The 106,418-nt window shown below is 51.1% G+C and carries 81 protein-coding genes and 1 tRNA gene (1 of these 82 only partly in view); 46 read left to right on the top strand and 36 right to left on the bottom strand.

Annotated elements, in window-relative coordinates; translation table 11 throughout:
- Window positions 1–56: 56 nt before the first annotated feature.
- The 3 genes from H8K47_RS11170 to gabT form a co-directional block, all read right to left on the bottom strand.
- Complete coding sequence (locus tag H8K47_RS11170; protein ID WP_186881479.1) at window positions 57–824, bottom strand: substrate-binding domain-containing protein; 768 nt, start codon at window positions 822–824, stop codon at window positions 57–59.
- A 141-nt stretch (window positions 825–965) separates the two neighbouring features.
- Window positions 966–2,420: an NAD-dependent succinate-semialdehyde dehydrogenase gene (locus H8K47_RS11165; protein WP_186881478.1), complete on the bottom strand. Its 1,455-nt coding sequence runs from the start codon at window positions 2,418–2,420 to the stop codon at window positions 966–968.
- 27 nt (window positions 2,421–2,447) lie between these two features.
- Entirely contained in the window at window positions 2,448–3,713 is a 1,266-nt protein-coding gene (gene gabT, locus H8K47_RS11160) for a 4-aminobutyrate--2-oxoglutarate transaminase (RefSeq protein WP_408057894.1), read from the bottom strand.
- A 419-nt stretch (window positions 3,714–4,132) separates the two neighbouring features.
- Between gabT and H8K47_RS11155 the strand changes: the two genes are divergently transcribed.
- From H8K47_RS11155 to speB, 6 genes are all read left to right on the top strand, one after another.
- A complete protein-coding gene (locus H8K47_RS11155) occupies window positions 4,133–5,533 on the top strand; it encodes an aspartate aminotransferase family protein (RefSeq protein ID WP_222612776.1) in 1,401 nt (466 codons plus the stop codon).
- Between the two features lie 64 nt (window positions 5,534–5,597).
- Window positions 5,598–6,731, top strand: coding sequence for an extracellular solute-binding protein (locus tag H8K47_RS11150; protein WP_186881492.1), 1,134 nt, complete (start codon window positions 5,598–5,600; stop codon window positions 6,729–6,731).
- A gap of 100 nt (window positions 6,732–6,831) precedes the next feature.
- Window positions 6,832–7,989, top strand: coding sequence for an ABC transporter ATP-binding protein (locus H8K47_RS11145; protein WP_186881476.1), 1,158 nt, complete (start codon window positions 6,832–6,834; stop codon window positions 7,987–7,989).
- A gap of 10 nt (window positions 7,990–7,999) precedes the next feature.
- On the top strand, window positions 8,000–8,998 hold the full coding sequence (locus H8K47_RS11140; protein ID WP_186881475.1) for an ABC transporter permease subunit: 999 nt from the start codon (window positions 8,000–8,002) through the stop codon (window positions 8,996–8,998).
- On the top strand, window positions 8,995–9,837 hold the full coding sequence (locus tag H8K47_RS11135) for an ABC transporter permease (protein ID WP_186881474.1): 843 nt from the start codon (window positions 8,995–8,997) through the stop codon (window positions 9,835–9,837). Before H8K47_RS11140 ends, H8K47_RS11135 begins: the two co-directional genes overlap by 4 nt.
- A gap of 211 nt (window positions 9,838–10,048) precedes the next feature.
- Window positions 10,049–11,020, top strand: a complete 972-nt coding sequence (gene speB, locus H8K47_RS11130; protein WP_186881473.1) for an agmatinase — start codon at window positions 10,049–10,051, stop codon at window positions 11,018–11,020.
- 704 nt (window positions 11,021–11,724) lie between these two features.
- Here speB and H8K47_RS11125 read toward each other — a convergent pair.
- Window positions 11,725–13,053: an NAD(P)/FAD-dependent oxidoreductase gene (locus H8K47_RS11125; RefSeq protein ID WP_230405211.1), complete on the bottom strand. Its 1,329-nt coding sequence runs from the start codon at window positions 13,051–13,053 to the stop codon at window positions 11,725–11,727.
- An 85-nt stretch (window positions 13,054–13,138) separates the two neighbouring features.
- Window positions 13,139–14,596 (bottom strand): NAD-dependent succinate-semialdehyde dehydrogenase, encoded by a 1,458-nt coding sequence (locus H8K47_RS11120; protein ID WP_186881472.1) that lies wholly within the window; start codon window positions 14,594–14,596, stop codon window positions 13,139–13,141.
- A 180-nt stretch (window positions 14,597–14,776) separates the two neighbouring features.
- On the opposite strand from H8K47_RS11120, the gene pdxR reads away from it, so the two are divergent.
- Window positions 14,777–16,258 (top strand): MocR-like pyridoxine biosynthesis transcription factor PdxR, encoded by a 1,482-nt coding sequence (gene pdxR / locus H8K47_RS11115; protein ID WP_186881490.1) that lies wholly within the window; start codon window positions 14,777–14,779, stop codon window positions 16,256–16,258.
- Window positions 16,259–16,316: 58 nt separating this feature from the next.
- On the opposite strand, the gene H8K47_RS11110 is transcribed toward pdxR, so the two are convergent.
- Both H8K47_RS11110 and H8K47_RS11105 read right to left on the bottom strand, forming a co-directional pair.
- Window positions 16,317–17,861: an agmatine deiminase family protein gene (locus H8K47_RS11110; RefSeq protein ID WP_186881471.1), complete on the bottom strand. Its 1,545-nt coding sequence runs from the start codon at window positions 17,859–17,861 to the stop codon at window positions 16,317–16,319.
- Between the two features lie 80 nt (window positions 17,862–17,941).
- Window positions 17,942–19,051, bottom strand: a complete 1,110-nt coding sequence (locus H8K47_RS11105; protein WP_186881470.1) for an agmatine deiminase family protein — start codon at window positions 19,049–19,051, stop codon at window positions 17,942–17,944.
- 575 nt (window positions 19,052–19,626) lie between these two features.
- On the opposite strand from H8K47_RS11105, the gene H8K47_RS11100 reads away from it, so the two are divergent.
- The 4 genes from H8K47_RS11100 (at window position 19,627) to H8K47_RS11085 (ending at window position 26,675) form a co-directional block, all read left to right on the top strand.
- Window positions 19,627–21,342: a DUF1302 domain-containing protein gene (locus tag H8K47_RS11100; protein ID WP_186881469.1), complete on the top strand. Its 1,716-nt coding sequence runs from the start codon at window positions 19,627–19,629 to the stop codon at window positions 21,340–21,342.
- A gap of 135 nt (window positions 21,343–21,477) precedes the next feature.
- Window positions 21,478–22,869 carry a DUF1329 domain-containing protein gene (locus tag H8K47_RS11095; protein ID WP_230405212.1) on the top strand — a complete coding sequence of 464 codons (1,392 nt, stop codon included), beginning with the start codon at window positions 21,478–21,480 and terminating at the stop codon, window positions 22,867–22,869.
- A 371-nt stretch (window positions 22,870–23,240) separates the two neighbouring features.
- Complete coding sequence (locus H8K47_RS11090) at window positions 23,241–25,601, top strand: efflux RND transporter permease subunit (RefSeq protein WP_186881468.1); 2,361 nt, start codon at window positions 23,241–23,243, stop codon at window positions 25,599–25,601.
- 15 nt (window positions 25,602–25,616) lie between these two features.
- Window positions 25,617–26,675 carry a WD40/YVTN/BNR-like repeat-containing protein gene (locus H8K47_RS11085; RefSeq protein ID WP_230405213.1) on the top strand — a complete coding sequence of 353 codons (1,059 nt, stop codon included), beginning with the start codon at window positions 25,617–25,619 and terminating at the stop codon, window positions 26,673–26,675.
- Between the two features lie 136 nt (window positions 26,676–26,811).
- Here the strand turns inward: H8K47_RS11085 and H8K47_RS11080 are convergent, their stop codons facing one another.
- A complete protein-coding gene (locus H8K47_RS11080) occupies window positions 26,812–27,711 on the bottom strand; it encodes a LysR family transcriptional regulator (RefSeq protein WP_186881467.1) in 900 nt (299 codons plus the stop codon).
- A 482-nt stretch (window positions 27,712–28,193) separates the two neighbouring features.
- Here H8K47_RS11080 and H8K47_RS11075 point away from each other — a divergent pair, with 482 nt between their 5' ends.
- The 3 genes from H8K47_RS11075 (at window position 28,194) to H8K47_RS11065 (ending at window position 31,870) form a co-directional block, all read left to right on the top strand.
- The gene (locus tag H8K47_RS11075) at window positions 28,194–29,345 is read left to right on the top strand and encodes an agmatine deiminase family protein (RefSeq protein WP_186881466.1); all 1,152 of its coding nucleotides are present in this window, start codon (window positions 28,194–28,196) and stop codon (window positions 29,343–29,345) included.
- Between the two features lie 438 nt (window positions 29,346–29,783).
- Window positions 29,784–30,935: an agmatine deiminase family protein gene (locus H8K47_RS11070; protein WP_186881465.1), complete on the top strand. Its 1,152-nt coding sequence runs from the start codon at window positions 29,784–29,786 to the stop codon at window positions 30,933–30,935.
- A gap of 203 nt (window positions 30,936–31,138) precedes the next feature.
- Window positions 31,139–31,870, top strand: coding sequence for a hypothetical protein (locus H8K47_RS11065; protein ID WP_186881464.1), 732 nt, complete (start codon window positions 31,139–31,141; stop codon window positions 31,868–31,870).
- 179 nt (window positions 31,871–32,049) lie between these two features.
- Here the strand turns inward: H8K47_RS11065 and H8K47_RS11060 are convergent, their stop codons facing one another.
- Window positions 32,050–32,889: a DMT family transporter gene (locus H8K47_RS11060; RefSeq protein WP_186881487.1), complete on the bottom strand. Its 840-nt coding sequence runs from the start codon at window positions 32,887–32,889 to the stop codon at window positions 32,050–32,052.
- Window positions 32,890–33,014: 125 nt separating this feature from the next.
- Here H8K47_RS11060 and H8K47_RS11055 point away from each other — a divergent pair, with 125 nt between their 5' ends.
- Window positions 33,015–34,055, top strand: coding sequence for an IS481 family transposase (locus H8K47_RS11055; protein ID WP_186881463.1), 1,041 nt, complete (start codon window positions 33,015–33,017; stop codon window positions 34,053–34,055).
- A gap of 325 nt (window positions 34,056–34,380) precedes the next feature.
- Here H8K47_RS11055 and H8K47_RS11050 read toward each other — a convergent pair whose 3' ends face one another.
- Together H8K47_RS11050 and H8K47_RS11045 are read right to left on the bottom strand one after the other, a co-directional pair.
- Window positions 34,381–35,631: a Zn-dependent hydrolase gene (locus tag H8K47_RS11050; protein WP_186881462.1), complete on the bottom strand. Its 1,251-nt coding sequence runs from the start codon at window positions 35,629–35,631 to the stop codon at window positions 34,381–34,383.
- Between the two features lie 160 nt (window positions 35,632–35,791).
- The gene (locus tag H8K47_RS11045; protein ID WP_186881461.1) at window positions 35,792–37,279 is read right to left on the bottom strand and encodes an aldehyde dehydrogenase; all 1,488 of its coding nucleotides are present in this window, start codon (window positions 37,277–37,279) and stop codon (window positions 35,792–35,794) included.
- 282 nt (window positions 37,280–37,561) lie between these two features.
- On the opposite strand from H8K47_RS11045, the gene H8K47_RS11040 reads away from it, so the two are divergent.
- The 4 genes from H8K47_RS11040 to H8K47_RS11025 all read left to right on the top strand — a co-directional run bounded on the left by H8K47_RS11040 (window position 37,562) and on the right by H8K47_RS11025 (window position 43,097).
- Window positions 37,562–38,170 carry a TetR/AcrR family transcriptional regulator gene (locus H8K47_RS11040; protein WP_186881460.1) on the top strand — a complete coding sequence of 203 codons (609 nt, stop codon included), beginning with the start codon at window positions 37,562–37,564 and terminating at the stop codon, window positions 38,168–38,170.
- 391 nt (window positions 38,171–38,561) lie between these two features.
- Window positions 38,562–39,635, top strand: coding sequence for an agmatine deiminase family protein (locus tag H8K47_RS11035; protein WP_186881459.1), 1,074 nt, complete (start codon window positions 38,562–38,564; stop codon window positions 39,633–39,635).
- Between the two features lie 592 nt (window positions 39,636–40,227).
- Window positions 40,228–41,778, top strand: coding sequence for an FAD-dependent monooxygenase (locus tag H8K47_RS11030; RefSeq protein WP_186881458.1), 1,551 nt, complete (start codon window positions 40,228–40,230; stop codon window positions 41,776–41,778).
- A 293-nt stretch (window positions 41,779–42,071) separates the two neighbouring features.
- On the top strand, window positions 42,072–43,097 hold the full coding sequence (locus H8K47_RS11025; RefSeq protein ID WP_186881457.1) for a LysM peptidoglycan-binding domain-containing protein: 1,026 nt from the start codon (window positions 42,072–42,074) through the stop codon (window positions 43,095–43,097).
- A 110-nt stretch (window positions 43,098–43,207) separates the two neighbouring features.
- Here the strand turns inward: H8K47_RS11025 and H8K47_RS11020 are convergent, their stop codons facing one another.
- The 3 genes from H8K47_RS11020 to H8K47_RS11010 form a co-directional block, all read right to left on the bottom strand.
- Window positions 43,208–43,465, bottom strand: a complete 258-nt coding sequence (locus tag H8K47_RS11020) for a GlsB/YeaQ/YmgE family stress response membrane protein (protein WP_186881456.1) — start codon at window positions 43,463–43,465, stop codon at window positions 43,208–43,210.
- A gap of 240 nt (window positions 43,466–43,705) precedes the next feature.
- Window positions 43,706–44,443: a tetratricopeptide repeat protein gene (locus tag H8K47_RS11015; RefSeq protein WP_186881455.1), complete on the bottom strand. Its 738-nt coding sequence runs from the start codon at window positions 44,441–44,443 to the stop codon at window positions 43,706–43,708.
- 145 nt (window positions 44,444–44,588) lie between these two features.
- Complete coding sequence (locus tag H8K47_RS11010; RefSeq protein WP_186881454.1) at window positions 44,589–46,691, bottom strand: bifunctional 2',3'-cyclic-nucleotide 2'-phosphodiesterase/3'-nucleotidase; 2,103 nt, start codon at window positions 46,689–46,691, stop codon at window positions 44,589–44,591.
- A gap of 306 nt (window positions 46,692–46,997) precedes the next feature.
- Between H8K47_RS11010 and H8K47_RS11005 the strand changes: the two genes are divergently transcribed.
- Window positions 46,998–47,942, top strand: coding sequence for a patatin-like phospholipase family protein (locus H8K47_RS11005; protein ID WP_230405215.1), 945 nt, complete (start codon window positions 46,998–47,000; stop codon window positions 47,940–47,942).
- A gap of 142 nt (window positions 47,943–48,084) precedes the next feature.
- Here the strand turns inward: H8K47_RS11005 and H8K47_RS11000 are convergent, their stop codons facing one another.
- On the bottom strand, window positions 48,085–48,537 hold the full coding sequence (locus H8K47_RS11000) for a C40 family peptidase (RefSeq protein WP_230405216.1): 453 nt from the start codon (window positions 48,535–48,537) through the stop codon (window positions 48,085–48,087).
- A gap of 366 nt (window positions 48,538–48,903) precedes the next feature.
- On the opposite strand from H8K47_RS11000, the gene H8K47_RS10995 reads away from it, so the two are divergent.
- From H8K47_RS10995 to greA, 4 genes are all read left to right on the top strand, one after another.
- A complete protein-coding gene (locus H8K47_RS10995; RefSeq protein WP_186881452.1) occupies window positions 48,904–49,314 on the top strand; it encodes a GlcG/HbpS family heme-binding protein in 411 nt (136 codons plus the stop codon).
- Between the two features lie 253 nt (window positions 49,315–49,567).
- Window positions 49,568–50,722, top strand: a complete 1,155-nt coding sequence (carA, locus tag H8K47_RS10990) for a glutamine-hydrolyzing carbamoyl-phosphate synthase small subunit (RefSeq protein WP_186881485.1) — start codon at window positions 49,568–49,570, stop codon at window positions 50,720–50,722.
- A gap of 5 nt (window positions 50,723–50,727) precedes the next feature.
- Window positions 50,728–53,946 (top strand): carbamoyl-phosphate synthase large subunit, encoded by a 3,219-nt coding sequence (gene carB, locus H8K47_RS10985; RefSeq protein ID WP_186881451.1) that lies wholly within the window; start codon window positions 50,728–50,730, stop codon window positions 53,944–53,946.
- Between the two features lie 114 nt (window positions 53,947–54,060).
- A complete protein-coding gene (gene greA / locus H8K47_RS10980; protein ID WP_186881450.1) occupies window positions 54,061–54,537 on the top strand; it encodes a transcription elongation factor GreA in 477 nt (158 codons plus the stop codon).
- 115 nt (window positions 54,538–54,652) lie between these two features.
- Here greA and H8K47_RS10975 read toward each other — a convergent pair whose 3' ends face one another.
- Complete coding sequence (locus H8K47_RS10975) at window positions 54,653–55,123, bottom strand: YhbY family RNA-binding protein (protein ID WP_162018516.1); 471 nt, start codon at window positions 55,121–55,123, stop codon at window positions 54,653–54,655.
- Between the two features lie 32 nt (window positions 55,124–55,155).
- On the opposite strand from H8K47_RS10975, the gene H8K47_RS10970 reads away from it, so the two are divergent.
- The 5 genes from H8K47_RS10970 (at window position 55,156) to H8K47_RS10950 (ending at window position 60,239) form a co-directional block, all read left to right on the top strand.
- Window positions 55,156–55,800, top strand: a complete 645-nt coding sequence (locus H8K47_RS10970; protein ID WP_186881449.1) for an RlmE family RNA methyltransferase — start codon at window positions 55,156–55,158, stop codon at window positions 55,798–55,800.
- A 122-nt stretch (window positions 55,801–55,922) separates the two neighbouring features.
- On the top strand, window positions 55,923–57,812 hold the full coding sequence (gene ftsH, locus H8K47_RS10965; RefSeq protein WP_329604168.1) for an ATP-dependent zinc metalloprotease FtsH: 1,890 nt from the start codon (window positions 55,923–55,925) through the stop codon (window positions 57,810–57,812).
- 53 nt (window positions 57,813–57,865) lie between these two features.
- Entirely contained in the window at window positions 57,866–58,729 is an 864-nt protein-coding gene (gene folP / locus H8K47_RS10960) for a dihydropteroate synthase (RefSeq protein WP_186881448.1), read from the top strand.
- Window positions 58,722–60,059 carry a phosphoglucosamine mutase gene (glmM, locus tag H8K47_RS10955; RefSeq protein ID WP_186881447.1) on the top strand — a complete coding sequence of 446 codons (1,338 nt, stop codon included), beginning with the start codon at window positions 58,722–58,724 and terminating at the stop codon, window positions 60,057–60,059. The genes folP and glmM overlap by 8 nt, the downstream gene beginning before the upstream one ends.
- A gap of 103 nt (window positions 60,060–60,162) precedes the next feature.
- Window positions 60,163–60,239: transfer RNA gene (locus tag H8K47_RS10950), tRNA-Arg, on the top strand.
- Window positions 60,240–60,330: 91 nt separating this feature from the next.
- Here the strand turns inward: H8K47_RS10950 and H8K47_RS10945 are convergent.
- Window positions 60,331–62,391: a M13 family metallopeptidase gene (locus H8K47_RS10945; RefSeq protein ID WP_186881446.1), complete on the bottom strand. Its 2,061-nt coding sequence runs from the start codon at window positions 62,389–62,391 to the stop codon at window positions 60,331–60,333.
- Between the two features lie 217 nt (window positions 62,392–62,608).
- On the opposite strand from H8K47_RS10945, the gene H8K47_RS10940 reads away from it, so the two are divergent.
- Window positions 62,609–63,316 carry an alpha/beta hydrolase gene (locus H8K47_RS10940; protein WP_186881445.1) on the top strand — a complete coding sequence of 236 codons (708 nt, stop codon included), beginning with the start codon at window positions 62,609–62,611 and terminating at the stop codon, window positions 63,314–63,316.
- Window positions 63,317–63,328: 12 nt separating this feature from the next.
- Here H8K47_RS10940 and recJ read toward each other — a convergent pair whose 3' ends face one another.
- A complete protein-coding gene (gene recJ / locus H8K47_RS10935; protein ID WP_186881444.1) occupies window positions 63,329–65,020 on the bottom strand; it encodes a single-stranded-DNA-specific exonuclease RecJ in 1,692 nt (563 codons plus the stop codon).
- Window positions 65,017–66,015 carry a hypothetical protein gene (locus H8K47_RS10930; protein WP_186881443.1) on the bottom strand — a complete coding sequence of 333 codons (999 nt, stop codon included), beginning with the start codon at window positions 66,013–66,015 and terminating at the stop codon, window positions 65,017–65,019. Before H8K47_RS10930 ends, recJ begins: the two co-directional genes overlap by 4 nt.
- Window positions 66,016–66,070: 55 nt before the next feature.
- On the opposite strand from H8K47_RS10930, the gene H8K47_RS10925 reads away from it, so the two are divergent.
- The 7 genes from H8K47_RS10925 to pbpC all read left to right on the top strand — a co-directional run bounded on the left by H8K47_RS10925 (window position 66,071) and on the right by pbpC (window position 80,034).
- Complete coding sequence (locus H8K47_RS10925) at window positions 66,071–67,327, top strand: lipoprotein-releasing ABC transporter permease subunit (protein ID WP_329604167.1); 1,257 nt, start codon at window positions 66,071–66,073, stop codon at window positions 67,325–67,327.
- Window positions 67,320–68,018 carry a lipoprotein-releasing ABC transporter ATP-binding protein LolD gene (lolD, locus tag H8K47_RS10920; protein ID WP_186881441.1) on the top strand — a complete coding sequence of 233 codons (699 nt, stop codon included), beginning with the start codon at window positions 67,320–67,322 and terminating at the stop codon, window positions 68,016–68,018. Before H8K47_RS10925 ends, lolD begins: the two co-directional genes overlap by 8 nt.
- A gap of 4 nt (window positions 68,019–68,022) precedes the next feature.
- The gene (locus H8K47_RS10915) at window positions 68,023–69,324 is read left to right on the top strand and encodes a hypothetical protein (protein WP_186881440.1); all 1,302 of its coding nucleotides are present in this window, start codon (window positions 68,023–68,025) and stop codon (window positions 69,322–69,324) included.
- Entirely contained in the window at window positions 69,321–70,076 is a 756-nt protein-coding gene (locus tag H8K47_RS10910) for a polysaccharide deacetylase family protein (RefSeq protein WP_186881439.1), read from the top strand. The genes H8K47_RS10915 and H8K47_RS10910 overlap by 4 nt, the downstream gene beginning before the upstream one ends.
- 82 nt (window positions 70,077–70,158) lie before the next feature.
- Window positions 70,159–72,045 (top strand): MFS transporter, encoded by a 1,887-nt coding sequence (locus H8K47_RS10905; protein ID WP_186881438.1) that lies wholly within the window; start codon window positions 70,159–70,161, stop codon window positions 72,043–72,045.
- Window positions 72,046–72,048: 3 nt separating this feature from the next.
- The gene (locus H8K47_RS10900) at window positions 72,049–77,832 is read left to right on the top strand and encodes an alpha-2-macroglobulin family protein (RefSeq protein ID WP_186881437.1); all 5,784 of its coding nucleotides are present in this window, start codon (window positions 72,049–72,051) and stop codon (window positions 77,830–77,832) included.
- A 42-nt stretch (window positions 77,833–77,874) separates the two neighbouring features.
- Window positions 77,875–80,034, top strand: coding sequence for a penicillin-binding protein 1C (gene pbpC / locus H8K47_RS10895; RefSeq protein WP_222612775.1), 2,160 nt, complete (start codon window positions 77,875–77,877; stop codon window positions 80,032–80,034).
- Window positions 80,035–80,308: 274 nt separating this feature from the next.
- Here the strand turns inward: pbpC and H8K47_RS10890 are convergent, their stop codons facing one another.
- The 14 genes from H8K47_RS10890 to H8K47_RS10825 all read right to left on the bottom strand — a co-directional run bounded on the left by H8K47_RS10890 (window position 80,309) and on the right by H8K47_RS10825 (window position 95,368).
- On the bottom strand, window positions 80,309–81,862 hold the full coding sequence (locus H8K47_RS10890; protein ID WP_186881436.1) for a DHA2 family efflux MFS transporter permease subunit: 1,554 nt from the start codon (window positions 81,860–81,862) through the stop codon (window positions 80,309–80,311).
- A complete protein-coding gene (locus H8K47_RS10885) occupies window positions 81,862–83,076 on the bottom strand; it encodes an HlyD family secretion protein (protein ID WP_186881435.1) in 1,215 nt (404 codons plus the stop codon). Before H8K47_RS10885 ends, H8K47_RS10890 begins: the two co-directional genes overlap by 1 nt.
- 208 nt (window positions 83,077–83,284) lie before the next feature.
- Window positions 83,285–84,715: an efflux transporter outer membrane subunit gene (locus H8K47_RS10880; protein ID WP_186881434.1), complete on the bottom strand. Its 1,431-nt coding sequence runs from the start codon at window positions 84,713–84,715 to the stop codon at window positions 83,285–83,287.
- Between the two features lie 22 nt (window positions 84,716–84,737).
- A complete protein-coding gene (locus H8K47_RS10875) occupies window positions 84,738–85,229 on the bottom strand; it encodes a MarR family winged helix-turn-helix transcriptional regulator (RefSeq protein ID WP_186881433.1) in 492 nt (163 codons plus the stop codon).
- Between the two features lie 113 nt (window positions 85,230–85,342).
- On the bottom strand, window positions 85,343–87,073 hold the full coding sequence (locus H8K47_RS10870) for a PhoH family protein (protein WP_186881432.1): 1,731 nt from the start codon (window positions 87,071–87,073) through the stop codon (window positions 85,343–85,345).
- Between the two features lie 116 nt (window positions 87,074–87,189).
- Window positions 87,190–87,666, bottom strand: a complete 477-nt coding sequence (locus H8K47_RS10865; RefSeq protein ID WP_408057893.1) for a peroxiredoxin — start codon at window positions 87,664–87,666, stop codon at window positions 87,190–87,192.
- A gap of 42 nt (window positions 87,667–87,708) precedes the next feature.
- Window positions 87,709–88,644 (bottom strand): polysaccharide deacetylase family protein, encoded by a 936-nt coding sequence (locus H8K47_RS10860; RefSeq protein WP_186881430.1) that lies wholly within the window; start codon window positions 88,642–88,644, stop codon window positions 87,709–87,711.
- A gap of 11 nt (window positions 88,645–88,655) precedes the next feature.
- Window positions 88,656–89,696 (bottom strand): bifunctional UDP-4-keto-pentose/UDP-xylose synthase, encoded by a 1,041-nt coding sequence (locus tag H8K47_RS10855; RefSeq protein WP_186881429.1) that lies wholly within the window; start codon window positions 89,694–89,696, stop codon window positions 88,656–88,658.
- Window positions 89,697–89,780: 84 nt separating this feature from the next.
- Entirely contained in the window at window positions 89,781–90,692 is a 912-nt protein-coding gene (locus H8K47_RS10850; RefSeq protein ID WP_186881428.1) for a formyltransferase, read from the bottom strand.
- Window position 90,693: 1 nt separating this feature from the next.
- Window positions 90,694–91,659 (bottom strand): glycosyltransferase, encoded by a 966-nt coding sequence (locus H8K47_RS10845; RefSeq protein WP_186881427.1) that lies wholly within the window; start codon window positions 91,657–91,659, stop codon window positions 90,694–90,696.
- A 24-nt stretch (window positions 91,660–91,683) separates the two neighbouring features.
- On the bottom strand, window positions 91,684–92,811 hold the full coding sequence (locus tag H8K47_RS10840) for a DegT/DnrJ/EryC1/StrS family aminotransferase (protein ID WP_186881426.1): 1,128 nt from the start codon (window positions 92,809–92,811) through the stop codon (window positions 91,684–91,686).
- Window positions 92,812–92,888: 77 nt separating this feature from the next.
- Complete coding sequence (locus H8K47_RS10835) at window positions 92,889–93,260, bottom strand: EamA family transporter (protein WP_162018543.1); 372 nt, start codon at window positions 93,258–93,260, stop codon at window positions 92,889–92,891.
- A gap of 27 nt (window positions 93,261–93,287) precedes the next feature.
- Complete coding sequence (locus H8K47_RS10830; RefSeq protein ID WP_186881425.1) at window positions 93,288–94,994, bottom strand: glycosyltransferase family 39 protein; 1,707 nt, start codon at window positions 94,992–94,994, stop codon at window positions 93,288–93,290.
- A complete protein-coding gene (locus tag H8K47_RS10825) occupies window positions 94,991–95,368 on the bottom strand; it encodes an Mth938-like domain-containing protein (RefSeq protein WP_186881424.1) in 378 nt (125 codons plus the stop codon). The genes H8K47_RS10830 and H8K47_RS10825 overlap by 4 nt, the downstream gene beginning before the upstream one ends.
- Before the next feature lie 455 nt (window positions 95,369–95,823).
- Here H8K47_RS10825 and H8K47_RS10820 point away from each other — a divergent pair, with 455 nt between their 5' ends.
- The 3 genes from H8K47_RS10820 (at window position 95,824) to H8K47_RS10810 (ending at window position 99,747) form a co-directional block, all read left to right on the top strand.
- A complete protein-coding gene (locus H8K47_RS10820) occupies window positions 95,824–97,053 on the top strand; it encodes a pyridoxal phosphate-dependent aminotransferase (RefSeq protein WP_186881423.1) in 1,230 nt (409 codons plus the stop codon).
- Window positions 97,054–97,073: 20 nt separating this feature from the next.
- Window positions 97,074–98,384, top strand: coding sequence for a homoserine dehydrogenase (locus H8K47_RS10815; protein ID WP_186881422.1), 1,311 nt, complete (start codon window positions 97,074–97,076; stop codon window positions 98,382–98,384).
- An 82-nt stretch (window positions 98,385–98,466) separates the two neighbouring features.
- Window positions 98,467–99,747, top strand: coding sequence for an MFS transporter (locus H8K47_RS10810; RefSeq protein ID WP_186881421.1), 1,281 nt, complete (start codon window positions 98,467–98,469; stop codon window positions 99,745–99,747).
- A 35-nt stretch (window positions 99,748–99,782) separates the two neighbouring features.
- Here the strand turns inward: H8K47_RS10810 and H8K47_RS10805 are convergent, their stop codons facing one another.
- The 3 genes from H8K47_RS10805 to ygfZ are packed head-to-tail and all read right to left on the bottom strand — an operon-like array spanning window position 99,783 to window position 101,900.
- Entirely contained in the window at window positions 99,783–100,529 is a 747-nt protein-coding gene (locus H8K47_RS10805; RefSeq protein ID WP_186881420.1) for an NRDE family protein, read from the bottom strand.
- Window positions 100,520–100,819: a DUF4936 family protein gene (locus H8K47_RS10800; RefSeq protein ID WP_186881419.1), complete on the bottom strand. Its 300-nt coding sequence runs from the start codon at window positions 100,817–100,819 to the stop codon at window positions 100,520–100,522. The genes H8K47_RS10805 and H8K47_RS10800 overlap by 10 nt, the downstream gene beginning before the upstream one ends.
- A gap of 43 nt (window positions 100,820–100,862) precedes the next feature.
- Window positions 100,863–101,900: a CAF17-like 4Fe-4S cluster assembly/insertion protein YgfZ gene (gene ygfZ / locus H8K47_RS10795; RefSeq protein ID WP_186881418.1), complete on the bottom strand. Its 1,038-nt coding sequence runs from the start codon at window positions 101,898–101,900 to the stop codon at window positions 100,863–100,865.
- Window positions 101,901–102,112: 212 nt separating this feature from the next.
- Here ygfZ and mltG point away from each other — a divergent pair, with 212 nt between their 5' ends.
- The 6 genes from mltG to H8K47_RS10765 all read left to right on the top strand — a co-directional run.
- The gene (gene mltG, locus H8K47_RS10790) at window positions 102,113–103,099 is read left to right on the top strand and encodes an endolytic transglycosylase MltG (protein ID WP_186881417.1); all 987 of its coding nucleotides are present in this window, start codon (window positions 102,113–102,115) and stop codon (window positions 103,097–103,099) included.
- A 10-nt stretch (window positions 103,100–103,109) separates the two neighbouring features.
- Entirely contained in the window at window positions 103,110–103,742 is a 633-nt protein-coding gene (tmk, locus tag H8K47_RS10785; protein WP_186881416.1) for a dTMP kinase, read from the top strand.
- Between the two features lie 4 nt (window positions 103,743–103,746).
- Window positions 103,747–104,778: a DNA polymerase III subunit delta' gene (gene holB, locus H8K47_RS10780; protein WP_186881415.1), complete on the top strand. Its 1,032-nt coding sequence runs from the start codon at window positions 103,747–103,749 to the stop codon at window positions 104,776–104,778.
- 17 nt (window positions 104,779–104,795) lie between these two features.
- Window positions 104,796–105,176, top strand: a complete 381-nt coding sequence (locus H8K47_RS10775) for a PilZ domain-containing protein (RefSeq protein WP_186881414.1) — start codon at window positions 104,796–104,798, stop codon at window positions 105,174–105,176.
- A 16-nt stretch (window positions 105,177–105,192) separates the two neighbouring features.
- Window positions 105,193–105,696: a GNAT family N-acetyltransferase gene (locus tag H8K47_RS10770; protein ID WP_186881413.1), complete on the top strand. Its 504-nt coding sequence runs from the start codon at window positions 105,193–105,195 to the stop codon at window positions 105,694–105,696.
- 112 nt (window positions 105,697–105,808) lie between these two features.
- On the top strand, window positions 105,809–106,418 hold the 5' portion of the coding sequence (locus H8K47_RS10765; RefSeq protein WP_186881412.1) for a 23S rRNA (adenine(2030)-N(6))-methyltransferase RlmJ. It continues 323 nt past the right edge of the window; 610 of the gene's 933 nt are visible here — the first part of the coding sequence; it begins with the start codon at window positions 105,809–105,811; its stop codon lies off the right edge, out of view.

The raw sequence follows: 106,418 nt of genomic DNA, 5'->3' as shown, positions 1-106,418 counted from the left end.
ACCGAATTGCCGCTGCGCGCAGAGGGGGCAGACTTGCACGACCTGCTGCCGTTTAACTACGCTGGCAGCGTCACGCCATAATTCAACCACTGTTCACGTTGCAAGGTGCGGGGAAATTCGCGCTTACATTTCATCTGCTTGATGTTGCCAACGTCCATTTCAACATAAGAGATTGCACCGGGGGTTTTACTTAATGCCGTTTCGATCGCTTCGCCGCTATGCATGAGTTGCACGTCGGCCGGCCATTTGAGCGAATCGCCTACGCCAATATTCTTAGCAAATCGGCTGGACTTCTTGGCGAGATAGGTGGAGATGGCGAGTGTGGCTCCGGATGAGTATGAGCGCGCTAACGTTTTGATGCGAAGTGATGGTAAAGACAAATTCGGATTGAGTGCACTAATCGAAGCATGGTTCCAAGTCGTGATGTCGCCCATCATGATGCCAGCGAGAACTGGACCATCGAGCACCAGTTTGTCGGAATCTATGCCAGGGAGATTCACTACCGGGACAATCGCTGTCACCATCACAGGAAATTGTATGAGTTTGCGCGCTATCAGCTCGTTGTGTGGCATTGGGATATCCGACACGGAGAAATCGGCGCTTCCTGCCGATACTTTCATGGCGAAATTGTTGGCATTCTCGTCTACATATCGCAGTAGAAATCGATTTTCTATCGAATTAAAATCGTCACCAAGCATTTTGTAAACATAGTGCATGTAGGGAACGCCGACTACGTTGACGGTGACGACGTTGTCGCACAGCGCGATGTTTGCAGATACACATAAGACTGCCGTGAGTAACGCTTTAACGAATAATTTCTTCATATTCACTCCACTCTGCCAACCCAAAGATTGCCTTGACTAGGTTTTAAATTGACCTGGTCACCATGAGCGCCGGCGCGCGAAATCTGCATTACGCTCACGCCGGGGTTTGTAGGAATTGCGAACAAGCTAACCTGACAATGGCTAGATTCCGCCCATGCACAGATATTTGACGACGAGATATTCATCTATGCCATACTTGGAACCCTCTCGACCTAAGCCTGACTGTTTGACCCCGCCAAATGGGGCTACCTCGTTCGAAAAGACTCCGGTGTTGATGCCAACCATGCCGCACTCGAGTTGCTCGGCGACGCGCCAGATTTGCCCGACATCGCGACCGTAAAAATAGGATGCAAGACCGAATTCGGTGTCATTTGCCATAGCAATCGCCTGTTCTTCGCTATGAAAACGTATTATGGGTGCGACTGGTCCAAAGGTTTCTTCGCGCGTGATCAGCATATCTTGAGTCACGTCGGCGATTACCGTTGGCTCAAAGAACGAACGCCCGAGGCTGTGGCGCTTGCCACCGGTGAGTACGCGCGCGCCTTTTGCAACGGCGTCGGCAATATGTGCCTCGGCTTTTTCCACAGCTTTTTGGTTGATCAAGGGGCCTTGAGTGACGCCTTCGGTGAAGCCGTCGCCGACCTGGATGTGTTGCACGGCAGCGACCAGCTTTTCACTGAACGCTTCATACACGCTGTCGTGTACGTAGATGCGATTGGCGCAAACGCAGGTTTGGCCGCTGTTGCGGTATTTGGATGCTATTGCGCCTTCGACTGCCGCGTCGAGATCTGCATCTCCGAACACAATGAAGGGTGCATTCCCACCCAATTCCAGCGACAGTTTTTTTATCGTTGACGCAGATTGCGCCATCAAATGACGTCCAACGGCGGTTGAGCCGGTAAAACTCAATTTCCTTACGGTCGAATTACTTGTCAATTCATCGCCTATGGGGGCAGCTTGTCCGGTGATGACATTGAACACGCCTTGCGGAAGGCCGGCTCTGTGACCTAGTTCCGCCAAGGCGAGGGCTGAGAATGGTGTCAAATCTGCCGGTTTGACTATCATAGTGCAGCCGGATGCCAGTGCTGGTGCTGCCTTACGCGTGATCATGGACGAGGGGAAATTCCAGGGAGTGATCGCAGCGCAGACGCCGATGGGTTCCTTTGTCACGACGATGCGACGTCCTTGCGTGGGTGACGGTATCGTTTCTCCGTAGGTACGTTTTGCTTCTTCGGCAAACCATTCTATAAATGAAGCGGCATAAGCGATTTCGCCCCGCGCTTCGGCCAGGGGCTTGCCCTGTTCGGCGGTCATGATGGCAGCCAGATCGGCGACGTTGTCCAGTATCAGGTCGTGCCACTTGCGTAAAATCGCGGCGCGTTCTTTTGCCAGTTTGCTGCGCCAGGCTTTCCATGCGCCATTTGCGGCTTCGATGGCTTGCCGGGTTTCAGTTGCTCCCATGTCTGGCACGGTACCAATAAGTACGCCAGTCGCTGGATTGATGACAGCGATGGTCTTGCCGCTATTGGCAACGCACCATTCGCCATTCAGGTAAGCCTGCTGTTTAAGCAGGCTAGGGTCTTTTAAATTTATCATTGTAATCTCGGTTTTCGTGTAGGTAAGTCATTGCCGCAATGCGCGCCCGAGGATCTCCAATGCCTCGGACATGGTGGTGGGCGTAATCGTCAACGGAAAGAGAAAACGGATGACGTTTCCATACGTCCCGCATGTCAACAGCAGCAAGCCTTCTTCCAGTGCCTTTGCCTGCACTTTTTTGGCAAAAGCAGCATCGGGCTTACCAGTCTCCGGGTGATGAAATTCGACTGCGATCATGGCGCCAAGTCCACGCACTTCGGCAATGTACGGTACTTCGCAACGGGCCTGCTCAAGGTGCTGACGCAGCTGCGTGCCGAGCTCATTGGCGCGTTCGTTGAGCTGCTCGCTTTCTATGACATCGAGTACCGCCAGTGCGGCAGCGACCGCCAGCGGATTGCCGGCATAGGTGCCGCCCAAGCCGCCTGGGCCAGGTGCATCCATAATTTCCGTGCGCCCGCATACTCCCGAGAGTGGCATGCCACCCGCCAGGCTTTTTGCCATCGTCATCAGATCAGGGACAACATCGTAGTGTTCCATTGCAAACAATTTTCCGGTGCGCCCAAAGCCGGTCTGAATTTCATCTGCGATCATCAGGATGCCGTGTTGGTCACATAGTTCGCGCACAGCCTTCATGAAAGCCGGAGGGGCCACAGTAAAACCACCTTCACCTTGCACTGGTTCGAGAATGATGGCAGCAACGCGCTTGGGATCGACGTCAGCCTTAAAGAGCTGCTGAATGGCTTCCATCGATTGCTCAATTGAGACGCCGTGCAATTGGTTAGGGAAGGGGGCATGGTAGACATCCGCAGGAAATGGACCGAAGCCCAGCTTGTATGGATCAACCTTGCCAGTCAGTGCCATACCCATCATGGTTCTGCCATGAAAGCCGCCAGAGAACGCAATGATGGCAGGGCGTCCCGTTGCTGCGCGCGCAATTTTGATCGCGTTCTCAACGGCTTCCGCACCGGTCGTAAAAAAAGCGGTCTTCTTTGCGTGCTGACCCGGCGTGAGGTGATTGATGCGTTCAGCCAATTCAACGTAACTGCCATAAGGAACTATCTGGTAGGCGGTATGTGTAAAGTGCGCCAGTTGCTCTTGAATTGCCGCGATGATTGTTGGATGACGGTGACCCGTGTTCATCACAGCGATACCGCTAGCAAAATCGATATAGCGCTTTCCTTCTACGTCCCAAAGCTCGGCGTTATCGGCGTGTTCAGCATAGAAATTGCACATGACTCCCACACCGCGCGGAGTCGCGGCATCTTTCCGTTTTTTCCATTGCTCGTTCGTAATACTCATTTACTTGCTCCTAAGCTGACTTCTCATTGGAATTCGCTTTGCACGTCAATTGATTGCAATCGGCACCGATTGCATATCGACTTTAGGCAAAACGCTTGATGGCAAGCAAGCCTGGGCTGGTTTGCCGTCATGAAATTGATCATAGCATATTTTATGAGTCGGTCGAATGAATTAATCACTTGACTTAAGTTATTGCGATGTCTACCATGTGCAAAACGTCGGTAAAGAAAACGAGGTAAATGCTGGTTTTTTATGCGACCAGTTGACGGTGCGGTCAGTCCGTCGCTCGCAGCGATTTCGACGTGTGACCTGCACAACGAACAAGTGTGTTGACGCCATCAGGATGAATGAACGACTTGATCGTCAACCTTAGTCAGTTATCGCCATGTATGGAACTTAGAGAGGAAAATCGTATGAATAATCATGAAAAAATAGATACACAATGTATGCAAGAGACAGATGCAGCCCATCATTTGCATCCGTTTGCCGACTATCGTTTAAAAAAGGAGCAGACCTCACGCATCATGGTTAGAGGCGAAGGCGCTTATTTGTGGGACTCGGAAGGTAATCGCCTGCTCGATGGTATGGCTGGCTTGTGGTGTACGAATGTAGGTTACGGACGCAAAAGCATAGCTGACGCTGTACATGGACAAATGGTGCAATTACCTTTCTATAACACCTTCTTCCATACTACGCACATTCCGGCGATAGAACTTGCCGCGAAGCTGGTTGAAATTTCTCCGCCACAGTTCAATCATGTGTTTTTCGCAGGCTCCGGTTCCGAGGGGAACGACACGGTTGTACGCCTGGTGCGCCACTATTGGAGCAAAAAGGGAAATCCAGAGCGTCAAGTCATTATCAGCCGTAACAACGCCTATCACGGCAGTACGATGGCAGGCGCGTCGCTTGGTGGCTGGCAAAGCATGCATAGCCAGGGCGGCTTGCCGCTACCCGGCATCATCCATATCGGGCAACCTTCGTACTTGGAGGGGGGCAAGGGAAAAACGCAGGAAGAATTTGGATTGGAAGCTGCTTCCTGGCTGGAACAGAAAATTCTTGATATCGGTGCCGAAAATGTCGCGGCTTTCATAGGTGAGCCTGTGCAGGGAGCCGGTGGTGTCATCGTTCCCCCAGTTACCTATTGGCCTGAAATTCAGCGCATCTGCGACAAGTACGGAATTTTGCTGATTGCGGACGAAGTGATATGCGGTTTTGGCCGTCTTGGCTATTGGTTTGGTTCTGAATATTTCGGCATCCGACCTGATCTGATCACCTTTGCTAAGGGTGTCACTTCTGGTTACGTTCCGCTCGGCGGCGTATTGGTCGGTGACCGCATCGTTAGCACGCTGATGGAGAAAGGCGGTGAATTCAATCACGGTTTCACCTATTCGGGTCATCCTATCGGTTGTGTCGCCGCATTGGAAAATATTCGCATTCTCGAAGATGAAAAAATTGTCGAGCGCGTGCATTCAGACACGGGTCCTTATCTGCAGAAAAAATTCGAGGCGCTCGCAGCGCATCCTCTGGTGGGAAATGCAGAAGCGATAGGCTTCCTGGGTGGGATGAATTTGGTGCGGCAGAAGGGCGCGACCATCCATGACAACGTCCCGTTTGATGCCGCGCTCCAAATCGGACCGACCTGCCGCGCTCACATGATCGACTGCGGCGTCATCATGCGGGCAGTTGCCGGGGACCGGCTCGTGATGTCACCGCCCCTGACGTTGACACATGCGGAAATCGATGAAATGATCAAACTGATTATTTTAGGGCTGGATAAGACAGTAGAAGACCTGAGACAGCGCAAATTGCTGTGAACGGTAACGATAGCTGGCCTTCGATTCGAACCTGCAGGAGACATGAATGAAAAAAACGAACCGGATGCCACAACTGCGAAAGCAGTTGCGGCACAGTCTGGCACAAGTGACGGTTGCTGCGGCACTGGCAGCTGCAACCGTTGTAGCGGTACCCGCGATGGCCACCGAGGAAAGGATTCTTAATCTTTTTAATTGGTCAGACTTTATCGCGGACGACACCATCAAGAATTTTGAGAAAGAGACTGGTATCAAGGTTCACCTGGACACCTATGACAGCAATGAAATTCTGCATGCAAAGCTCAGCCTGAAATCGACCGGTTACGACATCGTGATACCGGCCGCACACTGGGGGAACATGCAAATTCAGGCTGGTTTGCTGCGGAAGGTCGACAAAGTCAAGTTGCCGAATCTGGCCAACCTCGACCCTGCGATCGAGAGCCAATTAGCTAAACTTGATCCGGGTAACCAATACCTGGTTCCCTGGCTCTGGGGCTACACCACGGTAGGGATTAACACCGCAAAGGTGAAGGCAGCATTAGGGAATTTGCCCATGCCGGCTAATCCCTGGGATCTGGTGTTCGATGTTAAATATGTGTCGAAACTCAAGTCGTGTGGTGTCTCCTTTCTCGACGCGCCATCGGATATTTTGCCGGCAGCGCTCGCATATATAGGCAAAGATCCTTTCTCGACAAATAAAGCAGATTATGCGGAAGCAGGCCAGATGCTGGCGAAGGTGCGACCATATATCACGCTGTTCAGTACCTTAAGCTACGTCGCGGATATGACCAACGGTTCCTTGTGCGCTGCCATCGCGTGGTCGGGTGATATGAACCTTGCCCGTCGTGATGCGATAGAAGCGAAGAATGGCAACAACATCGTCGCCTTGATACCAAAAACTGGTGGCGTGTTGTTCTTCGATACCATGGCTATCCCATCCGATGCGCCGCATCCGGAAAATGCTCATCTGTGGATGAACTACATCATGCGCCCTGAAGTGCAGGCGAACCTGACCAACAAGGTGCGCTACGCAAACCCAAATGCGGCCAGCCGTAAATTTGTCCTCAAGGAATTGGCTCAGGATAAATCAATCTTCCTGACCGACGATGATATGAAAAACATGGTCGCGCCGAAAGTAATGAGTGTCGATCTGCGCCGAATAGCAACCAGGGTGTTCGTACAGTTTAAATCTGGAAATTGATATTGCCTTCGCCATAGCTTCATAAGGAGTGATTGGCGATTCATCAATTCAAGCACCTTAATTTTAGACATTCTTAATTTCTTCTTGCATCGAGTTTGCCATGACGTTTGCTTCTTATTCAGCACTACCATCCGGGGTAGAGCTTTCCCCGGTTTCAAAAAACGATATCAGCGCAGGACAGCCGTTCCTGATCATAAACAACCTCGTCAAGGAATTTGGCGGCGTAAAGGCGGTCAACAACGTTTCCGTCACTATTAATAAGGGGGAGATTTTCGCGCTATTGGGAAGTTCCGGCTGCGGGAAGTCGACCTTGCTGCGTATGCTTGCCGGGTTTGAAACGCCGACCTCTGGGCAACTTTTACTTGCTGGTGAAGATATCATCAATCTTCCACCGTATCGGCGCCCGATCAACATGATGTTTCAGTCGTATGCGCTGTTTCCCCATTTGTCGGTCTGGGACAATATCGCGTTCGGTTTGCGTCGCGATGGCATGCCGAAGGATCAGGTAGCCGAGCGTGTCGAAAATATGCTGGATCTGGTTCAGTTAACAAATTATGCGAAACGTAAACCACATCAATTGTCCGGAGGTCAGCAGCAGCGTGTTGCGTTGGCACGCAGCCTGGCAAAACGGCCGCAATTACTATTGCTGGATGAACCGTTAGGGGCGCTTGATAAAAAATTGCGGGAACGCACCCAGATGGAGTTGGTGAACATACTTGCACAGGTTGGCGTGACATGTGTCATGGTGACGCATGATCAGGAAGAGGCAATGAGTATGGCCTCGCGCATCGCCATCATGAGCGAAGGACACATCCTTCAAATCGGCAAGCCTGCCGAAATTTATGAAACGCCGGATTGTCGTTTTGTCGCGGACTTTATCGGCAATATCAACATGTTCGACGGAACCTTGATTGAGGATGAACCGGATCACGTCGTTATCGAGTCGCAAGATTGTCTCCATTATGTTGGTCATGGCATCACAGGCACCATAGGCATGGCGCTCTCGGTCGGTGTCCGTCCAGAAAAAATTTCGGTCGGTTTCGAGATGACGGCAAACTCAGCTAACTGCGTGAAAGGGAAAATCATAGAGCTGGCTTACATGGGGAGCTATACCGTGTATCACCTGCAATTGACGAGCGGGATGGTACTGAAGGCTAGCACCGCCAACACGCTACGTCATGATACGCACCGACCTCAGTGGGGCGATACCGTCTTCGCTAGCTGGAGCAGCGACGCAATGGTCGTATTGACTCGATAAGGTGCATGGTATGAAACAATTTCTGAATCGCCTATTGCTCTGGCGCGCGACCCATCAATTTATTTCGTCCCCCATACCGTCGGGATCGGCTCATCTCAGTACAGCTTCAGTTTTTGGCTGGCGCTTGCCTTTGCCAAGTGGCCGGAGTTTTGTCATTGGTGTGCCGTTCGTCTGGCTCACATTGACCTTTTTATTGCCGTTCCTCATGGTGTTCAAGATCAGTTTGCTAGACACCGACTTAGGCGACCCGTTTGTCAGTTTGGTCAGTTATGTCGACGGCATCATTCATATAAAACTCAAAGTAAGCAATTACCTGTTTGTTTTGCAGGATAAATTGTACGTGTTGACTTACCTGCGTTCGATCAAGTACGCGGCGGCGACCACGTTGACTTGTTTGTTGATCGGGTATCCGTTTGCCTATTTTATGGCGCGCGCCAGAGCGACGATACGCCCGATTCTGCTAATGCTGGTGATGTTGCCGTTTTGGACTTCATTCCTCTTGCGTATCTATGCGTGGAAAGGGATTCTGGCAAACGATGGCTTGTTGAATCACTTCTTATTGGCAATCGGGGTCATTGACGTGCCTATACATATGATGAATACCGTGATTTCATTAATGATAGGAATGACTTACGCGTATCTGCCTTTCATGATACTGCCGCTTTATGCGAATTTGGTCAAAATGGATATACGTTACCTGGAAGCTGCTGCCGATCTCGGAGCGACGCCGTGGTATACCTTTTTCCGTGTGACGATTCCGTTGTCGAAGTCCGGCATTGTCGCTGGTTCTATGTTGGTCTTCATTCCATGTGTGGGTGAGTACGTAATTCCGGAATTGTTGGGGGGGCCGGAAACGTTCATGATTGGTCGCGCGTTATGGGATGAGTTTTTCACTAATAACGATTGGTCGCTGGCGTCTGCCGTGACGGTCTTTGTGATATTGCTAATTCTGCTTCCGATGGCAGTCTTCAACAAGTATAAAGCGCTGCAAGAGGAGCACAAAGCATGAACAGATATCGTATATTCGGTCGGGCCTGGATGTCGTTGAGTTACGCCTTTTTGTACGTTCCCATTCTGGTCCTGATCGTATTTTCGTTTAATGATTCGCGGCGCAGCATGATATGGAGTGGTTTTACGCTGCACTGGTATCAGGACCTTGTCAATGATGCGGAAATAATCAGTGGTTTTGGCTTGTCATTGCAAATTGCCGTGATGACTGCCTGTTCATCAGTGGTGCTGGGCACTTTTGCTGCATTTGTGTTGAACCGCTATCGTCGTTTTAACGGCCGCACACTGTTAAGCGGCATGTTGAGTGCACCGCTGGTGATGCCTGAGGTAGTGATTGGACTCTCGCTATTGCTTATGTTGGTATCCGTGCAAAGGATGTTCGGCTTTCCACGACCCGGCTTATTAACAATGTGGTTAGGGCACACCTTGCTCGGCATCGCGTATTCAACTGTTGTCATACAGTCGCGCTTGCAAGAGATGAGCAAGTCGTATGAAGAAGCCGCTATGGATTTGGGCTGTCGCCCGCATCAGGTATTCTTTCTGGTGACGCTGCCGAATATTACACAAGCACTCGTATCGGCCTGGCTGTTGACATTTACGCTATCGCTCGATGATGTGGTGTTGTCCGCGTTTTTGACCGGACCCGGTTATTCGACCATGCCTATCATCATATTTTCCCGTGCACGCCTGGGGCTTGATCCGCGCGTCAACGCTATCGCAACGCTGACAATTTTGGTAGTGAGTGCCGGGGTGATCCTATCGAGTCTGTATCTGGCGCGTGCCGAGCGCCTGCGTCAAAAGCAAATCTCATTGGCGGTTCAGGCGGGCGCCCCAGATTGACTTTAGGATTCAATAATTTAAATTCCGGTCAGCACTGCAGTGTGTTCATGCGAGCCTAGTCACGAATACGTAACAGCTGATTGCATCCTTCGCTGATTGGCAAGCGGGTTGCTGCATCGCTTGATTGATAGCAATAATTTACCTGACTCGAGTATTTCACCATGAAGTGGGAGGTGACATATTCGTGTCTGGAGGGGAATGGAGAGTGCCAATGAATTCGACAATTTACGGTGACAGCGCGATTCGTCGTTCATCGCTATATGGGGCTTCGATTGAAAACACCTTTGCTGGTGTCCTCAGCTTTATGCGACGCAATTATAGCCGTGACCTGACTGGGGTCGATGTGGTCGTGTCCGGTATCCCACTTGATCTGGCCACAACCTTTCGTCCTGGCGCAAGGCTGGGGCCTGGCGGAATCCGCGCCGCCAGTGTGCAATTGTCGAATTTGCTTCCTTATCCTTGGGGCTTCGATCCGTTTCAAAATTTGGCGGTCATCGACTACGGCGATTGCTGGATTGATGTGCACAATCCGCTCACGATTCCTGCAGCAATTGTCGAACATGCGCGGACTATTCTAGCGAGCGGGGCAAAGATGTTGACTTTTGGTGGCGATCATTTCGTGACGTATCCGCTACTGAAAGCCCATGCAGAGAAATATGGCAAACCACTTTCACTTATCCACTTTGACGCTCATTGCGATACCTGGCCCGACGACAAGCACGACTCCATGAATCATGGCACGATGTTTTACAAGGCGGTGAAAGAGGGTTTGATCGATCCTGCCACGTCTGTGCAAGTCGGGCTTCGCACCTGGAACGACGATTTCATGGGTTTTAACGTCATTGACGCGCCCTGGGTACATGCCAACGGCGCGCAAGTTACACTGCAAAAGATATTATCGATTGTGGACAAGCGCCCGACCTATCTGACTTTCGATATTGATTGCCTGGATCCTGCATTTGCACCTGGGACCGGCACGCCGGTGCCAGGCGGGCTCAGTTCGGCGCAGGCGCTGGAAATTATTCGTGGCATGGAACCGGTCAATTTGGTCGGCATGGATGTGGTCGAGGTGTCGCCTCCATTCGATCAAAGCGAGATCACTGCATTAGCCGCGGCCCATATCGCCGCCGACCTGCTATGCGTTTTGCGTAATCAAAAACTGGCGACAGGAAAACGCCCTTAAGCGTTCTGAAGCACTCAAAAAGTGCCTGAAAGCGAAGGACAGCGGATGTTTTTGCACTTCCACTTGCAATACGTGACAGGCACAGAACAATTTCCCAGTTGGGTAGGGAAGGGGGGGACTTTCATTCCAGGCGCAGTCACTTGATCGGTATGTGGTGAGATCAGACGCATGCCACAGCAGATCACCGATATAGCGAGCAAGATGCGAGCGACAAAAACAGAAAATAACTGCAAACGTTTCATGTGATTACTACGCCTGCGGGTAGTACGCAGGCGTTTCTTTTTCATCTGGCAGGCTTTTGCATGCCCTTCATTTTTTCACTAAGCTTGAGGATGGATTTTGTAGCAGGGAATGCAGCCGGACGCTCTTCATGGTTGAACGGTTCTCCCGCATGTGTTTGCAGTATCCCTGCACAGCAGAAATCTATAGCGTGGACGACTGCATCTACGGTAAAACAGGTTTGCTACGTGTGCGGATCGGTCGGGTGTTCAATCCATCACTAAGCCCAAGTAAAGAGGCAGTATGTGAGGGATAGATCTTCGCGACGCCGCTACATAGTCACTGCTCAGAAAGGCTAAGGCGAGATTGCGGTAGGTCAGTACTGAGGAATCGATTTGTTCTTGAGTGGTGTTCGCAAATAACACAAGTCCATGCACCGACCGCGTCGCAGGTGACCGCTGCATGTGCTGAGTGAGTATAGGGCGCTAATGCAGCTTGATGCGTGGGTTTCGAACCCTATCTATGGTCTCTGCCCAAGTCGAAAGCCAAGTATGGAATAATCCGTTTACGGCGATCTGATGCTGCTTATGCAATGACCAGTACATCCATTTTGCAATCGTGCCTTCGATAATAATGGAGCCGCTGGAGAGCGCTCCCATTAGGCTGCCGACCGTACTGTAATTGCCCAGCGATACCAGCGAACCGTGATCTTTATATTGAAATTCAAGTAAAGGTTTGCCTTGTAGCATGCGCTCCAGCGACTTGGCCAACATGCTGGCTTGCTGATGGGCCGACTGGGCGCGCGGCGGCACCGCAGGTAGCCCCTCAGCTTGCGGGCAACAGCAGCAATCGCCCAGCGCAAAAATTGCCGTATCACGGCTACTTTGCAGTTGGCGGTTCACGATCAACTGGTTGATGTGATTGCTTTCCAGTCCATCCAGCTGCTGCAGGAATTCGGGAGCCTTGATACCGGCGGCCCACACCACAATCCCGCTGGGAATGAATTTCCCGCTCACCATCGTGACCCCGTCTTTCGAGACAGAGGCGACTTTTTCATTGGTATGCACTTCCACCGCGATACTGCGTAACTCTTTGGCGACTGCTGCTGATAAGCGTTCCGGCAGCATTTGCAATAGACGTGGCGCGGCATCGATAATGACGATCTTCAGATCTTTTTCAGGGTGAAAGTTTATTAGCCCATAGCTGGACAGGATCTTGGTTGTCATATGCAACTCTGCTGCCAGCTCCACACCGGTTGCGCCGCCACCTATGATGGTGACCGTGAAGCGTCCCTCACCTGAGCTCATGGACTGGGTTTGAGCACGTAAACAGCAATTCACAAGTTTTTTGTGAAAACGCTCTGCTGCAGGTAGCGAATCCAGCATGATGCAATGTTCGCGCGCGCCAAGCGTACCAAAGTCATTGGTCTGGCTGCCTAGGGCCAATACCAACGTGTCATAGGGCAAGGCCTGCCGCGGCAACAGTTCTTCATCGTCTTCGGTGATGGTTGGCGCCAAATAAATTTCTTTTTGTGCGCGGTTCAACCCATCCATACGACCCAGGCGGAAGTCAAAATAGTTCGACCGCGCCAGCGAAAAATATTCGCGCTCATCTGCGTGGCTGTCCAGTGTGCCGGCTGCGACCTGGTGCAGCAGAGGTTTCCACAAATGCGTGCGACTGGCGTCGACCAGGGTAATGTGGATTTTTTTCTGCTTGCCCAATTTTTTGCCCAGGCGCACAGCCAGCTCCAAGCCGCCGGCGCCACCGCCGACGATGACGATGCGGTGCGGCAGTTCTTCAAAATGACGATTCAAGACACGACTCCATAGGAATGATCAGGCATTCTGTCCCTCAGCGGGAATTGTTGTGTGGAATGCATAGGTGGGAGCTTTGCCCGGCTCATATTCCGGCCAAGCACCAGTATTTGACGATCAAGTAATCGTCCACGCCATATTTAGAACCTTCCCGGCCCAACCCTGATTGCTTGACGCCTCCGAAAGGTGCGACTTCGGTGGAAATCAGACCTGTATTGATTCCTACCATGCCGTATTCAAGCTGCTCCGCTACGCGCCAGATGCGACCGATGTCACGGCTGTAGAAATACGACGCCAGACCGCAATCGGTGTCGTTCGCCATCGCCACCACTTCGGTATCGCTCTTGAAGCGAAAAATGGGTGCGACTGGACCGAACGTTTCTTCATGCGCGAAGCGCATGTCTTGCGTGACGTCGGCAAGTACGGTAGGTTCGAAGAAATTGCCGCCCAGCGCATGCCGTTGACCACCGACCAGAACGCGTGCTCCTTTGGCTAGCGCATCTGCGATCTGGGTTTCCACGTTGCGCACTGCGCTTTCATTGATCAACGGGCCTTGGTTCACTCCGGCTTCGACTCCATTGCCGACTTTGAAATTTTTTTTTACTGCGTCCACCAGCTTACCTGTGAACACATCGTAAACCCCGTCTTGGACATAGATACGGTTAACGCACACACAAGTCTGGCCGGAGTTACGGTATTTCGAGGTGAGCACACCTTCTACTGCGGCATCCAGATCGGCATCGTCGAATACAATAAAGGGGGCATTACCGCCCAGTTCCAGTGAGAGTTTCTTGATGCTGTTGGCTGAATCGCGCATTAGTTGGCGGCCAACCTCGGTCGAACCAGTGAAGCTCAGCTTGCGCACCAACGGGTTGGCAGTGATTTCGCCGCCGATCGCGGCCGCGTTGCCGGTTACGACGTTGAATACGCCCGGCGGTACGCCTGCGCGATGCGCCAGTTCTGCCAGCGCCAGCGCAGAAAATGGGGTCAGGCTGGCCGGTTTGACTATCATGCAGCATCCGGCCGCGAGTGCAGGGCCGACCTTGCGCGCGATCATCGCTGAGGGGAAGTTCCACGGTGTGATGGCGGCGCAAACACCGATTGGTTCCTTGGTCACCAAGATGCGCTTTCCCTTGGCAGAAGTCGGGATGGTATCACCGTACATGCGCTTGGCTTCCTCGGCAAACCATTCCAGGTAGGAGGCAGCATATGCGATCTCACCGCGCGCTTCCGTCAACGACTTTCCCTGCTCGGCCGTCATGATGGCGGCCAAGTCGTCGCAGTGCTCCAGCATCAGTTCCTGCCAGCGGCGCAGGATGAGCGAGCGTTCTTTGGCCAGCATGGAGCGCCAGCCTTGCCATGCGACATTGCTGGCCGCGATCGCACGCCGGGTTTCAATTGCATTCATATTCGGTACGTGACCCAGCAGTGCGCCGGTGGCCGGGTTATGTACGGCTATTTTTTTATCACTCTCGGCATCGCTCCATTTACCGTTGATATAGGCTTGTTGGCGGAACAGGGATGGGTCTAGCAAAGGCAACATAGTCATTCTCAAATAAGGGGATTAAAACGCGCACATTGGCGTCAAGGATATGGGGCGCTTCCCGGATCATGCACTGTCCTGGTTCTATTAAGTAGTGCCAATTTCAAGTTTTTAATAGAGCCAATTTACTCGTATCATGGCTATAATGAATCCCTCGTTTTTCATCGCGTCGTGCGTCCCGTGCAAACCTTCAATCTGTCAGATTATTTGTTGCAATACCTTGATAAAACGTCAGCCACGCCACGTAACCGCCAGTTGTATCGGTTGCTGCGGCAAGCGATACTGGATCGCGTGTTGCCTGCTGATACGCGTTTGCCTTCCAGCCGTGATTTGGCAAGCGAACTGCTGATATCGCGCAATACGGTGCTGTATGCCTATGAGCAGTTGCTGGCAGAAGGTTATGTGGAGGCGCGCACCGGTAGTGGCACTTTTGTCGCTAATACAGTGCCGGATGCGATCTACCTGCCTGTAGAAAGCGCCGTGCGTAAAAAGAGTGGCGCGAGCAAGGCTCAACTCTCGCAACGCGGTCACAGGTTGGTGGCGCAGGCTGCTGCTGCGCCGCGACAGTGGGGGGCGTTTGTGCCTGGAGTTCCGGATGTCACCCAGTTCCCGCACCGTGTCTGGAACAGCTTGCAAAGCAAAATCTGGCGCAAGCCCGCGATTTCAGTGCTCACTTATGGGCAGGGTGGGGGGCACCAGGGATTGCGGGAAGCGGTAGCGGAATATCTAAAGGTGTCGCGCTCGGTCGCATGTGAGGCGGATCAGGTAGTGATCACCAATGGCATCCATCAGTCGATTGATTTATGTCTGCGTTTATTGTCGGATCCCGGTGATGTAGCCTGGGTGGAAGACCCGTGCTATTGGGGAGCGCGCAATCTGCTGGCAGCATCCGGTGTTCGCTTGCGACCGGTACGTGTCGACGCCGAAGGAATCTGCCCGGACGCTGCCGATTTGGCCGAGGTGCCACGTTTTATTTTTGTCACGCCTTCCCATCAGTATCCGCTTGGCATGGTGATGAGTCTGGCGCGTCGCCGCAGTTTGTTGGAATATGCGCGTCAGCACGGCTGCTGGATCATTGAAGATGATTACGACAGCGAATTTCGTTACGGTGGCCGGCCGTTAGCTTCCTTGCAGGGCATGGATAGTGCTGAGCGCGTACTCTATATGGGTACCTTCAGCAAGACTATGTTTCCCGGTCTGCGTCTAGGTTATCTGGTATTGCCGGCGATCCTGAGCCAGTCCTTTGTGACAGGAATGGAAGAATTACATCGTTCCGGACAGGCGTCGTTGCAAGCCACCATGGCGGAATTTATGACACAAGGACATTTCAATTCACATATACGTCGCATGCGTCTGCTGTACGGTGCCCGACTGGAAATTCTGCAGCAAGAAATTACCCGACATTTTGAACTGTCTCAGGTATGCGCGGTTGGTAGTGATGCGGGCCTGCACCTGACACTGCGCTTGCCTGCACAGTGCGATGATCGTCAGATTGCGCGTGAAGCGCTGGCACAGGGGATAGCAGTGCGGCCTTTATCCAGCTATTACCAAGACGCCAGCCATACCGAAAGCGGGTTGGTGCTTGGTTACGCCTGCGTCGAAGAAGCGCGCATCGCGCCTGCTTTTGCGTTGTTGGCAGCCGTCATCAGGCTGCACCTTTAGCAATTAGTCAGGCGCTGATCAAGACGAGGGGAATCGGCTAGGCACCTTCATAGTGCGTTCAAACAATCTGTTGCTGCGTCGCGCAGTGGATAGTGCCACCGCCGTTGGCGATGCCATCGGTCGTGATCTGGATAATGACGCGCTCAGGATAGCGCGCGCGCAGACTGTTGAAGGCCGCCTTGTCTAATTCTGAATCACCAAACTGCCCCATCAGGATGCAATTGTTGGCCTCGTAATAACCGATGTAGCCTGCGCCGAACGACTTTTCGAACTCCTTGCGTTTGCTCATAGACACGTCAGGGTTGCGGCTGTTCACAGCATCCTTCACGAGGGTTATCTTGGGCTGTGGAAGTTCCACCAGATTCAAGGAGGCGTTTGCAGAGCCCAGGTATTTGAGCTTGTCGGCGGCGCTCCAGCCCGCCACCTGCGCCTGGTATGCCAGCAGCGCAGCTTTGATCTTGCCGTCGTGGCTAGGAGTAGGGTCGGTCACGGATACCGTGCCGCCATCCCAGTTATAAATGATGGTATTGTCGTCAGTAAAACGGGCAGAAAAATCGATATGGTCGTCGGTTACTTCTTGTGCTTTGACGCCGGGCACCCAGATCAGTTTTTCAACACCCAGCACGCGTTTGATCTCAGTTTCGAAATCGGCTCTGGTTTTGCCGGGATTACGATTGTTGTTGATGATGCAGCTATCGGTTGCCACTGCCAGGCCACGCCCGTTGACTTCTATGCCACCGCCTTCCATGGTTATCCATGTTTTGATTTCCGCCGTTCCTAATTTATTGTTGATGAAGGTCGCGACTTTCTTGTCGCCATCGATATCCTGATCGACAACGCCATTGGCAGCTTTTTGCGTATCTTTGACCCAGCCAGTCAGTCCGGTGCTGACGTTCTCTTGCCCCCAGCCATTGAAGTTGAAGTTGACGCCGTAGATTTTGGCATCCGTACCTTTGACGAACACCGGCCCAGTGTCGCGTGCCCACAAGTCGTTGACATGCTGGACAATCAAAACAATGTTGGCGCGATTCATGGGCGGCAGAACCATGCCAGCAGGCTCCAGGTAATTGATGTAGCCCTCAATGCCGAATTTAACTGCGGGATCGCTCAGATCAGCCAGGCTACGTTTGATCATTCGGTTTTTTGCACTGGCTGGGCTCGCCGCAAACATTAGGTCCAGGTAAGCATTCGCCTCACCTCTGTCGGTCTCATTGTCGACCAATACGTTCACTGTTTCAAAACGCGACAGTTGGGCGGCGATACGCATTAGATCTTCACGTGCTACCGGTCGGCTGTTGGGAATATCGTCGATTGCCAGTTGGCTATTCGTTGTCGAGGGCGTGCCCCAAGCTGAAGCTGTCGCACCGTATACCATCCAGGTGGCAGTGTGTGTAGCCGCTTCCTTGGGTGCGAGCCAGCTGGTTTGTTCGGGTTTGGGCAGAACAGGTTCGGATGCGTCGCTGCCGCCACCGCCACCACCACAAGCGCTCAATGGAAGAACCAGCGTGGAAGCGGCAAGCGCACCGGCAGTGCGAAAGAATTGGCGACGGTCAAAAATGGGACCGTTTTGAGCAGTGTTTTTTTTCAGGGTAGATTCAGACATGGTATATATATAAATAAGATTTAATGGGTGGCAACTGGCTAGCGTTGGCTGTGCCGCTAAGGGGAGCGCTCAAATTCAAGTCAGAGTGGCTGTTGCTGGGTAGTGCAATGGATGCCACCACCACCGGCGGCGATAGCATCCACATTGAGTTGGATGATGTCACGCTTGGGAAACAGCTCGCGCAGGATCGCTTTGGTATTGCGATCAGTCTTGCTATCGCCAAATTCGGCGGCGATGACGGCGTGGTTGCAGACGTAGAAATTGATATAGCCAGCGGCAAAATCCTTGCTTTCGAATTTACTGCGCACACTGGACGGGCTGGTCAGGACGACGACTTTCAACAGGCGCCCTTTGGCATCCCTTGCTTTGCGCAGAATATCGAGGTGGCGTTTGGTAACGACGTGTTCTACTGACGTGGTGTCGGCCTCGTATCCAGCCACAACCACGCCTGGGCTGGTAAAGCGTGCGTAGAAGTCGGTATGTCCGTCGGTGATGTCGCGTCCAGCTATCCCCGGTAGCCAGATGATCTTTTTTAGTCCCAGTAACTGCCTCAGTTCGGCTTCGCACTGCGCCTTGCTGATGCCGGGATTGCGGTTAGGATTCAGCACGCAACTCTCAGTGATGATGGCAGTGCCTTCGCCGTCCACTTCTATGCCGCCACCTTCCAGCACCAGTCCACTGCGCAACAACTTGGCACCAGCGCGCCGTCTGACGACATCGGCCACCTGTGCATCACGGTCGTATTCTTGTTTTTTTCCCCAGCCGTTAAAGTTAAAATTAACAGCGGCGAGTTTGCCTTGCGTATTCTTGACGAAAACCGGGCCTGTGTCGCGCATCCACAAATCATCAAGCGGTTGCACCACCAGTTTGACTGCATTGCCACATTTGCGTGCTGCCGTCTCATAGTCTTCTTCCCGCACCAGCATGTGTACTGTTTCATACTGGGAGATGGCGCGAGCTATGCTGGCCAGATTATCCTGGGCAGCGCTGTACAGTTTTTGTCCCCAGATGTCTTCGCTGGGGCCAAAAGCCATCCAAGTCGCTGCGTGCGCTTCTCCTTCCTCCGGCATACTCCAGATTTCGCCGCTGTCTGCTATGGCGATCCGTCCCATCCCCCCATCCAACATACTGGTCAGTAGTGCGGCGCCGGAACTGCACATGCCTTGCTTCAAAAAACTACGTCTTGTCATATTGGTTTTATTCATGTTAAGGAATCGATGAGAAGAATCCTTGCTATTTGTGAAAATCTATTCTTAGCAGCGATGAGAGCGATGTTATGCTGCAATTGTGTGCAATTATAGTGGTGAGGTATTTGAGGAGTAATGAAATAACTTATGGGTATTTATTAAATTTTCTCATATCTCGCCCTAATTTAAGGGAATATAGCCCATTAGACAACTGAACATTGACGTCAATATTTTTAGGCATGATAATTGCTTGTTTGAAACTTTGTGTGAATGAGGATGTTCAAGTTATCCGAACTAACATCGATGCATTAAATACATTTTTTCGGGTAATTTGCAAAATTGCGTCAGTACAAATGTATTTTAAGTCGGTCGACCGGTTATTTATTGACTTTATTTTTTTAATGTTTATGATCGATATTGGTCGGTCGACTGACAAATATATGGTTTCACAAAAAAAGAAAAATATTTGCGGCGCGGTAGACGTTGATGCTGGGAAAGTATTTGTTCGCAGGTAGTGGATAGGCTTCTCTTGCCTGCGGTACCGAAGAAAATCGTAAAACATCACAGGAGATGGAATCATGCGTAAGAAAAGTAGGTGGATATTTGCAGGACTATCAGTGCTCATGGCGGGAGGTGCTTCGGCATTTGAATTTGAAACCGGAGCTGTCAATGGTTCGGTTAATTCAAATGTCACGGCTGGCATAGGCATTCGTACCAAGAGTCAAAGTTGCGCGTTGATAGGAACGCCAAACGTGTCGGATTGTGGTGCCAACGTCAATACTGCACAATGGGCAAATGCTGATAACGGCAATCTGAATTATAAAAAAGGCGACCTGTTTACGGGATATCTGAGCCTGACCAGCGAAGCCTTGTTGAAGGTTCCAGAGCAAAACCTGAAGTTCCTCGCGCGTGGCACTGCGATTTTCGATCCGGTAGCGGCAGATACGAACACTACACGCTTGAGCGGCGATGCCCGTGGCCAAATGGTGCATCGCGCTACCTTGCTCGATTTCTGGGGGCAAAAGGACTTTCAAGTCGCCGGTGAGAGCGCCCATATCCGACTCGGTAATCAGGTGATCAACTGGGGGGAGAGCACTTTCGCAGCAGGTGGCATCAATGCGACCAACGCGGTTGACATCCAAAGTCTGTTAATTCCAGGGACGCAACTCAAGCAAGCCTTGCTGCCTGCACCTATGATCAGTTTCGCGTCTACCTTGCCCGCCGGCCTGACCACCGAAGCTTACTTGCAGTTTGGCTGGAACGCGAACAGGTTTCCTGCGGTGGGAAGCTTTTGGTCGCTGAGCGACAATTCTGGGCGCGGAGCTGTGCCGGCCATGTCCAATCCGGCTAATTTCAACGAGGCTGGTCTGGATCCGACAACAGCTTTCCCTTACACAGCATTGAGACCGGGTAATAAACCGCAATATGGCATCCGTGTTGGCTATACCCCTGCGGGGACATCACTAAACCTGGCTGCTTACTACGAAAACTATACCGATAAAAATCCGGTGTTTGGATCCATCGCAGGAGGTACCATGGGGGCTGCGCAATACCTCAAAGACCGCGACCTGTTCGGTGTCAGCGCGAACTTCCCCATCGGCGATTGGGCGATTGGCGCGGAGCTCTCATATCGTCCGCGTGACGCTGTTTCCATGTTAGGGTGTTTCGGCGCCGGCGGGCCTGCCGATAGTAATACGAATGCGGCAGCAGGTAGTTGCAACTGGTGGAAAGACAGCAAAAAGTACCAGCTTATCGTGAACGGGCAACTGCAGATGTCGCCGACCAGTCATCCGACTACCTTGAAATTGTTGGGTAATGCTCATTCGGCAGTGTTGACCGCAGAGCTGGGTTACATCAACTACCCAGGAATTGATACCGGCAAGACTTATCCGACAACCACAAGCACTGGGCAAGCTGCCTATCTGATACCGGCCGCGGGCTATTTTGTTTGGCTTACCGGTCAGCCGAACTCTGTTCCGGCCGCAAAAGGAACTGCCAAGTCAGCAGGCTACGTCATTGATTTCAACTGGACCTATGATGGTTCTGTGATTCCTGGATGGGCGGTAACGCCAGGCGTGACATTCAGTAACGCGTTCTCGGGTTATACGCCAAATTTTGCAGGGAACTACATGCGCGGTGCTAAGTCGGCCAATGTATACGTGGCGTTGACACAAAACCCGGCAACCTGGCAGGCTGGCCTGAACTATACGGCATTCTTTGGCGGTAGCAACGTCAACTCACAACCGTATGCAGATCGAAATTTCGTCGGCGCTTACATCACGCGCAATTTCTGAGTCGTAATTATTGATTATGTTTTTGTTTGGGGTAGATGGTATTCGGAGGGTGACGGCAGACAGGTTTGAACCCCGTTTCGCGTGCCTGGATACGCTGACCACGGTTCCCAGACGCCAAAATCGAAGGAAAGCAAAATGAACATGACTATGAAAAAGATAAAGACCCTCGTTGCTGTCAGCGTGTTGTGCGCTACACATGGCGCATTCGCCGCAGAGGCAGATAAGCTTGGTACCGAACTGACGCCGCTAGGTGCGGACAAAAGTGGGAACAAGGAAGGCACCATTCCTGCCATTGGCGCTCCGGATACACCGAAAGCCGGTTGGAGCCAGGGCAAGAATCGCGAAGACTTCTGGACACACAAAGGGGAAAAGCCTTTGTTCACGATTGATGCATCCAATGTAGATAAATATGCGGATAAGCTGTCGCCAGCGCAGGTGCAGATGCTGAAGCAAACCAAGGGTTATCACATGGATATCTATCCTAGCCACCGGACTTGTTCGGCGCCGGATTTTGTCCAGGCAAACACCAAGATCAATGCTACCCGTGGGAAGATAGGCAGCGATGGTTGGTCGCTGGAAGATGCGGCGCTTCCTGGCGTGCCTTTTCCACTTCCTAAAAAAGGGATAGAAGTACTGTGGAACTTCCTGGCAGGATATCAAGGTGTTGGCGTCGAGCTGAAAAATGGACTCACCTATATATCGCCAAGGCCGGGTTCGACCGAACCGATCAAGGCGGGCTGGTCGCAAATTAACTATTTCCCTTGGGCTAAAAAAGGTACGACCTCCCCAGCAGGCGTGGATGGGTATAAACAAGGTTTTTACTATACCTACAATACGCCGGCAGCGTTTGCGGGTCAGGGCATCGTAGAGAATCTGTATTTCAAAAAAGAACTGGAGGCGTTCTACTACTTCACGGGACAGCGCCGCGTACGCCGCCTGCCAGCCTACGCCTATGACGCGCCCGTGATTGGTTTTGAAAATCAATATCCTATTGATGCGACCAATCTGTATTTTGGCAACCCGGATCGTTTCGACTGGAAGCTATTAGGAAAGAAAGAGATGTACATTTCCTATAACAACTTCAAGTTCAACGATGGTTCGATCAAGCCTGAGGACGCATTCCGGGAAAATAGTATCAATCCTGCTCTGGAACGCTACGAGCTGCACCGCGTCTGGGTTGTTGAGGGTACAGTCAAGCAAGGTTTCCGTCATTCCGCACCGAAGAAAGTCATGTACTTCGACGAGGATAGCTGGAATGTAGCAGTTGGCGACGACTATGATGCCCAAGGCAAGATATGGAAACTCAAAGAAAATAAAATTCTTCCGGTCTGGGAACTCGGCGGTACCTGTGCTAACACCGTCCTGGCGATGTACGACCTGATTGGGGGCCGCTACGTTGCTGATAACGTCGTGTTCGGCGCTGGCGCAGGGCGTGATATGCAGTGGTTCGCCGAAGCGGGAAATAATCCTAAGTTGAAAGACAATTTCTATACGGCTGACAATTTGAAGACGATCAGCGAACGATAAGGATAGGTGTTCTGTCCTGAAGGCATGGAGAGATAGTTGAGTAATAATTTCTCTTCATGCCTTTGGGCGCACCGTCGGGTATGTTGGTGCTTTGGAGTAGGGGTTGCCAGATCGAGAGTCTGGCGAGGTAGCTCATCTGAAACAGATCCGATCGCGAACTTGGCTTTATCCTTCTTGTGGCAACGTTGACGGCTTTGTCCGTTTTAATGTGCCTACGACCTGCGTGTGTCACTGTGCTTTAATCGGATGCTTCGTCGATTCATGCCAGCTTCTTTCATTGTCGCTCATGTAAAGCTAACCATATTGAGCCGTATCAATTTTCCTGCAAATGCAGGTCTGTACAACCAGTTTTAATAAGAGAGAATTGCATTGTGCTGAACAAATTAGTCACCAGAACTGAAAACTGGTTCTTCTCACACCGCGCGCTGACCTTGGGGGTTTTGCTTGTCCTCACTGCGGTCATGGCATTCTTTGCGGTTCAACTTCGTATGGAGGCTGGATTTGAAAAGCAGATGCCAGTCGGTCACGAGTACATCAAGACCTTTCAGCAATATAAGGCGGAGCTGTTTGGAGCAAACCGCATAACGGTCGTGGTTCGCGCCCGCAACGGTACGATTTGGACCAAAGAGGGCTTATCGCGACTTCATGACGTTACCCAGGCCGTGACTTTCTTGCCTGGTGTCGATCGCCCCAACATGCAGTCACTATGGACGCCGAATAGTTTTGTCACTGAAATCACTGAAGAAGGTTTGCGTGCCGACCCGGTAATTTCCGGCGCCATCACACCGGAAAGCCTGACTCCAGAGATTATCGACGGTATACGTAGAGGTACAAACCAAGGGGGATTTATAGGTCAACTGGTATCGCGCGATGAGCGCGGCGCCATGATTACCGCCGAATTGAATGAAATGACGCCGGATGGTAAGACGATCGATTATGTCGCCTTCAATCGCTTGCTCGAAAAGGATATCCGCAGCAAATTCGAAGATGCCAATTACGAAATCCAGATTATCGGCTTCGCCAAACAAACCGGTGACATCGCCGATGGTGCCTCCGGTGTGCTGGTATTTTGCAGCATCGCATTGTTGTTGACCGGGCTCGCGGTGTACTGGTATTGCCATTCGGTGCGCCTGACTGTGCTCGTGATTTTGTGCTCACTGACATCACTGATCTGGCAATTTGGCGCATTGCGTTTGATTGGTTATGGACTTGATCCGCTTGCAGTCCTGGTTCCTTTCCTCGTGTTTGCTATCGGCGTATCGCATGGAGTCCAGCAGATCAATTTCTTTGTGCGTGGCCTGAGCAGGGGATTGAACGTCATGACAGCGGCACGAGCCAGTTTCAGCGGGTTGCTGATCCCAGGTGTTCTGGCTTTAGTTACCGCCTTGGTGTCATTTGTGACCCTGTTGTTGGTGCCAATTCCCATGATCCATGAACTGGCGATTACAGCATCGTTGGGCGTAGGATTCAAAATTGTGACTAACCTGATCATGCTGCCCGTGACGCTTTCCTGCTTGAAATTCGATCAGGCCTTTGCGGAACACGCAGATAAAAAGCGTGCCCAGCGTATACGCTGGACCAAGACACTATCATTTTTTGCTAAACCCAAAGCTTCGCTGATTACGATTTTCGTTGCTGCATTAGTTTTTGGTGTTTCTATATATGAAAGCCGAAATCGCATCGTTGGAACGCTGGAACCGGGTGCACCGGAGCTACGTTCCGAGGCGCGTTTTAACCGGGACGCAACCTCAATAGCTGGCAGTTTCGACATCGGGCTGGACTGGATCTCGGTAGTGATGGAGTCTCCACACGATTCCTGCGGTAATCCGGCGGTCGCCGATTTTGTGGATGACTATACTTCGCATATGCGCGGTGTTCCCGGAGTGGCATCGGTCAATTCGTATTCGACGGAAATACGCAAGATCAATGAGGGGCAGAACGAGGGCTATCCGAAAATGCATGTAGTGCCGATCGACGGTGGAAATGACGCCAGCATCAGCACAGAGGTTGGGCGTATTCGCGGGCATGCCAACGCCGATTGCAGCATGACGGCGGTCCATCTCTATCTGACCGACCACAAGGCGACCACTCTTAAAACCGTGTTGGCGGAGACCAAGTCTTTCGATGCCGAAAATCATGTGGCTGGCATTCACATACGCCTTGCCGCAGGTAACGCCGGCGTATTGGCCGCTATCAACGATGAGCTTGAACAGTCAGAGTTGCCGATGCTGCTGTATGTCTATCTCGCGATTGTTCTTCTTGTCTTTGTAGTCTACCGCGATTTCCGTGCGATGCTTGCATGCTGTTTGCCCCTAACGATAGGAACGTTTATTGGCTACTGGTTCATGGAATATTTCCAGATCGGACTGACCGTGGCTACGTTGCCGGTGATGGTGCTTGCGGTTGGTATTGGCGTCGATTATGCCTTCTACATATACAACCGCTTAACTTTGCATCTTGCACAGGGCGACGGAATACATGTGGCGATGGAGCGCGCTTTGGAGTTTGAGGGGATGGCAACAATTTTTACCGGCCTGACGCTGGCGATCGGCGTAGCGACATGGTCGTTCTCACCACTCAAATTCCAGGCGGATATGGGAAAACTGCTGTCCTTTATGTTTGTCACAAATTTAGTCATGGCACTGACTGCCTTGCCGGCGTTGGTCGTACTGCTTGAAAAGTTATTTCCGCGTCGCAGCCCGGTCCGTGCACCGGGACTGTTTGCCCATTAATTTGAGGGTGTTTGCATGTTTAGATTTCGTTTGTTTTCTTATGAGCGGATACAGAGCCGCATTTCAACGTTGAAAATGTTATGGGTGGCGCTGCTCGTGTTGGCGATGAATTCCGGGTTTGCTCAGGAAAAGCCATCGGCCAGCGGTGACGCGAACACGACTGTGCCGAGCCTTAAAGTCAAACCGGCCAGAATCGCTCCGTCTGCGCAGACTGCCATGATGCTGGCCGCGGCGTCTGCGGGTTCTCGCATAGTCGCCGTCGGTGAGCGTGGGGTTGTTCTGTTGTCCGATGATGCAGGAAAATCATTTCACCAGGCCGCTTCAGTTCCGATTTCAGCCACCCTGACTTCGGTACATTTCATCGACACAAAAAATGGTTGGGCTGCTGGTCATTGGGGTGCCATTCTGAAGACTGGCGATGCGGGCGAAACCTGGCAACTGCTGCGTAGCGATACCAAAGTCGACCAGCCTCTGTTTTCGATTTATTTCAAAGACGCGCGCAATGGTTGGGCCGCTGGTCTGTGGTCGCTTTTGTTGTCCACTTCGGATGGCGGTGCGACATGGCAATCCGTGAGCCTGCCGGTTCCCGCTGGAGAATCTAAGGCAGACCGAAACCTGTTTGCGATTTTCTCGGATCAGGAGGGCGGACTCGCCATCACGGCAGAGCGTGGAACGATCGTGCACTCGGCGGACGGTGGAAGTAGCTGGACTTATATCGACACCGGATATAAAGGATCCTTATGGGCCGGCACTGTGTTGCAGGATGGTACATGGATGGTTGGCGGCTTACGCGGGACAATGCTGCGTAGCGCCGATCATGGCAAGACTTGGCATTCGTCTCCTACCGGAACAAAGAGCTCACTGACTGGCATCATGCAAGCAAAGAACGGTGCAGTAATTGCAGTTGGCTTCGACGGTGTGATGTTGACCAGCCGCGACAATGGCATGACATTCTCGATAAAGCAGCGTCCCGATCGAGCTTCGATTACCGCGGCGGTACTTGCTCAGGATTTAAATCCGGTGACATTTTCCCAGTCAGGGCCAATGAAAGATGTAGGCGACACCGTAAATTAAGGAGAATTCGAGAACGCTTGACCGGCAGATCCTATGCAGGAGTGCCGGTCGGTGTTCTTGTTTCGACGTTTCAACATCATGCGATAGGCAAACAGGCGCGCTTCCTTATGTGTCGCCAACTAATCCACATTTTTTTTCAAGCTTGTTGCTTTAACTGCTCTTGCTCGGCCTCAGCCAGCAACCAGTTGAATACTTCTAATACAATTTTCGCACGCGGTTCTCCGGCAACGCGCGATAGCCACCACGTGGTTCCAGGGACGCGTGGGTAATCGGGCAAAATTTGCAATCGTCCGCTGTTCAAATCGTCTCTGGCAGCTAAACGGGAAAGGCAGGAGATGCCTCGGTTACGCAAAACGGCATCCAGTAGCAGGCGCTGATCGTCGTAAATTCCACAATTGCGAAACTTCGACAACTGATTACGGAAAATGACCGCAGTGGGATCATCGGTCAGACTTTTCTCGAGACACACCATGCCGGTGTGCAGGTGATGGTGTGTCAGCGGAACGTTGGATAACTTTGCTGCCATGTTCGCGCTAGCGACCACAACCCACTCATCTTGCAATAGCGGTTGTTCCATCAATCCTAGCTGTTGAATCGGACGGTCGCCTATCGTGATATCGACGTTGACTTCATCGATATAACGTGCCGTTTCGTCGGTTGAGAGCATAGGGCACAGGTCGGGGATGAGTAGTTGTAAGCGATCAATTTGCGGCTGCAGCCAGCCGTGCAAAAGCGGAGCGGGGCACACCAGCACGACCAGCCCCGGATCCAGGTAGGTTGCAATTCTTCCCAAGCCGCTGCGCAAAGTATCCAGCGAAAGCAATACGCAACGCTGCAAGACCTCTCCTGCGATTGTCAACTCAACGCCACGTCCTACACGACGAAATAAAGCCATGCCGACATGTTCTTCCAATTGCTGAATTTGGTGGCTGACGGCAGATTGCGAAAGATGTAGTTCATCAGCCGCCCGCGAAAAATTGCCATGACGCGCTGCAGCTTCGAAACCCGTAAGTAGTTTTAATGATGGAATTCGCATGTCCGGGATAAAAAAAAGGATGGCTCAACAGTCGTCAAGAAAAGGAAATAATTACTTAACGATGACTAGAAAAAATCAAAGAATTATTGTAAGCGAAGCCTTGATTCCGAGTCTCGTCTAAAGTCAGAAATTTTTTCTCTGCCTATTAATCAAGGCATCATTTTCCAAAAAAAAATCCATTCGTGAGTGTTGATATCCACATATTGATATGTCTAAAAATGATCAATGTATCGGAAATTTATCAACAATGGCTGCATAAATTTTATGCCAATATTTGGTTATGGAAAACACGCTTTTCGTTCCTTAAAAAGGACGCTTGGCAAGCGGGTAAACCTGATGGCTATCGCATCTTTTTGTGCGTTTTTGGCGGTAGAAAGTACCACGAAATTTCGTGGGTTGCTGTCGCGGGTGATCGCGATGGATATTATTAATCGTAAAAAAATTACGTCCATAAATTGGGATGTCCAATAGGAGAACGAAATATGCATGAGATGGAAAATACAAAAAAATACTCGCGTCGTGATTTTGTTAAACTAGCGAGTGCTGGTGTGACAGGTGTCGCGATGTCAGGTATGACCGGTAATGTACTAGCGCAAATCACGACAGCAACAAGCGGAATATATTTTGTTCCGGATGAAAATCTTCCACATACCCGCACCTGGATGGCATGGCCATCCAGTACTTCGATTTGGGGCAGTCTGCTTACCGGAATACAAGCGGATATCGCTCTCCTGGCTCGCACTATCGCCAAGTATGAACCGGTCTATATGGTTGCCAACGGCTCGAGCAACGCGAGTGTTGCGAAAAGCAAGATAGGTACGACGGTTTTCCCTGTAACGATTATTCCTACGATTCCAAATGACGATTGCTGGATGCGTGATTTGGGCGCAATATTCCGTAAAGACGGTGCTGGTGGCTTGAATTGTTTTGGCCTGAATTTCAACGGCTGGGGCAATAAACAAACGCATGCGAAAGATGCGCTGGTTGCAAAATCGATGGCCTCTTATCTGGGACTGAATTTTACTGCCTCAACAGTCGTAGGCGAAGGCGGCGGTGTGGTGGAAGACGGCGACGGCACTTTGCTGGCCAATGAGAGTTGTTGGGTCAATTCCAACCGTAACCCTGGTATGAGTCGTAACCAGATCGAGGCAGAGTTGCTCAAGCAGTATGGCGCGAGCAAAATGATCTGGTGCAAGGGTGTGATAGGGCAGGACATTACGGACGACCATTGCGACGCGACTGTTCAATTCACGCAACCTGGCACCGTAGTTGTTCACGTGCCGGACCCTTCCAATACCGACGCATTTGCTGCGAACGCCGCCCAATGGCTGCAAACATTGAGTACATCTACTGATGCCAAAGGACGTGCATTCAACATCATTAAGTTGCAGGCGCCGAAAGCAACATCCAAGACCATGTTGGCGAGTTACATCAATTACTGTGTTACCAATAATGCGGTAATCAACGTGGCGATTGGTGCAATTTGCAATGACCCGGCCAAGGATGTAACGGTCAAGGCGCAGTTGGCTGCCGCTTACCCAGGCCGCACCGTCGAGATGCTGAAATTGCCGACGCTTTACGGTCAAGGTGGCGGCGGCATTCATTGCGTCACACAGCAGCAACCAATACCATGATCGAACCGCCCTGGAGTCATGTGATTTCATCTTGATTTCAAATCGGCGAAGTTGAGTTTTTCTATCCCCTTCTGTCTGAAAACGGGCGAGGGGGATTTTTTTTTGCTACTGCATCTGTAACGCTGAATGTCGGTTGAAAAGATATGAAGCATGTCAGTAAGATAAGTGCAAATTAATAAATATTCACAGAATCTAGCGGAAAGATATGAGTAAATGTGAATAGTTTCCACAAAACAACTCAACCTTGAATTCTCAGATTTGTGTCAGTATCAAAGCGGTCTCTTAAAGGTTGGATTACGTTCGACATGGTGCTTATCGACACGCTGGCACTAAAAAAAGTAGCCATTTTGTGCCGCTGTCCGCATCAAGATTGAACGCAGATTCCATTTATCGCTTTAGAAAACGCTTATTAATTGAAATCCAATGGAGGGGAATAACATGAATAACATTAAGTTTGCCAAGGAAGAGCAATCACGCCGCGCGTTTATGAAGCTCGCGGCCGCAGGTCTGGCAGGTGCCGCAATGTCCGGTGTTGCCGGTGATGTACTGGCGCAAGTTGCGTCTGCATCAAATGGCTTTTTTGTGCCTGACGAAAGCCTGCCTCATACTCGTACCTGGATGGCGTGGCCGTCAAGCAAGCGAATCTGGGGCAGTCTGCTTTCGAAAATACAAGATGACATCGCGCTTCTGGCTCGTACTATTGCGAAGTACGAACCCGTCTATATGATCGCCGACGGTTACTATAACCGTCTCGATGCCGAATACCTGATTGGTTACACGAATTATCAGGTGACAGTGATCGACACTATCCACAACGATGATTGCTGGATGCGCGACATCGGGGCAGTGTTCCGCAAAGACGGCATGGGTGACCTGGATTGTATCGGCTTCAATTTCAACGGCTGGGGAAATCATCAGACTCATGCCAAGGACACCTTGGTTGCAAGCCAAATGGCTGCTTATCTGGGGCTGAATTTTACTGCCTCGACAGTCGTAGGCGAAGGCGGTGGTGTAGTGGAAGACGGCGACGGCACTTTGCTGGCAAACGAAAGTTGCTGGGTCAATCCCAACCGTAACCCTGGTATGAGCCGTGATCAGATCGAGGCGGAGTTGCTCAAGCAATATGGTGCAAGCAAAATGATCTGGTGCAAGGGTGTGATAGGGCAGGACATTACGGACGACCATTGCGACGCGACGGTAATGTTTACCCAGCCAGGTACCGTCGTTATTCATGTTCCCGACCCTTCGGAAACAGGTGCATTTGCAGACAATGCAGCCGAATGGATACAAACTCTGAGTACCTCTACTGATGCGAAGGGGAGATCCTTCAATATCATTAAGCTGCAAGCACCGAAAGCGACGTCGAAGACAATGTTGGCAAGCTATATCAATATGTGTGTTACAAATGGTGCAGTGATCAACGTAGCGATAGGTGAGATTTGCAATGACCCAGCCAAAGACGATGCGGTTCGTGCCCAGTTGGCTGCCGCCTATCCAGGCCTCACCATCGAAATGCTGAGACTGCCGACATTGTATGGCGAAGGTGGCGGCGGTATTCACTGCGTTACACAACAACAACCTATGCCGTAAATGAAACGCGGTTTTTTAATTCGGTAAAAATGCGCTTGCACAGCATTAATGTGTTGTGCAAGGCTGCGCTGCACTTATAGAGAAATCGACATTGCCAAATCGGGAAAGCAGGAAAATTCGTTTTATCCACGTACGACTGATAGCGCATTCAAATGCGAAACCTGATGGGTTTGCACCTCAAACTTACCGCGAGAAGAAAAAATATGATGTCATCCATGTTATCTGGCCGACGCTGGATGTTGATCTGTTTGGCAGGCGTGATTGCGGGAGTGCTTTGGTATTGGCAAGACGAACCGGAACCGACTTCACCTGCACAGGCTAAAAATCTCCTTTCGTCACAGGGGCGTTTTGGTCCCGGGGAATGGAAATCGTCGAACGCCGGCCGAGGCATGTATGTTGACGCCCTCGTGCCGCGCGGATTGGAGACAACGCCTGATCAACACTTGGTCATTAACCAGGCCTTGCATGAAATCATGGATTATTTCCTGTTGAGCGGTAGGGATGGTAACCGCGATGTGCATGCGAAAGCTTTGCTTCTGTATTTTCAGGAAAAGTTGCCGTCTCCTGCATATCAGGACGCTTTGTCAGTACTGCAGCATTACCTTGGCTATATGGACGCGCATGATCAACTACTGACTGGGCAAACCTTTCCTGCGCGAGCAAGTGAACTTAACGAACGCGATGTGCAGCGCTTGTTGACCTGGCTTGAGCAAAGGGAGCGATTGCGTCAGAGTCTATTGGGCGTACAGGTAACGCAAGTCTGGTATGAAGAGGATGATGCGCAACTTAAGTTAACGCTTAACTATTTGCGTAACGCTGCAATAAGTGGTGGGCATGCCAGGTTTGCACGCGGCATGCAAGATGCGCTGGCTAATGTGGGTAAAAGTTTCCAGAGCGTGATACAAGAGGCACGTAAGAAAACGGATGGGCATTGAATTGGCGGATTCGAGTGCGCTGAAAATTCAATTCACCAATGTTGCTGCTGGATCGGCTGTGCTCTCCCTGATAAGCGCCAAGAGATACAGTCACCCTGCGCGAAGCGATTCTATTCCAAAGACAAGCGTATTATTTTACGTTATGAGAGGGCTGCGCTGTGCTGCTTTGGGATAGCGATTTATTTAGCGTACTTCCTTGCACCCGCGACGCACAATACTGCGGCGATCGTCGTTACCAGCATCATCCAATTCACTTTTTCATTGAGTAAGACTGAGGCTAAACCAAGTCCCATAAAGGGCTGGAGCAACTGAAGCTGACCGACAGCCGCGATGCCACCCTGCGCCAAACCGCGATACCAAAATACGAAACCGAGCAGCATGCTGAACAGAGATACGTAGGTGAGGCCTATCCACGCTGCCGCACTCACATGATTGAACGACGTGGGCATGCTCAATAATGCGACCGGTAGCATAATGGGCAGCGATAGTAACAGCGACCAACTGATGACTTGCCAGCCTCCCAACGCGCGGGAAAGGCGTGCGCCCTCTGCATAACCCAATCCACACACGATGATGGCGGCCAACATGAGCAAATCGCCTTTTAGCGATGCCTCAACTCCGCCCATCACCGCGTAACCGCCGACGAAAGCAGCTCCGGCGATCGAGAATAGCCAGAAGGGGGGACGGGGGTGCTCGCCGCCGCGAATTACGGCAAAGCTGGCCGTACATAATGGCAACAGTCCCAGGAAGATGATCGAATGCGCCGACGTGATATGTTGCAGCGCCAGCGCGGTCAGTAGTGGGAAACCGACCACGCCGCCTAGCGCGGTGAATGCCAGAGAAGGCACATCCGTGGCGGTTGGGCGAGGTTGTCGAAGTACAAGCAGAAGTGCCAGGCCTAACATGGCAGCAAAGCTGGCCCGCGCACTGGTTAAGAACGTAGGGGAGAAGTCAACGACTGCGACACGCGTTGCAGGCAAGGATCCCGCAAAAATGGTCACTCCGATAAACCCGTTGATCCAGCCATTTTTGTTATTTTTTGTATTAGTTCAGACTTGATCTGACACATCGACTTGAAAAGATGAGAGTTACCGGTTTAGATATGGGTGTCGAATCCTACTAAACCGAAAAAAAGGTAACTCTCATGCTACATACTAACAACCCTATTATCAAACATAAAGCTGGTTTGCTCAATTTAGCTCAGGAATTGAACAATGTTTCCCGAGCATGCAAAGTAATGGGTGTTTCACGCGACACTTTCTATCGTTATCAAGAGTTGGCGAATGAAGGTGGCGTTGAAGCGCTGATTGATAAAAGTCGGCGTTCTCCAAATCTTAAGAATCGGGTTGACCCCACCATTGAAGACGCAGTTAAAACCTATGCGATTGACTACCCGGCGCACGGGCAGCATAGGACGAGCAACGAGTTAAGAAAGCTTGGCATCTTCGTTTCTGGCAGTGGTGTCAGGTCAATTTGGCTGCGTCATGATTTAGAGAATTTCAAGAAGCGACTCAAAGCATTGGAGGCCAAAGTTGCCATCGAAGGTATCTTATTAAACGATGCACAGATCGCTGCGTTAGAAAAGAAGAAGTATGACGATGAGGCCTGTGGTGAAATAGAAACGGCACATCCAGGCTATCTGGGGTCACAAGATACCTTCTACGTTGGCAATCTCAAAGGTGTTGGTCGTATCTACCAACAGACTTATGTTGACACCTACAGCAAGGTAGCGCATTGCAAGCTCTACACCAGCAAAACACCGATTACTGCGGCTGATCTGCTCAACGACAAAGTCCTGCCGTTTTACGAGGCCAATGAGCTTGCCGTATTACGCATTCTCACCGACCGAGGAACAGAATATTGCGGCAAAGTTGAACAGCACGATTACCAGCTTTATCTCGCTATCAATGACATTGACCACACCAAAACGAAAGCAATGTCACCGCAGACAAATGGCATTTGCGAGCGCTTCCATAAAACGATTTTGCAGGAATTTTACCAAGTCACATTCCGCAAAAAGATCTACACGACACTGGAGGAATTACAAAAAGATCTGGACGCTTGGCTCATTTACCATAACAATGAACGAACTCATCAAGGCAAAATGTGTTGCGGCAGAACGCCAATGGATACTTTGCTTGACGGGAAAACGATTTGGATCGAAAAGAATTTGACTCAAATCTAATCTGACAGACACCCTAAAAAAACCGGTAACTGTCAGATCGGATCTGAGCTAGTACATATTTTTCAATGAAAACTCCGTCATAGGCATCAATTCTTCGTCAATTAAACCCGTACGAGCTTGAGCGTATGTTGAGGCGCCTTCCCGGTGATATCCTACGCTTTCGCACGCTATACGTAGGGATGGGCCTGGGCTTAACCCATACTCTCCTTAAGTAAATTGTTTGCTCACGCATCAAAAAAGAGGAGGGCTCTTCTCGCAGCCCTCCTCGGTCAGAACGGTAGAAATGTCTTCGCTGGCCTTGCCTGCCGGAGCACTACGATTGTGATTACGCTGTGACCCCGGCGCTCGCGAGCATCGCGCCAAGCAACACCTGGCATCCCGCAGCCAAATGTTCTGGTTGTGCGTCTTCAATCTCGTTGTGGCTTACACCGTCTTTGCAAGGTACAAAGATCATTGCGGTTGGCGCTACTGCTGCGATATAGACCGCGTCATGGCCGGCGCCGGTGACGATATCCATGTGGGTAAAACCGGCTACAGCAGCGCTTGCGCGTACCTGATTTACCAAGCGAGTTTCAAATGGCGTTGGAGGGAAGTACTGCACATCCTTTAAGGTGACCGTCAATCCAAACTCCTTTTGTACCGTGACACAGGCTTCGCGCCATCGTGCGTCCATATCGCTCAGTACAGCGACGTCCTGGTGGCGCAAGTCGACCGTAAAACTGACTTCTCCCGGTATGACGTTACGTGATCCAGGATGCACCTGAACGACGCCGACTGTGCCGCGCCCATGAGGCTGATTGGCATTGGCAAGATGGATCACTTGCTGCATCAGATGAGTCGCAACGAACAGTGCATCCTGCCGAACTGCCATAGGCGTTGGGCCCGCATGCATTTCCATGCCTTTTACTGTGACGTCATACCAACGCACGCCCAGCGAGCCAGTCACTACGCCTATCACGGTCTGTTCTTTTTCCAGAATCGGCCCCTGTTCGATGTGTGCTTCAAAATAGGCACCAATAGGCCGTTCGCCGACTGGGGCCTGGCCGGCGTATCCGATTGCGCGTAATTCGTCGCGCACCGATTTACCCTGCTGGTCGCGAGCGTTCAAGGCCGTCTCCAGCGGGAACTTTCCGGCGAATACGCCTGAACCCATCATGACCGGCACGAAGCGTGAGCCTTCTTCGTTGGTCCATATCGCCAGTTCCAGCGGTGCCTCAGTCACGACATCGTTGTCGTTCAATATGCGCATGACCTCCAAGCCAGCCAATACGCCGTAACATCCGTCGAATTTGCCGCCCGTTGGCTGGGTATCGATGTGGCTACCTGTTACGATAGGCGGTAGCGTGCTATTGCGTCCTTCGCGGCGGCCGAAAATATTACCAATCTGATCCACACTGATTTTTAGTCCAGCCTGCTCCATCCAGCTAACGAGCAGATCGCGGCCTTTCCCGTCAAGCTCTGTCAGCGCCAGTCGGCAGTTACCGCCTTTTTCAGTCGCACCGATTTGCGCTAGATCCATGAGCGATTGCCACATGCGCTGTCCATTTACGGCGGGAGTATTTGAATATTGTTGCATTAATTTTTTCCTCATGTCGGTAGTTCTCATGCTTGCCGGATTTGGGCGCTCGCGTGTACGACAGCAATCCATCACTTGCAAGAAGCGCACAGCGATTTAATGTTTTTAATCTCAATCCAACTGCGCCGTATCCGCATTTCTGGCCTGTCCTGCTCACTTGTTATCCCAGTTTGATCCAGGTGGTTTTTAATTCCGTATATTTGTCGAAAGCATGCAAAGATTTGTCGCGTCCGTTGCCAGATTGCTTGTAGCCGCCGAACGGTACTGTGATGTCATCTTCCGCATATTGATTGACGTGGACGGTGCCCACACGTAAAGAGCGCGCCGCATGATGTGCTTTGTTGATGTTGGCAGTCCATATGCCAGCTTGCAATCCGTAAGGTGTCGCATTTGCTTCGCGTATCACGTCATCCAGATCGGTGAACTCAAACACTGATAAGACAGGGCCGAAAATTTCTTCACGGGCGATCTTCATCGACTGGTTGACCTTGTTGAACAGGGTTGGTGTTACGTAATAACCGCCGGAACTGACACGTGTCCGAGCACCGCCGGCTAGCAGTTGTGCACCTTCTTGTTTTCCAGATTCGATGTAACCGAGTATCGTGTTCATTTGCACATGGTCGACGATCGCACCCATTACCGTTGCTTCATCCAGGGGATCGCCCGGTTCGAATTCGGAAATAATGGACAATGCTTTTTCTAGAAATTGTTCTTTGATGGAAGCTTCAACAAATAAGCGGGATGGTGCATTGCAGCTTTCACCTTGGTTGTAATAGAGCCCGCCTAATGCTGCATGTACAGCTGCGTCCAGATCCGGGCAATCGGCACAAACGATATTCGGGGACTTACCACCCAGTTCAGTCCAGGCGCGCTTCAGATTCGACTGACCTGCATATTCCATGATTTTTTTACCGACTGCAGTGGAGCCGGTAAAACCAATGCAGTCGACGTCCATATGGGTTGCCAGCGCACACCCTGCCTCGCCGCCATAACCTGGTACGACGTTAAACACGCCGGCGGGAATGCCTGCTTCTAAGGCGATTTCAGCCAGGCGTAGCGCGGATAGGGGAGATTTTTCCGAAGGCTTCAAGATAACGCTATTGCCAGCCGCGAGGGCGGGAGCGATCTTCCAGGCTGCCATCAAGAGCGGGTAATTCCACGGAACGATAGCCGCGACAACGCCGACTGGTTCGCGTGTAATCAGCGCAAGCGTATTGTCGGCGGTTGGTGCAATTTCATCGTAAATCTTGTCGATGGCTTCACCGTACCAGCGTATGCAATTGGCCGCTGCAGGCACATCCATGCTGAGGCTATTCTTGATTGGTTTGCCCATATCCAGCGTTTCCAGCAAGGCCAATTCGTCTCCATAGTACAAGACCAGATCAGCGAATGCGATCAGCGTGCGCTTGCGGTCACCCGGAGACATTCCGGCCCAGCGCTTATCATCGAAGGCTTGCCGGGCTGCATCGACGGCGACGTTAACATCGGTCTGATAGCAACGTGCTACCGCTGCTAGAACACGGCCATCGATAGGTGAGAGACATTCGAAAGTTGCCCCTGAGAGTGCCTCGACGCGCTGACCATTAATAAAGGCGCGACCGTCCGGCGTCAATGCGGCGGCACGCTCGTGCCATTTAGTGTTTTTCATTTAATTCCTTTACTTTTCATGCGCTAGTGCGAATTGCTGCACCGTATCACTGCGCCTATAAAAAACATCTTCCATCTCGTCTATCGAAACGAGATTGCTGTATTTCCATCGAATAAGTAGCAATCGAGGAAAGTATTCGTTATCATCAAGTCATTTGACCAATGTTCTTCCATGGTATGCACATAAAAAAAGTAAGTCAAGTGATTAATTCATTCGACTGATTAATTTGTGATACAATAAGGACTTAATTTCCTGATTTATCTGTTTTGTAATGGAGTGATAATGGCCCGTGCCCGAGGAATCGAAAAAAGAGCGCAGCTCAAAGAGCAAATTATTCGTGGCGCTGTCGACGCTTTGGTGGAAACTGGATTGTCGGCAGTAACTACTAGGAAGATCGCTGAAAAGGCAGGTGTGAATCTCGCGACACTGCATTATTATTTTGAAAATAAAGATGCGCTACTCATTGGCGCACTGGAAATGATCATCGCACAGATGAGCCATGCCTTGAGTGCTGACCTCACTACGCAATTCGATATTAAGACTTGCATCGAGAATGTCATCAACAATTCCTGGCGATTGATCTTGCTGACACGCGACATCCAAATTTTGCAGTATGAATTGACGTTGTACACGATGCGTAATAAAGAGGCGCAATCGCTTTCCAAGTTCCAATATGACTCATATTGCAAGGTTTATGAAAATGCGTTCCGCCAAGGTTTTGGTAACGCCAACGAGTCGTCGCTGATTGATTTGGGGGATTTGGCGCGTTTCGTCGTTGCTGGCATGGACGGATTAATACTTCAATATCTGGTCGATCCGGATGAAGAGCGTTCTGCACGTGGATTAAAGCAATTAATCACGGCATCGCAGTCGCTGGTTTCGCCAAACTAATTTACTTGTAAGCTCAACGGCAACATAGTTTGCCGTAGTTAGAAATAAATTTTCTTCTTTACGCCATCTCACGATCGTGAGATGGCGCTGCGGCAACACTGGCTTGAACATAGTCAGAATACGTAGAGGGCGATGCACCCGTAGCGCCCTGGCCAAAATCCCATACTTCGTCCGGTAGCGAATACCGAACATCCCAGAGATGCGCTGTGGATGATGCCTTGACACGTGCCTCCAATGTGATGTTTTGAACGGTACATCAATGATATTTATGCATGCAAGAATGAGCTAGATATGAGAAATATTGATTAATGGTGTTAAAAATAGTCGCTTTTCCATTAATTTATTTCACCTTAGGATGGTGTTCTGACGAAACTTCATAGGGGAATATGAAATGCTACAAAGTGACTTTGATTGTCTGCGCGAGGGCTACAGAATGCCTGCGGAATGGGAGCCGATGGCTGCTACCTGGTTAGGATGGCCTGTACATAAAAATCGTGAAGAGTTATGGGGGGAGCACTACGAGGCGGTACGTGCCGCGTTTGCCTTGGTGGCGCGCACGATAGCGCGTTACCAACGTTGTATCGTCGCGGCCCATGCGCCGCTCGCGGCAGAAGCCAGGGAACTGTGCGGCCCGAGCGTGACAGTGCTCCCTCTGGCGGTGGAGGATAACTGGCTGCGCGACTGCGGCCCTATCGTGCTGGTGAATGAGACTACGAATAGCCAACTGATGGCCGGGTTTCGTTTTAACGCCTGGGGCGAAAAGTACTCGCCCTACGATGGCTGCGCCAGGTTGGCGGAAGACCTTGCAACGATCACTCAGACGCGTTTTGAACGCTCCAGTATGGTGCTGGAGGGTGGTTCTTTCTATGTGGATGGCCAGGGTAGCTTGTTGACCACCGAGAGTTGCCTACTTAACCCGAATCGCAATCCGGGATGGACTCGTAGTGAAATAGAAGTTGAATTGAAGCGTATGCTTGGTGTGACGAAGATCATCTGGCTTCCAGGTAATCCTGCTGAGGTCGAGACTAATGGTCACATCGACGGGATCGCTTCCTTCATTGCCCCAGGAAAAATTCTGTTTAACGGTGCAAGTCCGGACATGGGGGAGTTTTATCGGACCATGCAGGAGAACCGGCGTGCCCTCGAATTGGCAACCGACGCTCGTGGCCGTCATTTTGAATTACTCGATTTGCCTGTTCCGAAAAATCCGTATAACTACGATTGCGAGCGCTTTTGCGATACCTATGCTAACTATATTTTGGTTAATGGTGCCGTGATCTCTACAGCTTTCGACGTAAAAGAAGATGACGAAGCTCGCGCGATCTTTGCTAAAGCTTTTCCTGGTCGGACCATAGAGCTATTGCCTGTAACCGCTATTTCTATAGGTGGTGGCGCGCTTCATTGTTCGACCCAGCAGCATCCAATGTTAGGTAACCGCTTACAATTATGTAATTTTGGTGAATAAAGAAATAGGCTCAGGGTAAGAGGCAACAGGTAATATCGATGAAATATCGCTCAGAAATTTTATGCACATGGGCGGTGTCTTGTTGGTGTTGCCTATAGCCGGCTGTGGCGAGGGCCGCATCAGCCGGCGCCCTGTATCACCATCTTTGTTGATTCAAGATTTGGTCTGAAAAATAGAGTCTGACGTTCGTTAAAATATGACAAACTGAGGATAATGCTGAATGAAATCTCTGTATTTCAAGCCGCCAACATGCGACTTCGGAACATTCTTTGGAAAAACCGAGTCTTTCGTTGTTTGGAAATGCGCGAGTCTGGTAAGGCTGAAATTTCTAGACTTATGATAGAATTCCTTCAGTCGAAAAAGGTGGACCGGCGTGGTGAGCCCCGGTCAACGTTCCATCAGGAACATCAAAATGCTTTCAGGATTATGCTGAATGACCACGACGAGAGCGGACGTGCGCCGATCTCTCGTGGAGCCTTTGTCGACACCTGAGCGGCACTCTTGTGCTGTTCGGCAATTCCCTCCCCGTGCTTGGCACACGTCCTACATTTGTTCATCGTCAATTCATTGACTTAAGTACAAAGGACGTATCATGTTACATACCCCTGTTCTCATCGTCGGCGGAAGCCTCGTTGGCCTTTCTGCCTCTCTTTTTCTTGCTTGGCGTGGCGTACCTCATATTCTTGTGGACAAACACACTGGCAGTTCTCCGCATCCGCGCGCCATGGGTTACACAGAAACCACACTGGAGCACTATCGCATGGTTGGTATTGCCAACCGCATTCCTCAGACACCTCCGGAATTCCGCCTGCGTCGCGTTACGGTAGCAAATCTTGCAGACGAGTGGCTAGGCGAACATGCCTGGACACCCGGCGAAGCCGATAAACACAATTCGGGGCTATCGCCGAATACAGGTGCGGCCATTGCGCAAGACAAACTGGAGCCTATCCTGCGTAACGCGGCTTTGGAGCTGGGTGCAGAGCTTCGGCTTGGCACAGAGTTATTGGATTTCGAAGATCATGGGGGCGAAATCATTGCACGGTTACGGGATCGGAATAACGGGCAGGAATACACCATCTCTGCTGATTACCTCATTGCTACCGACGGTGCCGACAGCGCTATTCGCGAGCGCTTGGGTATTGTTCGTGAAGGTGTAGGGCATGTCCAAGCGGTTCGTAGCGTGCTTTTTACATGTCCCGAGGCTGATCAATACCTTGCTCGCGGTGCCCAACAGTTTGAAATCGAACAAGAAAATTTCCGCGCCTTTCTGACAACCTACAATGATAGTCGCTGGCTGCTGATGTTTGTCGACGATAACGAGCGCAGCGAGGATGAATTGCGTGCAGCGATTCGCCAAGCCTTGGGGCGCGACATGGCATTTGACATCATCACTACCGGACGCTGGGAAATGGCGGGTCGCATTGCCACACAGTACAAAAAAGGACGCGTATTTCTTGCTGGAGACGCTGCGCATCAGCTTCCCCCAACGCGCGGTGGCTTTGGTGCAAACACCGGCATTGATGATGTATGGAATTTAGCGTGGAAGTTGCAACGCGTACTGGATGGTATTTCCGACGCATCGCTACTCGATACCTACGATGCTGAACGACGCCCGATTGGCTGGCTTCGCCATCAACAGACCTTTTCCCGGCCAGATTATGCCAAATGGGTGAATTCCGACTTCAAAGCCGATCCACTCTTCAGAAATGACGCAATGGAACTGGGCCAACTGGTGCGATCTTCCGCAGTCATCGGGGCGGGACCAGAACTTCCTGCCGCGGCATCGCCATTAGAATGGGCAGGACAGCCAGGGACGCGCGCTCCGCATGTTTGGCTAACAAATACGGCTGGCGAGCGAATTTCTAGCCTGGACCTGTTTGGACTTGAGTTTGTTTTGCTCGCAGAGACATCCGCTTGGCGAGAGGCGGCTGACGCATTGAAGTTGAAGCTGGTTTGCATCGGTAAGGATGTGCACTTTCTGGAACCTGAGACTTTTGCAGCTACATTTGGTATCCCGCCACACGGTGCTGTATTGGTTCGCCCTGATGGCATTATCGCGTGGCGCAGTAACAATACTGCCCAAGCTGGAGGGGCGAATGAGTTGAAGCAGGCGTTGATTCAGGTTGCGGCATCCGCATGCTGATTGGGTTTCCGCAATAAAGGCTTCAAGCTCGATAGGGCATTTGCGAAACTTCGGGGCGTAGTAACTTTCCGGGTGATATGTACTGAACTTAGGTTTGATGTATTTCACCCGGCTTCCAACACAAATAATGTGTAGGCAGCAACGGCAAAGTCGGCAGCTGGCAACACAGTGGCGACAGTACCTTCCTCAAAGCCTTTGAGAACAACCCCAGACTCGGCAACTTCATTGCCAGCAGCCTCAGCAACCTGGCAGGCGGCCTCACCAGTGCAGCGGTACGAGGCGGTAAAGTTGACGTGGTACAGATCGCAGTGGACAGCTTTGGCAACGCCCTAAGCACCAGCCTGACCCAGGCCAACTCCACTAACGCCAGCAACCAGAGTGACGCAGAAACAGCAAGACTGAACCGCTACGAAGAGAATGCCCGTGCACAGGAAGCAGCCCAGGCACAGCAAGCTGACAGTGGTCATAGTACAGCCACCGGCAATAGTGGCAGCCGCCTGAGCTTCGCCGAAGACGTCGCTGCCCGCAGCAAGGAATTCCTCAATAAATTGGGCATCACCCGTCCGGTACAGGCTACGGCTATTGCTACCGATGAACAGGTGGGAAGCGGACTCAATGACCGCAATGGCTCTGATGTTGCCAGTGATCAGTACGATCAGGAACATGGCATGGGGCCAGCCCGCAGCGTCACCGTGCACAATGTGAGCAAGGGCGATAATCTGGAAAAAATCGCCAAAAACATCTACGGCGACCAATGGCTTGCCGGCATGGCCTTAATGATCCGGGACAACAACCTCAGACTCAACGAATACGGCAGTCCAATTATCCGTCCGGGACAAAGCTTAAATGCCTGGGACACCAGCGTCTACAGCGAGGAATGCATGCAACGGCTAAGCCAGGCAGGTGGCGCTATTCTTGGCAACAACAGCAAAGGCCTGGCCTACAAGGCGGCAATGGAAGCCCAGGTGATTGCCCAGGCGGTGGCGGATGAGCGTTACCGTGAAGAGAACCGGTATGCGGCGATGATACAGGGGAACCGGCCCGGTGCTGCTAGTGCCAATGCCCAGCCACAAATGGTGGAGCGTGCCACCTACGATGCCATGGGTAATGTGACAGGGAGCGAGATGGTTCCGGTTGATAACCGTCCTGCGATGGGGTACGTAGAACAGATGGGGCGCCTGTCCCATGCCCTGGAAGTGAAACAAGGATTTGTAAAAAACAGCTACGACATGGCAACGCAGGGGTTGACGAATTCCAATAATTCCTGGACAGAACGCGGTATCAATTTTGTGGCGGCAACAGCGATGTTCGGTGGATAGTCGGTAAGGCAAGAAAGATGGTCATTGTGGATCTAAGCCAGCACTCGCGGCTAGCTTAGAGATGAGCAGCGTGGCGCTGTTAAAAGGTCTGATAACGGCGCCACCGTGTTTTACGCTAATAAGTGAAAGTGTCTTACGATAAATAGTAAAATCATCGCACCGATTACGGACATGATCAGACCGGCAGGATGAAGCAGACTGCCATCTGCTGGTTTACTGAACAGGCCGCTGATCATTCCGCCAATGAATGAACCTGCAATACCAACCAGGCCAGTCATGAGTAATCCCATCTGATCTGCACCCGGCATCAGAAAACGGGCAAGCAGTCCGGTAAAAATACCAACGATAAACATCCAGATGTAGTGCATAGCGGCTCCTTAAAATTCTCTGGCACCATTGCCAGAAGTTGAATGGCAAGAATAGCCATTTTTGCGGTAGCTGAATGGGGGAGCTGTCGGGGAATTTGTGAAGAATTGTTTTATTTTTATGTGAATTTACAAAATGTAAAGCAATTGTTTTTGTTCGGAAACTTTGTATAAGGGGAGGCTTGGGACTTCGCCTGTTTCTTGCATTGTTCGTCGCTAAGATATGACTGTGGAATACGTAATTTATTGGGAACGATTCCAGCGCAGCAGACGTTCATCGGACGCTTCCTTCAACAAATGACGTGCGCGTTGACGGTCAGTATGTTGGGTATTTTCGGTTTCTAACAATAAAGCGAGCGCGTGGATGGCGGGCGGAAACTCTCCTTCCGCAGATTGTTCCAGCCAGTCGCGGGCTTTTGCTTTATCTTGTTTAATGCCGTCCCCTGTTTCATAGGCATTCGATAGCAAAAACATCGCTTGAGCATGTCCCAGTTCACTGGCTTTCAATAGCCAGGTCACAGAAGCGTCTGCACTGGCACGCGTGCCTTCGCCGTATTTCGACATACGGGCTAGCATGAAAGCGGCTTTGGCATTGTTTTGTATTGCAGCAGCCTGATACCAGATTTTTGCCTCTGTATAATTCTTCTCTAATCCCAGCTGGGCCTTGTAATACGCCTCCGCTAAGGCAAACTGGGCTTCATTGTCCCCCGACTGGGCTGCGGTCTTAAGCCACTTCGCCGCCTCCGCATATGTGGCCGAATCAGCAGAGCGGGCTAAGGCTAGCTCACGCTGTGCTTTGACGACCCCTGCCTGTGCCCATTTTTCTAAATAGCGAAACGCTGCGGCCTGTTTGCCTTGTAGCGCTTGCATGCCAGCTGCTTCTATTTCTGCCGAGGCTGGCATATTGCTCTGACTCACAGAACATGCAACTAAGCCCGCCAATACGCCGGCTGTCATGATCGTCATTGCGAATCTACGCATCGTTCTAAATCCATCTATAGTGCCGGCGGATCTGCGTAGCGCGTACCCCGTGTTTGCGGAGTGCGCAGTTGTACAGATGCGCCGGCGGTTGACTCAGGTTTTGCTTAGGTCTGTGCAAGGTAATTTGCACAGTTTTTTCTGAGCATTACTTCGACAAGTCGATTGCATACTTCGCGTAGCCGGATGCATCCAGACTACCTTCGCTCACCACTTGCGGCAGACCCAGGTTAGTGGCAACAGACAATTTGCCAGGTGCTGAGCGCAGAATGACTGGGCCTTGTGTGCTGACTTTGACAAAACTCCAGCTACGGCCTGAGCCATTTTTGGCAAATGTCACAGTGCCTTGCTTTTTAACGAAATCACTGACCACAGCCTGATTAGCATCCGGGGATTTGATGATGGTTTTGCTGCCATCGATGCCCGGTACACTGCCACCGCCACTGGCGCGATAATCGTTAGTCGCGACGATGAAGTCATCACTGTCTGCCACTGTCTTACCCGCATATTGCAGATTGACGATGCGGCTGCCGACAGGCTTGGTCACATCGATCTGATAAAGCAAAGCGTTATTGTCAGCATAGAACACATCGTAGTTATAAATTGCCGAGTAATCTGGCACCAGATCTTGTTCCGTCTTCAATGCCGGATTGATTTGTCCAAATTGTTTGGCTGCTGTTTCCAGCCAGTTTTTCAAATCACTGCCCTTGATTTTAACTGCCTGCACATTGTTATTGCCATACAGGTAGAGATCGCCCGGGTTTCTGACTTGCAAGGTCACAGGATTTGCCGGCGTTGCAGTTGGTGCGACATCAGTGAAATCGGTAGCACCGTTGCGGCCAGCCTTAAACGGCGCGCTGCATGAAATAACAGGAATCGTTTTGTAGCTGGCTATGACAGGGTCTGTTGAATTGGCAATAAAGTTTTTGACGTAATCGATTTGTGCCTGATTTACGATTTGGATCGCGCTGACATCACCGACCAGTGAGAAAAAGGCGGACATACCAAAGTCGGTGCTGGTACCCAGGGATTGTGCGGCATAAGCCAGTGTAGCTTTGTGTTCAGTATCAACCAGCGGAGCGATCGACGCGTCGGCATCAACAATGGTTACGCCATCTTTGTATTTAAAGCCACGTGCCTCGACATTGGTCAAATCTTTTTGCACTACCCATTTGCCAGACTGGTATTTGAGTGTGAGCTGAATAATGCCCAGGCGGCGCCCCCAGCTTTGCGCCATGACCGCTGGCACGCCATTGACCAGGCCCTTGACTGTATCGACTTTATCCGCCGGTAATGCTGCCAGTGAAGCATCAAGTTTTGGACCGTTTTTTTCTTTGGCAACCGGGAAAATCAAATGGGAATGGCCCAGCATCAGCGCATCGATACCGGTAGTTGTCAGGTGATAGCTGCCGTTTTCCATTTTCGGGCTGTATGGCGATGCATCCAGACCGCCATGCGACAAAGCGACAACGAGATCTGCACCTTTGGAGCGCATTTCAGGTACGTATTTTTGTGCGGATTCGACCACGCCATTGACCATCACTTTGCCAGCCAGATTTTTTTGATCCCAATCCATGATCTGTGGCGGTACAAAGCCGATGATGCCGACGTTCACCGGAACTACCGTGCTGCTGCCATCGGGTTTAGTACCGACAAAACGTTTATAAATGATGGAGTAGGGATTGAAGATAGGCTGTTGACTTGCGACTCCGACGACGTTGGACAACACGACAGGAAAGCCCGGCGAGCCGCAGTTATTCGGTTTATTGACACCGGTAATGCCAAAGTCTTTATTGGTGATCTGGCTCAAAAAATTCAAGCCATAGTTGAATTCATGGTTACCGACACCTGCACCATCGAATTTCAAGGCATTCATCGCTTTGTGTATCGCCAGCGTGCCTGCACAGGTGACAGGGGAGGCGACAGCTTGCTGGTCACCCAGTAACGTACCCTGAATGACATCGCCATCATCGAGTAATACGGTATTTGGGTTTTCCGCGCGTGCAGACTGAATCAGGGCTGCGGTACGCTCCAAACCGATACTGGTGTCAGCTTTCAAGCCATAGTAATCGTAGCTCAAGATGTTTTGATGCAAATCGGTGGTTTCCAGTAACGAGACTTTGACGATGGTTCCCTCAGGAATCGTTTCGGCCTCAGTGGTGGCTGAGCTGGAATTATTGTTGGCACAGCCACTGAGGATCAGGCCAGGGAACAGAGCGGGGATCAATGTGGCCCAATAAGTTTTTTTCATATTTTCTCCGGAATCAGAAAGCAAACGATTGCCTTTTAAATTGTTTAAGACGCAATCGTTTGCTAAATTATTTTCAGTTTGCTGCAAATATCGCCTCAAGCGCAGTCGGCGGCCAGATTATCTGTGAATATTGTGTCAGTAGCATGACTTCTTGTAATTCATTTCGCTACTCTTGCATAGAGCCTGCGGCTCTGAGAGTCTGGGATAGTGATGTCTTTGTTGTCGGCATACTCGTATAATCGCCGCTTCGGTTGGGCTCACGTGTCGTGAAAAATCGCCGGAATCATGTTTATTTTTGAAGATGAGATGAAATTGAATTTTTCCATACATAGTAAAACGGCAGTGTCAGCGCTGGGCTGCGCGATGTTGGTATTTACACTGAGTGCCTGCGTCACCTCTGGATCTGCACCAACGCCGGTTGCGCCGGTAGTCAATACCGTGCCAGTACCCAAAGCGGCGCGTCCAGTCAGAATCGGCCTTGCACTGGGTGGCGGTGCTGCGCGTGGCTTTGCTCATATCGGCGTAATCAAAGCACTTGAGTCACAAGGCATTGTGCCCGATGTGGTCGTTGGCACCAGCGCAGGCAGTGTGGTTGGTGCAATGTATGCCGCTGGAAATAATGGATTTACTTTACAAAAAATGGCGCTGGACATGGATGAGGCAACGATCTCAGACTGGTCGCTGCCATTATTTTCCAAATCCAGTGGCGTGCTCAAAGGGGATGCATTGCAAGCCTATGTGAATCGCATGGTCGGGCAAACGCCGATTGAGCGTTTAAAAAAGCCGTTTGGCGCGGTCGCAACTGACCTGGCAACCGGGCAGGCTGTGTTATTCCAGCGCGGGAATACCGGTGCAGCAGTACGGGCCTCGTCTGCGGTTCCTGCTGTATTCCAGCCGGTGCGTATCAATGACAGGCAATATGTGGATGGGGGGCTGGTGGCGCCTGTGCCAGTGCGCTTTGCGCGCGATATGGGCGCGGATCTGGTAATTGCCGTGAATATTTCTCAGACAGTGGATGGGCAGAGCGGCACTGGAACGATAGACATTTTGCTGCAAACAGTCAGCATCATGGGGCAAAGCATTAATCAGTTTGAGTTGAAACAGGCGGATGTGGTGATACGTCCTGATCTGCCTTCCATGAAAGGCAGCGATTTTGCCGGGCGTAATCTGGCAATACTGGCGGGCGAAAAAGCGGCGATGGCGGCGATGCCGGAAATTAAGCAAAAACTCAAGGCTTTACAGGAGCGCTGAGTAATTGAAGCGCAGGCACCGCTTAGGTTTTTGCCTGAGCAGGGGCAAGGGCGTTGATGATTAAGATCATGTGGGTCATGTAAGATAAAAGGGAGCGTCGGCTCCCTTTTTTTTACGCGTGTCCTGTAGCGAATCGCCAGGCTTATTTCGCTTCATCTTCATTGATGCGGCGCGCACCATTAAAGCGTTTTTTCCAGTAAGCCAGATCCATGCTTTCAATTCTGACTTGTCCGCCGGCTGAGGGGGAGTGAATGAATTTGTTATCACCCAAATAAATGCCTACATGCGAAAAACCACGACGCAGCGTATTGTAAAAAACCAGATCGCCAGGCTGCAGGTCTTTTTGATCAATTTTTTCGCCGACACGGCTGATTTCTGCAGAGGTGCGAGGCAGTTCAGCACCGAGCGCATCTTTAAATACCAGGCGCACAAAGCCACTGCAATCCAGGCCATTTTCCGGTGTGTTGCCGCCGCGTTTGTAGTGAATGCCAATGAAATCCATGGCTTTTACGGTCAGATCGGAAGCTCGTTGCTTTAATTCTTGTAATTTCAGGTAGGCAGTGGAAGATTCGGGGAAGGTTGTGTCTGCTGCCATGGAGGCGCTGATGACACAAGTTTGCAGGCATGCTGCAACAAGCACTAATTTTGCATTTCTGAGTAGTCTGGAAACGTTTATTAGCATCTTTACACCTGTTGAAAAAAACCGCTCAACTGTAAGTCAGTTTTTGAACAATGTAAACCGTTTGCTGGTTTTTTCTGCCCATCTCTTATTAAGGATTAAACATGTGTGCCGCTACCGGTTGCTACGTTCCATCCGGGTCGTACCAACCCGACGCAGAGTAAGGTGCGGCGAATTGTTGATGGAATTTGCGAAAATCAATTAAATTGTTTTCATCACAAAAATAGTCGGGCTGGTTGGTAACTTGGCTTACAATCAGCGCATATTTTTTAGGAGAAACTTATGCAATCCAAGCCTTATCTGGTCTTAGAAGATGTAAAAAAAATTGCGGCTGCTGCGGAGCAGGAAGCAATCTCAAATGGTTGGGCGGTCGTGATCGCCATCGTCGACGACGGCGGGCATTTGATCTGGTTGCAGCGCCTGGACGGTGTGGCACCGATTTCCACGCATCTGGCGCCTGCTAAGGCAAAGACTGCGGCAATGGGTAAGCGCGATTCAAAAATCTACGAAGATTTGATCAACAATGGACGCTATTCCTTTTTAAGCGCGCCACTGGTCGAAGGTATGCTGGAGGGAGGTGTGCCGATCATGGTGGATGGTTATTGTGTTGGCGCTGTCGGCGTTTCTGGCGTTAAATCGGCCGAAGATGCGCAGGTAGCACGCGCTGGTATTGCTGCGCTGGGTCTGGCCTGAGTTTTCCTGCACGCAGTAAGTCACTCATCCCAGGTTTTTGCTAGTGAAATCAGGGTTTTGGACTTGGCAAAAGGCGGGTTTCGGGCTATAATTCGAGGGTTTAACTAATCCGAAATCTCGCCGTAGCGCCTACCCAAATTCACATTGCTCCATACTTATTTTCAGGCCGCACGGAAAGATAGTCCGGCCTGGGATAACGTCAATTTGGGGCATCGCAGCGGCGGTAACAATACAGGAGTTGCCCTTGCTGCCCATTCCGCAGTCCCTTCTTCGTTCCGGCCAGGACACCGCAATACTTGCTCTCGCTGATGGAACCATTTTTACTGGCTATTCTATTGGTGCTGCAGGTCATACGATAGGTGAAGTTGTTTTCAATACCTCGATGACCGGTTATCAGGAAATCCTCACCGATCCTAGTTACAGTTCCCAAATAGTCACTCTGACTTATCCCCATATTGGCAATACCGGCGTGAATGCTGAAGATGTCGAGTCTGAAAAAATTCATGCAGCAGGTCTGATCATTAAAGACCTTCCTATGCTGGTCTCCAATTTCCGCTCCGAATCATCCCTTTCTGATTACCTCAAATCCCAAAACATCGTCGCTATTGCGGGTATCGATACGCGTAAGCTGACCCGTATTTTGCGTGAAAAAGGTGCGCAGGGCGGTGCGATACTGGTCGGTGCTGACGCTGAGAAAGCCATCGTATTGGCGAAGTCCTTCCCTGGTTTGTCTGGCATGGATCTGGCTAAAGTGGTTTCAGCTAAGCAGTCCTATGTCTGGACTGAGTCTGAATGGGTGCTGGGGCAGGGTTATGGTGAGCAAAAAGCACCGCAATTCCATGTAGTCGCATTTGATTTTGGTGTGAAGCGCAATATCCTGCGTATGCTCGCTGAGCGTGGCTGTAAGGTTACGGTGCTGCCTGCGCAGTCTTCCGCCGCCGATGTGCTGGCATTGAATCCGGATGGCGTATTCCTGTCGAATGGTCCTGGCGATCCTGAGCCTTGCGATTATGCGATTGCAGCAGCAAAAGAACTGATCGAAAAAGGCGTGCCAACTTTCGGTATCTGCCTTGGCCATCAAATCATGGCGCTGGCTTCAGGCGCCAAGACCTTGAAGATGAAGTTCGGTCACCATGGTGCGAATCATCCGGTACAAGATCTCGATAGCAAACAAGTACTGATTACATCGCAAAATCATGGTTTTGCTGTGGATGCAGCTTCTTTGCCTGCAAATTGCCGCGTCACACACGTATCCCTGTTTGACGGCTCCCTGCAAGGCTTTGCACGTACCGATAAACCCGCATTCTGCTTCCAGGGACATCCGGAAGCATCACCAGGTCCGCATGATATCGCCTACCTGTTTGATCGCTTCATACAATTGATGACCACGGCAAAGACAGGAGAATAATAAAAATGCCAAAACGTACCGACATAAAAAGCATACTGATTATCGGCGCTGGTCCAATTATCATTGGTCAGGCCTGTGAATTCGATTACTCTGGCGCGCAGGCGTGCAAGGCTTTGCGCGAAGAAGGTTACCGCGTGATTCTGGTCAACAGCAATCCTGCGACCATCATGACCGACCCAGAAATGGCTGATGTGACTTACATTGAGCCTATCACCTGGCAAGTCGTTGAGCGCATCATCGCTAAAGAAAAACCGGACGCGATACTGCCAACGATGGGTGGTCAGACTGCGCTGAACTGCGCACTCGATCTGCATCGCCATGGTGTTTTGGTTAAATACGGTTGCGAACTGATCGGCGCCTCCCCTGAGGCGATCGATAAAGCCGAAGACCGCTCCAAGTTCAAGGAAGCGATGACCAAGATTGGTCTGGGTTCTGCGCGTTCCGGTGTGGCGCACTCCATGGAAGAAGCCTGGACTGTGCAAAAAGATGTAGGCTTCCCGGTCATTATCCGTCCATCGTTCACAATGGGTGGTACCGGTGGCGGTATCGCGTATAACTCCGAAGAGTTTGAGACTATCTGTAAACGCGGTTTGGAAGCTTCACCTACCAATGAATTGCTGATTGAAGAATCGCTGATAGGCTGGAAAGAGTACGAAATGGAAGTGGTGCGCGACAAAGCGGACAACTGCATTATCGTCTGCTCGATCGAAAATCTGGACCCGATGGGTGTCCATACCGGTGACTCGATCACGGTGGCACCAGCTCAGACGCTGACCGACAAAGAATACCAGATCATGCGTAATGCTTCGCTGGCAGTATTGCGTGAAATCGGCGTTGATACCGGTGGTTCTAACGTACAGTTCTCTGTCAATCCGGCAGATGGCCGTATGATCGTCATTGAGATGAATCCGCGTGTATCCCGTTCTTCGGCACTGGCTTCGAAAGCAACCGGTTTCCCGATTGCGAAAATCGCTGCCAAACTCGCGGTTGGCTTCACGTTGGATGAATTGCGCAATGAGATCACCGGCGGTGCGACACCGGCATCGTTTGAGCCATCTATTGATTACGTGGTTACAAAAATCCCACGTTTCGCCTTCGAAAAATTCCCGGCAGCAGATAACCGTCTGACGACGCAGATGAAATCTGTGGGTGAGGTAATGGCGATAGGCCGTACTTTCCAGGAATCCTTCCAAAAAGCCTTGCGTGGCCTGGAAGTGGGCGTGGATGGTATGAATGAAAAAACCCAGGATCGTGAGTTGCTTGAAAAAGAACTGGGCGAGCCGGGTCCGGATCGTATCTGGTATGTGGGTGACGCATTTGCTCAGGGCTTTACACTGGAAGAAGTGCATCAGCTCACGCATATCGACCCTTGGTTCCTGATTCAGATCAAGGATATCGTCGACATCGAATTGTGGCTGGATGAGCAAACCCTGGACAGTATCGATCAGACCATGATGCTGAAACTGAAGCAAAAAGGCTTCTCTGACCGTCGTCTGGCGAAATTGCTCAAAACCACAGATACGGCTATCCGCGAAAAGCGCCGTGCATTGAACGTGCGTCCAGTTTACAAGCGCGTTGATACCTGTGCCGGTGAGTTTGCGACTAACACCGCGTACATGTACTCAACGTATGAAGAAGAGTGCGAGTCCAATCCGACAGATAAGAAAAAAATCATGGTGCTGGGCGGCGGTCCTAACCGTATCGGCCAGGGTATAGAATTCGATTACTGCTGTGTTCATGCCGCATTCGCTATGCGTGAAGACGGTTACGAAACCATCATGGTCAACTGTAATCCGGAAACCGTCTCTACCGATTACGACACTTCTGACCGTCTGTACTTTGAGCCATTGACACTGGAAGACGTGTTGGAAATCGTCGATAAAGAAAAACCAGTAGGCGTGATCGTGCAGTATGGTGGTCAGACGCCACTCAAATTGGCATTAGATTTGGAAGCGAACGGTGTACCTATCGTTGGTACTTCGCCGGACATGATTGATGCGGCAGAAGACCGTGAGCGCTTCCAGAAAATGTTGCAAGAGCTGGGCTTGCGTCAGCCGCCTAACCGTACAGCACGTACTGAAACTGAAGCACTCGCACTGGCACAGGAAATTGGTTATCCGCTGGTAGTGCGCCCATCCTACGTATTGGGCGGTCGTGCCATGGAAATCGTGCATGAGCAGCGCGATCTCGAGCGCTATATGCGTGAGGCCGTCAAGGTGTCGCATGATTCTCCGGTCTTGCTGGACCGCTTCCTGAATGATGCGATTGAAGTTGACGTGGACTGTCTGTCAGATGGTGAGCGCACCTTTATCGGCGGTGTGATGGAGCATATTGAGCAGGCTGGCGTGCACTCGGGTGACTCCGCATGTTCCCTGCCGCCATACTCACTGTCTCAGGAAACTATCGCCGAACTCAAGCGCCAGACGTCACTGATGGCGAAAGGTCTGAACGTCGTCGGTCTGATGAATGTGCAATTCGCGATCCAGCAAAAAGATGGTCAGGATGTGGTGTTTGTGCTGGAAGTCAATCCGCGTGCATCGCGTACCGTCCCTTATGTGTCGAAAGCGACTGGCCTGCAACTGGCGAAAATCGCAGCACGTTGCATGGTCGGGCAGTCGCTGGATTCTCAGGGCATCGGTGCGGAAGTGGTGCCGCCTTACTTTAGCGTTAAAGAAGCAGTCTTCCCATTCGTTAAATTCCCTGGTGTAGACACGATTCTGGGACCGGAAATGAAATCGACCGGTGAAGTCATGGGTGTTGGTAAAACCTTCGGTGAAGCTTTCGTGAAATCCCAGCTGGGAGCCGGTGTGAAGCTGCCAACCTCAGGTAAGGTGTTCCTGAGTATCAAAAACAGTGATAAGCCACGCGCAGTCAAGGTAGCCAAGGATCTGGTTGAGCTGGGCTTCTCGGTGGTCGCAACCCGTGGCACGGCGGCGGCGATTACTGAGGCGGGCATTCCGGTTGCGATCGTGAATAAAGTTGTTGAGGGTCGTCCACACGTGGTGGATATGATCAAAAACAATGAAATCGCGATGGTGATTAATACGGTTGAAGAAAAACGTAATGCGATTTCTGATTCCCGTGCCATCCGTACGTCAGCACTGATCGCACGTGCAACCACGTTCACCACCATCGCCGGTGCAGAAGCAGCGGTTGAGGGTATGCGCCACCTGAATGAATTGCATGTTTATGATTTACAAGGTTTGCATAAGTCTTTAAACTGAGCAAAATCCCAGTGCTGCTGAAAGGTTAGCACTGCACCTTTGATACAGAGGTCGCAAAAGACATCACAGATGTTGCTTGCCCTCTGTATTTTTACTTTTATAAGCGTAAATGACATGAGTACAGTACCTATCACTAAATTCGGCGCAGAATTGTTGAAGCAAGAATTACACACCCTGAAAACAAAAGAGCGTCCAGCTGTGATTAATGCGATTGCGGAAGCGCGTGCTCAGGGTGATCTGTCGGAAAATGCAGAATACGATGCGGCAAAAGAACGTCAGGCTTTCATAGAGGGGCGTATCGCGGAATTAGAAGGCAAGCTGGGTTCTGCGCAGATCATTGATCCATCCACGCTGGATGCGGAAGGGCGCGTCGTGTTTGGCTCAACCGTACACCTGGAAGATCTGGAAACCTCGCAGAAAGTGACTTACCAGATCGTTGGTGAGGATGAGGCGGATATTAAGCTCAGCAAAGTATCCATTACCTCGCCGATTGCACGTGCCCTGATTGGCAAGTATGCGGGTGATGTTGTCGGTGTTCAGGCGCCGGCTGGCGTCCGCGAGTATGAAGTGCTGGACGTATCCTACGTGTAATTTGCTTGGGACTTGTCTGGGAGTAGCTTGATTACAGCGTTGCCTGCCAATCATGCAGGCCTCAAATAAATAACCCGGCTCCTGGCCGGGTTATTTGATGCATGCGTGCTGAATGTCAGCCGAGTGCATTCTTCTTTTTACTGGACTGACGTGGTTTTGCGCGTTTGATATTGCCGCCTTGAGTGACGCGCTCGTTTCCTTTTACTAAAACTTTGGAAACAGTTGGCTTTTTCGTGCCACTTGGGCTAGGCTTTACGATAGTAACTTCTCTCAGGCCTCTGCCTTTTTTAACCAGTTTATTTTCTTTTACACCCTCGAGTTTCGGGCGATAGATCACCAGCAGTTTACCGATGTGCTGCACAGGCGCTGCATCGAGTTCGCCGCAAATCGTATCGTACATAGCAATACGTGCTTCACGGTCGTCGCCAAAAACGCGGACTTTGATCAGTCCATGTGCATCCAGACCAGCGTCAATTTCTTTTTTGACAGCTGGAGTCAGGCCAGCTTCGCCGATCAATACGATGGGTTTCAGGCCATGTGCTTCGGATCTGAGTTCGCTGCGTTCAGCGGGTGTGAGTTTTAACATAGTAATTCCTTTAAAAGCAGTATTTTACGCGAATGGCAAAGAATAAATTCAATCAAAATTGGGTGCACGATCATATAAATGATCCATATGTGAAACTTGCACAAAAAGAAGGCTATCGTGCGCGAGCCGTCTATAAGTTGAAAGAGATCGATGAGGTTGAGAAATTAATCCGTCCTGGCCAGGTCATTGTCGACTTGGGTGCTACACCTGGCAGCTGGTCCCAGTATGTACGGAATAAACTGGCAGGCAAAGAAGGCGGCGGCATATTGGGCGAGATTTACGCACTGGATTTGCTGCCTATGGAGCCGATTGCAGATGTTCAGTTTATTCAGGGCGATTTCCGTGAGGATGAAGTGCTGGATAAATTGGAAGCCTGCCTGTCAGGGAGAAAAGTAGATCTTGTTCTGTCTGATATGGCGCCCAATCTTTCCGGTAATTCCACAGTCGATGCCGCAAGGGTGGAGTATATCATTGAGTTGGCAATTTCTTTCGCGAAAGCACACTTAAAACCCGGCGGCGCACTGTTAGTGAAGTGTTTTCACGGACCAAGTTATAATAATATTGTCAATATGTTCAAGGATGAATTTAAAGTGGTCCAGAACAAGAAGCCGAAAGCAAGTAAGGATAAATCCTCAGAAATCTTCCTTCTGGGTAAAGGATTGAAAAATCCTGAGTAATTTTTCTCTTGATTATCGTCAATGCAGGCATCATATGTTGGCTAGCAAGCTCTGCCTATTGCAGGTAGAATGAACAATTACAGTATCAGAAAAATAGCGCAACCTGCGTTCAAGGAGTTCTCGTGAATAATATGTTTTCAAAAGCAGCGATATGGGTGGTGGTTGCCCTGGTGCTTTTTACCCTGTTCAAACAATTTGAAGGGAAAAGCGGCAGCATTGGCGTTACTTCCGTGCCCTATTCAGAATTTCTGGAAGAGGTGAAGGCTAAGCATATTAAAGAAGCCACCATCGACGATGCGAACCGCACCGTCACAGCGGTGACGACTGACGGTAAGAAGATTAAATCTCAACTCACGATTTTTGATCGCGGTCTGGTTGGTGATCTGGTTAATAATGGTATTAAATTTGACAATAAACCGCCAGAAGAGCAATCTTTCCTGCAGCAGGTGTTTATCTCCTGGTTTCCTATGCTGTTGCTGATTGGTGTATGGATATTCTTCATGCGTCAAATGCAGGGCGGTGGTAAGGGGGGGGCTTTTTCTTTCGGTAAGTCCAAAGCAAGAATGCTTGATGATTCCAACAATAACGTCACGTTTGCCGATGTGGCTGGTTGCGATGAAGCCAAAGAAGAAGTCACAGAAGTAGTCGATTTCCTCAGAGATCCGACTAAATTCCAAAAACTCGGTGGCCGTATTCCACGCGGTATCCTGATGGTAGGTCCACCAGGTACCGGTAAAACTTTGCTGGCACGCGCTATCGCTGGCGAAGCTAAAGTGCCATTTTTCACTATCTCCGGTTCCGATTTCGTCGAAATGTTCGTTGGTGTTGGCGCATCCCGTGTTCGCGATATGTTCGACACTGCAAAAAAACATGCGCCTTGCATTATTTTCATCGATGAAATTGATGCTGTTGGCCGTCATCGCGGCGCCGGTATGGGCGGTGGCAATGATGAGCGTGAACAGACACTGAACCAGATGCTGGTCGAAATGGACGGTTTTGAGGCGAACTCTGGCGTGATCGTCATCGCTGCAACTAACCGTGCTGATGTATTGGATAAGGCGTTGTTGCGTCCAGGTCGTTTCGATCGCCAGGTTTCTGTGGGCTTACCGGATATCCGTGGTCGTGAACAGATTTTGAACGTGCACATGCGCAAAGTGCCTGTGTCTTCGGATGTGCGTGCTGATATCCTGGCACGTGGCACACCTGGTTTCTCTGGTGCTGATCTGGCTAATCTGGTCAATGAAGCTGCACTGTTTGCTGCACGCAGAAATAAGCGCCTGGTTGAAATGTTGGATTTCGAGGATGCCAAAGATAAGATTTACATGGGGCCTGAGCGTAAATCCATGGTGATGCGTGAGGATGAACGTCGCAATACTGCCTACCATGAGTCTGGTCATGCAGTCGTGGCGAAATTGTTGCCTAAGGCTGATCCTGTGCACAAGGTTACTATTATGCCGCGTGGCTATGCACTTGGTCTGACCTGGCAGTTACCTGAGCACGATCAGATCAGTGGCTACAAAGACAAAATGCTTGAAGAAATTTCTATATTGTTTGGCGGCCGTATTGCTGAAGAGATTTTTGTTGGTCAAATGTCTACCGGTGCCTCGAATGACTTTTCGCGTGCGACCAAACTGGCACGATCTATGGTGACACGCTTTGGTATGTCAGACAGTATGGGCGTCATGGTCTATGAGGACAGCCAGCAGGAAGGTTATTTTGGTATGTCTTCCAAAACGATTTCTGAAGCAACCCAACAAAAAGTCGACGCTGAAATCCGTTCGATTTTGGATACGCAATATGCTTTAGCGCGTAAGCTGTTAGAAGAAAACCGCGATAAGGTCGAAGCCATGACTAAGGCCTTGCTCGATTGGGAGACGATCGATGCTGATCAGGTCAACGATATTATGAATGGCGTTGATCCACGCCCACCTAAAGCAGGCCAGTCTACCGGACGTGGATCTTCCGGAAATGCATCTGGCGGCGTATCCCCAAACGCCACAGCACCAGCCTGATTAACGATTTAGCAGACGGAAAGGTGAGGTAATAACCTCGCCTTTTTGCTTTTATGAAGAAAAATTTTCAATGTGGGCGCTTTCGTTTTCCTCTGAATGCGCCAGGCTTTCGCCCTTTGGTCATGGGCATCCTGAATGTCACGCCCGACTCATTTTCTGATGGTGGAAAATTTACTGACCTCGATGCTGCGCTCGCTCAGGTCGATGTCATGCTCAACGATGGTGTCGATATCATCGATATCGGCGCGGAATCCAGTCGACCTGGTGCGGCACCGCTTTCCCTGCAACAGGAACTTGATCGTCTGATGCCCTTAGTATTTGCTATCCGCGATTGTGGTAAGGCCATTTCTGTCGACACCTATAAACCCACAGTGATGAAAGAAGTATTGCTGGCTGGCGTCGATATGATTAATGATATTTCGGGTTTCGCCAGTGTAGAGGCTATTGCAGCGGTCGCCTCATCTGATGCGGGTTTGTGCGTGATGCATATGCAACAGCAGCCACAAACGATGCAGCAAGCGCCGGCTTATTTGGATGTGGTGAGTGAAGTCGCCAGCTTTTTGCAAAGCCGCAAGAATGTATTGATTGCAGCGGGCGTGGAAGACGAAAGAATTTGCCTCGACCCGGGATTTGGATTTGGTAAAACATTGGCGCACAATGTGACATTATTCAAAAATACACCTCACTTGATTGCTTCGCTGGATAGCCCTTTGTTGATTGGCGTGTCGAGGAAATCGATGATAGGTGGTTTAACTGGCAGAGAAATTGAGCACAGGCTGGCAGGTAGTCTAAGTGCCGCGCTCGCAGCTGCCCACCAGGGGGCTGCAATATTACGTGTGCATGATGTCAAAGAGACCGTGGACGCGCTCAAAGTTTGGAATAGTCTTAGTGATATGGAGTGGAATTGCAATGTCTAGAAAATATTTTGGTACGGATGGCATACGTGGACGTGTCGGTGTTGCACCGATTACCCCCGACTTTGTAATGCGCTTAGGATATGCCGCAGGCAAAGTCCTCGCTCAGGCTGGCCATGTGGGCGAGGGGCGCCCCACCGTGCTGATCGGTAAAGATACCCGCATTTCGGGTTATATGCTGGAAGCCTCCCTGGAGGCCGGTTTTGCAGCAGCAGGTGTTGACGTAATGTTGTCTGGGCCTATGCCGACGCCAGCCGTGGCTTATCTGACACGCGCCTTGCGTCTGGCTGCCGGTGTCGTGATTTCGGCTTCACATAATCCTTATGACGACAATGGAATTAAGTTTTTCTCGGCACAAGGGAATAAATTGCCGGATGAAGTAGAGCTCGCGATCGAAGCTGAGCTGGAAAAAGACATGCTGTGTGTCAGCTCCGATCACTTAGGTAAAGCGCATCGCTTGCGTGATGCGAATGGTCGATATATCGAATTCTGCAAAGGGACTTTCCCAACCGAATTGGATTTACGCGGCATGAAAATTGTCGTGGATTGTGCACACGGTGCAGCCTACGATATTGCTCCACATGTATTCCATGAGCTGGGTGCAGAAGTTATCGCGATTGGTAATGCGCCAAATGGCCTCAACATCAATGACAAAGTTGGTGCGACGGCGCCGGATGCACTCGCCTTAGCGGTACGTGCCAACCATGCAGATTTGGGCATTGCCCTTGATGGTGATGCAGATCGTTTGGTCATGGTGGATCGTCACGGAAAAATTTATAACGGCGATCAGTTGTTATATCTGATGGTTCTGGATCGTCTCGCGACTGGCCCGGTTGCTGGCGTGGTCGGTACCTTGATGACGAATATGGCCGTTGAAGTTGCGTTGCAAAAACTGGGTGTGGGCTTCTCTCGTGCCAAGGTTGGCGACCGTTATGTACTGGAACAATTGCATGAACGAGGCTGGCTGCTTGGTGGCGAAGGTTCTGGCCATTTGCTTTGCCTGGATAAGCATTCTACGGGTGACGGTATCGTCTCTTCCCTGCAAGTATTATCCGCATTGAAACGCAGCGGTAAGACCTTGGATGAATGCATTTCAGGTTTGATGCTGTATCCGCAAACTTTGTTGAATGTGCGTGTGACGCCAGGTTTTAACTGGCAAAACAATGCTGCGCTGGTCGCAGAAAAGGCCAAAGTCGAAGCTGAACTAGGTGAGCGTGGTCGTGTGCTGATACGTGCATCCGGTACTGAGCCGCTGATACGCGTGATGGTAGAGGCGGATGATGCGGACTTGGCCGCAAGTTCTGCACGCCGTTTGGTTGAATGCATTAAATAATGCCATGCAGGCGGTTTTCGGACCGTCTGAATATTGAAAGTATGCGCATTTACATGTAGTATTCAGCCTTCAGTTTTTCAGCACTAATGTACTGAAATCTAAACTGTCCATAGCTCAGTTGGATAGAGCACGAGCCTTCTAAGCTCGGGGTCGTAGGTTCGATTCCTACTGGGCAGGCCAAAATATAAAGCCCAGCTTGAAGCTGGGCTTTTTTGTTTTTGGTCGCGCAGAATCTGTGCGCAAGAAAGGGGCGGTATTTGCCCCTTTCTGCTTACCAGATTGTGACGCGTTCTGCCGGTGGCAAATACATCTTGTTGGCTTCTTTAACGCCAAACGATTGATAGAACGGCGTCATATTACGCAGCGTGCCGTTGGCACGGAATTCGCCTGGGGAATGCGGATCCGTTTTGATGCGAATGATCGCTTCCTGTTCACGCAATTTGCCACGCCAAACCTGAGCAAAGCCCATGAAGAAGCGCTGATCACCGGTCAGACCACCAATCACAGGAGCAGGTTTGCCGCCCAGCGATAATATATAGGCTTTATAAGCGATGGCCAGACCCGAGTTATCAGCAATGTTTTCGCCCAGCGTGAGTTCACCGTTAACGTGGTAGCCAGATACTGGTGAAAACGCATTGTATTGCTTTACCAACGCAGCAGTTTTTGCCGCAAATTTTTCATGGTCTTCTTTCGTCCACCAGTCACGCAAATTACCCAGACCGTCATACTGCGCACCCTGATCATCGAAGCCGTGGCTGATCTCGTGACCAATCACCGCGCCTATGCCGCCGTAGTTAACCGCATCATCGGCTTTCGGATTAAAGAATGGTGCCTGCAAAATAGCTGCCGGGAACACGATTTCATTCATCTCCGGATTGTAGTAAGCATTGACCGTTTGTGGTGTCATGCCCCATTCATCGCGATCGATAGGCTTACCTAATTTATTCAGCTCAGTCTGTGCGGCAAACTGGCGAATCGCACGCAGGTTACCTACTGCATCCCCTTTGACTATCTTGAGCTCAGAATAATCTTTCCATTTATTTGGATAACCGATTTTAGGCATAAAGGTAGCTAGCTTAGCCTGTGCTTCTTTTTTGGTCGCATCGCTCATCCAATCCAGTGTATCCACGCTTTGTTTGTAAGCGAGCAGCAGGTTATTCACCAGTTGCTCCATCTTGGCTTTACTATCTGCAGGGAAGTGCTTTTCAACATAGAGCTTACCCAGGCTTTCACCCATGCCGCTGTCGACCAGACGCACTCCGCGTTTCCAGCGCACTTCCTGACTAGGAACGCCACGCAGGGTTTTGCTGAAGAAGGCAAAGCTTTCATCCGAAAACTGTTTTGGTAATTGTGAAGCAGCAGAGCTGAAGGTGTGCCATTTCAGATAAGCCTTGATCGTGTCCAGCGGCGTTTCTGCCAACACTTTACTCATGCCTGTGATGTAACTAGGCTGGGCGACAATCACGTAGTCGATTTTGCCGCTGACGCCCAGTTCTTTCAGGTAGGCATTCCAGTCATAGCCTGCACCCAGCTTGCTGAGTTCATTCAAAGGAATTTTGTTATAGGCCTTGATAGGATCGCGCAATTCAACCTTAGTCCATTGTACTTTCGCCAGTTCAGTTTCCAGCGCCAGAATCGCTGCTGCTTTTTTAGCTGCGTCTTTGTTACCCGCCAGGCTCAGCATTTTTTCTATATGCTGCAGGTATTTTTCACGGGTAGCTTTGAGTTTGGCGTCATCATCTTTCAGGTAGTAATCACGATCTGGCAGTGCCAGACCGGATTGACCGATGTCGAGTACGTATTTGGTTGAGTCTTTATTGTCCTGATGGACTTGCACATCGAAAGGTGCAGTGACGCTGATACGGTTCAGCCAGGCGAAAGTGGCTGGCAGTTGATTTTTGTCGGAGATTGCATCTATCTTTGCAAAGTCAGCTTGCAAAGGTTTGAGACCCGCTGCTTCGATTGCTTTGGTATCCATAAAACTGGCAAACAAATCAGCGATTTTTTGTGCATCACTGCCTTGTGCATTCTGGCCTTTGGATAAACCCTGAATAATCGTATGCAAACGTGGCACGACAGCTTCACGCAAATCCATAAATGCGCCGGCTGAGGAGCGGTCAGACGGGATTTGTGCGTTTTTCAGCCACGCACCATTCACATGGCGGTAAAAGTCGTCCTGAGGTGCAACGGACTTGTCCTGGAATTTCGTATCTACGCCGGACAGCAATACCGAGGGCGAAGCAGCTTTGGCAGGTTCAGCTGCATAGCTGGAGGCAGAGCTGGTGGTGCCAGCGATGAGCAGCGCGATAACGCTGAGAACTTGGGCTTTCACTTAGGGTTACTCCTCTTTAGAAGCGGGTCACAGATCTGGCTTTGTTGTATTCGTGACCGGATTATCGACATGGGTGTTACAAAGAACGGCTGAAGTGTTTACTTCGACCTCTGAAAACACGTAAAGTTCAGCGTCAGCCTGAGATTGACTGCAGGTGCTGGTGCATGCCAATTGGCAGACATATTCACTGACGCACAGCAGTGTAACTGTATTGAGTATGAACACAATAAGCAAGGTGTCTGGTTTGGAAAAAAATGAGATAAAGCGTGCGTTTACGCTCGATTTGCCACAAGGAGCAGGTCCGTTCCCGTGCCTGGTGCTAGCTCCAGGCTTGCGTTATGGAATGCAGAGAGAGCTGTTTCTGAGCATCTCCAGTGAATTGACACGATGTGGTATCGCTGTCGCCAGATTTGACTGGGATTTTTTTCAAAAAAATCCTAAAGAAGGTCAGCCTTCAGCAGATTTGTCGGCGGAAAGCAGGCAGCTGCGTGAGGTAGTACGCCAGTTACGCCTGGATGACAATATTCATTTTCAACAGATTGCGCTGGCCGGAAAATCGTTTGGCTCTGTCGTGGCATGGCGTGTTTTATGTGAAGACGCCAAGTTCAAAGCGGGTATTTTTCTGACGCCCTTATTTGATGAAAAAAAGGATGGGCCAGAGCTCAGCTATGTCGCGCCGCGTTATTATCCCTATGCGTCTTCATTGCGCTTGCCACTCATGATGATTACCGGTGATCAGGATGCTCATTGTTCGACACGCAGCCTGTATCGCTTTGCGTATGAGAATACGCGTGCGATCCGTATTGCCGTTGTCAGTGGTGACCATGGCTTTAGCCAGTCTGCAGACGCGAAAATAAGTGAAAACAGCCACCCATTGGTGGCTGCCCATCTGCTGGATTTTTTACGTCATACCGCTTTTGCCTGAATGCCACACAACTCAGGTGTCGATGTGCTCCACTAACAGCTGCACCTTGGTCACGCCATTGTATTCATTCGCATCCAGGCGGAAAGCGACATTGACGACATCATCCAATTCATCGGTATGTCCAAACCAGATCGCATCAAAACGCTGACCATTTTTTTCCAGCACCAGCTTCAGATGGCGTTCTTTCAGGATGCGCTGAGAAATCAGGCGGAACTGATCGCAAAACAGCGGGGGAGGGAAGTGTTGGCCCCAGACTTGTTGATCCAGCAGTTGAATAAAGTCGATGCTGAAATAGGCATCTTCTAAAGGTCCATCGGTTTCTATGATGCGCTCTAACTGCTGCTTTTCCAGCCAGGACTGCCCGACAGCCTCAAAGGCAGCCTGAAATATAGGTAAGTCCTCATGTGCCAGGCTAAGGCCTGCTGCCATCGCGTGACCACCAAATTTGTGTATGACACCGGGGATTTGCTTGGACACCAAATCCAATGCATCACGTAAATGAAAGCCGGGGATAGAACGACCTGAACCTTTGATCAGGTCGTCGCCAGCCGGCGCAAAAGTAATGGTAGGGCGGTAGAATTTGTCCTTGAGACGGGACGCCACGATCCCGATCACGCCCTGATGCCAGCTCTCATCATAGACACTGATGGTATGGCTGTCTGCCACTTGCAGATCATCCAGATGCAGCAATGCGATATCCTGCATTTCGCGTTCTATGTCTTTACGATCGCTGTTGATCGATTGCAGTTGCTGCGCAATATGCCAGGCATGGCCTTCGTCATCGGTCGTCAGGCAAGCGATGCCGAGTGCCATATCCGCCAGTCTGCCTGCCGCATTCAGACGCGGACCCAATGCAAAGCCCAGATCAAATGGACTGGCTTTCTGTGCCTCCCGGCCAGATACACGGAACAGTGCAGCAATGCCCGCACACATGCGGCCAGCGCGCATACGTTTTAGTCCTTGTGCTACCAAAATACGGTTATTTGCATCCAGACTCACCACGTCCGCTACGGTGCCAAGCGCAACCAGATCCAGCAGACTGTCCAGTTTGGGTTGGGTGTGTTGATCAAACAGGCCACGCTGGCGCATCTCAGCGCGCAACGCCAGCAACACATAAAACATCACGCCCACCCCGGCCAGGTTTTTACTTAAAAATTCGCAGCCAGGCTGATTTGGGTTGACGATCACTGCTGCTTCCGGTAACTCTGAGCCCGGTAAGTGATGGTCTGTGACCACGACGTCCACGCCTAGCTCTTTGGCGCGTCTGACGCCATCAACACTGGCGATGCCATTATCGACCGTGATGATGATGTCAGGTCGTTTTTCTCTGACCGTCAGCTCCACGATTTCCGGTGTCAGGCCATAACCATATTCAAAGCGATTCGGCACGATGAAATCGACTGTCGCACCGAGCATACGTAAGCCACGGATACCAACCGCGCAGGCAGTAGCGCCATCGCAATCGTAGTCGGCCACGATGGTCATGACTTTTTGGCTGGCGATTGCGTCTGCCAGAAAGCTGGCTGCTTGCTTGATGCCTTTCAGGCTCGCAGGTGTATGCAAGCCTGAAAGTTCGGTCGATAAATCTTTTTCAGTTGTCGCATTCCGGGCTGCATACAGTCTCGCTAACACGGGGTGCATACCGCGTTGACGCAAAAGTTCAGCCTCACGGAAAGCATAGGGACGGGTTGCTATCCGGGTCATGATGCAAGCCCTTCAAACAGTGGTGTTAAGCCGGGCTTTTTCCAGAACTTCCACTTGCTGTTGCGTCGTATGTGAAATTCGATACAGCGTCGTGTATCGGTACAAATTAAACGCAGCTTGTCGATTTGACCGCTATTGAGCGCATCCAGTGCGGGCAGCATGAGGTGCTGCTCCATTGTATGGAATTGATCCAGCCAGCTGGACCAGTCACTATTGAGTGCGGCACTGATTAGTGCGTCGTAGTACCACAATCCACTTGGCGTCGGCTGGCAGTGCGTGCTCAGCCAGCGTGGCGTTTCTATATCAACTGCTGTGGCCGGCGTCAGATTTTGCGGCTGAGTGCCACCATATAGCCACATTGAGTTAACCGGCTTCAGGCCGCTCTGCTCACGGCGTTGATTCACTTCATGGTCAAACCATTGCATTTGTACTTCATTTTGAAATTTGCGCCAGGCGCGCGCCGATTCGCCTTGTGGCATCCAGACATCAATGTTGTGACCGCAAGCCGCATCTGGCGTCGCGGTTTTTAGGTCGTGCCATTGATCTGCGCGTAAAAACCAGTGGCTGCTGTGATGCGCCTGCAATTCAAGCCCATATTCACCTGCCGTGTTGGCGGCAATCTCAAATAAGGGCGCAGCTTGTTCGTCAGTGAGTTCGAGCTGACGATGATCGGTCAGTACCAGATGGTCGCGTGCGATATGGATGTGCACCGGTTGAAGGCTGAACCAGTAGCCTGCGCGCAGGGCAGGGTGAGCTTGCAAGTGTCGCGATGTAATATAAGAAGGGCTCTGTAGCGTGCTTTCAGGCGGAAAATGGCCTGTCAGCCAGTATTCATGCGGTAAAGCACGTGCAAATGCATCCGTATCCGGGTGGCGCTGGCGCTCTGCCCAGCCTAGCAGGTTCGCTGTTGCAGGGGTATTCAGGTTGCGCAGCAGATCTTTTTCGAGTCCGGAAGGCGGTATGCTGAAGGGAATAATCAATGCTAAATTTTTCATATTGAGTATTGTATGGCAAACTGACGCCACCTTAATTGATAACCCCAGATTTGCAGTGAAAAATCTCTCTTTTGAATGGCTGGTCGGACTACGCTATACCCGGGCCGGTAAACGCAGTGGTCGCAACGGCTTTATTTCCTTTATTTCTATGATTTCCATGTTTGGCATTGGTCTCGGGGTCGCCGCCCTGATCATCGTGCTGTCTGTGATGAATGGCTTTCAAAAAGAAGTGCGTGACAGGATGTTGTCTGTGATCGCACATGTGGAAATTTTTGATGCCACCGGCGCGATTCCTGATTGGCAGCAAACTGCTGCTGAAGTGCAGAAAAATCCGGCCGTGCTGGCTACGGCGCCCTATGTCGACGGCCAGTCCATGATCATCCGTGACGAGGTAATGCGCGGCGTGATCATCCGTGGTGTCTTGCCGGAACTGGAGCCTAAAGTCTCGGAAGTGGCTGACAAAATGAAGAGCGGCCACTGGCAGGATTTACGTTCTGGGGAGTTCAATATTATTCTGGGCTCTGCACTGGCAGCCGGTTTGCGGGTGCAAGTCGGTGACAAAGTCACACTGGCTGCGCCGGAAGGACAGATGACGCCAGCAGGCATGATGCCCCGGCTAAAGGCCTATACAGTGGTTGGCATTTTTGAGGCTGGCCACTATGAATATGACTCGGGTATGGCCTTTATGCATGTCGATGATGCACAAAAATTTTTCCGCCTCGCCAGCCCATCCGGTTTGCGTGTCAAAATCAGGGACATGCTGAAAGCGCCGCTGGTCGCGCTGGAATTATCACGTAGCCTGACCGGTGACTTGCTGATCCGGGACTGGTCGCAACAGAACAAAAACTACTTCGCTGCGGTAAAGACAGAAAAAACCATGATGTTCATCATCCTGACACTAATCGTAGCGGTGGCTGCATTTAACCTGGTCTCTACGCTGGTCATGACGGTTACGGATAAACAAGCAGATATCGCGATTTTGCGCACCCTGGGTGCTTCGCCGGCTTCGATCATGAAAATATTTATGATACAGGGCGGTATTACTGGCCTGGTCGGTACCGGGCTCGGCGTCTTATTTGGCGTGCTGGTTGCGCATAATATCGACGTCATTGTGCCATGGATAGAACACACGATGGGCGTTGCTTTCCTGCCTAAGGAGCTGTACTTCATCACTACTTTGCCTTCTGATCTGCGTTCTGCCGATGTGCTGCAAATCAGTGCTATCGCTGTCGTCCTGGCCTTTGTCGCTACCCTTTATCCTAGCTGGCGTGCCGCACGTGTGAAACCAGCAGAGGCTTTACGTTATGAGTAATCGTTCTATGGAATCTCCAGTTGTTCTGTCCTGCCATCAGTTGAGCAAAAGCTTTAACGAGGGTAGTGATGCTGTTCATGTATTAAGCAATATTTCCTTTCATGTAAAAGCAGGTGAACGGGTCGCGATTATCGGCGCGTCCGGTTCTGGCAAATCTACGCTATTGCATTTGCTGGGCGGACTGGATACCCCCAACACCGGTAGTGTGAAATTGCTGGATAAAGAACTGGCGACGCTGAGCGAGGCTGAGCGCGGCCAAATGCGTAATCAATCGCTGGGTTTTGTGTACCAGTTCCATCACTTGCTACCTGAGTTTTCTGCCCTCGATAATGTCGCCATGCCACTGATGATCAGACGCATACCACGCGCTGAAGCACAGCAAGCTGCGCAGCGCATATTGGAGCGTGTCGGTCTGGGTGAGCGCGTCAAGCATGTGCCAGGCGAGCTGTCCGGTGGTGAGCGGCAACGGGTGGCGCTGGCACGTGCGTTGGTGGCGAATCCGGCTTGTGTACTCGCGGATGAGCCTACTGGAAATCTGGATGGTGCAACGGCACAGAATATCTTCGCACTGATGCTGGAGTTATCGCAAACCCTGGGCACCGCTTTTGTGATCGTGACCCATGATGCGGAACTGGCCGGGCGTTGTGACCGCGTTTTACGATTAAACCGAGATGGCTTGCTGCCAGCCTGAGTGAATGATGAAAACCAATAAATATCTGCCTCAATTAGCCTGTGTGCTGGCGACATTGCCAGCTCTGCCTGCTTCTGCTGCCAATGAATTGGTACTGCAGCTGGAGACTTCACTGACGCGCGATACCAATCCTTTGCGTTTCACGGATCAGGCAAATACCGACCCTGGCCTCGCAAACACGGCACAAAAACAGGCGGATACTGTGGCTGGTGCGGACCTGCGCTTCGGCGCCATCGTACCGCTGCTGTCTGATCAGACCCGGCTGATCATGACAGGCTCGCTTGGCAATCGCCACTATAAAAATTACAGCCAGCTAGACCACCAGACTGGTGGTGCAGATCTGGCGTTAGACTGGGTGGCCGGACATGCACTGTCTGGACGTGTCAGTGCTGGCAAGTCAAAACGCCTGTTTCAGTATATTAACGGTAGTCTGACTGAACGTGATTTGTCACATGAGCAGCGTGCAGGCAGCGATTGGCGACTGCGAATCAATAATGACTTTTTGCTCGCGGCCAGTCTGAGTAGGTCTGGCCTGGATTATGATCTGCCAGTCAATCAACTGTACAACTTCCGCGAACACAGCAAACAAGCGGGTCTCAGATATACCTCCACCACAGGTTCTATGCTGGAAGGCGGCCTGCGCTGGTCGGATACTGAATTCCCGCAACGTAATGAGGCGCAAATTACGCTGCTGGACCGCGCTTATAAAGAGCGTGAGGCTTATCTGGATGCCGAGTGGAATTACAGCGTTAAAACCGTATTCAGCACCCATTTGGGTTTGATTAAACGTAGCTATGAAACCCTGAGTGAGCGCGATACCAATTTGCTCAATACGATCGTCCGTGGCACTTACCTGTATTCACCACAGTTACGGTTTGATCTGCAGCTGTTCGATCGTCCGTTTTCCATCGTGGACCCGACTATCCTTTATGTGCAGACCAAGGGCATCAGACTGGATAGCAGCTGGAAATACAGCCCTAAGCTGCAATGGAATGCCTCTGCATTGTGGCAAAACAGTGATCAGAAACTGATACCACGCTTTGATACCGGCGCGGCGCTGCAATCGCGTAAAGAAAAACTGCAACGTGTAGGATTCGGCGGCAGCTATCTGATAGACAGGGGTTTCCGCCTGTTCCTGGACAGTGCTTATGAACGCACACAGCGCGAAGCGGATGGCGTACAGTTAAAACAGGCCATCATCAAGCTCGGTTTTGAATATACCTATGAAAATATCGCCGGTTCCGCAGCACGTATGGGCTTGAATCGCTACCAGCAATTTTACAGCGCGACCGAGGCCACTAAATGAGTGCGATAACGCATTCCTTGGTACGAAAAGCCAGTCGTTTCGCCGCCAGACACACGCTGCAGCGCTGGCTGCCACTGCAACGCCAACGTGCAGTGGTCAGCTTTTCATTTGATGACGTCGCGCTCAGTGCCTGCACCACGGGTGCAGCACTGCTACAGGAATATCAGGCCAGGGCGACGTTTTTTGTTTGCGGCGGCTTGGAGAATCAGATGGAGCAGGGGCAGCTCTGCCATCATGGCGCGCAACTACAACAACTGCATCGCGATGGACATGAGGTCGCCTGTCACACTTATTCGCATCTGAATTGCGAACTCCAGCCGCTGTCCGTGCTAAGGCCTGACTGGGCTAAAAACCGGCATTACCTGGATCAGCTGGGTATTCCACTTTCAGGCTTTGCTTTTCCGTTTGGCGCCTACGATCTGAGTAGCAAATATGCGGCGGCACAGCGCTTCAGCTATAGCCGGATTACCGGTGGCGGCATGCAACAGGGCAGGGCAGATTTGCATGCCTTACGCGCTCAGGCTTTGTATGCTGGCAAAACAACAGAACAGGAAATTCGCAATTTGATTACTGAGGCCGTCGAGCAAGGTGCCTGGCTGATTTTTTACTCCCACGAGGTCAGCGATCAGCCCGGCCCTTGGGGGACTACGCCGGCGCAACTGCGTTTCGCATTGCAAACCGCGCGTGATGCGGGCTGTGATTTACTGAATATCCGTGATGCAATTCAACACTATCGTGCCGTTTCTGCATGAACCGGCTGCGGATGTTACAGATATTTACTGTATAAAAATATAATTAAGTTAAACTTCGATTGTTTCGTAGATAGGATATGTAATGAGTCAACAAAGTCAGTTTGCCCTGATGACCCAGCGTCGCTTTGCGCCGTTTTTCTGGACTCAGTTTCTGGGCGCTTTTAATGACAATGTATTTAAGACCGCTTTACTGACCATATTGACTTTTGATGCACTCAGCTGGACCACGCTGGATGTGGGACTGCTCAATCAGCTGATCCCCGGCTTGTTTATCTTGCCGTTTGTGCTGTTTTCTGCGACTTCAGGTCAGTTTGCCGACAAATTTGAAAAGGCCGGACTCGCCAGAAAAGTTAAATTGCTGGAAATCGCCATCATGAGCATGGCTGCATTTGGCTGGATGACGCATAACCTTTGGGTACTGATTGCTGCGGTCGCTGGTATGGGCATCCATTCCACTTTATTTGGTCCGGTCAAATACGCTTATCTGCCGCAGCATCTGAAAACCGATGAGCTGGTCGGCGGTAACGGGCTGATAGAAATGGGCACCTTCGTCGGCATCCTGATCGGTGAAATTCTGGGCGCCATGCTAGTGGTGCATCAACCCTGGGGCGTACAGCTGGTGGCCTTTGGCGCGATTGCAATTGCAGTACTGGGTTATCTGGCCAGCCTGAAAATTCCCGTCTCGCCAGCGCCTGAGCCTGAGCTGAACATCAACTGGAACCCTGTCAGCGAGACCATACGCAATATCAGTTTCAGTAAGCAAAATCGCCCGGTCTTCCTGTCTTTACTCGGCAATTCCTGGTTTTGGTTCTATGGTGCGATCGTGCTCGCGCAGTTCCCGCTATACGCAAAGAACTATCTGCATGGCGATCACAGCGTATTCGTGTTGTTGTTGACGGTATTTTCGTTTGGCATTGGTGCGGGTTCATTATTGTGTGAAAAATTATCGGGCCATAAAGTGGAGATAGGCTTAGTTCCTTTCGGCGCAATCGGTCTGTCTTTGTTTGGTCTGGATTTGTATTTTTCCAGCGTGTCTTACACCAATACTTTGGCCGTTGGCGCGCTGGATTTTGTACGTCAAACAGGTAGTTTGCGGATATTGGCGGATATTGTTTTGCTCGGTATTTTTGGCGGTCTATATATCGTGCCTCTGTTCGCATTAATACAGACACGTTGCGACCCTAAGCATCTGTCGCGCACTATCGCCGGCATGAATATCCTCAATGCGTTGTTCATGGTGGTGGCTTCACTGGCGGCTTCCGCCATGCTGCTCAAGGGCTTTACTATTCCGCAGATATTTATGGCGACTGCCATCCTAAACGCCATCGTAGTGGTGTATATCTTCAGCCTGGTGCCTGAGTTCCTAATGCGCTTTATTGCCTGGTTGCTGATCCATACTGTGTATAAAGTCAGAACTGTGAATGCAGACAGTCTGCCGTCTGAAGGTGCGGGTGTGATGGTCTGTAATCATGTCAGCTATATGGATGCGATCGTGATCGTGGCTTGCAGTCCACGTCCTATCCGCTTCGTGATGGACCACAGAATATTCAAAATTCCTTTCCTGTCCTGGGTATTCCGTACAGCGAAAGCGATTCCGATTGCGCCGGCTAAAGAAGATCCATGGCTGATGGAAAAAGCCTATGTTGACATCGCCCAGGCTTTGCATGAGGGAGAACTGGTCTGCATTTTCCCAGAAGGTAAACTCACCGCGACCGGCGAACTGAATGAGTTCAAAGGCGGTGTCATGAAGATTCTGGAACGTACCCCGGTACCGGTGTATCCGATGGCTTTGCGCGGCCTGTGGGGGAGTTTTTTCTCGCGTGATAAAACCAATCCGTTTGAGCGTGCATTCAGGCGCGGTCCGTTCTCCAAGCTGGAACTGGTCGTTGGCGATGTGATGTTGCCGACAGAAGTGACACCGGAAGTCTTGCAAAAAGAAGTCAAAACCCTGCGCGGTGACTGGAGATAGAAAATGAAGAAACATGTCGCTACTGTATTGACTGGGCTTGCACTCAGTCTGTTGAGTGCAAGCGCACTTGCTGCCAGTATTGCAGGCTTTTCACCGCAGGGTGAGATCGCCCGGGTACGGCAGGTCAGAGCGACATTTTCTGAGCCTGCAATCGCCTTTGGCGACCCAAAGACAGAAAACCCATTTGATATCCAGTGCAGTGCCGCAGGCAGCGGCCGCTGGGCCGATGAAAAAAACTGGATCTATGATTTTAATCAGGATCTGGGGCCAGGCAGTAAGTGCAGTTTTCAGTTGAAACCTGGATTTAAACTCAAGTCAGGCGCAACGGTAACTGGCAAGACCCAGTTTCAATTCAATACCGGCGGGCCCTCGGTTAGCCGCATACTGCCTTACACTGGAAATGGCATCGAAGAAGATCAGGTCTTTATGCTGTTCCAGACTGGCGCTGCAACTGAGGCCAGCATTAAACAGCATACGTATTGTGAAATTTCCGGTGTACAGGAGCGCGTGCCGGTCAAGCTGATCAATGGTGATGTGCGTAAAAAGTTACTGGAAAATTTCGCCAAAGGCAGCGCAGCTGAGGCGGTCACGACCTTGCAGTGCCAGCAGAAATTCCCCGCTGAGGCAGATGTGAAACTGGTTTGGGACAAAGGTATAGCGACCACCAGCGGCATCATCACCTCATCGAAACAGGAATTCAGATTCAAAGTCAGAAAAGACTTCACTGCCAGCATGTCCTGCCAGCGCGAAAACGCCAACGCAGCGTGTACGCCTATTTTGCCAATACAGTTGTATTTCAGTGAGGGCATCAGTCGTAAACTGGCTGAAAAAATCGTACTGAAAAGTGCGAAAGGCAGCGTCAAACCTGACTTGCCGAAAGCCGAAGAGAATCAACAAATTCAAAGCCTGAGCTTTACCGGACCTTTCCCCGAAAAGATGGAATTGAGCATAGAGCTGCCATCTGATCTCAAAGATGAAAGCGGACGCGCACTCGCCAATGCAGGGCAATTTCCGAAGAAATTCATGACGGCCGATTTCCCGCCGCTGGCGAAATTCCCTGCGGCGCCTTTCGGTATCGTGGAATTGAATGCGGATGCGACGCTGGCCGTCACGCTGCGCAATGTCGAAAACGATATTTTGCTGAAGTCAGCCGATGGTAAACAGCCTCCTGTCAAGCTCGCGAACTTGAAACTGGCCGAAGACGCATCCATCATCGAGTGGATCGCAAAACTCAATAATTATCACGAAACCAGTATCTACGTGAACAAGGAAGCGGTTGAAACCCGCAGTCTGTCCTTGCTCAAAAACGAGACTAAGGCTGTCAAGCTGAATTTACCTTCGGTCGAAAAAAAGAGCGAACGTCCGTTTGAAGTGGTGGGTATACCATTTAAAGATCCCGGCTTTTATGTGCTGGAACTGGAGTCTCTGAAACTGGGTAGCGCTTTGCTGGGCAAAACAGCGCCTATGTATGTGCGTACCAGCGCCTTGGTCACCAATCTTGCTGTGCATATTAAGACTGGCCGTGAAAATGGTGCAGTCTGGGTCACTCAGCTGGATAACGGCAAAGTGGTTCCCGACGCGGCAATTCAGGTCTCTGACTGCAGCGGCGAACTGCTGTGGAAGGGTAAAACCGATAGCAAGGGTATCGCTATGCTGCCAGCAGGTTTGAATACCCGTTGCGAGGAAAGCAGCGGCCGTGCTGGCAAACGCAAGGTCTCGAAAATTAACGGTTATTTTGTCAGTGCGCGCAAACAGGATGCGCAAGGCAGAATGGATATGGCATTTGCCTTATCGTCCTGGAATAATGGCATAGAAAGCTTCCGTTTTAATTTGCCGACTGACTTCAGTCCGGCAGCGACACTCAAGGCGCACACCATACTCGATCGCAGCCTGTTCCGTGCTGGCGAGACCGTGTCGATGAAACATGTATTTCGTGCCGAGAACATGAAGGGTCTGGCCTTTGCCGGCGATACGGATTTGCCTAAACGGGTCAGGATTATCCATCAGGGCAGTGGTCAGGAATTTCAGTTCCCGCTGAGCTGGCGCAAAGGTGGCGTGGCGGATAACCGCTTCGCAATTCCTGCCCAGGCCAAGCTCGGTCAATACGATATTTTGCTCGACCATGGCACGGCAAAAACGAATACGACTGAGAATGAAGGCGGTGAAAATGCGCCTATGTATGGCAGCCGCACTTATAGTTCGGGCAGCTTCCGGGTCGAGGAATTCCGTTTGCCACTGATGCAGGGCAAGCTGATACCGCCTAAAGGACCACACATCAGCCCGAAAGAACTGCCACTGGGTTTGCAACTGAATTACATCAATGGCGGTGGCGCTGCTTTACCGGTGCAAGTGACCAGCCTGCTCAGAAATAAATTCCTGCAATTTTCAGGCTACGAACAATTTACTTTCAACAACGTTGAGACGGAAGAAGAGAGTCAAAAGATCGTTGCCAATAAACTGGCTGTCACCTTGGATAAAAACGGCAGCGGTAAAACCGTGATAGGCAGCTTGCCTGCGATTACCCAGCCGCAGGAATTATTGACGGAGATGACTTACGCCGACCCCAACGGCGAAATCCAGACCATTTCGAATGTGACTGCCTTATGGCCAGCTGCCGTGGTGGTTGGTATTAAGAGTGAAGACTGGGTTTCAGCCAAAAATAAAACCCGCTTTATCCTGGTTGCGCTGGATACCGCTGGCAAACCCTTAGCGGATGTGCCATTGCAGGTCAATGGCACGCTGCGCCTGAATAACTCGCACAGAAAACGTATAGTCGGTGGTTTTTACGCCTATGAAAATGCAGAGTCGTCTAAAGACTTAGGTCAGTTATGTTCAGGTAAGTCGGATCAGCGCGGCTTACTGCTGTGTGAAATTGAGCTGAAAGAGTCGGGTAATGTTGAATTGGTGGCTAAAGCCAAAGACGCCAGCGGCAAAGTCGCCTCTGCTAAAAGTTCGATCTGGGCGACAGGTAAAGGCGAAGTCTGGTTCGATGGCGAAAATCAGGACAGAATGGATGTGCTGCCTGAGAAAAAACACTATAAGGCCGGTGAAGTGGCTAAATTCCAGGTGCGCATGCCTTTCCGCAGTGCGACCGCTCTGGTTGCGATAGAACGTGAAGGTGTGATCGAAACTATCATCGCAGAACTGCGTGGCAGTGATCCGAGTATCTCGGTACCGATCAAAGCAGAGTATGGCCCGAATGTGTTTGTATCTGTGCTGGCAGTACGTGGCCGCATGCGTGAAGTGCCCTGGTATTCATTTTTCAGCTGGGGCTGGAAAGAACCGATCAACTGGTGGCATGAATTCCGTGAATATCAGGCACCGACTGCGACCGTCGATCTGGCTAAACCGGCCTATAAATTCGGTGTCGCCGAAATTCAGGTCGGGACCGAAGGAAATCAGCTGAAAGTCAATGTCAGCGCGGATAAACAGCAATATCCTATTCGTGCCGTGTCTAAGGTGAAGGTGTCAGTCACCTTGCCAGATGGACGGCCAGCCGCAGGTGCGGAGGTCGCCATTGCCGCGGTAGACGAGGCTTTGCTGGAATTGCAGCCTAACGAGAGCTGGAATGTCTTGAGCGCCATGATACAAAGACGCAGCTATGGCATAGAAACTGCGACCGCACAGATGCAGGTGATTGGTAAGCGCCATTATGGCCGCAAAGCGGTGGCGGCCGGTGGTGGTGGCGGCAAGGCGCCGACCCGGGAATTGCTTGATACCCTCTTGTTATGGAAGCCGGATCTGGTGTTGGATGCGAACGGCCAGGCCAGTATCGACGTACCGCTGAATGATGCCTTGACCAGCTTCCGTATCGTTGCGGTCGCACAGTCTGGCGCTTCGCAGTTCGGAACCGGTACGACGGCTATTAAGGCAACACAGGATTTGCAAATCATTCCAGGTTTGCCGCCCGTGGTCAGAGAGGGCGACAGTTACCAGGCGATGGTGACGGTCCGCAATTCCAGTGCACGTGCGATGGAGGTGCTGGTACAAGGGAAAATCCTGTCCGCCAATGCGCTGCCGGATCAGAAAGTCAAACTGGCTGCCGGGGAATCGCGTGAGCTGAGCTGGACTGTACAGGCACCCGAACTGACAACAGATGTGCTCAGTCAGCAGTTACAGTGGGAGTTGTCCGCAAAAGAAACGGCGCCACCGCAGGGGCAGGCCGCTGTGGCAGATGCGATTAAATGGAGCCAGAAATTGCTGCCTGCGACGCCAGTCACGGTGCAGCAGGCGACGATGCTGCAATTGGATCGCAGCATGAGTTTGCCAATTGCACAGCCTGCTGACAGTCTGCCTGGTCGCGGCGGTTTGCAATTACATCTGTTGCCGAGTTTGCTTAATAGTGGTGAAGGCTTGAAACGCTATTTTGAAAGCTATCCTTACAGCTGTCTGGAGCAGAAAACCTCGAAAGCGATCGGCTTACACGATAATGCGATGTGGCAGAAAATCGTGAACGATTTGCCGACTTATCTGGATGCAGATGGGCTTGCTTACTACTATCCACCCTCAGACAGTGCTGCGCGTCTGGGTAGCGATACGCTGACCAGCTATCTGATTTCAGTCACACACGAAGCAGGTCTGAGCCTGCCGGACAGCGCAAGACAAAAAATGCTGGCCGCTTTATCTGCTTTTGTAGAAGGCAAGATCACGCGTGATTTCTGGTCGCCACGCAAAGATCTGGAAACCCGCAAGCTGGCAGCACTGGAAGCCCTGTCACGCTATGGCATGGTACAGCCGCGTATGCTGGGTTCCATACAGATCACCCCAAATCTGTGGACGACCAGCGCCATTCTCGATTGGTATGCGATCCTGAAACGTACTACCGCGATCCCGAATCGTGAAGCGGCTTTGAAAGAGGCAGATCAGATTCTGCGCAGCCGCCTGAATTACCAAGGCACACGGCTGGGTTTTTCGACAGAAAAAGACGATTATTGGTGGTGGCTGATGAGTAATACGGACGTCAATGCTAATCGCCTGTTACTGACGATGATAGACAATCCAGCCTGGAAAGACGACTTGCCTAAATTAGTCAACGGTAGCATACAGCGTCAACACAATGGCGTCTGGATGACCACGAATGCCAACGTCTGGGGATTACTGGCACTGGAAAAATTCGCGCGTCAGTTTGAAACAGAAAAAGTCGCAGGTACATCCAAAGCCATGTTGCTGCAAACACCCACAGCGACTCCGGTTCCCCCACAAAGCTTTAACTGGTCAGTCAGTGGCGGTGGCAAACTGAATCTGCCTTGGCCAGTCAAACCTGCGGCGGATGACAAGCTGAGTCTGAGCCATGAAGGTAAAGGCAAGCCTTGGATAGTGCTGCAAAGCCTCGCTGCAGTGCCTTTAAAGACGGCATTCTCCAGTGGTTATCGCATCAAAAAAACCATCACACCGGTAGAACAGAAAGACAGCAAGCTAATGCAACGCGGTGATGTATTTCGCATTACGCTGGAAATCGATGCGCAGACTGATATGACCTGGGTAGCCTTGACTGATCCGGTACCGGCTGGTGCCAGCGTGCTGGGCTCAGGCTTAGGTCGCGATTCGGCCATCGCCACCAAGGACGATAGTAACGAACAGGGCGGCGCCTGGCTGGCGTATGAAGAGCGTAGCTTTGAGGCCTATCGTGCGTATTACCAGTTTGTCCCGAAAGGCAAATTTGTAAAGTCTTACACCATACGCCTGAATAATGCAGGCCAGTTTAAGCTGCCACCGACGCGGGTAGAGGCGATGTATGCGCCTGAGATGTTTGGTGAGTCACCTAACGTTGCAATACAGGTCAAGTAAGACGTGAGATATGCCATATGGCGGCAAGCGGCGCTAGCCTGTTTGTATAGTCAGCTCTGTAGTCTGTTGCCCTATGCCGTTAATCCGGCATACGGCGGCGAGCTGAGTGATTTTGCACGCTTTAAAGCGGCCTCTTTGTCTTCAGATGCAACGCTATACGATAGGAATGGCCAGGTGTTACAGCGCCTGCGTGTCGATATGCAGGAGCGCAAGCTGGCCTGGGTACGGCTGGAAGATATTTCGCCAGCTGTCAGAAATGCGCTGATTGCCTCGGAAGATAAGCGTTTTTATGAGCACTCTGGCGTAGACTGGAGCGCCGTTGCCGCTTCTGCCTGGGGCAATCTGTGGAATACCCGCACCCGGGGGGCTTCCACCATCACCATGCAATTGGCTGGCTTACTGGAACAGGATTTACGCCGCAAAGCTGGCAGCCGTAGTCTGGCTCAGAAAGTGAATCAGGCCTGGGTCGCGCAAACCCTGGAACGAAACTGGAAAAAAGACCAGATACTGGAAGCCTATCTGAATCTGGTGCCATTTCGCGGTGAACTGGTTGGCATTCATGCGCTGTCTCAAGTCATGTTTCAGAAGCACCCGAGCGGCCTCGACTATATCGAAGCCGCCATCGCCGTAGCCTTGCTACGCGGACCGAATGCAACTGAAGCCAAAGTCACAGAACGCGCCTGTCAGATTTTGCGTGAACAAAAGCAACCTGGCTTATGTGCTAATCTTGAAGGCCAGGTCAGACTTGCATTTGCTCAGCTGAGTCGTGGGCTTGCGGTAGCAGGTAACTTCAGCAACGAAACGGCTGTCGCGAATCTGGCCCCCCACTTTGCACGTAAGGTCTTAAGCCTGCAACAGCGCGAATTCCGCTCCAGTTTGTCGCGTTCTTTACAGGTATATGCCAGAGACAGTCTGGTCCGACATTTGTCAGCACTGGCAGATCGCAATGTTGAGGATGGTGCGGTGTTAGTGCTCGATAATGCGACCGGAGAAATCCTGGCCTGGGTCGGCTCCAGCGGACAATTATCTGACGCCAGTCAGGTCGATGGCGTGCAGGCTTTGCGCCAGGCCGGATCGACGCTGAAACCATTTTTATACCAAATGGCGTTGGAAAACCGTTTGATTACGGCCGCTTCGGTGTTGGATGATACGCCGGTCAATCTAAGTACCAGTAATGGACTTTACATCCCGCAGAATTACGATAAGCATTTCAAGGGTCTGGTCAGTGCGCGTACCGCGTTGGCCTCTTCACTGAATATACCGGCTGTGCGCTTATTAGTGTCGCTGCAGCCGGAAGCTTTTTTTCAGCGTTTGCGTGCGTTGGGCATGGATTTGCGTGAATCAGGAAGTTACTATGGCTATAGCCTGGCATTGGGCAGTGCTGACATCAGTCTGCTGCAACTGACCAATGCCTATCGTGCGCTGGCCAATCAGGGTAGCTATACGCCGGTCAAATGGTCCGTGGCAGAGCCGGGGACGGCCCCGACACAAGTGATGCAGGCTGGTGCCAGTTACATCGTCAGCGATATCCTGAGCGACCGGGCCGCGCGCTCTGTGACGTTTGGACTGGAAAGTGCACTGTCTACGCGTGTCTGGACCGCAGTTAAAACCGGCACATCGAAGGATATGCGCGATAACTGGTGCATCGGCTATTCTGACCGCTATACGGTGGGCGTCTGGGTGGGCAATGCATCCGGTGCACCGATGTGGGATGTGTCCGGCGTGACTGGCGCGGCACCTGTCTGGCAGGACGTCATGCATTATCTGCACCGCTCGCGCCCACAGCGCATTATTGCGCCACCCAATGGCCTGGTCAGACAAACGATACGCTACGATAATGCGTTGGAAGCAGAGCGCAGCGAATGGTTTTTAGCGGGTACTGCACAAAGTCAGATACAGTTAGGTACATCACACCAGATACAGCCACACATCCTGTACCCCAAAGCAGGCATGATCGCCGCGCTGGACCCTGATATTCCGCTTGAACGCCAGCGCATACGCATCGCCGCGTATAGTGAACGTGGCATGCTGGTCTTGGATGGTAAAAAGCTGACTGCCAGCCTGAATCCGAAAAAAGAACTGAGCTACGACTGGTTCCCATTCCCGGGCCGGCATGTGTTGAGCCTGCTCGATGCAGAAGGCTATTTGCAGGATCAGATTGTGTTTGAAGTGCGTGGCGCACAAATGAAGGCGCCACGCTAAGCACTATTAGGGCCTGTTAACAATTCAATTGCGAGATGCGTTCAAGCCAAAACGTGGGCTGGCAAGGCGTGTGTCGCCGTCAGGGCTGGTGCCCCTGACAAGACACGCAACGCAGTCCAGCACGGGTTTTGGCTTGAACCCGGAGGGAAAGGGGTAAAACAGCCGCATGGCGTTGTTGCATCCCGCTGACAGTGATTACACTGCTGCGCGGGCTGCGCCTAGCCCTGCACCTGTTTTACCCCTTTCGCACACGTAATTTAAATGTTAACAGGCCCTAATGCGCACCGCCAGCATCAACCGGCGCAGAAGATTTTTTCGGTTTGGTGAGCCAGACAAAACCGATCAATACCAGGAAAATTATCGCTGCCATATAAAAGATATCGGTCGCCGCCATGGTACTGGCTTGCACGCTGATGCTACGGTCTAATACTGCATACGCAGCCTGGTCCGGCATTCCCGCTTGCTGCATGGTTTGCATGTTCTGCACAAATGCAGGTGAGGCATAACCTGTGGCTTCGGTCAGCCTGGCATGGTGTAGCGTACCGCGGTCGTCCCAGATAGTGGTCATGATGGAAGCGCCCATACCGCCACACATAATCCTGACAAAATTGGACAGTCCCGATGCCGCTGGGATTTTTTCTGCTGCCTGACCCGACAAAATGATCGAGGTCAGTGGAATAAAGAACATAGACATAGCTGCACCTTGTATCAGAGTGGGGATCAGCAAGCTCACGGTATCGACTTCGGTATTGAAGCGTGCACGCATGAAAAACACCAGTGCAAACCCGAGAAAGGCGAGCGAAGCGATACGGCGTGCATCTACCTTAGGCAGGATCTTGCCTATGATGGGTGACAAGATAATCGCGAACACGCCGACCGGCGCCATCACTTTACCTGCCTCTGTCGCGGTATAGCCAAGCTGAGTCTGCAGCCACAAAGGCATGATCACCAGACTGCCAAAAAACAGGCCGTAACCGACTGAAATCGCCAGCACGCCGGCGGAGAAATTTCTACCTTTGAACAACGAGAGATCGACCACAGGATGATCCTGACCGTTTTCCCAAACAATGAAATAGATCAGACCAACCACAGCGATCACGGTTAGCAGAATAATCTCGCCGGAATTAAACCAGTCCAGTTCCTTTCCTTTGTCCAGCATCAGCTGCAGGGCGCCTACCCAGACCACCAGCAGTGCCAGACCGACCTTATCTATCGGAATCGCGCGCGTGACAGATTCTCGTTTAGCATAGATGGACCAGGTGGCCCAGGCGGTAAAGAGTCCGACCGGAATATTGATATAAAAAATCCAGGGCCAGGAATAATTGTCTGAAATCCAGCCTCCCAGCAGCGGCCCAATAATCGGCGCGACCAGCGTGGTCATGCCCCATAGCGCAAGCGCCATCGAGCTTTTTGCAGACGGATAACTGCCCAGCAGCAGGGCCTGGGATAAGGGGATCATGGGGCCTGCTACTGCGCCTTGCAAGATGCGCGCTGCGATCAGTATTTCTATATTCGGTGCCATACCACATAGCCAGGATGACAGCACGAATAACAGAACAGATGCCATAAACAGCTTGACCTGACCGAATTGCATGGTCAGCCAGCCCGTCAAAGGCACAGAAATCGCATTCGCCACCGCGAATGAGGTAATGACCCAGGTGCCTTGTTGTGGCGATACGCCAAGGTTACCGGAGATGGCCGGAATCGAGACATTCGCAATCGACGAGTCCAGTACATTCATAAACACCGCCAGTGACAGCGCCAGCGTGCCCATGGCCAGCTGGCTGCCTTGTAAAGGCGGATGCGAAATTCGGGCAGCTGCGCTCATTACTTCGCCTTTGGGCTATGGGATGCCAGATTGGCCTGGATGATGTCAGTGATACGGCGATCGGCATCCTGCGCGCTTTGTTCGAAGACCCGGGTCTGGAATGCCGGAATACTGCGTGCAGCCGGTGCAGCATTCAATGCCTGGCCTTGTTGTTGTGAGATATCGACTTTAACCTGCATAGAAACACCTACGCGCAGAGGATGGGCCGCCAGTTCCTTCGGGTCTAATGAAATACGTACCGGGACACGTTGTACTACTTTGATCCAGTTGCCGGTTGCATTTTGTGCTGGCAGTAAGGCAAAGGCTGATCCTGTGCCGGCTGACATACCAACGACCTTGCCGTGAAATTCCACATCACTGCCATACACATCAGAATGCAGGATCACGTCCTGACCGATACGCATTTTCGCCAGTTGTACTTCTTTGAAATTGGCATCCACCCACAGGCTGTTCAAGGGCACGATAGACAGTAAAGGGCTGCCAGCGGCCACGCGCTGGCCGATCTGAACCGCACGCTTGGCGACATAACCGGAAATTGGCGCTGGTAAGCTGGTGCGGCTTTCGGCGATCATCGCTTCTTTCAGACGGGCAGCGGCACGCAGTACGTTAGGATGCTGTTCTATGCTGGTGTTTTCAGTTAATACTTTATTGGAAGCGAGCTGTTCTTTGGCAGTGATCAATGCTGCTTCGCTTTGTTTGACTGCATTGCGGGCATGTTCGATTTCTTCCGCTGACACTGCGCCGCTGTTACCGGCGGCCATGCGACGTGCTAAGTCCGATTTAGCGCGCTCCAGTTCTACGCTGCGCATATCGGCCATTGCTTGCAGGCTGTTGTTATTGGCGAAGGTCAGGCGAACTTCCCTGACGGTCTGCGCCAGTTGGGCTGCAGCCTGAGTACTGCTGACTTTCGCATCGGTATTGTCGAGTGCAATCAGGGTTTTGCCAGCGTCCACCAGATCGGTGTCATCAGCATGGATGGCAACCACGGTACCTGCGACTTGTGACGTCAGCTGTACCAGATTGCCCGCCGCATAGGCGTCTTCGGTGTGTTCGAAGTTCTTCAGCACAGTCAGCCAGTAATAGCCGTAAGCCATAGCGGCGATGAGCAGAATGATACTGATGATGATCAGGCGGGGTTTGCGTTTGGTCGGCACGGCGACTGGAGCAATAGCCGCATTCTGTGTGTTTGCTGCGTCTTTATTTGTGGTATTCATGAATTTCTGAATTAACGTTTAATTTGGCCGTTGGCTTGCGCTAACAGCGTTTATTGGAATTAGGATTTACGCAAAATTTTCCCAGCGAGGCATGGCGACGCAGGCAGTACACAGTACGCACAGTACGCACAGTACGATAAGGAACCATAATGCCGTTAGGGCGGTTTTACGTAAGTCCTATGAATTATTCGTTTGAGTCTGGCTGAATTTACTGCCGGGTTGCCGGGTAAGAGCCACCAAGTGCTTTGATCAGATTTACACGTGCATCGAGCTGGCGGGCACTGAGTTCAGCCATGTTTTTTTGCTGACTGATGAGCGCTAATTCAGCACTGATGACAGGCAGACGATTACTGGTGCCGATTTCAAAGCGCTGGCGGTTTAATGTCAGCACTTGTTGTGCAGCCTGTTGCGCCTGCTCCTGCTGCACGATCTGTAATGACGTGCTTTGCAGCGTCTGCAACTGTTCCGCAGCGTCCTTGAGGGCGTTCAGCACGGTCTGGTTGTACTGTAAAACGGCGCTGTCGGTATCTGCTACTTTGCCCGCTAATTGTGCGCGCAGCCTGCCACCTTCGAACAGTGGCAGATGGATGGCCGGACCGACGCCCATGATAGTACTGTCGGACTTGAGTAATTTATCCAGACCCAGACTGGATAAGCCCGCAAAGCCGACCAGATTGATATTCGGATAAAAACGATTTTTCGCAAGCTCCACTTCGCCGCGCATCGCCTCTATGCGCCATTTTGCCGCGATGATTTCTGGCTTGCGACTAATCAGATCGAGTGGTAATTCGGAAGGTAAATGAAAATCCACTGTGCGGGAGGTAACTGGCGTTGCGATGCTATTGGCATATTCCGGCGTTTGTCCGGCCAGTAAAGCCAGTTGCAGTTTGGTCTGTGCGATTGCTTCGCGCCAGTTCAGTACTTCCGATTGCAGGTTGGCGACGGAAACCAGATTTTGCTGCAACTCAGACCGATTATCTAAACCAGCTTTGAGGCGTTGCTGAATCAGGCTATCCCATTCTTTTCTCAGTTTGAGCTGCTGTTCCGTGAGCGTCAGTTGCCCAGCTTGTTTCTGTAACTGCACCCATTGCCGCGCAATCGCATTGGAGAGCAGCAATTTAGCGCTCTCAGTTTCAGCTTTGGCAGCCTGTTCGGTAGACAGGCCGACGCGTGACTGAGCCTGATGCTTACCCCAGAAGTCGAGTTCATAACTCAGATTGACGGTGGCCTGATTATTGGATTCAGAGCTGCCTGCCAAAGGAGGCGGCACCATACCATTCTTGGTAAAGCGCTGATAGGTACTTTCGGCGTTACCGGTCAGACTAATCTGACGGTCTGCGGCGAACTGATCCTGTAAAGCTCTGGCATTGGTAATACGCGTGGCAGCCAGTTGTATGCCAGGATTGTCCTTGAGCGCATTTTGTATCAGCTGGCTGAGCTGGCTGCCGCCCAGTTCTTCACTCCAGCTGGCATCGGGCCAGCGCACGGACTCCGTCTGGCCCGACAGGCTGACTTTGATTTCTGTTGCCTGCTCTTTAATGCCGGAAAAGTCAGCGCAAGCGGATAACAGCAATGCCGCGCTCAGGCTAGTTGCGATCAGACTGAGCCTGACCGGACTGATGTTGAAAGTTTGCTTCATAGGATAAGTGATGGTGAGATTGTTAATTGCCTGAGCAATTAATTTGATGAGTGTCTAGTTTGTCGCGATTGGCGAGTAATTTGCGCAGCAGGCATTTCAGGAACCCCAGCTCTTCCTGTGTAAAGCCAGTCAGTGCCACATCCATCACGGCACGGTAGACCGGGGGCAGTTGCACCGCGAGTTGTTTGCCTGCCTCAGTCAGTTCCAGCCGGAGCAGGCGCTTGTCAGATATATCTGCAACCCGCTCTATCCAGCCTTTATCCGCCATCTTATCCAGCGTACGTTTCATGGCAGCGGAGTCGATGAACAGATCGCGCGCCAGTTCGGCTGCGGTAGAGCATTTCTGCATATGCAACATCATGAATACGCTGCCCTGAGCGTGGGTAACGCCCAGCTGATTTAAGGCTTCGTCGATAGAGCGCGAAACCATGGTGCGTGAACGTGCCAGTAAATAGCCTACGCTATCTTCGATCTGGGTCACATCAAACTGCAAAGGAGTGGGGGTATCGTGCATATTTTCTCAAATGAAAGTCATTGCCTAGGCAATAGTATAGTCCATCTGAAAATTTTCTGCAGGGCATAAAAAAAGCACCGCGTACGGTGCTTTTTACACGGAGTGGGAAGTACTCAGAGTATTTCACTGGCGTGATCTGCCAGCCTGGAACGTTCACCCCGGGCCAGCGTGACGTGGCCGCTATGCGCCCAACCTTTGAAACGATCGACCACGTAGGTCAAGCCGCTGGAACCTTCAGTCAGATAAGGTGTATCGATCTGCGCGATATTACCGAGGCAGACGATTTTCGTACCAGGACCGGCACGCGTCACCAGCGTCTTCACCTGTTTGGGCGTCAGGTTCTGTGCTTCATCGATAATCAGGAACTTATTGACGAAGGTGCGGCCGCGCATGAAGTTAAGCGATTTGATTTTGATTTTGGAACGGATCAGATCCTGGGTCGCTGCGCGTCCCCAGTCTCCGGCATCGTTATCGGATTTATTTAATACTTCCAAATTATCGTCAAATGCACCCATCCATGGCGACATTTTCTCTTCTTCCGTGCCAGGCAAGAAGCCGATATCTTCACCCACAGGCACTGTCACGCGGGTTACGATGATCTCGTTATAGGTTTTGGTTTCCAATACCTGCGCGAGGCCAGAAGCCAATGCCAGCAAGGTTTTGCCGGTGCCTGCCTGACCCAGCAAGGTAACGAAATCACATTCCGGATCCATCAACAAATTCAATGCGAAATTCTGTTCACGGTTGCGTGAGGTGACGCCCCATACGCTGTGTTTCACATGACCATAGTCACGCAGGGTCTGCAAGACTGCAGTTTTGCCATTGATCTGTCTGACCTGACCATAAAACGAGGCTTCCCCGTTCTTAGGTTCCAGATAGACAAACTGATTGACCAGCAAGCTTGGGATCACCGGACCGGTAATGCGGTAGAAGGTGGTGCTGATACCGTTTTTGTTTTCCTGCCAGGTTTCTATACCCTTGCCATGTTTATTCCAAAAGTCGTCAGGCAGTTGCACGATACCGGTGTAGAGCAAATCGGAGTCTTCCAGCACGTGATCGTTGAAGTAATCTTCAGCAGGCAAGCCCATCGCACGCGCTTTGATGCGCATATTGATGTCTTTCGATACCAGGACGATAGGGCGGCCCGGAAATTCTTTTTCCAGTGCCTGCACCACACCCAGAATCTGATTGTCGGCTTTACCTTGAGGCAGACCGCGCGGCAGATCGACATTCTGTAATTTAGTCTGGAAGTAGAGGTGGCCGCCTGCATCTTTATTGCCAAGCTTGGATAGGGGGATGCCATGTTCGATGGCGTCATGGCTGATATCGGCCACGAGACCGTCTAAAGTACGTGATACCTGGCGTGCATTGCGTGCGACTTCAGACATGCCTTTTTTATGATCATCCAGCTCTTCCAGTGTGATCATAGGCAGGTAGACATCATGTTCCTCAAAGCGGAACAGACAAGTCGGGTCGTGCATGAGTACATTGGTATCGAGCACAAACATTTTGCTGAGGCCGGATTTATCTGCTGCGCGGCTGATGCCGGATTTCACTTTGTTTTGCGGATTTTTTGCTTTGACAGCAGACGCTGCCGGGCTTGCTTCACGTGCGCTTTGCGCAGGTGCTGCGGCTGCCGCAGACGGCACAGGGTTGGTAACAGATTTTGCTGCGACTGCTGGTTTGGCAGCTGGCTTTTTAGTGACAGCTTCGGTTTTAAATACGGTTTTTTCCTTCTCTACAGCGACTTTTGCTGTTTTGCCTGTTTTCGCCTTCTCTGCGGTCGGATAATCCTTAGGCGAGAGCAGGGCGGCTGGTTTTGTCGGCATTTTGGGCAATGGCATGAAAACCTCAATCAAAAAGTGAGATCAGAAAAAATCAAAGCCGCAGCGGCAAGCTCCTGTTGCTTCAGGGGCTTAGCCGTTGCGGCTTGAATAGATGAGAAAGCGAAGGAGTTCAATTAATTAGGGGTACTCACAAATTTAAGTACTTCATCGACGTGACCTGCAACTTTCACGCCTCTCCATTCTTTCACCAACTTACCTGTTGCGTCAATCACAAATGTGCTGCGCTCGATACCACGTACCTGTTTGCCGTACATGTTTTTGAGCTTCATCACATTAAACATGGTGCACAGTGTCTCGTCAGGATCGGAGATTAATTCAAACGGTAAGGCGAGTTTATTTTTGAAACCTTCATGCGAACGCAGGCTATCACGGCTAATACCGAATACAACTACGTTGTGCGCTTCAAATTCGGCATGCAGATCACGGAAAGCGATGCTCTCCGTGGTGCAGCCGGGGGTATTGTCTTTCGGGTAGAAATACAGCACCAGCGTTTTTCCACTGTAGTCATTCAGGTCAAAAGACTTTTGACCAGTCATGGCGGCGCTAAAGTGGGGAACCTGGCAATTGTGCGCAGAGGGGGTGTCAGCCACTGTCATCTCCTGAGTAATTGAAGGGAGACTGTTGCTGCCACCTCAGATGACAGCGACCAGATCTCCGGAACGTCCTGGTAAGCTTGCCCAAGTTAAGGGCTTAATTGGTAGTGCGTCTGCGTTCAGACCGGCATAGTAGTCAGCCATCGATATGCAACGGTATCCCAGCTGCTTCCAGCCAGTTAGCAATTGTTCGAATATGGGGGCAAGTTTTTGCCCTTCAAGCTCGGCATGCAAAGTAAATACATGATCGCGTCGATCGCGGCATAAATCCAGAATGCAGGCTGCGATGTTCGAGGTCGTGATCTCTTTACCTTTGATTTCACGTCCCAGCAATTCATCCAGTGTCGGCAAGGTAGTCGGCATCTGTATGCATTGCTGCAGCTTGCCATTCACTTGCAACCGGTAAGGACCAGCGGCCGGATCCGTCAGGCTGCCATCTTCATTGAGCATTGCTCTGCCATCAGAGGCATACTGCATGCCGAATGCATCGAGTTTATCGAAAGCATAAGGATTCATTTGCCAGCCTGCCGCACCGTGAGTGTGTGGCACCATACCAAAGATAGAGCTGAAACGCGCATGCGCTGCATCCAGCTGGCGCTCGGTCCAGGCACGGTCTTTGGTTCTGACGTTATCCTGCCACACCACATGATCCCAGGTGTGAATGCCACATTCAAAACCAGCTTGCTGAACTGCGCGCATTTCGGTCACACAGGCACCGATATCGGGTGCCGGCAAAAAAACACCGTACATCAGGGTCTTGATGCCGTAATGTTCAACTACCGAAGTGCGCGACACTTTTTGGAAAAAACCGGGCCGGAAAGCGCGCCTTAAAGCCCAGCCGGTGTGATCTTTACCCAGTGAGAACAGAAAGGTCGCGCCGGCCTGATGCTGGCTCAGCAGACGTACCAGATTCGGTACGCCTTCTTTAGTGCCGCGATAGGTATCTACATCAATTTTAAGGACGATACTAGGCATGCGTTGCGACATCAGTCCATCAATGCGCGGGCTTCCGCAACCTGGGAACGGTATGCGTCAAAAATATTACGCATGGTGTCCTGCATGGTTGTCACAGGCTTCCAGCCCAGTTCTTCGCAAGTATTGGTGATTTTCGGCACGCGGTTTTGCACGTCCTGATAGCCTTTGCCATAGTAAGCAGCCGATGTGGTTTCGGTCAGTTGTACTTTCTTCGCGGTTTCAGCGTATTCAGGATATTCCGCAGCCAGATCCAGCATCATGTGCGCCAGTTCACGGATCGAGTAGTTGTTTGTCGGATTGCCGATGTTATAGATCTTGCCGCTGGCAACACCGTCTTTGTTATCGATGATACGCATCAGCGCATCAATACCGTCGTCGATGTAAGTGAACGCACGTTTTTGCGCGCCGCCATCCACCAGGGAGATATTCTCGCCACGTACGATATGACCAAAGAATTGTGTCACTACGCGTGAGCTGCCTTCTTTTGGCGTATGAATATTATCCAGGCCGGCACCGATCCAGTTGAAAGGACGGAACAGGGTGAAGTTCAGACCTTCCATGCCGTAGCCCCAGATCACGCGATCCATCAGCTGTTTAGCGCAAGAGTAAATCCAGCGTGGCTTGTTGATCGGGCCGCAGATCAATTCAGACTCTTCCGGATCAAACTCTTCATCGTGGCACATGCCATACACTTCGGACGTCGACGGGAACACCAGGTGCTTACCGTATTTAGCTGCCGAACGTACGATAGGCAGATTGGCTTCAAAGTCCAGTTCAAACACGCGCAAAGGCTGTTTGACGTAAGTGGAAGGGGTTGCGATCGCTACCAAAGGCAAAATGACGTCGCATTTTTTAACGTGATATTCCACCCATTCTTTATTGATGGTGATGTCACCTTCAAAAAAGTGCATACGTGGGTGATTGATCAAGTCGCCCAGACGTTCGGTCTGCATATCCATGCCGTAGACTTCCCAGTCTGTCGTTTCGAGGATGCGCTTGGACAGATGGTGACCGATAAAACCGTTCACACCGAGAATGAGGACTTTTTTCATAATGGTTTCTTCTTTAAAAAGGATGATTGCTATGTTTTTTATATTGCCGTTTCAGCGAGCCAAATGCTTTACGCAGTCAGATGCTTAAGCCAGCATGTCACGCAATTCTTGCGCTGTAACGGCACGTGGACCACTCAGCAATTCTAATATTTTCACTGCACGGCCATCGCCGCACACGCCAAATATCATATTATCTAACACATGTAAGCCAATCGCCAAATTTCCGACTTCCCGGTCAGTTAATCTTGCTTTTCCAATCACGAAACGATGTCCGTTCTGATCAAAAAAGGCACCAGGGTAGGGCGGAGCGACAGCACGATGCAGATTGTAGACCTGTTGCGCTGACGCAGACCAGTCTATACGACCGTCTTCAGGTTTGCGACCGCCAAAATAACTGCCCTGTTCCAGCTGGTTGGGTAAGGGGTGAACTTGCCCACTCAGCAAACCTGGTAATGCCTGCCACAAAGTCTGTTCCGCTGCGACGGTCAGCTTGCCAAATACTTCGTAAGCGGTATCGTCTGGCAGGATAGGCACTGCAACTTGCGCGATAATCGCACCCGCATCTGGTTTGGCCGCCATTTCATGCAGGGTCGCACCGGTTTCTGTTTCACCATGCAGTACCGCCCAGTTAACCGGTACCCGTCCACGATATTTAGGCAGTAGTGAACCATGCAGGTTGTACGCGCCGCGTTTAGCGAGTGTGAGCAAATTCACTGGCAGCATGTGACGGTAGTAAAAGCTGAAAATAAAGTCGGGCGCGATCGCCGCGACTTGTGCATACAAATCCTCAGACTTGGGGTCTGCTGGCGTGATACTGGGTATGCCATGCTCCGCACAGAGCGCAGCGACTGACTCAAACCAGATGGTTTCAGCCGGGTTATCTTCGTGGGTGACCACTAAAGCGATATCTATGCCTTTGGCGAGCAGGGTCTGAATGCTGCGTACCCCAACATTGTGGTAAGCAAAGACAACGGCTTTTGCGTTTGTAGTCGTCAATTCAGTTTCCTTCTTTTTGATTCAGCGCGTTATCTTGCAGAATAGTCTGCACCACATAACGTGGACGACCTCTGACTTGTTGGTATATCCGGCCTACATACTCACCGAGCAAACCAATGCCGAACAGGATCACGCCCATCAGGAAAAATGCGATTGCAAATAAAGTGAACAGACCTTCAGCCTCAGCACCAAAGACAAAGCGCCGTATCAGCAATAAACCAACCAGTCCGCCGGACAACAGCGACAGCATCATACCCAGCATGGAGAACCATTGCAAAGGCATAATGGAAAAGCCAGTCATGAGATCAAAATTAAGCCGTATCAAACTGTACAGCGAGTATTTTGATTCACCGGCGGCACGCTCCTCATGCTCCACTGTGATTTCTGTCGGTTTCCGGGCGAACGTATAGGCAAGCGCCGGCACAAAGGTATTCACTTCACTGCACTGATTAATCAGGTCGATCACATTGCGGCCATAAGCGCGCAGCATATTTCCCTGATCGGTAATTTTGATGCGGGTGATTTTTTCGCGCAGACGATTCATCACTTTCGATGCATAGGTGCGCCAGGCAGAGTCCTGACGTTTGCGGCGGATAGAGCCGACATAGTCATACCCTTCGCGCATTTTGTCGACCAGCGCACCGATTTCTTCCGGCGGATTTTGCAAGTCGGCATCGAGAGTTACCACGATCTCGCCACGGGTGGCTTCAAAACCAGCCAGAATGGCCATGTGCTGACCGTAATTCCCATTAAACAGCACCACCCGCGTCACATCCGGGCGGGTGCGGAACTGATCCGCCAGAATTAAGGCGGTATTGTCGCGGCTGCCATCATTGACAAAGATGATCTCGTAGCTCACGCCACGTGTCGCCAGCTGATCCAGTGCAGGATACAGACGGGCGAACAGGTGGGCGAGGCCAGCCTCTTCGTTATAAACAGGAATAACAACGGAAAGTTCAGGTTTCATCGTGGTCGTCAACATAGGGCAAATTCAAAGAAGGCAGGATTTTACCGCAGACACCACTCTTTCGACATCTGCATTTGTCATCGATGGGAATAAAGGCAGCGTCACGATCTGTTTGCCGACCCGCTCCGCGATAGGGAACATGCCTTCTTTGAAGCCGCGTTCACGGTAAAGGGTGAATAAATGGATGGCGCGGTAGTGGTAACCCAGACCGATTTTCACATCCAACATTTTCTGCATGAAGTCGCCACGGTTCACGTTTTCAGGCAGCACCACATGGAACATATGCCAGTTAGAATTTTCAAAGTCAGCCACAGGCAACTCTGCACCGCTCAGGGCTTCAAAGTCAGCGCCAAAGGTGTCAAAATAATGCTGGGCCAGCGCTTTGCGCTTGCCATTGAATTCTTCCAGGCGTTTTAATTGTCCAAGACCGATTGCCGCCGCCATATCGGTCATATTGTATTTACCACCCAGCACATCCACATCAATGCCATCCAGTCCTTGACGTGATACACCTTGCAGACGGTATTTTTCTGCCAGTCTGGCTTCTTCCGCATTATTCAATACCAGGCAGCCACCTTCGCCGGTCATGATATTTTTATTGACCTGGAAACTGAACGAAGCAAAATCTCCGAAAGAACCGATACGTTTGCCTTTCCAGGTTGATCCTATCGCCTGCGCAGCATCTTCAATCACACGCAGCTTGTATCTTTCAGCAATCGCATACAAGTGATCCATGTCACAAGGCAGGCCGCACATATGCACAGGAATCACTGCCTTGGTTCTTGGTGTGATTGCTGCTTCCAGCTTATTGAGGTCGATATTATGTGTTTTCGGATCGATGTCCGCGAATACCGGCGTCGCGCCAACTTCGATAATCACATTCGCGGTCGCGACCCAGGAGTTCGGCGTCGTAATAACTTCGTCGCCCGGACCTATGCCTGCGATACGCAAGGCGATTTCCATGGTGCAGGTGCCTGAATTAAAGGTGCGGACCGGACGGCCACCGAACAACTCAGACAGCTTAGCTTCCAGTTCCTGCACTTTAGGGCCGCTGGTCAGCCAGCCTGAACGCATCACATCGGCCACGGCGGCGATCATGTCTTCGTCAATAGTCGGCTTGGTAAAAGGCAGAAAAGCCAGTTCATTACTCATGATTTTCCTTTCAGGTCTGCGCAGGCGCAGGATTTTTTATTGTTTGATGGGTAGTATTTTCTTGGCGCTTCCTGGGATCAGCTTTTCACCAGCAGTGCAACGCCAATGATGATGATGCCGATCGCGAGCATACGCTGCAGCGACATTACCTCCCCCAGGAAATACCAGGCACCGATGGCATTGACGATATAGCCTATAGAGAGTAAAGGGTAGGCGATCGTCACATCGACGCGTGATAAGCCGATAATCCACACCACTACAGAAATAACGTAGCAACTCAGGCCGCCTATGATGGGCAGCTGAGTCGCCAGCTGTAAGCCGGTAGATAACCAGTTCTCTGCATTCAGATGGATGGCACCCACCGCATTGGTGCCTTTTTTAAGTAATAACTGAGCGACTGCATTGAGCATGATGCCGGTCAGGATGAAGCCGAAAGTTTGGATATTCATTATTTATAAATTGATTAATATAGAGTCTTATCTGGCGGCAGGAACTGCCACGATAATACGTTTGGGGTCCTGGCCGATGATACGCATTTCCAGGCCTGTTTTTTTCAAATCGTCATAAACATCGTCACGCATGATGGCGACCGCATGTTCGCCCGCCAACTGATGAGCCTGCCATTTCGCGACAAAATCCTCACGCTTTGGTATCCATAATTCAGGTTGCTGTTGTAAACCGAATTGCATCTCGTCCGGGAATTCAACTAATATCACCGTGCGTTGCAAATAGAAGGGCAAGGCTTGTTCATAGCGACCGACCGCATAAATCGGCGTCGTGGCACTGACTAATTCTTTTTGTATCGCCGGGATGTGGGTGCTGCCCGCGATATAGCGGCCCCAAGGCTCGTGACCAAGGAAGGCGATCTGACTGAGCAGATAGCCGGAAGTCGCCAGCACGATAATGGCCCAGTCTTTACCGTTACCTGGCTTGCGTGCCAACAGCCAGCTTACAGCACCGCCCAGCAAGGCCAGCGCTGCGACCACATACAGCCAGTTGGCATAAGCAGCACTTAAAGCCTGTTCCAGCGCCGGTTTATTTTTACTGATGTCGATGGCTTTGCCTACGCCCAGCAATCCGCCCAGCCCTAACAACACCATTAAGATTGCCGCTACTTGCAGGCTGCGGCTGCCACTTTGCTCAAGCTGCACTGCTATCAGCATGGCGAGAGCAGGGAAGATAGGCAGAATGTAGCCCGGTAATTTTGAGCCTGAAATACTGAAAAAGAAAAAGAAGAACACCGCCCAGATTAGCAGCATCAAACCAGGCTGAAAGCGTGCCGGTGTTTTTTTCATCCCGCTCAGTAAGCCCTGCACCAATACGCCTAACCACGGGATAATACCCAGTGCCAGCAAAGGGAAGAAATAATGCCAGGCACCACCGCGTTTATGTACACCGCTGGTGAAGCGTTCGAAATGCTCATGGATGAAGAAAAAGTGGGGGTGCTCGGGATTTTTTAGTGCGATCAGGATGAACCAGGGGGCTGTGATGGCGAAAAACAGCAGCAGCCCTTTGCCAAAATGCAGTCGCGTCCACAAGCGCCAGTCACGGGCAATCAGTGTGTACAGGATCAATACGGTGCCAGGCAACACAAAACCAATCAGGCCTTTAGACATGGTTGCCAAGGCCATACCAACCCAGCAAATCAGCATCGCATTTCTTTGTTCTGTCACGCTGACGCCATCACGTTGTCCCAGCAGCAGACCGCACATGGTCAGAGCCATCATGCCCGACAAACCCATGTCCAGCGAATTCACATGCCCCATGCCTGCCCAGTAAAAGCTGGAGCCCAGTACCAGCGCGGCAATCACGCCGACTCTTGGCGAATACACGCGTTTGCCGGTGAACCAGACCGCAGCCACGCCAATCAGCCCACACAGGCCAGTCCACAGGCGCGCCTGCCAGTCACCCAGGCCAAACAGTGCAAAGCTGATTGCATTCATCCAGTTTTGCAGTGGTGGCTTTTCAAAATATTTAATGCCGTTCAGGCGCAGTGTGATCCAATCTCCGCTGGCCAGCATCTCCCGTCCCATTTCGGCATAACGTCCTTCATCGGTAGGCACTAAAGTACGGGCGCCCAGCATATAGAACCAGATAATCAGAAAACCGATGGCTAAGGCCCACAGTGTACGCGGTGATTCCAATGGTGATTTGTGCAGCGACTTAAGCGGTGTCTGACTCATGCCTGCTCCATAATCAGCGCCAGCGCCACTTTGCGGCCTTCTGCCATCAGGATATTGTAAGTGCGGCAGGCGGCCTGACTATCCATACTCTCTACACCGATACGTTTCGCGGTGAGGGCCTGGATCAGACGCGGATGGACAAATTGTTGTTTTACACCGGTACCGAGGATGACAACATCTGGTTGCTGCGCTAATACTGGCTCAAAACTGGCTTCAGTTAATGCTGCAAAACTATTGACGGGCCAGATCATAGGTTTTATTTCCGGTAACACGATCAGGCTGTGTTGATAGACGATAGCGTTAATTTCAACACTGTCCGTTTCGTACCCGGTAATGGTCTGGTACTGTTGTGTAGGCGTTGTGTGCAGCTTCATAGTGTTGCGGTATTCCAGGCTTAGTTGACCGGTTGTTCCGGAAAGTGCGGCATTGTAACTTTTTTTCAGCCCAACGAAAGCGGCATTCATCACAGGAATTGTTTCCGCTTTCCTCATGCGCAGACTTATTACAAACAGGCATGGTGAGTGTTGAGACGAAAAGCAAACGATTTCCTGGGTAATTTAGGCATAAGCTTATAAGCATTTGGAATTAAATTCGGTGAAAATGCAATTTAAGTTTATCTAAATGCAGAAAACGAATTGATTTAAGTGCTTACCTTGGGCAAAATGCATCGTTCGGCAGTGCAGCAAATTCGCTTCATCTTGACGAACCAATCCCTGGGTTGTGTCGTGTACCAAGCTTGTGTGGCGGCCTGGCTTGCACGCATCAAACGGTTTGAATCTCGTGTTGGGTATCTCTGAACGTCCCGACTGAAAGTTAAAAGGAATTCTGAATGCGTCCTATCCAAAAATCAAAAAAATTAGCTGATGTCTGTTACGACATACGCGGACCAGTTCTGGAAAAAGCCAAACAAATGGAAGATGAAGGGCATAAGATTATTAAGCTCAACATCGGTAATCTGGCGGTCTTTAACTTTGACCCACCGGATGAAATCGTGCAAGACATGATACGGAATATGCATGGCGCCGCGGGCTACACAGATTCCAAAGGCATGTTTGCGCCGCGCAAAGCAATCATGCACTACACCCAGCAAAAGCATATCCGTGGTGTGACGATAGAAGATGTGTATATCGGCAATGGTGCATCTGAGCTGATCGTCATGGGCATGAATGCTTTGCTGAATAGCGGCGATGAAGTGCTGGTACCAGCACCCGATTACCCGTTATGGACCGCAGCAGTCAGCCTGTCGGGCGGCAAGCCGGTGCATTATGTTTGTGATGAGAGTGCGGACTGGATGCCGGATATCGACGATATCAAGAAAAAAATCACACCGAATACCAAGGCTATTGTCGTTATCAACCCGAACAATCCCACCGGTGCGCTATATCCGGTAGAGGTGCTGCAGCAAATCGTCGACGTCGCTCGTGAACATCAGCTGATCGTATTTGCTGATGAAATTTATGACAAAACCCTGTACGACGGTGAAGTACATACCTCGATCGCCTCGCTGGCGGACGACGTGTTATTCCTGACCCTGAACGGCCTGTCTAAAAATTACCGCTCCTGCGGTTATCGTGCTGGCTGGATGGTTGTGTCTGGTGAAAAACGTCATGCCAAAGACTACATCGAAGGCTTAAATATGCTGGCTTCCATGCGGCTGTGCGCCAATGCGCCCGGCCAGTTTGCGATCCAGACTGCATTAGGTGGCTACCAGAGTATCGATGATCTGGTGGGCCCCGGAGGTCGTTTGCTCAAACAGCGCGATCTCGCTCACAAACTGCTGACGGAAATACCCGGCGTAAGCTGTGTCAAACCGAAAGCAGCCTTGTATATGTTCCCGAAACTGGACCCCGAGATTTACCCAATCAAGGATGACCAGGAATTCATACACGAATTGCTGACAGAGCAGCGCGTGTTGTTAGTGCAGGGCACAGGTTTTAACTGGATCAAACCGGATCACTTCCGGGTCGTGTTCCTGCCAAATACGGATGATTTAACTGAGGCATTCGGCAGAATCTCTCTTTTCCTCGAATCTTACCGAAAACGTCACGGTACTTATTAATTTTTTTAGTCAGAGCTCATATGAAACCCATCAAAGTTGGTCTGTTAGGTATAGGAACCGTTGGTTCCGGCACATTCAATGTATTAAAGCGCAATCAGCAGGAAATTATGCGTCGCGCTGGCCGTTCAATTGAAATTACCATGATTGCAGACCTCAACACTGAGCGGGCACGTGAGCTGGCTGGCGACAGCTGTGAAGTGGTCAACGACGGTAATCTGGTCGTTACGCATCCTGATATTGATATCGTGATCGAGCTGATAGGCGGCTATGGCATTGCTAAAGACCTGGTGTTAAAGGCCATCGCTAATGGCAAGCATGTGGTGACGGCCAACAAAGCCTTGCTGGCTACCCACGGCAATGAGATTTTTAAAGCCGCGCAGGAAAAAGGGGTCATGGTGGCTTTTGAAGCCGCAGTTGCCGGTGGCATCCCTATCATTAAGGCGCTGCGTGAAGGCCTGACTGCTAATCGCATCGAATGGATAGCTGGCATCATCAATGGCACCACCAATTTCATTTTGTCTGAAATGCGTGATAAGGGGCTGGACTTCGCGACGGTGCTCAAGCAAGCACAGGCCTTGGGTTATGCAGAAGCGGATCCGACTTTCGATATCGAAGGGGTGGACGCGGCGCATAAGGCCACCATCATGGCCTCGATCGCGTACGGCATACCGATGCAGTTCGATAAGGCCTATGTCGAAGGGATCACCAAATTGGAAGCCAGCGACATACGCTACGCTGAAGAATTAGGCTATCGTATCAAGCTGCTGGGTATCACTAAGCGCACACCTGACGGCATAGAATTACGCGTTCATCCAACATTGATCCCTGAAAAACGTCTGATCGCCAATGTGGAAGGCGCGATGAATGCGGTGTTGGTACAAGGCGATGCGGTGGGTGCGACCCTGTATTACGGCAAAGGCGCAGGTTCTGAGCCAACCGCCTCCGCAGTGATTGCGGATCTGGTCGATATCACGCGTCTGGCAACGGCTGACCCTGAGCACCGTGTGCCGCACCTCGCTTTCCAACCAGACGCGCTGAGCAATCTGCCTATTCTGCCTATGTCAGAAATCGTGACCAGCTACTACCTGCGCATGCATGTGGAAGATCGTCCTGGGGTATTGGCTGATGTAACACGCATACTGGCTGATCTGACGATCTCGATTGATGCGATGCTGCAGAAGGAGCCAGGCGACGGTGAAACCCGTACTGACATCATCATCCTCACGCACCAGACGAAAGAAAAAAATATCGTTGCTGCGATAGAGAAAATCGAGCAGTTGCAAACTGTATTCGGTGCTGTCACCAAGTTACGCCTTGAAGAGTTGAGCTGATCCCAGCTGCCGCTTCTGGGCGGTTTCTGACAAAAAAACGCGACCATGGCATCATGGGCGCGTTTTTTTATATCATTCCCTCATGAGCTCACTGCCCAACTGTGATGTGCCATTGCTAAGCCGCTGGCAGATTTTTGCTTATGCCTTATTTGCTTATCCACTCGCGATGCTGGCCTTGCCCGTCTACGTGTATTTGCCGCAGTTTTATGCGGCGCAGTTTGGGTTGAGCTTATCGCTGATAGGCAGCATTTTGCTGGTATCCCGAATGCTGGATGCCTTTTTTGATACGCTGGCTGGCAGCTATATTGATCGTTACTCCCCACAAACCGGATTTCGTCGGTTTTTACTGCTTGCAGCACCTGCTTTGCTCATCGGTTTTCATGCCTTATTCCACCCACCGGCCTGGTCTGGCATGGCTTTACTGAGCTGGCTATGTGGCTCACTCTTGCTGGTGTACGCTGGATTTAGTCTTGCCAGCATCGCTTATCAAAGCTGGGGCGCAACGCTGAGTGCTGATCCGGCATGGCGTACCAGGCTGACTGCAAGCAGAGAGTTTGTGGGCTTGCTGGGTGTCATTTCTGCCGCCTTATTTGTGCAGTTTGCACCGGTGCAGCATCTGTCCTGGCTGCTGCTGATCAGCAGTGTGATCGCACTCAGCAGTCTGTTGCGCTGGACGCCAGATCGTCATCAGCCGTCGGCACCCGCCGCAGCCACGGATAATGCCCTGACTTTGCGCCAGATATTTGCCGGACGTGACTTCCGAAAACTGTTTCTGGTCTTTGTACTTAATGGGATAGCCGCCGCAATTCCGGCTACCTTATTTCTGTTTTTTGTGAAAGATAAACTCAGGCTGGAACAAAGCGCAGGGGTGTTATTGCTGGCTTATTTTTTAAGCGCAGCACTCTCTATGCCCGTCTGGAGCTGGTTGGCGGCGCGTATCCATGAAAGCCGCGCCTGGGCGCTAGCCATGCTGCTTGCGATTAGCAGCTTTGTCTGGGCCACGCTGCTGACAGCGGGCGACCTGAGCGCGTTTGCGCTTATTTGTGTGCTATCCGGTTTCGCACTCGGCGCAGACCTGGCGCTGCCACCAGCCTTGCTCGCGGGGGTGATACAGGTAGCCGGACATCATGATCGATGCGAGGGCAGTTATTTTGGTGTCTGGAATTGGGCAAACAAAATGAATCTGGCACTGGCGGCTGGATTGACTTTACCTGCACTGGAGTGGACAGGCTATACGCCGAATGCTACGGCATCCAGCGTGCAAGGCCTGAGCGCGTTGACGCTGATGTACGCAGTCGTCCCTAGCATACTGAAGGCAGCCGCGCTGACACTACTCGTGCGCGCTAAGCTAGATAAGGTTTGAGGTAAGTGCATTCACCTTGTGCGAGAGACCCGAACTCAGCGCAAAGTTTTTTCCATAAATTCTGTGCTGCCATCATGGTGTATCCTGAGCAAGGTGGATACCCGCGTCCCGTAATCTTGCGACACGATACAAGGTGAGGACAACAGGCGTTCGCGTTCAAAGGAAATGCCGGTGTCAGGTAAGCGGCAATCCGGTGCCTGCGTCGTATTTGACAGCATTTCAAAAAATGCGTCTTGTGGCGCCAGCTGACAAATCAGGCTCGCGAATTCAGCTTTAGTTCGGACTACTTTATGCCAGCAAGTATCCAGCGCAGCATTCGACACACCATAAATTCCTGGTGCTAAAGCGATGCCATTCTTGGCATTGTCGCGGTGACGATTGGAATACCAGATCATGTCCTGGCCATCATTGACCAATAAATTGTAGCCATTGTATTCATCATCACAGGCGGCAAGCTGACGCACGTATTCAGCCGCAGAGATGTCATTTTCCAGGAAGCTGCTGACCAGTTCGCCGCGGCTGCGTGCCGACTCCAGCGGCTCGGAAGGTGCGCGTACATTGGTTACGGCAGCAAACTTGGTCGCCTGCAGTGCATCCTGACTCAGACTGCGTATACCCAGCCAGGTGCCATGTGATTGCAAATCACGTCCTGCAAAAATCCCTGGTTTATCTTGCCAGTGATGCGCCTCACTGGCAGCGCGCGCGTAATACTCATCACGGTTGGCCGCAACCACCAGCGGTGTATCGGGTAATAACTTCCAGGCAAAAACGATCAGGCACATACTACGACATCCACAAAATATTCAGCATGACGCTCAGCATACTGCAACTCAGGAAAATCCACATGCTGCAATGCGGAGCGCAACAGTGCTTCAAAGTTGTCCGGTACCTGGTGGTAAATCTCCATCCAGGTGATCAATCCCTGCTTTAATTCTGGACGGCGCTGCAATGCCATTCCAGCCTGCTGCAGTTCGGGACACAGTGCGTGCAGGCGTTGCTGCAGCAGTGCGACTTCCGCAATCACCGCAGCAGATTTTTCTTCCGGCGTCTTAAAGTAAACATAGCAATCCATACGGATATCTCGCCTTGGCCTGAAATTCAGCGTCTAGTTAAGCTCAATCGCGCGTGACATCCACAATCGGGTAGGGCAGCGGCATCAGACTGATAACCGGGCCATCTGGGCTGCCAACGCGCAGCACACCAGCTTCCTGGTCTGCCAACGTGGATTCAAACAAAATCAGGCTACTGCTTTCATCTGCATTTTCCGCATTCACGATGGTGCCGCAGGCTTGCTCAGGATGTGCTTCGTGGTACACGTCCATACCAGCCACCAGTCCAGCTGCAGCGGCTTGCCCCAGCGCCATGCGACGTTTTAATTTGCCCAGATACTGGCTGCGCGCCACGATTTCCTGACCCGGATAACAGCCTTTTTTGAAATTCACGCCGCCGACCAATTCGAAATTGATCATTTGCGGTACAAATTTTTCTTGCGTGGCTGCTTGTATATACGGGATACCAGCCAGGATATGACTCAGATACCAGTCACTCGAATTACAGACCGCCAATTGCGCTGATAAATGAGTCCAGGCCTGATCTGCCAGCGCGACAGGACAAATCCAGATGAGTCGCAGTAAGCCGTGTACGCCGTCCTGACGTATCAGTGTGCCAGCGTCATTGCTGCGCTGTTCACCCTCTGCAGGCAAATCAGGAAACCACTTCTGTACAGCGCCTGCAGCATGGGTGCCGCCCAGCGCGATACTGACGTATTGCTCGTTGCAGTCAGTTAGGTTGGCTTTAGCACGCAATACGAACATCTGCAGCCGCTTCTGGGTGCTGGCTTGTAAGTCACGCGCCATTTGCAGCATGATGCCTTGCTCAGTTTTCCAATATAAAAAGCTGGCCAGCATACGGCCTTTGGCGGTGCAGTAAGCAGCGCGACGCACCACGTTTTGCGGTAAGCGTTCTACATCATTGCTGATCTGCCCATGCAGGAAGCTGGCCGCATCCTCACCGCTGATCATTGTCAGCCCCTGATCAGCCAACAAGCTGACAAAGCCGAGTTGAAAGGCAGGCTGATTCCAGGCTGGAGCATAGCCACGAAGGCGGTTTTCTGAGAAATTTACATGATGGCGGGCGGCGAATTCTTGCAACATAGTGAAGCGTAACCTTATAAAACAATTCGATATAAGGCGATATATAACATAATTGCTCAATTCGTGTATGACTGCGGGTTCGGCGCCCATAGCGAAGCGATAATATTTGCAGCGATCAGCGATGGATAAGCTCAACTTCGCAAGCGACATGCGTTAAACTACGCGCCTTACAAAATCCCGTTCTGCCACCCCGTTTGAGACTGACAAGACCAATGAGACTGATCAAAAACCTGATCGTGCTGAGTTTTTTACTCCTTACCTTTGCAGCCGGCGGCTTCTATTACTGGTCTCAACTGGCGATGGACATGAATGGTGAAAAAAAAGAATTCACTATCCAGCCTGGCAGCAGCGTACGTGCCGCAGCACGTCAGATTGAGGCAGCAGGGGTGCCAGCCCCTGCATGGTTATTCGAAGCATTGGCGCGTTGGTCTGGCAAAGCTAACCGGCTCAAGGCTGGCTCTTATGAAGTCGAGTCTGGCAGCACGCCGCTCGCTTTGTTAGATAAGCTGGTGCGCGGTGATTTTTCGCAAGCGAGCGTCGCTATTATTGAAGGCTGGACCTTCGCGCAGATGCGTAAGCTGATTGATATGCATCCCGGCCTGCGCCATGACACCAGCCAGTTAAGTGAAACCGAACTGCTACGTAAAATTAATCCGGAACTCAGCTATGCCGAAGGCATGTTTTATCCGGATACCTATCTGTTTGCGAAAGGCAGCAGTGACTTGCAGGTGTATCAGCAAGCCTATGCAATGCAAATGAAAAAACTGGATGAAGCCTGGCAGGCACGTGCCAATGGACTGCCTTATAAAAACAAGCAGGAAGCATTGATTATGGCTTCTATCATAGAAAAAGAAACTGGTCAGCAAGCCGAGCGGTCCTTAATTGCTGCGGTGTTTGTGAATCGCCTTAAAACCGGCATGCTGTTACAGACAGATCCGACCGTGATTTACGGTATGGGCGCCAAATACCAGGGTAAGATTTACAAGAAAGACTTGTTGACCGACACACCTTATAACACTTATACACGGCCGGGTTTGCCCCCCAGTCCTATCGCTTTACCGGGTCTGGCCTCGATTACGGCGGCTTTAAATCCGGCCAACAGTGATGCACTGTATTTCGTGGCGCGCGGCGATGGCACTAGCCATTTCTCGACCAATCTGAGCGAACATAACCGCGCCGTGAATCAGTATCAACGTTAAGGAATTGAGTATGCGTGGAAAATTTATCAGCTTTGAAGGTATCGATGGTGCGGGGAAGTCGACCCATATCCGCTATGTAGCGGACTACCTGCAGCAGCGCCTGAAAGCGCAGAAACACCAGGTGATTTGCAGTCGCGAGCCTGGTGGAACGCCACTGGGCGAACAATTGCGCGAAGTTCTGCTCAAACAAAGTATGCATCTGGAAACGGAAGCCTTGCTGATGTTTGCGGTCAGACGTGAACACATCGCTCAAGTCATACAACCTGCGTTGGAGCGCGGTGACTGGATGATTTCTGATCGCTTTACTGATGCCAGTTTTGCCTATCAGGGCGGGGGCCGACATCTGTCCCTGGAAAAGCTGAATCAACTCGAACAATGGGTGCATCCGGATCTGCAACCTGACATTACCTTCCTGTTTGATGTGCCTTTGGAAGTGGCGCGTGCCAGACTGGATGCTACCCGTGAACTGGATAAGTTTGAGCAGGAAAAGGCGCAATTTTTCGCAGATACCAGAAATGAATATCTGCGCCGTGCCGCGCAATTCCCGCAGCGTTTCCGTATCATTGATTCCACCCGCAGTATCCCTGAAATTCAGCAAGAGTTGGCTGCCATCGTCGATCAGTTATTGCAGCAGGCAGAATAAATCTATGAATCCTTTATACAGCTGGCAATCCGGCTCCTGGCAGTATTTTCAGGGTTTGCGTGAACGTCTGCCGCATGCCTTCTTGCTATATGGCCCACAAGGCATAGGCAAAACGCAGTTCGCTGAGCAGATGGCACAGTCCCTGTTATGTGAAACACCGGATAGTGCAGGCCACGCCTGCCAGCAATGTGCATCCTGCGGCTGGTTCACCCAATACAGCCATCCGGATTACCGGCGTGTGCGTCCGGAATTGCTGGATGAAGAAGAGGCTGCGGCTCAAGATGTGGACGCGGACAGCGGTACTAAATCGACCAAAGCCAGTAAAACGCCATCCAAGGAAATCGTGATTCATCAAATCCGCGCCTTGTCGGATTTCATGAATATTTCCACCCACAGACAAGGGCGGCGGGTGATCGTACTGTACCCGGCGGAAGCGCTGAATATTCCAGCGGCCAATGCCTTACTGAAATCCCTGGAAGAACCCGCCAAAGACACCGTCTTTATTTTGGTTTGCCACAGTATTGATAAGCTGCTGCCAACCATCCTGTCGCGCTGCCACAAATTCGCCCTGAGCTTACCGGAGCACGCCCAGGCAATGGACTGGCTCAGACAACAAGGCGTGGCTGACGCTGATGTCTGGCTTGCGCAACAAGGCGGTGCACCGCTAGCGGCCAAGGAAATGGCGCAATCCGAATCGCGCGATGCGATGCAGGATTTCCTGAATCATATTGCACAACCGGGTAGCGATATGGCCTTAAAACTGGCCGATAAAATGCAAAAAATGGATATGCCGGTCACGATCGCATGGATGCAACGATGGTTGTATGACCTGTTTTCTTACAAACAGACTGCCAGAATCCGGTATTATCCGCGTTATGAAAAAGAAATTGCTGGCCTCGCATTGCGCATCAACCCGGATCGTTTAATGCAAATGATTAAGGCTAACAATGAGAGACAAGCGATTGCCAGCCATCCTTTGTCGCCCAAATTATTTCTCGAAGATATGTTGCTGGAATACGCAGCTGCCTTCGCTTAACATCAGGATATTCAGTTATGTCAGATATGTCGAATGACAGCGCAGCCATTAGCGCACCTAATCGCCCGTCAGTTTTATCCCTTGCAATCAAGGAAAAGGCAGCGCTGTTCGCCGCTTACATGCCATTTCTGAAAAATGGCGGCATCTTTGTGCCGACGAATAAAACTTACCGTATCGGTGAAGAAATTTATCTGATTTTGACCTTGTTGGACGATCCTGCAAAATATCCTATAGCGGGTAAAGTCGCCTGGATCACACCGGCCGGTGCAGGCAATAACAAATCTCAAGGCATAGGTGTACATTTTCCATCCGATGAAACCGGTAACCGCATCCGTTTGCGTATCGAAGAAGCCTTGGGCACAGCGATACGTTCGAGTCGTGCCACCCATACAATCTGACAATGAAAGTAGTTGAATGAGCTCCGGCTTCCATTATCGTCTGGCCCAACATAGCGATTTACCCGCGATAGTTGCTATCTATAACTCCACCATTGCCTCCCGTCAGGTAACGGCAGACACCGAAGAAATCACAGTTGCCTCCCGCGAAAACTGGTTTGCCGACCATACCCCTGAACGCAGACCTTTATGGGTCAGTGAGGAAAATGGTAAAATCACGGGCTGGCTTTCGTTTTCCAATTTTTATGGACGTCCGGCTTACTCTGGAACTGCCGAGCTGTCTATTTATCTGCATGAAGATGCGCGTGGCCATGGTTTAGGAAAAAAATTCCTGCAACTGGCTATCGAGCACGCTCCAACTATTCAGGTTCATACTTTATTAGGCTTTATTTTTGGACATAATCAGCCTAGTCTGGAATTGTTTAAACGCTTCGGTTTTGAAACCTGGGCCAATATGCCGCGTGTTGCCAATCTGGATGGGATAGAACGCGACTTACTGATACTGGGTAAACGTATCGCCTGAGCCCAGCTTTGACTGGCTGCATCGTTGATGCTTTCCGGTTTTCGGCAAACTTCAGCAAATTACGGCAATCTGCTTTGCAGCTTGCCTTTCATTTTTTATAGGAATACCAATCATGTTCAGCTATCGCCACGGCTTTCATGCGGGCAATCACGCCGACGTGTTAAAGCATTTTGTGTTAGTTCAGTTAATCCAATACCTGAATCAAAAAGACACGGCTTACACCTATGTTGATACTCACGCCGGTGCCGGCCTGTACGCCTTAGACAGCGGCTATGCAACAAAAAATGCTGAATTCGAGACTGGTATCGGCCCGCTTTGGGGTAAGAACGACTTACCTCCAGCGTTAGCGGAGTACATCAATCTGATCAAAGAAATGAATCCCAGCGGCAAGCTGCGCTACTACCCGGGCTCGCCATTTTGTGCAGAAAAGATACTACGTGAGCAAGACAGGCTGCGTTTGTTTGAATTACACCCGAGTGAAATCAAGGTACTCAGCGAGAATTTCCGCAAGCTGGAAGCACATCAGGCAGAGCAGGGCAAGCGTCCGACGGTGCGTGGTAAGCGGATTATCATTTCCGATACCGATGGCTTTGACAGTCTCAAATCCTTGTTGCCACCACCATCACGTCGCGCATTGGTGCTGATAGACCCGCCTTACGAAGTCAAAGATGATTATCGCCGCGTTAAATCGGCCCTGGATGAAGCGGTCAAGCGCTTCCCTA

The sequence above is a fragment of the Cognatundibacterium rugosum genome (assembly GCF_014284365.1).
Taxonomy (GTDB): Bacteria; Pseudomonadota; Gammaproteobacteria; order Burkholderiales; family Burkholderiaceae_D; genus Undibacterium; species Undibacterium rugosum.
The sequence above is the reverse complement of the archived record's forward strand: the minus strand, read 5'-3'. Positions and strand labels throughout refer to the sequence as shown.

Coding starts and splice junctions, on each gene's coding strand:
- H8K47_RS11170 (WP_186881479.1), bottom strand. CDS start 824: ATGAAGAAATTATTCGTTAAAGCGTTACTCACGGCAGTCTTATGTGTA.
- H8K47_RS11165 (WP_186881478.1), bottom strand. CDS start 2,420: ATGATAAATTTAAAAGACCCTAGCCTGCTTAAACAGCAGGCTTACCTG.
- H8K47_RS11155 (WP_222612776.1), top strand. CDS start 4,133: ATGAATAATCATGAAAAAATAGATACACAATGTATGCAAGAGACAGAT.
- H8K47_RS11150 (WP_186881492.1), top strand. CDS start 5,598: ATGCCACAACTGCGAAAGCAGTTGCGGCACAGTCTGGCACAAGTGACG.
- H8K47_RS11145 (WP_186881476.1), top strand. CDS start 6,832: ATGACGTTTGCTTCTTATTCAGCACTACCATCCGGGGTAGAGCTTTCC.
- H8K47_RS11140 (WP_186881475.1), top strand. CDS start 8,000: ATGAAACAATTTCTGAATCGCCTATTGCTCTGGCGCGCGACCCATCAA.
- H8K47_RS11135 (WP_186881474.1), top strand. CDS start 8,995: ATGAACAGATATCGTATATTCGGTCGGGCCTGGATGTCGTTGAGTTAC.
- speB (WP_186881473.1), top strand. CDS start 10,049: ATGAATTCGACAATTTACGGTGACAGCGCGATTCGTCGTTCATCGCTA.
- H8K47_RS11120 (WP_186881472.1), bottom strand. CDS start 14,596: ATGTTGCCTTTGCTAGACCCATCCCTGTTCCGCCAACAAGCCTATATC.
- H8K47_RS11110 (WP_186881471.1), bottom strand. CDS start 17,861: ATGTCTGAATCTACCCTGAAAAAAAACACTGCTCAAAACGGTCCCATT.
- H8K47_RS11105 (WP_186881470.1), bottom strand. CDS start 19,051: ATGACAAGACGTAGTTTTTTGAAGCAAGGCATGTGCAGTTCCGGCGCC.
- H8K47_RS11100 (WP_186881469.1), top strand. CDS start 19,627: ATGCGTAAGAAAAGTAGGTGGATATTTGCAGGACTATCAGTGCTCATG.
- H8K47_RS11095 (WP_230405212.1), top strand. CDS start 21,478: ATGAACATGACTATGAAAAAGATAAAGACCCTCGTTGCTGTCAGCGTG.
- H8K47_RS11085 (WP_230405213.1), top strand. CDS start 25,617: ATGTTTAGATTTCGTTTGTTTTCTTATGAGCGGATACAGAGCCGCATT.
- H8K47_RS11080 (WP_186881467.1), bottom strand. CDS start 27,711: ATGCGAATTCCATCATTAAAACTACTTACGGGTTTCGAAGCTGCAGCG.
- H8K47_RS11075 (WP_186881466.1), top strand. CDS start 28,194: ATGCATGAGATGGAAAATACAAAAAAATACTCGCGTCGTGATTTTGTT.
- H8K47_RS11070 (WP_186881465.1), top strand. CDS start 29,784: ATGAATAACATTAAGTTTGCCAAGGAAGAGCAATCACGCCGCGCGTTT.
- H8K47_RS11065 (WP_186881464.1), top strand. CDS start 31,139: ATGATGTCATCCATGTTATCTGGCCGACGCTGGATGTTGATCTGTTTG.
- H8K47_RS11055 (WP_186881463.1), top strand. CDS start 33,015: ATGCTACATACTAACAACCCTATTATCAAACATAAAGCTGGTTTGCTC.
- H8K47_RS11050 (WP_186881462.1), bottom strand. CDS start 35,631: ATGCAACAATATTCAAATACTCCCGCCGTAAATGGACAGCGCATGTGG.
- H8K47_RS11045 (WP_186881461.1), bottom strand. CDS start 37,279: ATGAAAAACACTAAATGGCACGAGCGTGCCGCCGCATTGACGCCGGAC.
- H8K47_RS11040 (WP_186881460.1), top strand. CDS start 37,562: ATGGCCCGTGCCCGAGGAATCGAAAAAAGAGCGCAGCTCAAAGAGCAA.
- H8K47_RS11035 (WP_186881459.1), top strand. CDS start 38,562: ATGCTACAAAGTGACTTTGATTGTCTGCGCGAGGGCTACAGAATGCCT.
- H8K47_RS11030 (WP_186881458.1), top strand. CDS start 40,228: ATGTTACATACCCCTGTTCTCATCGTCGGCGGAAGCCTCGTTGGCCTT.
- H8K47_RS11020 (WP_186881456.1), bottom strand. CDS start 43,465: ATGCACTACATCTGGATGTTTATCGTTGGTATTTTTACCGGACTGCTT.
- H8K47_RS11015 (WP_186881455.1), bottom strand. CDS start 44,443: ATGCGTAGATTCGCAATGACGATCATGACAGCCGGCGTATTGGCGGGC.
- H8K47_RS11010 (WP_186881454.1), bottom strand. CDS start 46,691: ATGAAAAAAACTTATTGGGCCACATTGATCCCCGCTCTGTTCCCTGGC.
- H8K47_RS11005 (WP_230405215.1), top strand. CDS start 46,998: ATGAAATTGAATTTTTCCATACATAGTAAAACGGCAGTGTCAGCGCTG.
- H8K47_RS11000 (WP_230405216.1), bottom strand. CDS start 48,537: ATGGCAGCAGACACAACCTTCCCCGAATCTTCCACTGCCTACCTGAAA.
- H8K47_RS10995 (WP_186881452.1), top strand. CDS start 48,904: ATGCAATCCAAGCCTTATCTGGTCTTAGAAGATGTAAAAAAAATTGCG.
- carB (WP_186881451.1), top strand. CDS start 50,728: ATGCCAAAACGTACCGACATAAAAAGCATACTGATTATCGGCGCTGGT.
- greA (WP_186881450.1), top strand. CDS start 54,061: ATGAGTACAGTACCTATCACTAAATTCGGCGCAGAATTGTTGAAGCAA.
- H8K47_RS10975 (WP_162018516.1), bottom strand. CDS start 55,123: ATGTTAAAACTCACACCCGCTGAACGCAGCGAACTCAGATCCGAAGCA.
- H8K47_RS10970 (WP_186881449.1), top strand. CDS start 55,156: ATGGCAAAGAATAAATTCAATCAAAATTGGGTGCACGATCATATAAAT.
- folP (WP_186881448.1), top strand. CDS start 57,866: ATGAAGAAAAATTTTCAATGTGGGCGCTTTCGTTTTCCTCTGAATGCG.
- glmM (WP_186881447.1), top strand. CDS start 58,722: ATGTCTAGAAAATATTTTGGTACGGATGGCATACGTGGACGTGTCGGT.
- H8K47_RS10940 (WP_186881445.1), top strand. CDS start 62,609: ATGAACACAATAAGCAAGGTGTCTGGTTTGGAAAAAAATGAGATAAAG.
- recJ (WP_186881444.1), bottom strand. CDS start 65,020: ATGACCCGGATAGCAACCCGTCCCTATGCTTTCCGTGAGGCTGAACTT.
- H8K47_RS10930 (WP_186881443.1), bottom strand. CDS start 66,015: ATGAAAAATTTAGCATTGATTATTCCCTTCAGCATACCGCCTTCCGGA.
- lolD (WP_186881441.1), top strand. CDS start 67,320: ATGAGTAATCGTTCTATGGAATCTCCAGTTGTTCTGTCCTGCCATCAG.
- H8K47_RS10915 (WP_186881440.1), top strand. CDS start 68,023: ATGATGAAAACCAATAAATATCTGCCTCAATTAGCCTGTGTGCTGGCG.
- H8K47_RS10910 (WP_186881439.1), top strand. CDS start 69,321: ATGAGTGCGATAACGCATTCCTTGGTACGAAAAGCCAGTCGTTTCGCC.
- H8K47_RS10905 (WP_186881438.1), top strand. CDS start 70,159: ATGAGTCAACAAAGTCAGTTTGCCCTGATGACCCAGCGTCGCTTTGCG.
- H8K47_RS10900 (WP_186881437.1), top strand. CDS start 72,049: ATGAAGAAACATGTCGCTACTGTATTGACTGGGCTTGCACTCAGTCTG.
- H8K47_RS10890 (WP_186881436.1), bottom strand. CDS start 81,862: ATGAGCGCAGCTGCCCGAATTTCGCATCCGCCTTTACAAGGCAGCCAG.
- H8K47_RS10885 (WP_186881435.1), bottom strand. CDS start 83,076: ATGAATACCACAAATAAAGACGCAGCAAACACACAGAATGCGGCTATT.
- H8K47_RS10880 (WP_186881434.1), bottom strand. CDS start 84,715: ATGAAGCAAACTTTCAACATCAGTCCGGTCAGGCTCAGTCTGATCGCA.
- H8K47_RS10875 (WP_186881433.1), bottom strand. CDS start 85,229: ATGCACGATACCCCCACTCCTTTGCAGTTTGATGTGACCCAGATCGAA.
- H8K47_RS10870 (WP_186881432.1), bottom strand. CDS start 87,073: ATGCCATTGCCCAAAATGCCGACAAAACCAGCCGCCCTGCTCTCGCCT.
- H8K47_RS10860 (WP_186881430.1), bottom strand. CDS start 88,644: ATGCCTAGTATCGTCCTTAAAATTGATGTAGATACCTATCGCGGCACT.
- H8K47_RS10855 (WP_186881429.1), bottom strand. CDS start 89,696: ATGAAAAAAGTCCTCATTCTCGGTGTGAACGGTTTTATCGGTCACCAT.
- H8K47_RS10845 (WP_186881427.1), bottom strand. CDS start 91,659: ATGAAACCTGAACTTTCCGTTGTTATTCCTGTTTATAACGAAGAGGCT.
- H8K47_RS10840 (WP_186881426.1), bottom strand. CDS start 92,811: ATGAGTAATGAACTGGCTTTTCTGCCTTTTACCAAGCCGACTATTGAC.
- H8K47_RS10835 (WP_162018543.1), bottom strand. CDS start 93,260: ATGAATATCCAAACTTTCGGCTTCATCCTGACCGGCATCATGCTCAAT.
- H8K47_RS10830 (WP_186881425.1), bottom strand. CDS start 94,994: ATGAGTCAGACACCGCTTAAGTCGCTGCACAAATCACCATTGGAATCA.
- H8K47_RS10825 (WP_186881424.1), bottom strand. CDS start 95,368: ATGAAGCTGCACACAACGCCTACACAACAGTACCAGACCATTACCGGG.
- H8K47_RS10820 (WP_186881423.1), top strand. CDS start 95,824: ATGCGTCCTATCCAAAAATCAAAAAAATTAGCTGATGTCTGTTACGAC.
- H8K47_RS10815 (WP_186881422.1), top strand. CDS start 97,074: ATGAAACCCATCAAAGTTGGTCTGTTAGGTATAGGAACCGTTGGTTCC.
- H8K47_RS10810 (WP_186881421.1), top strand. CDS start 98,467: ATGAGCTCACTGCCCAACTGTGATGTGCCATTGCTAAGCCGCTGGCAG.
- H8K47_RS10805 (WP_186881420.1), bottom strand. CDS start 100,529: ATGTGCCTGATCGTTTTTGCCTGGAAGTTATTACCCGATACACCGCTG.
- H8K47_RS10800 (WP_186881419.1), bottom strand. CDS start 100,819: ATGGATTGCTATGTTTACTTTAAGACGCCGGAAGAAAAATCTGCTGCG.
- ygfZ (WP_186881418.1), bottom strand. CDS start 101,900: ATGTTGCAAGAATTCGCCGCCCGCCATCATGTAAATTTCTCAGAAAAC.
- mltG (WP_186881417.1), top strand. CDS start 102,113: ATGAGACTGATCAAAAACCTGATCGTGCTGAGTTTTTTACTCCTTACC.
- tmk (WP_186881416.1), top strand. CDS start 103,110: ATGCGTGGAAAATTTATCAGCTTTGAAGGTATCGATGGTGCGGGGAAG.
- holB (WP_186881415.1), top strand. CDS start 103,747: ATGAATCCTTTATACAGCTGGCAATCCGGCTCCTGGCAGTATTTTCAG.
- H8K47_RS10775 (WP_186881414.1), top strand. CDS start 104,796: ATGTCAGATATGTCGAATGACAGCGCAGCCATTAGCGCACCTAATCGC.
- H8K47_RS10770 (WP_186881413.1), top strand. CDS start 105,193: ATGAGCTCCGGCTTCCATTATCGTCTGGCCCAACATAGCGATTTACCC.